Origin of the sequence: Brevibacillus sp. JNUCC-41 (assembly GCF_014844095.1) — a bacterium.
Lineage (GTDB): Bacteria > Bacillota > Bacilli > Bacillales > DSM-1321 > Peribacillus > Peribacillus aracenensis.
Window position 1 is genome coordinate 346,028 of sequence record NZ_CP062163.1, and the last position, 115,343, is coordinate 461,370.

General features: G+C 41.8%; 123 protein-coding genes, 1 pseudogene and 4 riboswitches (2 of these 128 running past the window's edge). Of the genes and pseudogenes, 37 read left to right on the forward strand and 87 right to left on the reverse strand.

Annotation, left to right across the window (positions count from 1 at the left end; genetic code table 11):
* The 5 genes from ccpA to JNUCC41_RS01685 all read right to left on the reverse strand — a co-directional run.
* Window positions 1–591, reverse strand: the 5' portion of a protein-coding gene (gene ccpA, locus JNUCC41_RS01665; RefSeq protein ID WP_192206083.1) for a catabolite control protein A. The gene continues 414 nt to the left of window position 1, outside the view; the window shows 591 of its 1,005 coding nt (coding positions 1–591); the start codon lies at window positions 589–591; its stop codon lies beyond the left edge, outside the window.
* Window positions 592–972: 381 nt separating this feature from the next.
* A complete protein-coding gene (locus JNUCC41_RS01670) occupies window positions 973–2,049 on the reverse strand; it encodes a bifunctional 3-deoxy-7-phosphoheptulonate synthase/chorismate mutase (RefSeq protein ID WP_034309244.1) in 1,077 nt (358 codons plus the stop codon).
* 490 nt (window positions 2,050–2,539) lie between these two features.
* Window positions 2,540–2,866 carry a bacillithiol system redox-active protein YtxJ gene (gene ytxJ, locus JNUCC41_RS01675; RefSeq protein ID WP_192206084.1) on the reverse strand — a complete coding sequence of 109 codons (327 nt, stop codon included), beginning with the start codon at window positions 2,864–2,866 and terminating at the stop codon, window positions 2,540–2,542.
* A gap of 129 nt (window positions 2,867–2,995) precedes the next feature.
* Window positions 2,996–3,568: a YtxH domain-containing protein gene (locus tag JNUCC41_RS01680; RefSeq protein ID WP_192206085.1), complete on the reverse strand. Its 573-nt coding sequence runs from the start codon at window positions 3,566–3,568 to the stop codon at window positions 2,996–2,998.
* 49 nt (window positions 3,569–3,617) lie between these two features.
* The gene (locus JNUCC41_RS01685) at window positions 3,618–4,127 is read right to left on the reverse strand and encodes a DUF948 domain-containing protein (protein ID WP_076364648.1); all 510 of its coding nucleotides are present in this window, start codon (window positions 4,125–4,127) and stop codon (window positions 3,618–3,620) included.
* Between the two features lie 227 nt (window positions 4,128–4,354).
* Between JNUCC41_RS01685 and JNUCC41_RS01690 the strand changes: the two genes are divergently transcribed.
* Complete coding sequence (locus tag JNUCC41_RS01690; RefSeq protein WP_192206086.1) at window positions 4,355–5,467, forward strand: aminopeptidase; 1,113 nt, start codon at window positions 4,355–4,357, stop codon at window positions 5,465–5,467.
* A 54-nt stretch (window positions 5,468–5,521) separates the two neighbouring features.
* On the opposite strand, the gene murC is transcribed toward JNUCC41_RS01690, so the two are convergent.
* From murC to JNUCC41_RS01720, 6 genes are all read right to left on the reverse strand, one after another.
* Entirely contained in the window at window positions 5,522–6,826 is a 1,305-nt protein-coding gene (gene murC, locus JNUCC41_RS01695; RefSeq protein WP_192206087.1) for a UDP-N-acetylmuramate--L-alanine ligase, read from the reverse strand.
* A gap of 285 nt (window positions 6,827–7,111) precedes the next feature.
* Window positions 7,112–9,952 carry a DNA translocase FtsK gene (locus JNUCC41_RS01700; protein WP_430624073.1) on the reverse strand — a complete coding sequence of 947 codons (2,841 nt, stop codon included), beginning with the start codon at window positions 9,950–9,952 and terminating at the stop codon, window positions 7,112–7,114.
* 428 nt (window positions 9,953–10,380) lie between these two features.
* Window positions 10,381–11,568, reverse strand: coding sequence for an amidohydrolase (locus tag JNUCC41_RS01705; protein ID WP_192207999.1), 1,188 nt, complete (start codon window positions 11,566–11,568; stop codon window positions 10,381–10,383).
* 224 nt (window positions 11,569–11,792) lie between these two features.
* Window positions 11,793–11,896: riboswitch (glycine riboswitch) on the reverse strand.
* Window positions 11,897–12,052: 156 nt separating this feature from the next.
* Window positions 12,053–12,859 (reverse strand): DUF1444 domain-containing protein, encoded by an 807-nt coding sequence (locus JNUCC41_RS01710; protein ID WP_192206088.1) that lies wholly within the window; start codon window positions 12,857–12,859, stop codon window positions 12,053–12,055.
* Window positions 12,860–12,909: 50 nt separating this feature from the next.
* The gene (locus JNUCC41_RS01715; RefSeq protein WP_192206089.1) at window positions 12,910–13,221 is read right to left on the reverse strand and encodes a thioredoxin family protein; all 312 of its coding nucleotides are present in this window, start codon (window positions 13,219–13,221) and stop codon (window positions 12,910–12,912) included.
* 111 nt (window positions 13,222–13,332) lie between these two features.
* Window positions 13,333–13,839, reverse strand: a complete 507-nt coding sequence (locus tag JNUCC41_RS01720; protein WP_192206090.1) for a hypothetical protein — start codon at window positions 13,837–13,839, stop codon at window positions 13,333–13,335.
* Window positions 13,840–13,962: 123 nt separating this feature from the next.
* Here JNUCC41_RS01720 and JNUCC41_RS01725 point away from each other — a divergent pair, with 123 nt between their 5' ends.
* On the forward strand, window positions 13,963–14,412 hold the full coding sequence (locus JNUCC41_RS01725; protein ID WP_192206091.1) for a YtoQ family protein: 450 nt from the start codon (window positions 13,963–13,965) through the stop codon (window positions 14,410–14,412).
* 108 nt (window positions 14,413–14,520) lie between these two features.
* On the opposite strand, the gene JNUCC41_RS01730 is transcribed toward JNUCC41_RS01725, so the two are convergent.
* The 3 genes from JNUCC41_RS01730 to JNUCC41_RS01740 form a co-directional block, all read right to left on the reverse strand.
* The gene (locus JNUCC41_RS01730) at window positions 14,521–15,390 is read right to left on the reverse strand and encodes an AraC family transcriptional regulator (protein ID WP_192206092.1); all 870 of its coding nucleotides are present in this window, start codon (window positions 15,388–15,390) and stop codon (window positions 14,521–14,523) included.
* 119 nt (window positions 15,391–15,509) lie between these two features.
* A complete protein-coding gene (locus tag JNUCC41_RS01735; protein ID WP_192206093.1) occupies window positions 15,510–16,031 on the reverse strand; it encodes a DUF84 family protein in 522 nt (173 codons plus the stop codon).
* A gap of 82 nt (window positions 16,032–16,113) precedes the next feature.
* On the reverse strand, window positions 16,114–17,187 hold the full coding sequence (locus JNUCC41_RS01740) for a M42 family metallopeptidase (RefSeq protein ID WP_192206094.1): 1,074 nt from the start codon (window positions 17,185–17,187) through the stop codon (window positions 16,114–16,116).
* A 177-nt stretch (window positions 17,188–17,364) separates the two neighbouring features.
* Between JNUCC41_RS01740 and JNUCC41_RS01745 the strand changes: the two genes are divergently transcribed.
* The gene (locus tag JNUCC41_RS01745; RefSeq protein WP_192206095.1) at window positions 17,365–17,682 is read left to right on the forward strand and encodes a PepSY domain-containing protein; all 318 of its coding nucleotides are present in this window, start codon (window positions 17,365–17,367) and stop codon (window positions 17,680–17,682) included.
* Between the two features lie 50 nt (window positions 17,683–17,732).
* On the opposite strand, the gene JNUCC41_RS01750 is transcribed toward JNUCC41_RS01745, so the two are convergent.
* Complete coding sequence (locus JNUCC41_RS01750) at window positions 17,733–18,578, reverse strand: YtnP family quorum-quenching lactonase (protein ID WP_192206096.1); 846 nt, start codon at window positions 18,576–18,578, stop codon at window positions 17,733–17,735.
* 141 nt (window positions 18,579–18,719) lie between these two features.
* Window positions 18,720–19,358, reverse strand: a complete 639-nt coding sequence (gene trmB, locus JNUCC41_RS01755) for a tRNA (guanosine(46)-N7)-methyltransferase TrmB (protein WP_192206097.1) — start codon at window positions 19,356–19,358, stop codon at window positions 18,720–18,722.
* Window positions 19,359–19,599: 241 nt separating this feature from the next.
* Here trmB and JNUCC41_RS01760 point away from each other — a divergent pair, with 241 nt between their 5' ends.
* Window positions 19,600–19,875: a YtzH-like family protein gene (locus tag JNUCC41_RS01760; protein WP_192206098.1), complete on the forward strand. Its 276-nt coding sequence runs from the start codon at window positions 19,600–19,602 to the stop codon at window positions 19,873–19,875.
* On the opposite strand, the gene JNUCC41_RS01765 is transcribed toward JNUCC41_RS01760, so the two are convergent.
* The 8 genes from JNUCC41_RS01765 to JNUCC41_RS01800 all read right to left on the reverse strand — a co-directional run bounded on the left by JNUCC41_RS01765 (window position 19,876) and on the right by JNUCC41_RS01800 (window position 29,148).
* A complete protein-coding gene (locus JNUCC41_RS01765) occupies window positions 19,876–20,658 on the reverse strand; it encodes a phosphotransferase family protein (RefSeq protein WP_063232868.1) in 783 nt (260 codons plus the stop codon).
* Window positions 20,659–20,950: 292 nt separating this feature from the next.
* On the reverse strand, window positions 20,951–21,982 hold the full coding sequence (locus JNUCC41_RS01770; RefSeq protein WP_192206099.1) for a diacylglycerol/lipid kinase family protein: 1,032 nt from the start codon (window positions 21,980–21,982) through the stop codon (window positions 20,951–20,953).
* Window positions 21,894–22,901, reverse strand: coding sequence for an NERD domain-containing protein (locus tag JNUCC41_RS01775; protein WP_192206100.1), 1,008 nt, complete (start codon window positions 22,899–22,901; stop codon window positions 21,894–21,896). The genes JNUCC41_RS01770 and JNUCC41_RS01775 overlap by 89 nt, the downstream gene beginning before the upstream one ends.
* A 21-nt stretch (window positions 22,902–22,922) precedes the next feature.
* A complete protein-coding gene (thpR, locus tag JNUCC41_RS01780) occupies window positions 22,923–23,480 on the reverse strand; it encodes an RNA 2',3'-cyclic phosphodiesterase (RefSeq protein WP_192208000.1) in 558 nt (185 codons plus the stop codon).
* A 207-nt stretch (window positions 23,481–23,687) separates the two neighbouring features.
* Window positions 23,688–24,926: an Nramp family divalent metal transporter gene (locus JNUCC41_RS01785; protein WP_192206101.1), complete on the reverse strand. Its 1,239-nt coding sequence runs from the start codon at window positions 24,924–24,926 to the stop codon at window positions 23,688–23,690.
* Window positions 24,927–25,140: 214 nt separating this feature from the next.
* Window positions 25,141–25,995 carry a D-amino-acid transaminase gene (dat, locus tag JNUCC41_RS01790; protein ID WP_192206102.1) on the reverse strand — a complete coding sequence of 285 codons (855 nt, stop codon included), beginning with the start codon at window positions 25,993–25,995 and terminating at the stop codon, window positions 25,141–25,143.
* Between the two features lie 21 nt (window positions 25,996–26,016).
* On the reverse strand, window positions 26,017–27,429 hold the full coding sequence (pepV, locus tag JNUCC41_RS01795) for a dipeptidase PepV (protein ID WP_192206103.1): 1,413 nt from the start codon (window positions 27,427–27,429) through the stop codon (window positions 26,017–26,019).
* Between the two features lie 381 nt (window positions 27,430–27,810).
* Window positions 27,811–29,148 (reverse strand): MATE family efflux transporter, encoded by a 1,338-nt coding sequence (locus JNUCC41_RS01800; protein WP_192206104.1) that lies wholly within the window; start codon window positions 29,146–29,148, stop codon window positions 27,811–27,813.
* Window positions 29,149–29,613: 465 nt separating this feature from the next.
* Here JNUCC41_RS01800 and JNUCC41_RS01805 point away from each other — a divergent pair, with 465 nt between their 5' ends.
* Entirely contained in the window at window positions 29,614–30,348 is a 735-nt protein-coding gene (locus JNUCC41_RS01805) for an SDR family NAD(P)-dependent oxidoreductase (RefSeq protein ID WP_192206105.1), read from the forward strand.
* Window positions 30,349–30,436: 88 nt separating this feature from the next.
* On the opposite strand, the gene JNUCC41_RS01810 is transcribed toward JNUCC41_RS01805, so the two are convergent.
* The 10 genes from JNUCC41_RS01810 to JNUCC41_RS01855 form a co-directional block, all read right to left on the reverse strand.
* Window positions 30,437–30,922, reverse strand: a complete 486-nt coding sequence (locus tag JNUCC41_RS01810) for a DedA family protein (protein ID WP_192206106.1) — start codon at window positions 30,920–30,922, stop codon at window positions 30,437–30,439.
* Window positions 30,923–31,168: 246 nt separating this feature from the next.
* A complete protein-coding gene (gene lepB / locus JNUCC41_RS01815) occupies window positions 31,169–31,717 on the reverse strand; it encodes a signal peptidase I (protein WP_192206107.1) in 549 nt (182 codons plus the stop codon).
* 94 nt (window positions 31,718–31,811) lie between these two features.
* Window positions 31,812–32,195 carry a DnaJ family domain-containing protein gene (locus JNUCC41_RS01820; protein ID WP_192206108.1) on the reverse strand — a complete coding sequence of 128 codons (384 nt, stop codon included), beginning with the start codon at window positions 32,193–32,195 and terminating at the stop codon, window positions 31,812–31,814.
* Between the two features lie 549 nt (window positions 32,196–32,744).
* On the reverse strand, window positions 32,745–32,963 hold the full coding sequence (locus JNUCC41_RS01825) for a helix-turn-helix domain-containing protein (protein WP_192206109.1): 219 nt from the start codon (window positions 32,961–32,963) through the stop codon (window positions 32,745–32,747).
* Between the two features lie 10 nt (window positions 32,964–32,973).
* The gene (locus JNUCC41_RS01830; protein ID WP_192206110.1) at window positions 32,974–33,456 is read right to left on the reverse strand and encodes a DUF2975 domain-containing protein; all 483 of its coding nucleotides are present in this window, start codon (window positions 33,454–33,456) and stop codon (window positions 32,974–32,976) included.
* Window positions 33,457–33,878: 422 nt separating this feature from the next.
* The gene (locus tag JNUCC41_RS01835) at window positions 33,879–35,768 is read right to left on the reverse strand and encodes an immunoglobulin-like domain-containing protein (RefSeq protein ID WP_192206111.1); all 1,890 of its coding nucleotides are present in this window, start codon (window positions 35,766–35,768) and stop codon (window positions 33,879–33,881) included.
* Window positions 35,769–35,943: 175 nt separating this feature from the next.
* The gene (locus JNUCC41_RS01840) at window positions 35,944–36,354 is read right to left on the reverse strand and encodes a DUF4064 domain-containing protein (protein WP_192206112.1); all 411 of its coding nucleotides are present in this window, start codon (window positions 36,352–36,354) and stop codon (window positions 35,944–35,946) included.
* Window positions 36,355–36,419: 65 nt separating this feature from the next.
* Entirely contained in the window at window positions 36,420–36,632 is a 213-nt protein-coding gene (locus JNUCC41_RS01845) for a hypothetical protein (RefSeq protein WP_192206113.1), read from the reverse strand.
* 78 nt (window positions 36,633–36,710) lie between these two features.
* On the reverse strand, window positions 36,711–38,159 hold the full coding sequence (gene cobA / locus JNUCC41_RS01850; protein WP_192206114.1) for a uroporphyrinogen-III C-methyltransferase: 1,449 nt from the start codon (window positions 38,157–38,159) through the stop codon (window positions 36,711–36,713).
* 13 nt (window positions 38,160–38,172) lie between these two features.
* A complete protein-coding gene (locus tag JNUCC41_RS01855) occupies window positions 38,173–38,988 on the reverse strand; it encodes a uroporphyrinogen-III synthase (RefSeq protein ID WP_192206115.1) in 816 nt (271 codons plus the stop codon).
* A 142-nt stretch (window positions 38,989–39,130) separates the two neighbouring features.
* Between JNUCC41_RS01855 and JNUCC41_RS01860 the strand changes: the two genes are divergently transcribed.
* Entirely contained in the window at window positions 39,131–39,379 is a 249-nt protein-coding gene (locus JNUCC41_RS01860) for a hypothetical protein (protein WP_192206116.1), read from the forward strand.
* On the opposite strand, the gene JNUCC41_RS01865 is transcribed toward JNUCC41_RS01860, so the two are convergent.
* The 7 genes from JNUCC41_RS01865 to JNUCC41_RS01895 all read right to left on the reverse strand — a co-directional run bounded on the left by JNUCC41_RS01865 (window position 39,376) and on the right by JNUCC41_RS01895 (window position 44,782).
* Window positions 39,376–39,657, reverse strand: coding sequence for a hypothetical protein (locus tag JNUCC41_RS01865; RefSeq protein WP_192206117.1), 282 nt, complete (start codon window positions 39,655–39,657; stop codon window positions 39,376–39,378). The two genes, JNUCC41_RS01860 and JNUCC41_RS01865, sit on opposite strands and share 4 nt — an antisense overlap.
* Window positions 39,658–39,788: 131 nt before the next feature.
* On the reverse strand, window positions 39,789–40,499 hold the full coding sequence (locus JNUCC41_RS01870) for a DsbA family oxidoreductase (protein WP_192206118.1): 711 nt from the start codon (window positions 40,497–40,499) through the stop codon (window positions 39,789–39,791).
* 73 nt (window positions 40,500–40,572) lie between these two features.
* On the reverse strand, window positions 40,573–41,028 hold the full coding sequence (locus JNUCC41_RS01875) for an RrF2 family transcriptional regulator (protein WP_063232644.1): 456 nt from the start codon (window positions 41,026–41,028) through the stop codon (window positions 40,573–40,575).
* A gap of 144 nt (window positions 41,029–41,172) precedes the next feature.
* A complete protein-coding gene (locus tag JNUCC41_RS01880) occupies window positions 41,173–41,937 on the reverse strand; it encodes a TIGR03943 family putative permease subunit (RefSeq protein WP_192206119.1) in 765 nt (254 codons plus the stop codon).
* On the reverse strand, window positions 41,937–42,947 hold the full coding sequence (locus tag JNUCC41_RS01885; protein ID WP_192206120.1) for a permease: 1,011 nt from the start codon (window positions 42,945–42,947) through the stop codon (window positions 41,937–41,939). Before JNUCC41_RS01885 ends, JNUCC41_RS01880 begins: the two co-directional genes overlap by 1 nt.
* Before the next feature lie 118 nt (window positions 42,948–43,065).
* Window positions 43,066–43,734, reverse strand: a complete 669-nt coding sequence (locus JNUCC41_RS01890) for a YdeI/OmpD-associated family protein (RefSeq protein WP_192206121.1) — start codon at window positions 43,732–43,734, stop codon at window positions 43,066–43,068.
* A gap of 292 nt (window positions 43,735–44,026) precedes the next feature.
* A complete protein-coding gene (locus JNUCC41_RS01895; protein WP_192206122.1) occupies window positions 44,027–44,782 on the reverse strand; it encodes an SDR family NAD(P)-dependent oxidoreductase in 756 nt (251 codons plus the stop codon).
* 381 nt (window positions 44,783–45,163) lie between these two features.
* Between JNUCC41_RS01895 and JNUCC41_RS01900 the strand changes: the two genes are divergently transcribed.
* Together JNUCC41_RS01900 and JNUCC41_RS01905 are read left to right on the forward strand one after the other, a co-directional pair.
* Window positions 45,164–45,760 carry a TetR/AcrR family transcriptional regulator gene (locus JNUCC41_RS01900; RefSeq protein WP_192206123.1) on the forward strand — a complete coding sequence of 199 codons (597 nt, stop codon included), beginning with the start codon at window positions 45,164–45,166 and terminating at the stop codon, window positions 45,758–45,760.
* Between the two features lie 358 nt (window positions 45,761–46,118).
* On the forward strand, window positions 46,119–46,622 hold the full coding sequence (locus tag JNUCC41_RS01905) for a DinB family protein (RefSeq protein WP_192206124.1): 504 nt from the start codon (window positions 46,119–46,121) through the stop codon (window positions 46,620–46,622).
* A 155-nt stretch (window positions 46,623–46,777) separates the two neighbouring features.
* Here JNUCC41_RS01905 and JNUCC41_RS01910 read toward each other — a convergent pair whose 3' ends face one another.
* The 11 genes from JNUCC41_RS01910 to phnG all read right to left on the reverse strand — a co-directional run bounded on the left by JNUCC41_RS01910 (window position 46,778) and on the right by phnG (window position 56,216).
* Window positions 46,778–47,590, reverse strand: a complete 813-nt coding sequence (locus tag JNUCC41_RS01910; protein WP_192208001.1) for a PhnE/PtxC family ABC transporter permease — start codon at window positions 47,588–47,590, stop codon at window positions 46,778–46,780.
* Window positions 47,591–47,649: 59 nt separating this feature from the next.
* Window positions 47,650–48,435 (reverse strand): PhnE/PtxC family ABC transporter permease, encoded by a 786-nt coding sequence (locus tag JNUCC41_RS01915; protein ID WP_192206125.1) that lies wholly within the window; start codon window positions 48,433–48,435, stop codon window positions 47,650–47,652.
* On the reverse strand, window positions 48,425–49,213 hold the full coding sequence (phnC, locus tag JNUCC41_RS01920) for a phosphonate ABC transporter ATP-binding protein (RefSeq protein WP_192206126.1): 789 nt from the start codon (window positions 49,211–49,213) through the stop codon (window positions 48,425–48,427). The genes JNUCC41_RS01915 and phnC overlap by 11 nt, the downstream gene beginning before the upstream one ends.
* 27 nt (window positions 49,214–49,240) lie before the next feature.
* Complete coding sequence (gene phnD, locus JNUCC41_RS01925; RefSeq protein ID WP_192206127.1) at window positions 49,241–50,275, reverse strand: phosphate/phosphite/phosphonate ABC transporter substrate-binding protein; 1,035 nt, start codon at window positions 50,273–50,275, stop codon at window positions 49,241–49,243.
* Between the two features lie 127 nt (window positions 50,276–50,402).
* Window positions 50,403–51,116, reverse strand: coding sequence for a phosphonate C-P lyase system protein PhnL (locus JNUCC41_RS01930; RefSeq protein ID WP_192206128.1), 714 nt, complete (start codon window positions 51,114–51,116; stop codon window positions 50,403–50,405).
* Window positions 51,117–51,138: 22 nt separating this feature from the next.
* The gene (phnM, locus tag JNUCC41_RS01935) at window positions 51,139–52,317 is read right to left on the reverse strand and encodes a phosphonate metabolism protein PhnM (protein ID WP_192206129.1); all 1,179 of its coding nucleotides are present in this window, start codon (window positions 52,315–52,317) and stop codon (window positions 51,139–51,141) included.
* Window positions 52,318–52,348: 31 nt separating this feature from the next.
* Complete coding sequence (locus tag JNUCC41_RS01940) at window positions 52,349–53,194, reverse strand: ATP-binding cassette domain-containing protein (RefSeq protein ID WP_192206130.1); 846 nt, start codon at window positions 53,192–53,194, stop codon at window positions 52,349–52,351.
* Window positions 53,195–54,049 (reverse strand): alpha-D-ribose 1-methylphosphonate 5-phosphate C-P-lyase PhnJ, encoded by an 855-nt coding sequence (locus JNUCC41_RS01945; protein ID WP_141993962.1) that lies wholly within the window; start codon window positions 54,047–54,049, stop codon window positions 53,195–53,197.
* Complete coding sequence (locus JNUCC41_RS01950; RefSeq protein ID WP_192206131.1) at window positions 54,042–55,178, reverse strand: carbon-phosphorus lyase complex subunit PhnI; 1,137 nt, start codon at window positions 55,176–55,178, stop codon at window positions 54,042–54,044. Before JNUCC41_RS01950 ends, JNUCC41_RS01945 begins: the two co-directional genes overlap by 8 nt.
* Entirely contained in the window at window positions 55,160–55,777 is a 618-nt protein-coding gene (gene phnH / locus JNUCC41_RS01955; RefSeq protein WP_192206132.1) for a phosphonate C-P lyase system protein PhnH, read from the reverse strand. Before phnH ends, JNUCC41_RS01950 begins: the two co-directional genes overlap by 19 nt.
* Before the next feature lie 13 nt (window positions 55,778–55,790).
* The gene (gene phnG, locus JNUCC41_RS01960) at window positions 55,791–56,216 is read right to left on the reverse strand and encodes a phosphonate C-P lyase system protein PhnG (RefSeq protein ID WP_192206133.1); all 426 of its coding nucleotides are present in this window, start codon (window positions 56,214–56,216) and stop codon (window positions 55,791–55,793) included.
* A 163-nt stretch (window positions 56,217–56,379) separates the two neighbouring features.
* Here phnG and JNUCC41_RS01965 point away from each other — a divergent pair, with 163 nt between their 5' ends.
* A complete protein-coding gene (locus tag JNUCC41_RS01965; protein WP_192206134.1) occupies window positions 56,380–56,529 on the forward strand; it encodes a hypothetical protein in 150 nt (49 codons plus the stop codon).
* Here JNUCC41_RS01965 and JNUCC41_RS01970 read toward each other — a convergent pair.
* Both JNUCC41_RS01970 and JNUCC41_RS01975 read right to left on the reverse strand, forming a co-directional pair.
* A complete protein-coding gene (locus tag JNUCC41_RS01970; protein ID WP_192206135.1) occupies window positions 56,517–57,218 on the reverse strand; it encodes a GntR family transcriptional regulator in 702 nt (233 codons plus the stop codon). The two genes, JNUCC41_RS01965 and JNUCC41_RS01970, sit on opposite strands and share 13 nt — an antisense overlap.
* Window positions 57,219–57,460: 242 nt before the next feature.
* A complete protein-coding gene (locus tag JNUCC41_RS01975; RefSeq protein ID WP_192206136.1) occupies window positions 57,461–58,345 on the reverse strand; it encodes a PHP domain-containing protein in 885 nt (294 codons plus the stop codon).
* 672 nt (window positions 58,346–59,017) lie between these two features.
* Here JNUCC41_RS01975 and guaC point away from each other — a divergent pair.
* A complete protein-coding gene (gene guaC, locus JNUCC41_RS01980; RefSeq protein WP_192206137.1) occupies window positions 59,018–60,001 on the forward strand; it encodes a GMP reductase in 984 nt (327 codons plus the stop codon).
* Between the two features lie 64 nt (window positions 60,002–60,065).
* On the opposite strand, the gene JNUCC41_RS01985 is transcribed toward guaC, so the two are convergent.
* The gene (locus JNUCC41_RS01985) at window positions 60,066–60,407 is read right to left on the reverse strand and encodes a zinc ribbon domain-containing protein YjdM (RefSeq protein ID WP_192206138.1); all 342 of its coding nucleotides are present in this window, start codon (window positions 60,405–60,407) and stop codon (window positions 60,066–60,068) included.
* Between the two features lie 156 nt (window positions 60,408–60,563).
* Between JNUCC41_RS01985 and JNUCC41_RS01990 the strand changes: the two genes are divergently transcribed.
* From JNUCC41_RS01990 to JNUCC41_RS02005, 4 genes are all read left to right on the forward strand, one after another.
* A complete protein-coding gene (locus JNUCC41_RS01990; RefSeq protein WP_098372051.1) occupies window positions 60,564–61,253 on the forward strand; it encodes a response regulator transcription factor in 690 nt (229 codons plus the stop codon).
* Entirely contained in the window at window positions 61,250–62,254 is a 1,005-nt protein-coding gene (locus JNUCC41_RS01995; protein ID WP_192206139.1) for a sensor histidine kinase, read from the forward strand. Before JNUCC41_RS01990 ends, JNUCC41_RS01995 begins: the two co-directional genes overlap by 4 nt.
* 100 nt (window positions 62,255–62,354) lie before the next feature.
* A complete protein-coding gene (locus JNUCC41_RS02000) occupies window positions 62,355–63,116 on the forward strand; it encodes an ABC transporter ATP-binding protein (protein ID WP_192206140.1) in 762 nt (253 codons plus the stop codon).
* Window positions 63,106–65,052: an ABC transporter permease gene (locus tag JNUCC41_RS02005; protein WP_192206141.1), complete on the forward strand. Its 1,947-nt coding sequence runs from the start codon at window positions 63,106–63,108 to the stop codon at window positions 65,050–65,052. The genes JNUCC41_RS02000 and JNUCC41_RS02005 overlap by 11 nt, the downstream gene beginning before the upstream one ends.
* Window positions 65,053–65,100: 48 nt before the next feature.
* Here the strand turns inward: JNUCC41_RS02005 and JNUCC41_RS02010 are convergent, their stop codons facing one another.
* The 7 genes and pseudogenes from JNUCC41_RS02010 to JNUCC41_RS02040 form a co-directional block, all read right to left on the reverse strand.
* Window positions 65,101–66,165, reverse strand: a complete 1,065-nt coding sequence (locus JNUCC41_RS02010) for an NAD(P)/FAD-dependent oxidoreductase (protein WP_192206142.1) — start codon at window positions 66,163–66,165, stop codon at window positions 65,101–65,103.
* A gap of 220 nt (window positions 66,166–66,385) precedes the next feature.
* Entirely contained in the window at window positions 66,386–67,162 is a 777-nt protein-coding gene (gene phnX, locus JNUCC41_RS02015; RefSeq protein WP_192206143.1) for a phosphonoacetaldehyde hydrolase, read from the reverse strand.
* Window positions 67,159–67,752 (reverse strand): annotated as a pseudogene (locus JNUCC41_RS02020) (aminotransferase class V-fold PLP-dependent enzyme); the annotation flags it as partial. The pseudogene JNUCC41_RS02020 and the gene phnX, both read right to left, overlap by 4 nt.
* Before the next feature lie 374 nt (window positions 67,753–68,126).
* On the reverse strand, window positions 68,127–68,603 hold the full coding sequence (locus JNUCC41_RS02025; protein WP_192206145.1) for a methylated-DNA--[protein]-cysteine S-methyltransferase: 477 nt from the start codon (window positions 68,601–68,603) through the stop codon (window positions 68,127–68,129).
* A 69-nt stretch (window positions 68,604–68,672) separates the two neighbouring features.
* Window positions 68,673–69,227: a bifunctional transcriptional activator/DNA repair enzyme AdaA gene (locus JNUCC41_RS02030; RefSeq protein ID WP_192206146.1), complete on the reverse strand. Its 555-nt coding sequence runs from the start codon at window positions 69,225–69,227 to the stop codon at window positions 68,673–68,675.
* Between the two features lie 23 nt (window positions 69,228–69,250).
* Entirely contained in the window at window positions 69,251–70,021 is a 771-nt protein-coding gene (locus JNUCC41_RS02035; RefSeq protein WP_192206147.1) for an isocitrate lyase/PEP mutase family protein, read from the reverse strand.
* A 172-nt stretch (window positions 70,022–70,193) separates the two neighbouring features.
* Entirely contained in the window at window positions 70,194–70,544 is a 351-nt protein-coding gene (locus JNUCC41_RS02040; RefSeq protein ID WP_192206148.1) for a hypothetical protein, read from the reverse strand.
* Between the two features lie 539 nt (window positions 70,545–71,083).
* On the opposite strand from JNUCC41_RS02040, the gene JNUCC41_RS02045 reads away from it, so the two are divergent.
* Window positions 71,084–71,305, forward strand: coding sequence for a DeoR family transcriptional regulator (locus tag JNUCC41_RS02045; RefSeq protein ID WP_034309346.1), 222 nt, complete (start codon window positions 71,084–71,086; stop codon window positions 71,303–71,305).
* A gap of 86 nt (window positions 71,306–71,391) precedes the next feature.
* Here the strand turns inward: JNUCC41_RS02045 and JNUCC41_RS02050 are convergent, their stop codons facing one another.
* The gene (locus tag JNUCC41_RS02050) at window positions 71,392–72,114 is read right to left on the reverse strand and encodes a pseudouridine synthase (RefSeq protein WP_076364518.1); all 723 of its coding nucleotides are present in this window, start codon (window positions 72,112–72,114) and stop codon (window positions 71,392–71,394) included.
* Between the two features lie 123 nt (window positions 72,115–72,237).
* The gene (locus tag JNUCC41_RS02055; protein ID WP_192206149.1) at window positions 72,238–73,839 is read right to left on the reverse strand and encodes a putative polysaccharide biosynthesis protein; all 1,602 of its coding nucleotides are present in this window, start codon (window positions 73,837–73,839) and stop codon (window positions 72,238–72,240) included.
* 205 nt (window positions 73,840–74,044) lie between these two features.
* On the opposite strand from JNUCC41_RS02055, the gene JNUCC41_RS02060 reads away from it, so the two are divergent.
* Entirely contained in the window at window positions 74,045–75,310 is a 1,266-nt protein-coding gene (locus JNUCC41_RS02060) for a BaiN/RdsA family NAD(P)/FAD-dependent oxidoreductase (protein ID WP_192206150.1), read from the forward strand.
* Between the two features lie 115 nt (window positions 75,311–75,425).
* On the opposite strand, the gene JNUCC41_RS02065 is transcribed toward JNUCC41_RS02060, so the two are convergent.
* From JNUCC41_RS02065 to JNUCC41_RS02075, 3 genes are all read right to left on the reverse strand, one after another.
* Window positions 75,426–75,680 (reverse strand): MGMT family protein, encoded by a 255-nt coding sequence (locus tag JNUCC41_RS02065; RefSeq protein WP_370662595.1) that lies wholly within the window; start codon window positions 75,678–75,680, stop codon window positions 75,426–75,428.
* A gap of 74 nt (window positions 75,681–75,754) precedes the next feature.
* The gene (locus tag JNUCC41_RS02070) at window positions 75,755–76,315 is read right to left on the reverse strand and encodes an MEDS domain-containing protein (RefSeq protein ID WP_192206152.1); all 561 of its coding nucleotides are present in this window, start codon (window positions 76,313–76,315) and stop codon (window positions 75,755–75,757) included.
* Window positions 76,316–76,556: 241 nt separating this feature from the next.
* The gene (locus JNUCC41_RS02075) at window positions 76,557–76,727 is read right to left on the reverse strand and encodes a hypothetical protein (protein ID WP_169803975.1); all 171 of its coding nucleotides are present in this window, start codon (window positions 76,725–76,727) and stop codon (window positions 76,557–76,559) included.
* A 109-nt stretch (window positions 76,728–76,836) separates the two neighbouring features.
* Here JNUCC41_RS02075 and JNUCC41_RS02080 point away from each other — a divergent pair, with 109 nt between their 5' ends.
* A complete protein-coding gene (locus tag JNUCC41_RS02080) occupies window positions 76,837–77,766 on the forward strand; it encodes an SDR family oxidoreductase (protein ID WP_192206153.1) in 930 nt (309 codons plus the stop codon).
* Window positions 77,767–77,874: 108 nt separating this feature from the next.
* Here the strand turns inward: JNUCC41_RS02080 and JNUCC41_RS02085 are convergent, their stop codons facing one another.
* The 8 genes from JNUCC41_RS02085 to JNUCC41_RS02120 all read right to left on the reverse strand — a co-directional run bounded on the left by JNUCC41_RS02085 (window position 77,875) and on the right by JNUCC41_RS02120 (window position 87,773).
* Complete coding sequence (locus JNUCC41_RS02085) at window positions 77,875–78,060, reverse strand: sporulation protein Cse60 (RefSeq protein WP_048682016.1); 186 nt, start codon at window positions 78,058–78,060, stop codon at window positions 77,875–77,877.
* 64 nt (window positions 78,061–78,124) lie between these two features.
* The gene (locus JNUCC41_RS02090) at window positions 78,125–79,207 is read right to left on the reverse strand and encodes a tartrate dehydrogenase (protein ID WP_192206154.1); all 1,083 of its coding nucleotides are present in this window, start codon (window positions 79,205–79,207) and stop codon (window positions 78,125–78,127) included.
* A gap of 266 nt (window positions 79,208–79,473) precedes the next feature.
* On the reverse strand, window positions 79,474–79,785 hold the full coding sequence (locus JNUCC41_RS02095) for a rhodanese-like domain-containing protein (RefSeq protein ID WP_034309364.1): 312 nt from the start codon (window positions 79,783–79,785) through the stop codon (window positions 79,474–79,476).
* A gap of 114 nt (window positions 79,786–79,899) precedes the next feature.
* Entirely contained in the window at window positions 79,900–81,234 is a 1,335-nt protein-coding gene (locus tag JNUCC41_RS02100) for an MFS transporter (RefSeq protein ID WP_192206155.1), read from the reverse strand.
* Between the two features lie 42 nt (window positions 81,235–81,276).
* Complete coding sequence (locus JNUCC41_RS02105) at window positions 81,277–83,790, reverse strand: PEP/pyruvate-binding domain-containing protein (RefSeq protein WP_192206156.1); 2,514 nt, start codon at window positions 83,788–83,790, stop codon at window positions 81,277–81,279.
* A gap of 351 nt (window positions 83,791–84,141) precedes the next feature.
* Window positions 84,142–85,170 (reverse strand): NADH:flavin oxidoreductase/NADH oxidase, encoded by a 1,029-nt coding sequence (locus JNUCC41_RS02110; protein ID WP_192206157.1) that lies wholly within the window; start codon window positions 85,168–85,170, stop codon window positions 84,142–84,144.
* Window positions 85,171–85,549: 379 nt separating this feature from the next.
* Window positions 85,550–86,392, reverse strand: coding sequence for an aldo/keto reductase (locus JNUCC41_RS02115; RefSeq protein WP_192206158.1), 843 nt, complete (start codon window positions 86,390–86,392; stop codon window positions 85,550–85,552).
* A 175-nt stretch (window positions 86,393–86,567) separates the two neighbouring features.
* The gene (locus JNUCC41_RS02120; RefSeq protein WP_192206159.1) at window positions 86,568–87,773 is read right to left on the reverse strand and encodes an MFS transporter; all 1,206 of its coding nucleotides are present in this window, start codon (window positions 87,771–87,773) and stop codon (window positions 86,568–86,570) included.
* 188 nt (window positions 87,774–87,961) lie between these two features.
* On the opposite strand from JNUCC41_RS02120, the gene JNUCC41_RS02125 reads away from it, so the two are divergent.
* The 3 genes from JNUCC41_RS02125 to JNUCC41_RS02135 all read left to right on the forward strand — a co-directional run bounded on the left by JNUCC41_RS02125 (window position 87,962) and on the right by JNUCC41_RS02135 (window position 90,014).
* A complete protein-coding gene (locus JNUCC41_RS02125) occupies window positions 87,962–88,333 on the forward strand; it encodes a winged helix-turn-helix transcriptional regulator (RefSeq protein ID WP_192206160.1) in 372 nt (123 codons plus the stop codon).
* Window positions 88,334–88,526: 193 nt separating this feature from the next.
* Window positions 88,527–88,832 carry a hypothetical protein gene (locus JNUCC41_RS02130; RefSeq protein ID WP_192206161.1) on the forward strand — a complete coding sequence of 102 codons (306 nt, stop codon included), beginning with the start codon at window positions 88,527–88,529 and terminating at the stop codon, window positions 88,830–88,832.
* 30 nt (window positions 88,833–88,862) lie between these two features.
* On the forward strand, window positions 88,863–90,014 hold the full coding sequence (locus tag JNUCC41_RS02135; RefSeq protein ID WP_353618313.1) for a CAP domain-containing protein: 1,152 nt from the start codon (window positions 88,863–88,865) through the stop codon (window positions 90,012–90,014).
* An 89-nt stretch (window positions 90,015–90,103) separates the two neighbouring features.
* On the opposite strand, the gene JNUCC41_RS02140 is transcribed toward JNUCC41_RS02135, so the two are convergent.
* A complete protein-coding gene (locus JNUCC41_RS02140; RefSeq protein WP_192206163.1) occupies window positions 90,104–91,297 on the reverse strand; it encodes a nucleoside transporter C-terminal domain-containing protein in 1,194 nt (397 codons plus the stop codon).
* Between the two features lie 166 nt (window positions 91,298–91,463).
* Window positions 91,464–91,564: riboswitch (purine riboswitch) on the reverse strand.
* 203 nt (window positions 91,565–91,767) lie between these two features.
* Here JNUCC41_RS02140 and JNUCC41_RS02145 point away from each other — a divergent pair.
* On the forward strand, window positions 91,768–92,481 hold the full coding sequence (locus JNUCC41_RS02145; RefSeq protein ID WP_192206164.1) for a DUF421 domain-containing protein: 714 nt from the start codon (window positions 91,768–91,770) through the stop codon (window positions 92,479–92,481).
* Window positions 92,482–92,564: 83 nt separating this feature from the next.
* Here JNUCC41_RS02145 and JNUCC41_RS02150 read toward each other — a convergent pair whose 3' ends face one another.
* On the reverse strand, window positions 92,565–93,311 hold the full coding sequence (locus JNUCC41_RS02150; protein ID WP_192206165.1) for an alpha/beta hydrolase: 747 nt from the start codon (window positions 93,309–93,311) through the stop codon (window positions 92,565–92,567).
* Between the two features lie 310 nt (window positions 93,312–93,621).
* Here JNUCC41_RS02150 and JNUCC41_RS02155 point away from each other — a divergent pair, with 310 nt between their 5' ends.
* From JNUCC41_RS02155 to JNUCC41_RS02165, 3 genes are all read left to right on the forward strand, one after another.
* On the forward strand, window positions 93,622–93,942 hold the full coding sequence (locus JNUCC41_RS02155) for a PadR family transcriptional regulator (RefSeq protein WP_192206166.1): 321 nt from the start codon (window positions 93,622–93,624) through the stop codon (window positions 93,940–93,942).
* A gap of 158 nt (window positions 93,943–94,100) precedes the next feature.
* The gene (locus JNUCC41_RS02160; protein ID WP_192206167.1) at window positions 94,101–94,331 is read left to right on the forward strand and encodes a hypothetical protein; all 231 of its coding nucleotides are present in this window, start codon (window positions 94,101–94,103) and stop codon (window positions 94,329–94,331) included.
* Between the two features lie 118 nt (window positions 94,332–94,449).
* A complete protein-coding gene (locus JNUCC41_RS02165) occupies window positions 94,450–94,638 on the forward strand; it encodes a hypothetical protein (RefSeq protein WP_192206168.1) in 189 nt (62 codons plus the stop codon).
* 50 nt (window positions 94,639–94,688) lie between these two features.
* Here the strand turns inward: JNUCC41_RS02165 and JNUCC41_RS02170 are convergent, their stop codons facing one another.
* Both JNUCC41_RS02170 and JNUCC41_RS02175 read right to left on the reverse strand, forming a co-directional pair.
* Window positions 94,689–94,838 (reverse strand): hypothetical protein, encoded by a 150-nt coding sequence (locus tag JNUCC41_RS02170; RefSeq protein WP_192206169.1) that lies wholly within the window; start codon window positions 94,836–94,838, stop codon window positions 94,689–94,691.
* A gap of 20 nt (window positions 94,839–94,858) precedes the next feature.
* Window positions 94,859–95,401, reverse strand: coding sequence for a VUT family protein (locus tag JNUCC41_RS02175; protein WP_192206170.1), 543 nt, complete (start codon window positions 95,399–95,401; stop codon window positions 94,859–94,861).
* A gap of 50 nt (window positions 95,402–95,451) precedes the next feature.
* Window positions 95,452–95,494, reverse strand: a riboswitch (PreQ1 riboswitch).
* A gap of 216 nt (window positions 95,495–95,710) precedes the next feature.
* Between JNUCC41_RS02175 and JNUCC41_RS02180 the strand changes: the two genes are divergently transcribed.
* Window positions 95,711–96,187 (forward strand): SRPBCC family protein, encoded by a 477-nt coding sequence (locus JNUCC41_RS02180; protein ID WP_228467489.1) that lies wholly within the window; start codon window positions 95,711–95,713, stop codon window positions 96,185–96,187.
* A 43-nt stretch (window positions 96,188–96,230) separates the two neighbouring features.
* Window positions 96,231–96,671, forward strand: a complete 441-nt coding sequence (locus tag JNUCC41_RS02185; protein WP_192206171.1) for an SRPBCC family protein — start codon at window positions 96,231–96,233, stop codon at window positions 96,669–96,671.
* A 239-nt stretch (window positions 96,672–96,910) separates the two neighbouring features.
* Here the strand turns inward: JNUCC41_RS02185 and JNUCC41_RS02190 are convergent, their stop codons facing one another.
* Window positions 96,911–97,882 carry an HD domain-containing protein gene (locus tag JNUCC41_RS02190; RefSeq protein ID WP_192206172.1) on the reverse strand — a complete coding sequence of 324 codons (972 nt, stop codon included), beginning with the start codon at window positions 97,880–97,882 and terminating at the stop codon, window positions 96,911–96,913.
* Window positions 97,879–98,184, reverse strand: a complete 306-nt coding sequence (locus JNUCC41_RS02195) for a hypothetical protein (RefSeq protein ID WP_192206173.1) — start codon at window positions 98,182–98,184, stop codon at window positions 97,879–97,881. The genes JNUCC41_RS02190 and JNUCC41_RS02195 overlap by 4 nt, the downstream gene beginning before the upstream one ends.
* 335 nt (window positions 98,185–98,519) lie before the next feature.
* On the opposite strand from JNUCC41_RS02195, the gene JNUCC41_RS02200 reads away from it, so the two are divergent.
* Complete coding sequence (locus tag JNUCC41_RS02200) at window positions 98,520–99,089, forward strand: TetR/AcrR family transcriptional regulator (protein ID WP_192206174.1); 570 nt, start codon at window positions 98,520–98,522, stop codon at window positions 99,087–99,089.
* A gap of 51 nt (window positions 99,090–99,140) precedes the next feature.
* Complete coding sequence (locus JNUCC41_RS02205) at window positions 99,141–99,488, forward strand: DUF4260 domain-containing protein (RefSeq protein ID WP_192206175.1); 348 nt, start codon at window positions 99,141–99,143, stop codon at window positions 99,486–99,488.
* A 54-nt stretch (window positions 99,489–99,542) separates the two neighbouring features.
* Here the strand turns inward: JNUCC41_RS02205 and queE are convergent, their stop codons facing one another.
* The 3 genes from queE to queC are packed head-to-tail and all read right to left on the reverse strand — an operon-like array spanning window position 99,543 to window position 101,399.
* Window positions 99,543–100,271: a 7-carboxy-7-deazaguanine synthase QueE gene (queE, locus tag JNUCC41_RS02210; protein WP_192206176.1), complete on the reverse strand. Its 729-nt coding sequence runs from the start codon at window positions 100,269–100,271 to the stop codon at window positions 99,543–99,545.
* Window positions 100,264–100,734 (reverse strand): 6-carboxytetrahydropterin synthase QueD, encoded by a 471-nt coding sequence (gene queD / locus JNUCC41_RS02215; protein WP_192206177.1) that lies wholly within the window; start codon window positions 100,732–100,734, stop codon window positions 100,264–100,266. Before queD ends, queE begins: the two co-directional genes overlap by 8 nt.
* Window positions 100,734–101,399: a 7-cyano-7-deazaguanine synthase QueC gene (gene queC, locus JNUCC41_RS02220; RefSeq protein ID WP_192206178.1), complete on the reverse strand. Its 666-nt coding sequence runs from the start codon at window positions 101,397–101,399 to the stop codon at window positions 100,734–100,736. Before queC ends, queD begins: the two co-directional genes overlap by 1 nt.
* A 55-nt stretch (window positions 101,400–101,454) precedes the next feature.
* A riboswitch (PreQ1 riboswitch) is annotated at window positions 101,455–101,497 on the reverse strand.
* A 185-nt stretch (window positions 101,498–101,682) separates the two neighbouring features.
* Here queC and JNUCC41_RS02225 point away from each other — a divergent pair.
* From JNUCC41_RS02225 to JNUCC41_RS02260, 8 genes are all read left to right on the forward strand, one after another.
* Window positions 101,683–103,362, forward strand: a complete 1,680-nt coding sequence (locus tag JNUCC41_RS02225; RefSeq protein WP_192206179.1) for a methyl-accepting chemotaxis protein — start codon at window positions 101,683–101,685, stop codon at window positions 103,360–103,362.
* A gap of 458 nt (window positions 103,363–103,820) precedes the next feature.
* Window positions 103,821–104,036, forward strand: a complete 216-nt coding sequence (locus JNUCC41_RS02230) for a hypothetical protein (RefSeq protein ID WP_192206180.1) — start codon at window positions 103,821–103,823, stop codon at window positions 104,034–104,036.
* A 792-nt stretch (window positions 104,037–104,828) separates the two neighbouring features.
* Entirely contained in the window at window positions 104,829–106,010 is a 1,182-nt protein-coding gene (gene pgsB, locus JNUCC41_RS02235; RefSeq protein ID WP_192206181.1) for a poly-gamma-glutamate synthase PgsB, read from the forward strand.
* 15 nt (window positions 106,011–106,025) lie between these two features.
* Window positions 106,026–106,475, forward strand: coding sequence for a poly-gamma-glutamate biosynthesis protein PgsC (pgsC, locus tag JNUCC41_RS02240; protein ID WP_192206182.1), 450 nt, complete (start codon window positions 106,026–106,028; stop codon window positions 106,473–106,475).
* A 10-nt stretch (window positions 106,476–106,485) separates the two neighbouring features.
* The gene (locus JNUCC41_RS02245) at window positions 106,486–107,778 is read left to right on the forward strand and encodes a CapA family protein (protein ID WP_192206183.1); all 1,293 of its coding nucleotides are present in this window, start codon (window positions 106,486–106,488) and stop codon (window positions 107,776–107,778) included.
* Between the two features lie 69 nt (window positions 107,779–107,847).
* Window positions 107,848–109,431: a gamma-glutamyltransferase family protein gene (locus JNUCC41_RS02250; RefSeq protein WP_192206184.1), complete on the forward strand. Its 1,584-nt coding sequence runs from the start codon at window positions 107,848–107,850 to the stop codon at window positions 109,429–109,431.
* A 69-nt stretch (window positions 109,432–109,500) separates the two neighbouring features.
* Complete coding sequence (locus tag JNUCC41_RS02255; RefSeq protein ID WP_192208356.1) at window positions 109,501–109,650, forward strand: CapE family protein; 150 nt, start codon at window positions 109,501–109,503, stop codon at window positions 109,648–109,650.
* An 85-nt stretch (window positions 109,651–109,735) separates the two neighbouring features.
* Window positions 109,736–110,365 carry a poly-gamma-glutamate hydrolase family protein gene (locus tag JNUCC41_RS02260; RefSeq protein WP_192206185.1) on the forward strand — a complete coding sequence of 210 codons (630 nt, stop codon included), beginning with the start codon at window positions 109,736–109,738 and terminating at the stop codon, window positions 110,363–110,365.
* A gap of 5 nt (window positions 110,366–110,370) precedes the next feature.
* Here the strand turns inward: JNUCC41_RS02260 and JNUCC41_RS02265 are convergent, their stop codons facing one another.
* Window positions 110,371–111,573 carry a C40 family peptidase gene (locus tag JNUCC41_RS02265; protein ID WP_192206186.1) on the reverse strand — a complete coding sequence of 401 codons (1,203 nt, stop codon included), beginning with the start codon at window positions 111,571–111,573 and terminating at the stop codon, window positions 110,371–110,373.
* 389 nt (window positions 111,574–111,962) lie between these two features.
* Here JNUCC41_RS02265 and JNUCC41_RS02270 point away from each other — a divergent pair, with 389 nt between their 5' ends.
* Window positions 111,963–112,244, forward strand: coding sequence for an iron-sulfur cluster biosynthesis family protein (locus JNUCC41_RS02270; RefSeq protein ID WP_228467622.1), 282 nt, complete (start codon window positions 111,963–111,965; stop codon window positions 112,242–112,244).
* A 390-nt stretch (window positions 112,245–112,634) separates the two neighbouring features.
* On the opposite strand, the gene JNUCC41_RS02275 is transcribed toward JNUCC41_RS02270, so the two are convergent.
* Together JNUCC41_RS02275 and JNUCC41_RS02280 are read right to left on the reverse strand one after the other, a co-directional pair.
* A complete protein-coding gene (locus JNUCC41_RS02275; protein ID WP_192206188.1) occupies window positions 112,635–114,716 on the reverse strand; it encodes a methyl-accepting chemotaxis protein in 2,082 nt (693 codons plus the stop codon).
* Between the two features lie 332 nt (window positions 114,717–115,048).
* Window positions 115,049–115,343, reverse strand: the 3' portion of a protein-coding gene (locus JNUCC41_RS02280) for a DJ-1/PfpI family protein (RefSeq protein ID WP_192206189.1). The gene runs 224 nt beyond the window's last position; only the last 295 of its 519 coding nucleotides appear in the window; its start codon lies beyond the right edge, outside the window — the gene reads right to left on this strand; it ends in the stop codon at window positions 115,049–115,051.

The following is a 115,343-nucleotide window of genomic DNA, read 5'->3' on the forward strand; positions in this document are numbered from 1 at the left end:
CAATTTCATTTCATTAATCAGCGCGGAAGGGTTTCCGCTTACAAAAGCGATATGCTTGTGACCTTTATTAGCAAAGAATGTCACTGCGTCAAATGCCGCCGCCTCATAATCAATATTAACCGATGGAACTTGCCCGCTTTCATCCACCGAACCCGCCAGAACGATTGGAACCGGTGAATTCTTAAACTCCTTGACATGCTCATCAGAGATGTTGCCGCCCATGAACACGATACCATCCACTTGTTTTCCAAGCATCGTATTCAGCAAATGGAATTCCTTATCTATATTCTCATCAGAACTGCTAAGAATGATATTGTATTTATACATTGTGGCTATATCTTCTATGCCCCGTGCCAATTCAGCAAAAAAGATGCTCGAGATATCCGGGATGATGACCCCGACTGTAGTCGTTTTCTTTGAGGCAAGTCCCCTTGCCACTGCATTGGGACGATACCCTAACTTCTCAATCACATCGGAAACTTTCTTCCTTGTTGCAGGCTTTACATTTGGATTCCCGTTAACTACGCGGGAAACGGTGGCCATGGAAACATTCGCCTCACGCGCCACATCATAAATGGTTATATTATTCATTCATCCATTCCTCCATTTCTTTCATTTTCCCCATAAAAGACCCGAATTATTTCGGAAAAAGATCTTTTATGCGTTTTTCTCTATAAGGAAGATTATTTTAGGAACGACCTGCCTAACAAAAATGCAGTCCTACTCTCTTCTCAGTCAAATATTCAATACCCTATTTAAGTATAAAATCCACATAGATATCACTTTATGTATGACTCAATCTTCCGAACAGTTCTCATTCTTGTTATTTATCATACGATAGTAGAATCTTTCCTGCAATCCAATAGTGCTTATTTCGAAGCTTTTTCTGTAAAAACTAGTATTTTACCATTAAAAAAAGCCCTTGCCAAGTTGGTAAGGGCCGTAAGTAGATCATTTGAAGACTTTCTTGGCTTATACAGTTACCCAGTTCAAACGTTTAATTTCATCGTAGAATTCATCAAATTGTTTGAAGTCCATTTGCTGTGCAGAATCCGATAAAGCAACGGAAGGATCTGGATGCACTTCAGCCATAACACCGTCAGCACCGATTGCAAGAGCCGCCTTAGCTGTAGGAAGCAGAAGGTCGCGACGTCCAGTTGAATGCGTCACATCAACCATGACCGGTAAATGAGTTTCTTGTTTTAAAATCGGTACAGCTGAGATATCAAGTGTATTCCTTGTTGCTTTTTCGTAAGTACGGATACCGCGTTCGCAAAGGATGATGTTGCCATTGCCCTGCGACATGATGTATTCCGCTGCATGAATGAACTCTTCGATCGTTGCCGCCAGTCCACGCTTTAAAAGAACTGGTTTATTTACAGCACCTGCAGCTTTTAGCAAGTCGAAGTTTTGCATGTTGCGCGCACCGATTTGGATGACATCGATATGATCGATCGCCGCTTCAATATCGTTGGCACTCACGATTTCACTGATGACAGCCAAGCCGTATTCATCAGCAACACGTTTAAGTATTTGTAAACCTTCCAAACCAAGCCCTTGGAAGTCATATGGAGATGTACGTGGCTTAAATGCACCGCCGCGCATCAATTTCAGGCCTTTAGCTTTAATGACTTCCGCCACCGCAGCTGTTTGTTCATAAGATTCAACGGCACATGGTCCGAAAACGAAGCTAGGGATTCCGTTACCTACCAATTCACCTTTAATGTCGATGATCGTGTCTTCAGCCTTTTGTTTTCTTGATACAAGAAGCGTTTTCTTCTGATCATCTTTTTGCAGCTCCAAGCCTAATTTAAAGATTTCTTTGAAAATATGTTTAATCGAACCAAGATCAAGCGGCCCTTGATTATTGGCTTCGATAAGATCCAGCATTGTTCTTTCACGGACCGGATCGTAACGGTTTACACCTTGTTTTTCTTTAACGCGACCAATTTCCTGTACAAGTTCAGCACGTTGATTAATAAGATGTAATAACTGAAGGTTCACATCATCCAGTTGATTACGAAGTCCATCAAGCTCTTTGTTGCTCATTACATATCCATCCCTTCGTTTTTTAAAATAGAAATCGGTTCAGCGGACTCCAACTAAAAAAATCCCATCTGGATCCTCGAACGTCCACCCCGATTGTATTATCAATGAAAAATTTAGAATATTTCATGTATGATTAAATCAATTATAAATGAAGTGTCCATAAATGTCACTATATTTTTCTTTAATAATTAAACGCTTTTAAGCATTAAAGTTATGAATGCATAAAATCAGGTGTTACATTCAGGAAAACCGAATTATACTGAATATTGGAACAATCCATTGTAGGAATTATATTGGAAATAGAACAAGAAAGCTATAATTTAATCGATATTTTATCTTAAAGAGTATTGGACATGATCAAATCGTCTGCCACTTTAACAGGAAGGGCCTTTAAAGAAAAGGGTTCCCCTGGAGACCGTTTAAAATTCCCATGGCCACCAAATGGAACATTAAAAGGCCGGACCCCTTACTAAAGGGATCCGGCCTTCATTCATTCAGTAATGGCCTTGCTCAATGAATCATATGTAATCCGCCAATGAGATTCATTCCAGGCAGGTTTTCCACTTTTAAAAAGGATGGCCTGAGGTGATTGATGTTTGACATCAAATGTTTCTGCCACATAATTAGATAGTGGACGAGCTTCCTGAACGGCTAAATAGGCCGTTTTAAGTTGCTCGTTCTCCAAGATGTACCTCTGATATTGTTCAAATGCTTCAGCACTGACCGGGCATGTTACACTATGCTTGAAAAGCAGGAATGTATCCTCTTTTAGAAGCTCATTGAATTGTTCTTCTGTTTCGATTTTACTCATGACCATAAAACAATCTCCTTTCCTTGTCCATATAAATTTTACCATCAAAAAGGCGATGAAGCCATCAAAGCACTCCACCGCCTTATTCTTCGTCCCTTTATGCCTCTTCATCCCCATTGAAGGAATCCAAGGAATTTATTTCTTTAGATTATTCTCTGTTTCATCAAATGCCTTTTTCGCTTCATCAAGTTTTAATTTTGCAGCATTCTTGTTTCCGCTTGTAGGATCTGCAGGATTATTTTCCGAGTCATTGCCGTTAGCAAAGTTCGTTTCGACGGATACGATAGGAGCATCGGTAGTTCCGGTCACATCTATATCCTTATTGCTGGAATTCGTCGTATCATCAGCTGCGTCCCCGTTTTCTTTTCCCGTTTTTAGGCTTTTCACTTTATTGACGATATTTGAAGATTTATTGGAAACGATTTCCGTGACAGAGCTCGTTTTTTCTTTTGCAGTATCAGCAAGGACTGTCCCTTTTTCCATCGCCGTTTGTCTTAATCTTTCTGTTTTCTCTGAAATGTTTCTAGCTTGTTCATTGAAATCATTCCTTAATTCCTTGCCTGTTTTCGGAGCCATGAATAAAGCTGTTGCCGCTCCGATCATGCCGCCAATCAAGGCGCCAATCATAAAGTCCTTAGAATTGATCGAGTCGCGTTCGTCCTCATATGATTTCTGATAATCTTTTGTCGGAAATTCTTTTTGAGTCATAATACATTCCCCTTTCAATTTTCAGTTCATTTTTTTATTTAACTAGATTTTAAGATCTAGAACGTAAAAACCTTTTTTTAGGCAGGTTATCTGTTTCAAGCGCTTCCCTTTCTAACTCCGCCCTTTCAGTAGGCGTCGGGGCAGCCTGTTTGCTTCTGGCCTTCCACTTGTCCCTGATCTCCATGGCTACATTGCTCCATTGTACAATTTGTGAGATTCGTTCTTGATTATTATCAATCTCAGCCTGTACTTTATGGGAAACCTTTTGGATGGAAGAATTAAAGCTAGAGATGGATGTGCCTACATCCTTCACTGCATCCACCACCGTGTTCAGGTTTTCCGACTTTTGCTGCAAATCTTCAGCCAACGTATTCGTTTTATGTAATAACTGAGTAGTTTCGAGCGTTATGCCCTGCATTTGGCTCTCTAGTCCTGTCAGCGTCCGGGCCACACTGTCTAGGGTAGTTTGAAGTGATGTCAGTACCTTTGTTAGAAAAATAACAAGTACCAAAAAAGCTATCGCTGCAACTGCAGCACTTACGTACAAAATAATCTCCATTGGAACACCTCCGAAAAAATCGACTTAATTAATAGCTGTTAGATATTAATTACCCCTTCCCTATTATTATAAACTTATTTATTTTTTCAATATACCCTATCAAACCCTAATCTGGAAATATTGTTGTCTGCATCCAGTTCCTCCGTCAATTCATGGGTGACACTTATGGCAGGAAATCGGGTATGATAGAAAAGATAAGTCGAATTTAAACAATGGAGGTATTTTTTATGAAAGATCCCAGAATTGGTACATTGGCCAAAAACTTAATCAATTATTCCGTGAAGCTTCAAAAAGGTGAAAGAATCTTGATCGAAAACTTCGGATTGCAGCGTGAACTTGTTAACGCACTTGTGAATGAAGCCTATGCAGCAGGTGGTTACCCATTCGTCCTTTTAAAGGATCACCAAGTGGATCGTGCCTTGCTGATGGGTGCCAAAGAAGAACAGTACAAGTTGATGGGTGAATTTGAAGCAAACGTAATGAAACAGATGGATGCTTATATCGGGCTTCGTGCCGGGGATAATATCAATGAACAATCCGATGTCCCTTCAGAGAAGATGGCGATTCATGGACAGACAGTCGGTAAAGTACATAGAAATATCCGCGTGCCAAAAACAAAATGGGTCGTACTTCGCTACCCGACAAATTCAATGGCCCAATTAGCCAAAATGAGCACAGAAGCATTCGAAGACTTTTATTTCGAAGTCTGCAACCTCGACTATGGCAAAATGAGCGCAGCAATGGACAATCTTGTTGAATTGATGGATAAAACGGATAAGGTCCGCTTAACTGGGCCCGGTACGGACTTAACCTTCTCCATCAAAGACATCAAAGCCATCAAATGTGCGGGTGAGCTGAACATTCCTGACGGTGAAGTATATACGGCCCCGGTTAAAGATTCCATCAATGGAGTGATTTCGTATAATACTCCGTCCCCTTATCAGGGTTTTACTTTTGAAAACGTGAAGTTGACATTCAAGGATGGAAAAATCGTTGAAGCGGTTGCGAATGATACGGAACGCATCAACAAAATTTTTGATACTGATGAAGGCGCACGATATGTCGGTGAATTTGCAATTGGTGTAAATCCATATATTCTACACCCGATGCAAGATATCCTCTTTGATGAAAAAATTGATGGAAGTTTTCATTTCACTCCCGGGCAATGCTATGATGATGCCTTTAACGGAAACCAGTCAGACATTCACTGGGACCTGGTCAATATCCAGCGGCCTGAATATGGCGGCGGGGAAATCCATTTTGATGACGTCTTGATACGTAAGGACGGCCGCTTCGTTTTACCGGAACTGGAAAATTTAAATCCTGAAAATTTGAAATAACATAAAAACCAATAAAAAAACGACCGACCCGCTACTAACGGATGGTCGTTTTTTTTATTTTACCTGCAGTGAATGCTCGTAGGCTGCCTGGAACTTTTGAATGTCCCCCGCACCCATGAATAACACGACACTGTTTTCATGATGTTGCAATTTTGATGTTGTGTTCTCCGTAATCAGCTCGGCACCGGGAATCTTATCTTGAAGGTCTTCAATCGATAACTTCCCTTGATGTTCACGAGCAGATCCAAAAATTTCACATAAGTATACTTTGTCGGCCAAATTCAAGCTGTCGGCGAATTCATCCAGGAATGCCTGCGTTCTCGAGAAAGTATGTGGCTGGAATACTGCAACAACTTCACGCTCTGGATATTTCTGACGAGCCGAGTCGACAGTTGCAGAGATCTCGGTCGGATGGTGTGCATAATCATCAATGATGATCTGACTTCCGATTTCCTTTTCGGAGAACCGGCGTTTAACTCCGCCAAAAGTCCGCAATTGGGCTTTCACAGCTTCCGTATCCAAGTTTTCATATTTACAAAGTGCAATGACACCAAGTGCATTCAATACATTATGCTTTCCAAAAGTAGGAATAGTGAATGTATCATAGTAATTGTTCCTTACATGCACATCAAAAGTCGTGCCATCCGGTTTGACGGAAACATTTTTCGCTTGAAAATCATTTCCTTCTGCAAATCCGTAAAAAATAACCGGTACTTTCGCCTGAATATGTGGTAAATGCTCATCATCCCCGCACGCAATGATGCCTTTGTTGACTTGAAGGGCCATTGTTTGGAAAGCCTCGAACACGTCTTCGACATTGGCGTAATAATCAGGATGATCAAAATCGATATTCGTCATGATTGCATAATCCGGATAATAGGAAAGGAAATGACGGCGATATTCACATGCTTCGAATACGAAGTAATCAGAATTCACGATTCCTTTACCCGTTCCATCCCCAATCAAGAAGGATGTCGGTTTAGCGCCCCCCATTACATGGGCAAGCAAGCCGGTCGTCGATGTTTTACCATGCGCTCCCGTAACGGCCACGCTAATGAAGTTTTTCATGAAATCACCTAGGAAGCGGTGATAACGGATAATCGGCAAATCAAGTTCTTTTGCCTTCATGATTTCCGGATGACTATCCGGAAACGCATTTCCTGCAATGATGGTCATTCCAGGTTGAATATTTTCCTCGTTAAAAGGAAGGATTTTAATCCCGGCTTTTTCTAATGCCAATTGTGTAAAAAATTCTTTTTCGTAATCGGAACCCTGCACTTCAATATTCATATCATGCAGTATTTGTGCAAGAGCACTCATACCCGACCCTTTAATTCCCACAAAATGGTAAGCAGTCATAAAGCGAACCTCCACCAATCGTCTACCTGTATGACAGTATATGACGTCATCTTTTATTTGTTTTTTCCATTACGAGACTTGTTAGTAACGCAATTCTTAATAGGTTTTTCAAGCTCTTATTTTCAATCATTCATCAACAAAAAACTATTATATCACTTTTTTATTCATTCTTCCATGTCAGGCAGATGCCAATTTATCAAATCATTGGTTTTTCCCTCAATTAAGGTGATAAAAAAGGGTTTTCACCCTTTCACATTATATTCAATTTCCTTTTATTAGGTTCTCTTAATTAACATGTAAAAATTCCAGTTCTTCTTCCGTAATCAATACATCCCTGGGCCTTGAGCCCCTGGATTCGGAAACGACTCCCCGTTGCTCCATCATTTCTATTAGACGCGCTGCACGGTTATAGCCGACACGGAAGCGCCTTTGGACACTCGATGCAGATGCAGCCTGCTGGCTCACGACAAATTCACATGCCTCGAAAAACAGTTCATCCGCTTCTTCCGTGACCTCGGCCCTGTTCAGCAAGTCTTCCTGTTCAAACAGGTACTTCGGCTGCTGTTCCAGTTTAACGTGGTTGACGACTTGATCGATTTCTTCATCACTCACAAAAGTCCCTTGCAGGCGCACCGTTTTCGATGAGCCGTTTTCAGCGAATAACATATCTCCTCTTCCCAATAATTTTTCTGCACCGCCGCTATCGATGATTGTACGGGAGTCGACTTGTGAAGAAACTGAAAAAGCGATCCTTGTCGGGATATTTGCCTTGATCAATCCCGTTATGACATCGACTGAAGGCCTTTGAGTGGCTACAATCAAATGGATGCCGCAGGCACGGGCCTTTTGCGCAATCCGGCAAATCGCTTCCTCTACATCAGCCGGGGACATCATCATTAGATCCGCAAGCTCATCGATGATCACCAGGATATAAGGCAGCTTGCTTGAATATTGACCGGCTTTTTCCGCTTGGTCATTAAAGCGGGTGATATCACGCACACCAGCATGTACAAACAATTCATAACGCCGTTCCATCTCTTCTACAGCCCATTTCAACGCAGCCGTAGCGGCTTTGACATCGGTTATGACTGGACTGACCAAATGCGGGATCCGGTTATAAGGGGCGAGCTCGACCATTTTCGGATCAATCAAGAGTAATTTCAACTCCTGCGGCGTCGCTTTATACAGCAAGCTGACCAGCATCGTGTTGATACAGACACTTTTCCCCGATCCCGTTTGCCCGGCTATCAATCCATGCGGCATCTTTCTCAAATCCGTGATGATCGGCTGACCGGATATATCGAGTCCTAAAGCGACAGCAAGCGGTGATTCATGCTCTTGAAACTCAGTACTTTCCAAAACCTCACGCAAAAATACCGGTTTGCTTTTCCTGTTCGGAATCTCTATGCCAATTGTATGTTTACCGGGAATGGGCGCTTCCATCCGCATATCCTGTGCAGCAAGGCTTAATTTGATGTCATCCATCAGGTTCGTCACCTTATTCACCTTCACTCCCGGTTCCGGATGTACCTCGAAACGGGTTACTGCCGGTCCTTGAGTGACATTGACGACCTTTGCACGGACATTGAAATTTTTCAATGTCTCATCAAGTAATAAAGTCTGTTCCTCGAGCCACTCATCATCATGCACAGCATAAGTGGGAGGTGTCAGCAATTCGATATTCGGAAACACATAATATGGATTATCCTCCGCTTCCACGGAGCCATAAACTGCCGGGGTATCGCCCTGGCCACTTTCTGCTGCCGCCTCTGTATAAACTGCTTCTTGATACCCATTTCCAGAAAGGGGTTCCTGCTCCAAGAGCGGCCTAGAGACCGAACTGGAACCCATATTGGATTCAACTGTATTTTCAGGCTCGGCGGCGGTTTCCGAACCAGCCTTCGTGTCCAAAAAGGTTGATTTAATGATCGGAGTCCCCTCTTTCGGCATAACTCTGCCCTCCTCCTGTTTCCGTTCAGGAATGGCGGATGGTTTCGCTTGTCCTGCCTCCGTTTCAGCAGCATCATTCATTGGCCGCTTATCAGGTGAAGCTACTGCCCTTTCCGAATTAAGGCTTTTTTTTTCCGGCATCATCTTATCCATGAAGCTGTTTTTTTCCCGGTCTTGCTTAAGCATCATCACATTGAATGGGATATGTTTTTTCGGACGTTTAGACTGCCCTTCAGGTGTTGCCTCAGATGGATCTTCAGGCAGTGTCCCTTGACTGACGTAAGGTTGATTTGATTGTGCAGCAACCTCCTCCGGTACCGATATAGCTTCAGGCGGTGTGTCGTCGGCCTGTTCGATGATGGATACAGCGACTTCGCGTCCAAAATCGACCTGGTCCTGTTCAATAGCCTCTTTTTCCACCGCAGGCTCAATTATGTCAGGCTCGCTTACAGCTTCTTCTGGCAGAGACTCTATGGAATTCCTGCGAAAGAAAGCGGGTATCTCCGAATCTTCCCTTTTTTCTTCCGCTTTTTCCGGTATAAGAACGGATGGCTCTATCGTCATTTCCTCATGTGAAACTTCTTTTGGAATTTCAGGGATCGATACCGGAATCTCGATATCGGCTCCTTCTTTTTTAGGGATGGGCATTTTGCTTTCTAATTCATATTCGACAATTTCTTCAGATGGGACTATTTTTTTTTCCGGACGACGGAACCCATAAATGGGTGAAGGGATTTCCGTTGGGCGGAATGGAGTATTTGACGGGACTATTTTTGAGGTTTCCTCCCGGTCGAAACTTCTCCGTTTTGGTTCACTATCCCTTACAGGCCTTTTCGTTGTTTCCTTGGTCACATTTTTCCCCTGTTTGGGTTCATTTTCTTCCCTATTTCTTTCCCTTGGCTTTCTTTTATTCTGCTCCCGGTCTGGAATGAGCGGAAACTTGAACTGTCCTTTTGGATATTGAAACAGGATTTTCGTATCCGGGTCTGGGGTCTGGGACATTTTTTCCACTTTTTGATTGTAAACTTTTATTTCTTCTTTCTTTGACTTCGAAAGCTTTGAAAAATCCATTTTCTTTAATGTCTCTTCATCTAGCGGCTCATCTATAATTATTTCTTCGATTTCAATAATTTCCTCTGCTTGGAACCATTTTTTCATCTTATTTAGCCATTTCAAAACTATCACTCTTTCTACATCTGTAGTTATGTAACTAATTCTACCAGTTATTTTAAAAATATCGAGAAAATTTAAGCTGAATTGGGATTAGCATCTATTTTTTTATCGCATTCCTGCTAACTTAACGGAGTTCGCAGAACTCCTACCCTATTAAACCCCTTCTGGAATGAGATTAAACCTATCGATTGCGAATTAACATTAGCCCCTAGTCTACTATTTAAATAAAACACCGCTGTTAAATCGCGTTTACAAAGAGATTAAGTTTTCATGCAGCCTTGGAAGCAGACTGGCCAATTCATTGCAACATCCTTCATGAAACCGCCGGCGGCATTCAAATACATGCCGCAACCCATAAAACACCGTTCGTTAATACCGAACGGTGTTTTGTGGGTTTCTGCGTTTTTTTTGCAAACAAAGACCAAAGAAGACTATTTCCATTCATAAAAACTGCATACAACCTGCGCCACTGATTTGGAGGCAATCAAAAGGGCATCTTCATCAATGTCGAATTTAGGATGGTGATTGAAATAGGCCTTCTCCACTCCTTTCGGTTTACAGCCAATGTAAAAGAAGCAGCCAGGAATCTTTTCTGCATAATACGAAAAATCTTCCGAACCTGAGAAAACCGGAAATTCCACAACATTCTTAATATCATTGTCATTCATGCTTTCCAGGCTATTTTTCACGAATTCGGTCAGTTCAGGGTCATTATATAACGGAGGATAATCGGGCACATATGTAAGCTCGCACTGAACATCAAATTCCGTTTCTATCCCTTTAACGATCCGGTGGATTTCCTTATCGATCAGCTGCTGGGTCTCTGCCGTCATATAACGGACATCCCCTTCAATTTCTATACGATCTTTAATGACATTAAAGCTTCCCTTTCCATCGAAGGAGCCGATTGTGACTACTCCCATATCAAATGGATTCAAGCGACGGCTGATTACGGTTTGTATGGCTGTCACGAAATGGGCGCCTGCCACAATGGTATCATTAGCCATATGCGGGGAGGAACCATGGCCGCCTACACCCTTTATGGCTAATTTGAAATAGGTCCGTCCAGCCATCGAATAGCCGCTGCGATACCCGACGACCCCTGCTGGATGGGAAGGGAATAAATGGATTCCGAAGACAGCGTCCAGTTCATCCAAAACCCCTGATTCCATGATGCTCTTTGCTCCACCAGGAGGTGTTTCTTCTGCATGTTGATGAATTATTTTGATCGTACCTGATAGGGAATCTTTCAGCTCAATGATGCAGTCTGCCAATACCAATAAATAAGCGGTATGCCCATCGTGTCCGCAGGCATGCATGACACCTTCATTTTTTGAACGGAACGGAACCTCCGCTTCTTCTGTAATCGGCAGTGCATCGAAATCGGCACGGAGACCTATCGTTTTCCCTGGTTTCCCGCCTTCGATCGTCACGATGATCCCTAATCCATTTCCTGCATTCGTTTGAATCGATACATCTTTCCCGTTATAAAAATCAATGATATATTTTGCCGTTTTCTCTTCTTTGAAGGATAGCTCCGGATTCTCGTGTAAATGACGGCGGATTTGAACCATTTCCTCTTTACGGGCTTCCAGCATGTTCATTAATTTGCTTTTCAAATTCACGATCATTCTCCCCCATTATTTTAAGTTGATTGGCCTATTAGTAAGTTCCATGTTCGCTGCAAACCTTTTGTATGCATAAAGCCAATTAAAAAAGGACAGAGAAGGGTTGCGCAAACCTGCCGCTCCCTTCTCTGTCCTTTCACCTGAGAATTCAACTCCATTTTGGTCGTGGAGATTTCCCCGTTGGCGGCACACTTCCTGCGCGCTGTCCAGAGTTGCGTCCAGCTGCGGTTCCATTTACCTGAGAGATTTGCTCCAAGGGATATTTTTGGAACTTGCTCCTTCGGTGGCTCAATGCTTTGCACTCTCCCACAACGTTCACAAGCTCGTTCTATCGTTTTATTCCGTATTTTCAAAATATTACAATTTCATTATCACCGATAAAAAAATAAATATCAACTCTAAAAGTCATAAACTCTATTAAACTTTAAAAGGACCGATGTCAGATGCTGACACGGTCCTTTTATGATTCAATATATCATTGTTCACGCTTTTTGTTTTTACCCATAATGAAGATGGGCTCCAACTCATTTTCTTCGTAAAGAAATGATAGAGCCGTTATCGGAACATGCCCGCTGGCAAAGAAGCTCATCGCCATTTGCGCAAGAATATCATAGCCCGTATCATTCTTCACATCGGCAATGATGATGACATCCTGATGGGGAATGGCAACAGCCATGGTTCCCTCGATCTTGTCCTTCATTTCCCGAAGCCATGATTCATTCAGGATCCTGCTGGCATCATACCCATCATTCGTGTTCAAAAAATAAAATGCATTACCTGCAACGATATCCGACTTCATTTCAGTGGAGAGGGAACGGGCATTGAAAAGGGCAATTTCACGGATCCTGTCACCCTGCCAATTTTCCCGTTGAATCATCTTTTCATCTATAAGACGGTAGGTTTTCCCTAAATCAAGGGCATAAAAAATCCGGGTTTCAGCCGTATGCTCATCGAATAAAAATGGATTTCCTTCTTCCGATTCCATCGGAAAGGAGGTCGAGCGGATGACTGGGAAAATGAATTTCTCCTTGCCTTCCATGCTGTGTTCTCCCCCCATCACATTCAGGGCCTCTTCCACGTAATAGATAATTTCATCGATGGCCTTTTCCTGTACGTTTTCATAGTTAGCAAGTACAGGAGGCAACTCGATGGTGATTCCCTTCCCGGTCTTCACATTTTCCACCCGTAACGTATCTTGCTTGCTATCGAATTTGAATGTGCGATTTTCATCTTTTAAACGTTCTTTCAGGATATTTTTCAGCTTCGTGCTGTCCATTTTCATGACTGACCCTCCTCTTCATTGAAAAATCCCCAGCGAGAAGGGGAAATTAATTATAGTGATTGAATGAATTCCTCAATTTGTTCTTGCGTTTTGCGATCCTTGCTCACAAATCTGCCTAGCTCTTCACCATTATCATACGCGATGAAACTTGGTATGCCGAATACATCATTCGCTGCACACACATCGATGAATTCATCACGGTCCACATGAATGAATGTAAAATCAGGAAATTTCGTTTCGATCTCCGGCATGATCGGTTCGATTACACGGCAATCCCCGCACCATGTCGCTGAAAAAAGAAAGATATGTTTGCCTTCATTTTTCAATGCATCATATTGCTCAACGGTTTGTAAATTTTCCATTTGAATATTCCTCCTGCTCTAAATGACACCATAGTTTTTTATAATCCCATCATACCAGACTCTCCAGAAATCAACCATTAATACGGATCGGTTGAACGGCCGTGATAAAGCTTATTTCTGGGGCACGGATGAAACGATTTCCATCATTTGTTTTGCATCGGTTTTTAATTGGTCTTTATCCGTTTCGGTTGTCAGCTTCACCCCGCCGATCCCCACTGCAAGCTCATACTTTTCTTTCGGTATCTCTTTGACCGAAATAAAGCCGAATTTATCATCCGTTTGGAAAGAATGCAGCATCACATTTTGATCACCTTGTTCTTTTATCGCCAAATATAACACGGAGCTGTCTTCTTTTTCATTTGGATTGACAAATAATATATAAATCTTATCATCTTTTTGTAAAATCAAATTATTATCATGTTCTTCCACTACTTTAAAATCCTTTGGCAGATAGACCTGAATTAGCCCCGCCTCTTGATTGGGCTGTTTTTCATCGTCACGAAAAGCCACTTCAGCAGCCTTCATTGCCTTTTCGGTTTGTCTCTCAATGCCTGAGCAGCCCGCGATCAAACTGCTTATCAACAGGAAAACAAGGATATTCTTATTCGATAAAGCCATCGTCATTCCTCCAGCCGTCTCTTTTACTACCTTATGGATAATATTATCCTTATTTATGGAATTCATCCATTTTCTAAAAAACATGGTACAATGAAAGCAATTTTAATACTGAGGAGGAAAACAATGAAGTTAACCGTGTATCTTGCTGGGGAGATCCATTCGAATTGGAGAAGTGAGCTGAGAGATAAGGCCGCTGCACTGAAGCTCCCTTTAGAATTTGTAGGCCCGATGGAAAATCATGAACGCTCCGATAATATCGGTGAAGATATCCTCGGGGAACAGCCGAATCCCATCCTGAAGGATGCGGCAGCTTCCCAAATCAATAATTTGCGGACAGGTCTTTTGATGAAAAAAGCTGATCTTGTCGTCGCTCTATTTGGCGAGAAATATAAACAGTGGAATACCGCCATGGACGCAAGCACCGCCATTTCCCTGGGTAAACCGCTTATTTTGATTCGTCCGGAATCCCATCATCATGCCTTAAAGGAATTATCGGAAAAGGCGAGTGTCACAGTAGAATCCGTTAATCAAGCGATGAAAGTGCTTTCTTATATTTTTGAAGAAGGGCTGTAAAGCTCCCTGCCCCTTAACTGCTCAGCTCTAGTATGAATGTCTGATCATCATAAAGAAATGAAAAAAAGCTTGCAGGGCCTCCCCTGCAAGCGAAAAGAATTTTTTAACTTATCCCTTTTTTATGGGAATCCAAATTTCAGAGTAATAGTCAGGGTTTGAAGCGTCATCATTCGCGTATACTTCCAATTCTGGAGTTCCGGCATGTTCATAACCGCTGGTAGGGAACCATTCGGAAAAAATTCGTTTCCAAGCTTGTTGGATGGCATCAGGCATAGGTCCGTGAACTTCGAATGCAACCCACTTGGAAGCCGGTATCGTCAGGGTTGAAAACTCTTCAGGCACTATCCCGGCATACTCTGCACCTATCCAATAATCCATCATTTCATTTTTTTCCACAGCCCGCTTATCGACACATACACCAATCAAGCCATCTATTTGGCCATTGTTCAACTTAGCTAACCTATCATCTGTTCCATCCGCATTCACTTTCTCCCACAACTTTGGAATCCCGATCAAATTCTCTTCATTAACCAAGGAAAACTCCTGCTTGATTCCAATCAATTGAAAGGAATCCCTTTCAAGGATATTGTATTTCATCGGTTTTGCCCCTTTCAGAATCACCTGTATTACCAGGCGTTCATAGAATTTCAGTTTCCCCATATACTTTCGGGCTTCGCTTGGAGATACCCCATGCTGCCTTCGAAAAGCTTTCGAGAATGCCTCGGGGGTGTCATAGCCATACTTGTAGGCTAAATCAATGACCTTGCCATTTGTTGATGAAATCTCCTGGGCCGCTAAGGTCAGTCTTCGACGACGAATATAGTCACCAATGGTTATATCCGTTAAAATGGTGAAAGTCCGTTGAAAATGAAAAACTGAGGCATTCGCCTGCCTGGAAATGCTCTCGATCGTCAGGTCCTCCAATAAGTGCTCCTCGATATATTCGATGGCCTTTTGGATTGATTCAACCCACCCCATTTCGTTCCCCCCTTGTCACTATACTAGCAAGGCCGCTCAATAAAATCCTGTCCGTTCCTGCTCTGTTTTGGCAGTATTCGTTTTCCATCATTCGAAACCCGCTTTTCCATGACAGGGATTCAAAACTCCTGTTTTTTCATTTTCAGCTTATACTCGTGTTGACCGGCAAGCATCGTCATGATATGAAGGAACATGTCCCCCCTGGTGATTCGCTCATTTGTAAATACGCCGATCGCTCCTTCCTTTTTGCTAATATTCTCTTGCCTTGTGAAGGCGTCCATCACTGGGCCCAACTCTTCACCGTCCAGCAGCTTCTCAGCAACAATTCCCGGAATTGGGATTCTCGCTCCGGCAGCTACAAAGACCTCACCGTCCCTTGTTGCCATTGCACCCCAATTACACAAAAACAGGACTTGTCCCATTTTCACGACACCGCCTTCAAGCCCGATGCCCATTTCGGCATCACTGTGAATCAAGCAGTTCCGGGCACGTGTCATTGCCCCCTCCATCGTTTCCTCGTCTGAAAAAGGCTGTTCCGGGACCCCGCTCTCCACTTGAAGCGAAATGATTTCTGCATCTTCATATACACCTAGCACGGCACTTACTTTCGCCGGATTCTTACTGCCTACTGCTATTTTCAATATAATTACCTTCCTTCTATGTAAAAAAAAGCTGATGGAAAAGGATACATGACAGCATCCCTTTCCATTTCAGCTTCCACCATCAACCGTTATTAATCAAGGTCTCGAATGTCGTTTTATCACAGGAACGAACCAATTTCCCAATCAGTTCACGTGCAGCGGCATAATCATCAATATGAATCATGGATGCATGTGTATGAATATAGCGGGAACAAATGCCAATCACCCCGCTTGGAATGCCTTCGTTTGCAATATGGACTTGCCCTGCATCCGTGCCGCCTTGGGATACGAAATATTGATATGGAATCTCATTCGACTCGGCCGTATCAAGGATGAATTCCCTCATGCCGCGATGAGTGACCATCGAACGATCGAAAATGCGGAGCAGTGCCCCTTTTCCTAGCTGGCCAAATTCATTCTTACTGCCGGACATATCATTCGCCGGACTTGCATCCAAAGCGAAGAAAAGATCCGGTTTGATCATATGAGCTGCAGTTTGCGCACCCCTTAATCCAACTTCCTCCTGGACGGTTGCCCCGGAATATAAGATATTCGGTAACGTTTCACCTTTTAAATCCTTTAACAATTCTATCGCAAGTCCGCAGCCGTAACGATTATCCCACGCTTTTGCGAGGATTTTCTTCTCATTGGCCATGGGAGTGAATGGACAAATCGGTACAATCTGCTGACCTGGCTTTATACCGATTCTCTTCACATCTTCCTTATCATCCGCACCGATATCAATCAGCATATTTTTGATATCCATTGGTTTTGAGCGTTGCGATTCATCAAGCAAATGGGGCGGAATCGAAGCGATGACACCAATGACCGGACCGTTATCGGTTATGATCTCGACTCTTTGGGCCAATAGCACTTGACTCCACCAGCCTCCCAAAGTCTGAAAGCGGATCATTCCGTTTTCTGTTACGGAGGTGACCATGAATCCCACTTCATCCATGTGTCCGGCAACTAGTACAGTCGGCCCATCCTCATCGCCTCTTTTTACGCCAAATATTCCGCCAAGGCGATCCTGGACGATTTCATCCGAATACTTTTCCAGCTCCCTCTTCATGAAACTCCGAACTGCATGTTCATTTCCCGAGGCTCCCGGTAATTCCGTCAATGTTTTAAAAAGCTCCAAAGTCTCATGATTCATTTTTCTACCCCTAACTTATGTATTGTTTCTTACTATTTTACAGAACTTAGCATCGTGATACACTAGAAAGTTCTAATTTATCAGTTAATGGGTAAAATTTCAAATTATTAGTCAAATAAAGCGTTCTTCTGTATACTGGAGGAAGCGATTTTAATAAATGCAATGGAGGAGAAATCAATGAATTGGAAAACGTTTTTATTAGGTACTGCAGCCGGGTTTGCTGCTGGCTATGCGACAAAACAGCTATTGGATCAATCAAGTAAACCTTCTCCCGATAAAGTCTTGGCCCAAGTGAAGGAAACGGTCAAAAAGGATGGAAATATATATGGCTCATGGATTTTGATGAAGCCGGAGAGCTTTACAAAAAATGACTTGGACTATGAAGTGTACAAAGGCGGGATCACCAGAAACACAGAGGGTAAACGCGAGCAATTCGAATTTGTCGCAGATGCCTCAACAGGAACGATATTGGAGCTTAATGCGCAAAATGATTGAAACAACAACAGGAGGGCCGTCAAAATGACGTCCTCCTTTTGCTTTCCCTCTTATCGCTTCCGTTTCAATTTGGCTATTATTTCCTTACCGGTTACATCCCATTTGATGGCACAGTATTGGGCATCATGGTAAAAGCTATACCAGGACCCATTTTGCAGTCCGGATTTCATCCACTTTTCCTTTGCTTCAATGGAAGTCATGGGATAATCGTCATAAGCGAGGACCCAGAGGACATTCGCATGCGCGTGCGTCGGCATGATATCTGCCATGTGAATCAGTCTATCCCCACCATCCTCAATGATGATGATCGCATGACCATCACTATGCCCACCGGTATGGATCATTTTAATGCCGTCCGTAATTTCCTGCTCACCTTCAAAAGGGCGTACAAGAGAAGCGACAGCCTCCCAGTTTTCTGCCCAATATGTACTTTTTGAACGAATATTCGGGTTTTTCATTTCCACCCATTCAGTTTGGGTCGTAATGATTTCTGCTCGCTCGAAAACAGGCACCCAAGTTTCACCTTCACGTTTCGTCAAACCGCAGGCATGGTCGAAATGTAGATGGGTCATTAAAATGTAATCGATATCATTTGGCTGAATCCCAAGTCTGCCAAGATCTTCGACAAGATTGGATTCCTCCGTCACCCCAAAATTCCGCTTCTGCTTGTCATTCAGCTTTCCATTGCCGATACCGGAATCTATAAGCATGTTCAATCCGTTGGCCTGCACCAAAATCGGATCCGTGCGTAACTCGATTTGGTTATTTTCGTTAACAGGATACTTCTTGGCCCAAAGCGGTTTCGGTACAACACCAAACATCGCACCGCCATCCAAGTGAGTCACACCGCCATTCAACCATGTTAATTTAATTTCCCCTATTTGCATCGTTTCCATTTTACCCCTCCTCTCCCTTTATTTTAACACCCACCTCCATATATTGAAATCGATAACAATCAAGTCATCCTCCTGAATGAATACACCGCATGAACAAGAAAAAAACCAGATGCTGTGCACCTGGTTGGTTTCTGATGATGATTATTGGAACATTGCTTCCAATCTGTATATCCGGTTGCCTTTACTCGAGAACTTTTCTTCATATTCAGTCATGATGTTGCCTTCAAAACTGCTATTGTGAAGATCAAGGCTTACATATTTCAAAAGCATGCCGTACTCGGAAATACTTTTCAAGGAAGATTCGAATAACCCTTGGTTATCCGTCTTGAAGTGGATTTCGCCTTTGTCTGGAAGGATGCCTTCATATACTTCGAGGAAGGTCTTATACGTTAACCGACGTTTTGCATGACGTGATTTCGGCCATGGATCAGAGAAATTCAAGTAGACGCGGTCCACGTCACCTTTTGCAAAATAGTCCCCTAAGTTTGCTGCATCAACATTCAACAGCTTTAAATTTGGAACATCCGCTTCAATCAGCAAATCCAAAGCTGCTACAATGACGCTTCCATATACTTCAATTCCAATGAAATTCACATCAGGATGGGCTTTTGCCATTTCTGTGATGAAACGGCCTTTTCCGGTACCCACTTCAATATATAACGGATTATCGTTACCGAAAACTTCATGCCATTTACCTTTATGGCTCACTGGCTGATGAATTACATATTGTGGAAAATCATTCAAACGGTCTTCAGCCCAAGGTTTATTTCTTAAACGCATGATGACACCCCTATTTATAATATAATCGTTCAAACCATAACACGAGTGCATGGATTCCTGCAAGTTGATTTTTTCAGGAAACACACACAGAACAAATAAAAAAACTGCCGGCCATCCAGGCGACAGTCTCTGTAGTTTTCATGTATAAAACTTTCAGCAAAACACACCATAAATAAGTGAAGGGCAGGCGAGAACCACCTGGGAATCCCTTGAATCATATTTAAGAAAGGAGAGGTATTATATGCCGCTTTCCCATGAACATCAAATGTCACTATTAAAAGATATATTGACCAACCATCAAACAGACTGCTGTGGATCCGTTTCTGAATGTGAACAGGTTGAAAGGCTCGTCAAATCCCTAATGATCAATATGGAAATTGACAGCAATGTGAAACCGATTCTGACGGAGATTTACGAATACAGTCGAACAGGCATCGGTACCGCCGATTTAGATGCACATATTTCAACCCACCAGAACGACCTGTCCCAGTGGGTGGATGATATCGATCAATTCTGATCAGCCAACCATCAATAATGCTTCCAGCTTTTGCAGTAATTCATTTCTTTCCTCGTAACGCTTTCTTCGATGATGCCATTGGATGGAAAGCACAAGTTGTGAAACCGTGTGCCATTTCATCCTCATCTCCAGGCCTGCGTCAAGTTTCTTGCCGTAACGGGCAAGCCATTGATTCCATTCTTCCCTTGGGACATAAGAATACAGGAGTATGCCGAGATCAATGGCGGGATCGCCAATGACCGCTCCATCCCAATCAATCAGGAACAATCCGTCGGTTTCGGTCATGAGCCAATTATTATGGTTCACATCACAATGACAGACGACTTTTTCGTCGCATTCAATCAACAGGAGATTATTCTGTAAAAAATGGATGGCCTGCTTGATAATCGGAATATCCGTAACATCCGAAGATAACCCGGTTTCTATGTCTGTAAGTATACTTTCAGGTCGTAAAGGGGATTTCCCAAGCCTTTTGAGCATGCTTAACAAAGGATCGGATTGATGAATTTTTTGAAGCAGCTTTGCGACTCTTATATTGTTCATTTCCTGCTGAGATAGCTCCCTGCCTTCCATCCAATGCTGGGCCGTAATTACATCCCCATTTTCCAGGCGTTTTGTCCACATTAACTTTGGAACAATGCCCTCTGCCGAAAGAACAGCTAAAAATGGCGATGAATTTCGTTTAAGGAAGAGCTTCTGCCCCTCTTTCTCGGCAATAAAGGCTTCCCCCGTAGCTCCTCCGGCAGGGGATATATCCCACTCCTGACCTAATAAATGTTCCAACTGGTTCACCTTCGATTTCCTCGCTTAATCATACAAATGTGGGTACGTTCACCTAGTGTATGTATTACCACTACTTTGAGTCCATGTTTTATAAAAAATCCGCCTGTTGGCGAAGCTGCATATATACTTGCATCGGGATGATACCCGCAATTAAAAACATCCTCATTTTAGAGAAATAAAAAAATAGCTATTGAGCAATTAAACAATAGCCATAAATTAAATTTTAGTTGAAAAACGGTTTCTTCGTCAAGTACTATAAAACGATTATACGCATAAAACAAAAACAAATAAATCATTTCATATTTTTGTATGGGTTATCATCCTTGAACATGACGCGGATTTTCTCTTTCAGAACCACTGCAGCTACTTCATGCGTACCAACAATTTCCCCATCAGACTGGATTTTTACTGACCCTTGATTCTTCATTTTTATTATTTTACCGGAAAAAGAATCAACATTTTTCATGTTTAGGTGACCGCCCCAAAAAACGGTGATGAAGACGGTCAATAACTTCAACAAAGTAATATCATGGACCGCAATCACGTTCAACCTGTCATCATCCAGCTTCGACATCGGTGAAATTTTCATCCCACCGCCAAAGTAGGGCTGGTTCGCAATAACAATGAACCATACCTTTTTCAAAAGATGCCGATCCCCATCAATGATCAATTCCATGCTGCTGGGCTTATAAGTAAATATCTTTTTTATAAAAATGAACAGATAAATTAATTTACCCGCCCTGACAAAATTAAACCATTTTTTCAGAGCGGAACGTTCTGCTTCATCGGATATTTCAGCATCAATGCCCATTCCCAGGCAGTTCACGAAATAACCCGCCTTGCCATTCGTCTCGTACCGTCCAATATCAATGGCACGGAAGGCATTATCCTGAAATAAAGAAAGAGCTTCTTCCACACTCTCCGTTTTTTGAATGCCCCTTACATAATCATTGCCGGATCCAGCCGCAATGGAGCCGATGATAGCGTGAGGGAAATCACTGGCGCCATTTATCATTTCATTAATCGTGCCATCTCCCCCGACAGCGATCACCCTGGTATCCTGATTCGTCCCTGATAGAATTTCCTTCGTCAATCTTAGCGCATGCCCCTTTTCACGTGTAAAGAACACCTCATGGGGAACAGCTTTTGATTTCAGTATTTCCTCGGCTTTTTTCCAAATCTTCAAACTTTCTTCATTTCCAGCCATTGGATTGACAATGAAATATACCGTTTCATTAAGGCGCGGCATGCTCATTTCCTTCTGTTTGGTTATAATCGGCTTCCCATTCAGGTCGCAGGCTGGATGTAGTTTGGCAATATTCAAGCAATGCCTGTGCCCCTTTTAACTGCTGTGCCTTAAGAGGGGACGATATAGCCCGCATCCTTTCAAACCATTCCGGGAAGGTCCGTTTATCCACCATCGTAATATCATAAGGTGCTTCGGGATAATCGACATATCCATTCCGGGATAAAACCACCTTTTTAATCGGCATGTTCACTTCATATAGCTCAAATAACTGGGAGACGATGTTCGTCATCCGATTTGCACCCAATAATGGGTTAAGCACTTTTTTATCTGGATGCTTATGATGCCTTCGGACCCAGAACCGTTCACTCGAACCGATGAAAGCAGCGTCTTCTTCCGCTTCCAGAAAAGTGATGCACCAAGCATCAACAGGGGTCAATAAAATGACTTCGACTTCAACAGGCGCATTTTTCAATAGAAAGATAGGTTTATATAATACAAGAAACGTATCCGGAAAACGCTGCAGAAAAAAGCGGAGCCTTTCATCCAAAAAGAATGATTGGTCCACAAATGACTTTTCACGAAGCGTCGAACTCCCCCATTTCATTTGAAAACGGAGCAATTGATTTAAAAAATTTTGCTTTAATTCATCCAGGCTGGCCGGCCGGAACGGAAACCTTAATGAAAAAACATTAGGATCTTCAATCTGGTTCGGTATTAGCAGTTCTTCTGCCTCTGCCTCCAGTTTCCCTGTCCGGTAGAATATGCCTTTCACCTTTTTAAGCAGGCCCTTTGATTCTTCCTGAGGCGGATCAAATTTGACCTGTGTTTCACTTTCAGTATGCTCGCTATACAACCGATCCAGCTCGCCCGCATTATAAGCAGCCTTCAATTTATCCCATTGCTGTTTTTTCAACCGTGCAAATTGTGTTGGATAATGATAAATATCCTGCTCATACCGGGAAATATAATCCTGCATCTTTATGAGCTGTGCCATTCGACCACCACCCATTTCTCTCTATTTTAGAAGGTTTATCGTGAAAATCTTTTCATATGAAGGGGAAGCTCCAAGATGTGTTTGATATAACGCAACCTGTACTGCTTCAAAATGCTTATCCTCCAAATTCGCTATCTGGCGAACGCTCTCCAACGAAAAGGGACTATCCCCCTCGAATTTTCTTGCCAGCGTAATATGAGGCTTGAACGGCTTTTTATCAAGTTCAAAACCCGCATCGATACAAGAATTATAGACTTTCCTTTGAATGGCAAAAAGCCGTTCTTGCTGCTTGACGCCTGCCCATAGGATCCTTGGGCTCTCACTCTTGCCAAAACCGCCGATATCGCCGAGTTCCAAGCCGAATGAGGCTTCGTTGGCAAGCTCGTTTTCCACACGCCTCAAAGCATCCTCTTTCAATGTATCGGGAGCATTGCCCAAAAATGCCATCGTAATATGATAATCGGCTGGATGCAGCCATTTCTTAAATGGAAAGTCTTGCTTAAGTTGTTCCGTAACAGCATGTAAATAAGCCTTAATATCATCAGGCAATACTAAAGCAAAGAAAAAATGAGTATTCATAGTCACTTACATTCCTTCCTGTTTTCCCTTTAATTTTACCATAATTCCCATTCATATACCTTTTCTTGGGCATCCTATTGAATATTCCCTCCATCAGGAAAATTCCCAATCTACCATACTATGTACAAAGGGTCGCATAAAACGAAAAATACAGCAAAATTAAAAAATAAGGACCAAAAAATTGGTCCTTCCCTGTCATTTCTTCTTTTAGCTGAACAGTGTTTCGTAAAGCAGGAACAAGTTCAGTCCTATGATTAGTACGGCTATAAGCCAAGCGACGCTTGAGGTGATTTTATGATTGACCAGGCGGCCCATGATTTTTTCATTGCTTGTAAACATGATCAATGGCACTAAGGCAAACGCGATGCCAAACGAGAGTACAATTTGGCTCATCACAAGGGCTTTGGATGGGTTCACTCCCCATAAAATTATGAGCAGGGGCGGAACGGTGGTAATGACCCTTCTTAAATAAATCGGTATATGCCTTTTAATGAATCCTTGCATGACTACATCACCTGTCATTACACCAACGGATGAGCTGGATAAACCGGCAAATAATAATCCTATTCCAAAGAGCATCGCGACTGATGGTCCAAGTATCGCACCGAATTGTTGATAGGCAACATCTAAGTCCTCTACAAGTATTCCATTCTTATGAAATAGTGCAGCTGAAACTATGACCATGGCGGCATTGATCGCGCCTGCAATCAACATGGCGATGACAATGTCAATTAGCTCAAAACGATAAATCCTTTTTCTTTCCAAATCGTTTTTTCCGACTATTCTTCTTTGAGTCAAAGAAGAATGAAGGTAGATCGCATGAGGCATAACGGTGGCTCCAAGCATACCGGCCGATAGCAAAATACTGTCCACTCCTTCGAACTTTGGAGTGAAGAGTCCTAAAACAACGGCAGAAGTGTCAGGTTTTGCATAAAAAACTTGAGCGCCAAATGCTATCACAACGACAAATATCATGACCGTGATCAGAGCTTCGAAAGTTCGATAACCTCTGCGCTGGAATTCCAGAATGGCAAAGGAACCAATTGCTGCAATTATTGCCGATGTGATAAGCGGTAAGTCAAATAGCAAATAAATCCCTAGTGCAGCTCCTATGAATTCAGCTAGGTCGGTTGCCATTATAACGGCTTCGGCCTGAATCCATAATAAGAAAGATGTTTTTTTTGAAAACTTTTCCCTGCATAGCTCTGGAAGGTTCTTTCCAGTTGCTATTCCCAATTTAGCTGATAGTGATTGGATTAGCACAGCCATTAAATTGGATGCGAAGATCACCCATAATAACGTATAGCCATATTTTGATCCGGCTGTAATATTGGTCGCATAATTCCCTGGATCAATATAGGCAACAGCCGCTATAAAGGCAGGCCCTAGATAAGGAAGCAGATTTTTTATTCCTCTCGAAGAAGATTGATGCAACACATCGGACATATCTACGTCAACTCCTTTTTATACGCAACTCAAATTGTTGCGACAGGTAAACTTTTTAGGTTATTAGCAAGTATATTCCTGGTTTTTGAAAATGTCAAAAAGTGAGGATTGCATATAGATTTAATTAACGTAAATGGGGATTCGGTGATGGCCAGCTGCTTCCGGCTACACAGAGTAAAAACCCCTTTGCCACTAGTGGCAAAGGGGTTTTAATTTATTTAACGGAACCGCATTGCTTCTCGATTTCCCCATAAAACAGTTTCTGCAGTCTTTTGGTTATCGGACCGGGTTCCCCGGCTGCAATCGATTGGCCATCGATATTAATAATTGGTGTCACTTCAACGCTTGTGCTTGTATAAAGGACTTCGTCGGCTGCCATCATGTCCTCGACGGTGAAGGCTTCCTCGACATATGGAATCCCATGTTCAGCGCAAAGTTTCAGCATCACCTGACGGGTAATTCCATTCAGGATCAAGTTTGTGGCCGGATGCGTTTTAAGTAGCCCATCCACCACGATTGAGACATTTGACGAACTTCCCTCCGTCACCGTACCATCACGATGCTGGATGGCTTCATCACAGCCGGCTTCTACCGCTTGCTGTTTAGCCATTATATTACCCAGTAGATTTAAACTCTTGATATTACAGCGCATCCAGCGTATATCGTCGGTGGTAACAGCCTTGACCCCTGGCTTGATTTTCCCTGTATAAGGCATTTCCTTGGTATAGGCAACAAAGACCGGTTCCACCTCAGCAGTCGGAAATGAGTGTGTACGCGGAGATACGCCCCTTGTCAGCTGCATATAGACGATACCGTCCCTCAGTTGATCTTCAGCGATCAGCTCTTCCATGCGGGCTTTGATTTCCGCTTCAGTAAAGGGAACTTTCATCTGTATCAACTTCGCACTGTCCATCAGCCGGTTCAGATGCATATCCCCCGCAAATAATTCGCCATTATAAACCCGGATGACTTCATAGACGCCATCTCCGAATTGATATCCCCTGTCTTCAATATCTAGCTTTACTTCGGACCTGCTTTTAAGGTCGCCGTTAAAAATGATTTTCCCCATGTCTTACTCCCTCTTTGCCTCTTATTTAGCCAATTCTTGAATGGCACGTGCATAAATGGACGTAGCCTTAAGCATATCTTCAATATCAATATATTCATCTTTCTGATGCGCAATGTCTTCGCTGCCAGGGAAAAGCGGGCCAAATGCAACGCCTTCTTTCAATGAACGCGCGTATGTGCCGCCGCCAATCGAAAGAAGTTCAGCTTCATCACCTGTCTCCGCTTCATAAACTTCCTGCAACGTCTTAATCAAGAAGCTATCACTGTCCACATAATGTGGAGTTGAATGCGAATTGGTCTTCACTTTCAAATTATATGCCGCAAGTCTTTCTTCCAATGCCGCCTTTTGCTGTTCCCACTCAAACGTCACAGGATAACGCATGCTGAAACCAATCGAGCTGTCGCCTTGTTTGGAATAATTGAAAACGCCAGCATTGACCGTCAATTCTCCTGTTTGCTCATCCGAATAAGCCACACCTAAATTATTTCCGCGGGAATCTTCAAACAAACGATCCTTTATGAAAGTGAAGTAGGCTTTCGCATGCGGATCAAGAGTAAGATCAGCTAAAAATACAGCTAAATGCAGACCTGCATTCTTTCCATTTTTCGGTTCCATCGCGTGTGCCGAGACACCATTCATCTCAAGCAGCACTTGATTTTTTTGCGGAACGGCCTGGCCCCTCAATGAGTATTTTTGCAAATAATCCTGATAGTTTGCCGCCACTTCAGCAGGGTTGGCCGCTTCCACAATGGCCGTAGCAAAATCCGGTACCATATTCGTCCTTCGACCTGAAGAAAATTCCATAACATTCACTTCAGAATTCGTGCCATTTCCTGCATCGGCAGGGTGTATAACCGAGAAATCCCAGATTCCTTTTTCCGCACTGATGATTGGGAAGTCAGCATCTGGTGCGAAGCCGATCGATGGCATTTCCTCCACTTCAAAGTAACGGTCAACGCAGCGCCAGTTCGATTCTTCATCGGTTCCAATGATCATCCTCACACGTTTGTTCAAAGGTTCTCCCATCTCCCGGACCAGCTTCATCGCATGATAAGCAGCCATCGTTGGCCCTTTATCATCGATTGCCCCGCGAGCATATATGCGGCCATTACGGATTTCAGCGCCGAACGGATCCGAACTCCAGCCATCTCCCTCAGGTACCACGTCGACATGGCATAATATCCCAACTAACTCCTCACCTTCACCCATTTCGATATGGCCAGCGACATTATCGACATTTTTAACAGTAAAACCGTCTTTTTCGCCCAATTGAAGCATGAAATCAAGCGCTTCCTTCACCCCTTTACCGAATGGGGCCTCCTCTGTCGGATGTTCTTCATCCAGTACACTTTTTATTTTCAATAAGTTTTGTGTATCCAGTAATAAGTCCATTTTACGTTTTTCAACTTCTTCTCGCCAATTCAATTCACTCAAAATACGACAACTCCTCTTTTATTATATTTTTCATTTTATCACTTTTACTACCTGATTCGCCAAGCGTTGCTACCTATTCTTCGTATTCCCGTATTATCGCCAACATCAAACTACCGATAAAATTCCCTGCATTTAAAAAAACACCCTCTTTTATTAAGGCTGTTTTCGCATACTTTGTTGCTATTCACCAAGTAATGCGGTGTGGTTGATTTCCCCTCCATTGCCCGCTTTCCGCGGGGCGGACGGTGAGCCTCATCGGCTTGAACGCCTGTGGGGTCTGACCTGTCCCGCTGCTCCCGCAGGAGTCTCGGATTTCCGCTCCAATCAACCTTAAATCGTTTCGTTTTAAAAACAACAATCTTTTCGAAAAGAGCGCTTTTATTAAAAAGAAGATGATTTCATTAGACTATCGTCATCCATAAGCTTTGTTACTTTTCGGTTCAGCCTTGGGATGTATAGAGCTAAAAAAACGGACCGTCCAAAACTGAAAGCCAGGAATGCAAGCCATAATCCATGATTGCCATGATTGCTGACCGCTGTGAATTGGACAAGTAGAAAAGCCGATAATGCAAGGAGCATTGAGTTCCTTACTGGGACGGCTTCTGTCGCACCGGTAAACACTCCATAAAAAATGAGGCCGATAAAGGCACTGAATGGGAATAGGACTATCCAAAGTCCATATTCATGGGCCAGTTCGATGACGCCGGGAATGTCCGTGAAAAGGAGAATGACCTTATCGCTGAACAGATAGTAAGATGCGGCAAGTATGACCGAAGCATACAAGCCCCACCGCGCCGATAGTGAGAGTGTTTTTTTATAAAGGTTTATATCTCTCGAACCAATCGCCTTCCCGACCAGAAGACTCGACGCGTTCGCGAAGCCATCAAAACAATAGGCCATCAAGTAATGGATTTGAATGAGTACGGCATTTGCCGCCAGTGTCTCTGTCCCGAAAGTGGCTCCCTTGGCCGTAAAAAGATTGAAAACCGTGATCAGGCAAATGGTCCTGATGAATAAATCCCTGTTGACCACCATCATTTTTTTCAGGGAAGCCCGATCGAACCCCTCCCGGAATGAAAACGAATCCGGTACGTTAACCGCTTTCCTGATCACCCACAAGCCCAGAAAAAAAGCGGAAATTTCTGATATCAATGAAGCCGCAGCAACCCCTGATACAGACCATGAAAAGCCATTTACAAAAACGAGGCATAAGACAATATTGATCACGTTCATGAAAACTTGAATGAACAAAGATGTTTTTATCCTGGATTTCCCGATTAACCAGCCTAAGATGACATAGTTCAATAATGCAAAAGGCGCACCCCATATCCGGATGCCGAAATAATCTGCGGCAAAGGCGGAAACGTCCGATTCCGGACCGATTGCGCTTAACGAGATATTCAAAATGGGTTTTTGAATCACGATAAAAAGCAGGCCGATGATCGCTGCAATGAAGAAAGGCCGAATCAAGGCCATCAGGCTTTGCTTTTCATCCCGTGCCCCCTCCGCTTGTGCAGCGAAGGCAGATGTACTGACCCGTAGAAAACCAAAAAGCCAATACATCGTATTAAAAATTATGGTTCCGACAGCCACCCCGCCAATATAAGCGGGATCACTCAACTTTCCAACCACAGCCGTATCGACCGCACCGAGCAAGGGCGTACTCATCGTCGAAATCGTAAGCGGGATGGCCAAGGAAAGATACGCTCTGTTATTCATAAAATGATGACCTCCTATGTACATGAAAGTTCTGAAAAATCAGAAATGGAATGGCATTATAAAAAATTGTATTTAAAGTACAAAAAGATTGCAGTATTCAATTTTAATTACTAGAATTGAATATATGGTGCTCCCCGGCATGCATGGGATGCCTCTACAAGATTACTTGTGAATCATTTCAAATAGAACGGTAAAGCTAATTAGATATTGATAATTTACGGTTTCAATATTAGAAGCTTGAAAGATTGATACCGCTTTCAACCCGCAGCAGTTATGGGAAGTCCCTTTTTTCACAGGCATACATGTACTTTCTTTTCCAGCAAGAAAAAGGATATTCGAAAGCCGGAAAATAAAATTCTTGACAGATTCTTGAAGGAGTTATAGTATTGCTCGTTGATAATATAACTTTTGCACTATGTTTGAACATAAATTCATCGTTATAACAACTAATTAGGAGTGATCATGATGGGAAGATTGACTAATAAAGTAGCCATTATCACCGGAGGAGCATCTGGTATGGGCCGGGAAATGGTAGACCTATTCACAAAAGAAGGAGCACAAGTCATTGCTGCTGATATCAATGAAAAAGCTGTAGCTGCTGTGAATGAACTGGATAATGTCCATGGAACTGTACTTGATGTATCTTCAGACGAAAGCTGGAAAAAGGTGACGGATGAAGTTATCGCTAAATTTGGCAAAATCGACATTTTGGTAAACAATGCCGGTATCTCAACAGAAAAAGGCATCAACGATACGACTTTGGCCGATTGGCAGCTAATGTTAAGCATCAATGGCTTTGGACCATTCCTTGGAATGAAACACGTTATTCCTCATATGGCTAAAGAAGGTAAAGGCGCAGTTGTAAACATTTCTTCCTTCACTGCTCAAATCGGAATGGGCTTGAACTCTTACTCAGCCTCAAAAGGGGCCGTTCGTGCTATTTCCAAGGCTGCCGCAACGCAATATGGCCGCATGGGCGTCCGTGTCAATGCCGTATTCCCTGGTATCATCGAAACACCGATGACTCAAAAATTGGAAGAGTCAAAAGAGTTAGTGAACCAAATGATCAAAGCGACTCCATTACAACGTTTGGGTCAGCCGGCGGATATTGCAAATGCCGTGCTTTATCTAGCATCCGATGAAGCTTCATACGTAACTGGTGCCGAGCTTGTCATCGACGGCGGATACTCAGCTCAATAATTAAAGGCAGAAATGGAAAATCCCGTTTCTAAAGATCCAGAAACGGGATTTTCTGATTCAATGAAGGAATTTGGTAAGTTGAAATGAGTTACGTTAACACACCAATAAAATAACCAAAAGTCGTAAATACCAAACACCAGCTGAAAGCACCTGCTCCTGCGAAGATAAAGTACTTTCGTTTCCCCATCCCATTCATACCGGAAATGTAACTGGCGAAGTGACGGACCCCTGGGATGAAATAGGCTATGATGATGGTCCAAGGACCGTATTTATTGAACCATTCCTCCAACCTCTCCAACCTCGCTGGGGTCATTTTGATCCACTTACCATGCTTCCTCAAAAAAGGTTTCCCCACCTTTTTTCCGATGAAATAACTGACAAGCATCCCGGTTATCGATCCAAGGAAACTGACAAGGAATGCTCCCTGGACATTCAAAACGGAAATGGATGACAAATAACCGACAAAAGTCATCATGAACTCATCAGGTACCGGCAAGCCAATAATCCCAATGGCCAACAGTCCATATATTGCAAAATAACCATAGTTTGATATTAAGTCTTTTATTATATCCATCTAAAGTACTCCATCTCAGCACCCTTTTTTAAAGTAATCCATTTTCTTACACGGGCCTGGGTAACGTGATTACTCTTTTTTAATAGGATAACCTAATTTAACCCAAATGAGTTGGTTTTCCTAAAAAAAAAGAGAAAAAAAAAAGAATGGACACGTTTTTTGTTGAAATACCTGTATAAAATGCTATTCAATCGAAATGAAAAACGGCAACAATAAAGCGGACTCTATACCTGAGTCCGCTTCTTCTTAATTCACAAGCTTTATTTCATTGATTGGCCAATACACTAGATTCGCCTTGCCGACAATTTCATCGACGGAAATCGTGCCTATTTCACGGCTATCCAAACTATTTTGGCGATTGTCCCCCATAAGGAACAACTGGCCTTCCGGCACTGTCATGCTGCCTGTAATATCTTCTAGCTTGAAGGATTCAGTCAGCGGCACCCCTGCCATCTGATTCTTATATTTGTCCAAGTAAGGTTCTTCATAAGCTTTCCCATTAATATAAAGCGTATCATCTTTATATTCAATATGGTCACCTGGCAGACCAATTACCCTTTTTATATAATCTTTATCTACCGTTGCATGAAAAACGACAATGTCAAACCGGTCTATATTATCGATATTCGTTCCAAACTTGGTAAGAACAATTCTTTCGTGGTCTTGCAGAGTAGGCATCATTGACTCACCGTCCACGACAATCGGTGCAAAAATATACGTTCGAATTAAAAAAGCTAGAATGACTGCAATCAATATCGCTTTTATCCATGAAAAAACTTCTTTTCTTTTTTCCAATCGAAGTCCCTCTCTCTATTTTTTATTCATGTCATTATATCATAAACCTTTAATGATCACGTCATGTAAATACCCACATTTTACACATTGTCAATCACTTCCATTTTTCATGCTGGATTTCGATGCTTTCCCACTCTATTTCCCTGCGCTGCATCTTGCCTGGACAAATCGCATTATATGTACGGACTTTCTCATTTATTTCATCAATTCGTTTCATTAATTCAGACTCAGTTCCATTCATTTTTTTCAATTGAACCAATCCGGACAGCTCTTCCCGAATTTCTTTTTGCCATTTTATCCAAAGCGGAAGGTAGCCGGCTTCTTTGGCCTTCGTCAAGAAGTTGTCATATATATTTCCCGATAGCGCCGACTCCGGAAGCGGTTTTCCAAAGCCGGGATTATTCTTCAGCCCGCCGTCCCTTTCATATTCCTTAAAAATCTGATCCATCCAGTTCACATGCCCGTGTTCTTTGCCCATAAACATTCCCCCTTCAGATCACTTCTAGTTACATGTATTTACAATTATAACATTTTTATCAACACAGGCTCCACCCCGTAGAATCAATCGCTGAACACTTTCTACTATTATATATGCACATCTTTCAGCCAAACACATTCAGACAGCAAAAAAAAGGATCCCCCTATTGCGTAACAGGTTCCCTTTTGAGGTGAAAACATTGCAAATCGCATCATATTTTTTGTCACTAATATCAATGGAATTCTCTGTTGTCAATAAACGCAAAGAAGGGATAGCTTAATGGCTATCCCTTAAATTCTCTATCGACTACCTTTAATTAAATAAATTTGTTGTCTATTTTTATAGCTCTTTTCGTAAAGATTATTGTTTTTAAAACGGTTGATTGGAGCGGAAGTGCGAGACTCCTTCGGCAGCGGGACAGGTGAGACCCCACAGGCGTTCACGCCGAGGAGGCTCACCGCCCGCCCCGCGGAAAGCGAGCAATGGAGGGGAAATCAACCAGCCGCATTACTTGGTGAATAGCAATAAAGTATGCGAAAACAGCCATTTTTATAGAGTGTCTTCATCGCTTTTATACTCCAAAATCTCACCTGGCTGACAATCCAAAGTCTTGCATATCGCTTCTAATGTTGAAAAACGAACCGCTTTTGCTTTTCCATTTTTCAGAATGGAAAGATTCGCCATAGTAATTCCAACCCTCTCCGAAAGCTCCGTTACGCTCATTTTTCGTTTTGCTAACATCACATCAATATTAATAATAATTGCCATATCCTCCACCTCAAACCGTCAAATCATTTTCTGATTTTATGTTAATCGCTTCTTTTAGAAGCCGTTGGAGGACAGCAGCAAAAACGGCGATAACCATAGAGGCGAAAATAATGACCAATCCGATTGGCATGAAACTTGGAGGGTCAACTCTCTTCCCCATGAGATAGTAAAGCGGCATACCTAGCAGATACAAGGTACTGATGGTGATGGCACAGTATTTTATATTCTTTAAAGCTTTTACCGATAATTCCGAGAATGCTTGGTTCTTATCAATATAGCTTAAAAGTTTAAAAGCCTGATACAGAGCAAAGTAAAAAGGAATCGCTGCTGCGTACATATCAATTAAAACGAGAGATTTCATATAAGCCATTTTTGGATACAATTCTCCAGCAAAATCCCCAATCTTAGGCACTAAAAATATGCACAAAGCGAGAATTGGGATTCCAATAAGAATAACAGCCATCTTCAAAAAGAGTGTTGTTCCTCGTTTCATAAAGTGCACCTCACTTATTTAATGTCAGTTTTGACTTTACTACATAATTTATTGTTTTACAATAAATTAGTATTGTTTTTTATTATATTATTATTGTTATCAAAGTACCCTTTTAATTTTGACAAAAATAAAAAGCATTTCTCATTACAAAGAAATGCTCTTACTTTTAAATGTTAAATTTACAACTAATTCCAAATATTTCAATAAAGGAAATCAACAACGAAAAATAACAGAACCTCCTTAAATAAATAATAATCCTTGTAATTCTCCGTTAAATTCGCACTGTTCATTTCCATATTCGAGAATTGGTATGTGCAATCAAGATTGAATTTTAATAAAAACATCAAAGAGTGTAGTAATATCAAGGAAATAAAAAACGTGAATTCATGGTAAAAATGTATTGTGAAATTGACTTTTTACTTCTATTTAACAGTGATTTTCCGTTTTACTTCTGCCTTGTTCTTCGATTTATCCGTAACTGTGTAAGTCAATGTATAGGTGCCTTTTTTCTTCGTATTCACAGTCCCTGTTATTTTGATCTTACTTGTTAAACTTCCATCAAGATTATCTTTCGCGGATACACCTGATTTAGGATTGAATGACGAGTTATAGGCAATGGTTTTGCTTTTTGCACCGGAAATGACCGGCTTGGTGCTGTCTACCGTAATCTTTCTTGTGACTGTCGCAGTATTTTTCGATGAATCAGTGACTGTATACTTTAATGTATACGTTCCTTTTTTCTTTGTATTCACCGTACCTGTCACCTTTATTTTACTAGTCATGTTGCCATCCAGGTTATCTTTCGCGGATACGCCTGATTTAGGGTTGAATGTCGAATAATAGCCGACGGTTTTACTATTGGCTCCCGAGATGACTGGCTTGGTGCCGTCTATCGTGATCTTTCTTGTGACTGTCGCTGCATTTTCCGATGAATCGGTGACCGTATACTTCAATGTATAGGTCCCCTTTTTCTTCGTATTCACAGTACCCGTCACTTTGATTTTACTAGTCAAGCTGCCATCGGCATTATCCTTGGCACTCACGTTTGTTTTTGGATTGAATGAAGAATTAAGTTTGATGGTTTTATTCCCGGCACCGGAAATTACCGGCTTGACTTTGTCATAAACGGTTATTTTCCTTATGACCTTGGCAACATTCCCAGCTTTGTCTGCCACCGTATAAGTCAAAGTATAGGTGCCCACTTTCTTGGTATCCACCTTACCTTCCACACGTATGGCACTCGTTAAGTCACCATCTTTATCATCCTTCGCCTTTACGCTGGTTTTAGGATTGAAAGTTGAGTTGAATGGTATCGATTTACCAGTTGCTCCTGAAATTACAGGTTTATTCGTATCCTTGATGGGCACAACACCCGATGGCCTATTGGATAAGTAAGCCGATGAGATATATCCCTTGATACTCTTGTCTTCCGTTTGTACGGGGTAAAAGACAAATTTATTTCCTTTAGATTCGTGATAGCCAAAATTCCCTGTGATGATCAAGCTTGTATTGGGTGGCACAAGTACCGCACCTGCCGTAGTGCTTATTTCTTTCCTGATATTCGCACTGGATGTCGTCAAAACTTTGTCTCCGGCCTTGAACCAATAAACAGAGTCATGCGTTTGGTCTGTCAGTGTGTATTCAAGATTTTTAAAGATGATATTTTCGGTGCTTTCCCGATCATATTGAAAGTCCGTTGTTTTGAATGGATATTTGGCCAGTTTTGTGCCATCCAAATAACTTTGTTTTTCTATCTCGGCAAAAACCTCCTCTTGATAGGCATTCGGATTTATTTTCCCGTTTTCCTGGTAAAGAGGACTGTTAACCGGTTTTGTCCCGTTGTATGCCATGACAGGGAAATACCAATTTTCGATGACCCTTCGTCCTGCACCTTTGATCTTGGGCAAATCCCTTCTTGAATACATGCCATTCAACACCTCGACGCCTGCCTCGATATTGTAGACTATATCATTTTCCAGCTTTTTCTGGTCATACCCACTTTTATTGGTAAGCTGCATTAGACCGATACCGCCATCGCCGGATTTATTCGGTGTACCGTCCTCATTAAACTGACTCCAATCCCCGTTTTCCTGCGTAGCCACCGCTTTTACCACTTCAGGAGGGATTTCGGCCTCTATTGCCGCATTCGTCAGTAAGCAGTTAATTTGCTTATGGGAAGGATTTTCATTGGATTGAATCTTACCGAATGATGAACACGCATTGGTTATTCCAGACTCCGCAAAAGCCTGTCCATTGAACAAACCGAGCGTTAAACAGGTCAGTGCCCCAACCTTCATTAAAGGTATCCTCATTGATTGAACTCCAGTCTATTTATATTTAAATCTATAATAATAGTAACATGATAGACTGGTGATTGCAGGTATAAATAGGAATATCCCCCTAATATATCCGCACGGCACAAAGGAGCTGACCCGCATTTTCCGGTCAGCTCCTTTGTTTTCAAATTACACTATGTATAATGTCAGATCATACGATCACTTCCACCGTTTCCCTCGGCTTCCTTACAAGGCACATGATACCCGGTATGATGAAGAAAAAAAGCGGCCAAATATGAAAGATCGTCAGAATGCCCGTAATGATCAATAAGATTCCGGCTCCCTTCGCTTTGCCGCCTTTTAATAGAAAGATAGAGATCAAACCGCCCGCCAATGCAATGAACAGCGATATGATTCCAGCCCATAGTATGCCCATGAACAACTTGATCGACATATCTACCTCAGACGAGGAAATCTCTGAATCTGTCATTAAAGAGTAGTCCATCATTTCTTTCATATCGATACTGTTGAGATAAACGGCCGCTATGATCGTCATGATTAAAAAAATCACAGCGATACCCACGCCTAAGATACTTAATACGAATTCCCATGTCCGTTTCATTTACTTCGCCTCCCTGGAAAAGTCACGTATATATAATACCCAATCTGTGCAGAAATAAAAGACTTTTATTCCTTACTCCCCAAAATCTTATGAACGTCCATTTGGTAAAGCTGACCAACTCCATTCCCTTTTTTCAATCGATCATATAATTCATCTCTTTTACTTTCCAGGTTAATCATCTTTGTCATATGTTTTATAAAGAAACGGACCGCCTTCACAAACAGAACCAGCAGGGCAACGTAGAATAATTGCCATAAAATATCGCCCATATTAAACATGAAATCACCCTACAACATTTCTACGGGTATGCATCACGAATCCCCTCCATAGGAAATAGACTCTGTTTTCATCAGAGCCTAAAAAACATTCCTATTCAAGATCAACTCCACCAATTGTTCGACAGACGGTTCCTTCGGCATCATGTCCAATGTAAATCCATAGTCTTTAAGTCTATTGCCGGTACTTTCCCCGATTACCCCGATGAGGGCTTGATTTAGCAGCCCTTCAACATCCACGTCTGCCTTTTTCCCATATTGCATAAGCATATCAACTGAATGCCGATTCGAAAATAGTACCGTTCCGACAGCTATCCCTTCCAGCATTCTCGGAAGGATTTCAAGAAATCTTTCATCGACAGATTTATCGACTGATTGAAAATAGTCTCCGTCCCCATGAGCAGGGTCTCTTTGATCTCTGTTTCGATCACCAACAACCAACAAGGTTCCGGCTTCCGACATCTCGGATTTGAGCTCGGCCATCAGTCCCCGTTGCTGTAAAGCCTTTTTCGATTTCCTTGATAACACATAAAGTTTAGAAGAAATCCGGCGGAAGTCAATAGCATGTTCAGTGAGTGAATCCAAGAATCCATGGACACTTTCGGGAGAAGTGAAGAGAATCCGATCATACAAAAGTAAAGAGAGCAGCTGACTTTCATCTATTTTCACTTTGGCCGCTTTCCATTTAGGAAACTCGATGACTTCGCCGCCAAGTTCATGCAGGGTTTCTGCCAAGGAACTTTTTGCCGTCCCGGTCCGGGCCACTAAAAACCGTTGCCCAAACAGTGGCTTCTTTTCGAACCATTGCAGTTTTCCCCTTAGTGAAATGATATCCCCGACCAAGGTGATCGCAGGATTGCCAAGCGACCTTTCACTTACCCTTTCGACGATATCATCCAAAGTCCCCTCGACACTTTCCTGTCTTCCATAAGTGCCCCATTGTATGACGAGTGCCGGCGTATTCCCCGGCTTTCCATGATTGATCAAATTTTCACGGATATGCGGAAGGTTGGCTACACCCATATAAAAGGCAACCGTATCGATGCTTTTCACAAGCCCGTTCCAATCCATATCCTTCTTCGTTTGGTCATGGCCCGTCACCATCGCAAAGGAACGTCCATAATCCCGATGCGTGACAGGGACTCCCGCGTACATGGATGCAGCAATGCTGGACGTAACCCCCGGAATGACTTCGAATGGGATTCCCACATCTTTCAACGATTCGGCTTCCTCCCCTACTCTTCCAAAAACGGAAGGATCCCCGCCTTTCAAGCGGACGACCCGATGCCCTGCCATTGCTTTGGAAACAAGAAGCTCATTGATTTCCCCTTGACTGATGCCATTCGTATAAGGTGTCTTGCCACAATATACCAATTCACAATCGAGGGTGGCAGCCTCCAACAGCTTTGGATTAAGCAATCTGTCATATAAAATGATGTCCGCTTTTTCAATCGCTTTTTGACCTTTTACGCTAATAAGGCCCACATCACCCGGACCAGCACCCACAAAATAGACCTTGCCCTTGGTCATGCCGAATTCACTCCTATCTGCTTGCTATTCCCTGATAATATTTCACCAGCTCCACCATTGCACTGCCCATCCGCTGATCTTCAGGATATATGACCCGCTCGATCCCTTCATCGATTATGACCTGCGCCGTTACCTTTCCGACCGCAAGAGCAATTACATCTGATGCAAACAGGTCGGTTATCTTATCCTCCGCACCTTGTTCACGGACAAAACTCATTAAATTTCGCGGCTGCGGTGCACTCGTGAACACAACCGAATCGATTTTGCCTTCAAGGATTTCTTGGATCAGCTGTTGCATCGTTTCTTTTTCAGGCGGTATATGTTCATATGGCAGGATTTCTTTATGTTCCACTTTTTGTTCATCCAACCAGTTCATCAAAAGAGGCGCCGGATCGCCGTGAAGCTGCAAAGCGACCTTTACACCTTCAGGCATATGGCCTTCCAGATTGCGAACAAGCCCTGCCGTACTGCCATCATCATCCCGGATTAACGGCTGCAGGCCAAGCTTTTTCAGCATATTCACCGTTTTATAGCCCCTGGCTGCAATTTTCATGGACTGTAAAGCTTCAATGAAACGATCTCCCGCTTCCATCTTCACTGCCGTTTTATATAATAATTCCGTCCCCACTCCCGTCGTCAGGATGATCCAATCGAACTCCCCTGCCATCAACCGGGTGACATCCTCTTCCAAATGGGAATCATCCAGGAATACCGTCCCCTGTGCCGGGCGAACGAGCGGGACTCCCCCAAGATTTTGAACGATTTTACTAAGTTCTTCCGTCTTCCTCGCTCCCAATAAAGCAACGGTCCTGCCATTAAGCTTACTCATCCATGCCCCTCCTATATGTACATTCAATTAAATCCATCTCACCCATTATACAAATTTTCAGTCTTTGAAACTATAAAAAACGAATTCGATATCAAAATCAACGCTTTTTCTTTCTTTAACCCTATATAAATTCAATGGAAAAGTGGATTGGCAGCATTTTTCTTCTTATAAGTCCAATACTCGTGAGTTCCGGGCTTTTACTCGTGAGTTTCGAGCAAATACCCGTGAGTTCCAGGCTTTTACTCGTGAGTTTGGGGCAAATACTCGTGAGTTCCGGACTTTTACTCGTGAGTTTGGGGCAAATACTCGTGAGTTCCAGGCTTTTACTCGTGAGTTTGGAACACAGTTAAAAAAAGCTGCCACCAGGACAGCCAGATTTTCACATTATTAACTTTTGTGAACGGCCATTTGGGCAATATGCTCCTGTTCCTTTTTTACAAAAACATCATATTGAGTGTTTTCATGGCGATGTTGAAAGTTATCAGAGCCTAAATTCATAGGCGTTTTCGTTTTGAATCGTATCCCTTCCCTTTCCAATTTCGCAACTACTTTAAAATAATTTTCATTCCCGAATGCCGTATAGATACATGTCCAATATTTATAGAAAATTAGTTTGGCAGTTACTGTACAGGCAATCACGAAGACTAGTATTCCAATCATTATATACACATCTTAGCTCCCTTTCATTTCGGGCTTTTTCGAAAATCCATCTTATATACTATATTCTTTGCCGTACATAACATTTCCTTTTTAAGTAAAGAAAGGGGACCCAGTTTTGGGTCCCCTTCTTCATATTTGCATTATTTTTCAGGAACGTTACAAGAACCGTCCGTACAGGTGTCACCTGTTGCTGGATCATTCACGATTGTAAGCGGATTTTCCTCAGCCCATACTTTTTTTAGCGTATCCAGGAATGCTTCCGTTGGCTGGGCGCCGGAGATTCCATACTTGCGGTTAATGACGAAGAAGGGCACACCTGTAATACCAAGCAGGCTTCCTTCTTGCTCATTTCCCCTAACCTCTGCCGTGAAAGCCGTTCCTGCCAGCATGGTCTCCGTCTCGGACTTTTCAAGGCCGGCCTCTTCAGCCAAACTAGCCAATGTAGCGTGATCGCCAATATGTTTGCCTTCGGTAAAGTAAGCTTTAAATAGGCGTTCATTCATTTCTTTCTCTTTACCTTTTGATTCAGCAAAGTGCATCAAGCGATGAGCATCGAACGAATTGGTTAAGACCACTTTGTTCAAATGATAATCGAGTCCCAATTCTTTAGCCTGTTGCGTCAGGTTTTGGCTGCTCGCTTCCACCTGCGCTTGGGACATGCCGTATTTCTTGGCCAACATTTCATTTTGAGTCATATTGATATCCCGCTCAGCCTCTGGATTCAACTCAAAACTGCGAAATGAGACCTCTACCTGATCTTTATTTTCAAACTGCTTTAACGCCTCTTCGAATCGACGCTTTCCTATATAACAGAACGGACATTGATAATCCGACCAAATTTCCACCTTCATGTAACTACCTCCTATTTTAAGTGCAATCGCATTAAGCACATTATATAATCCTGGGTATCCTCTTGCAAGGATATTACCCCAGACACTCATTTTCAAAATTGGTGAAGTCGACTTTTTTCATGAATTCTTCCAATGTATAGCCCTTTAGCAGGCGCAATGTTTCCTTTTCGGCTTCGTTCATGATCTCCTCCAATGCCGTATCCAGCTGCTTCCCGACTTCCCCGCATTCGCTCGTTTCCATACAAACAAGGCATTCCGGCCTTACCGCTTGATACACATCCGCCAAAGTAAGCTGAGACGCAGGCACCTTCAAGCTATAACCGCCTTCCCGTCCTTCCTTTGTTTCAACGATCCCCGCAGCTGCAAGCTGGGCCATCACCCTTCTTAAAAAAGTGGCGTGTGACTTCACCTTTAAGGCGATTGCCGAACTTGTCAGGAGCTTTTCGCTTTGTGCGAGCCAAACCAGAGAGTGAATGGCAATAGCGAAACGCGGCGGTCCGATTTGATTGTTTCGATTACCTGAAGACATGATTATCCCCCCTTACGCCCTATCCATGGTAAGGTCATTATACTATGTTACGTGCTCCTGAACAAATGGCGCAGTTTCCGTTTTTTCGACCCAGTGCACGATATTCCGGACTGGCAAAAGCATCTTTTGCCGGGTTTTCCAATTCTACTGAATAATTTGTACATTTTCATATAAATAAGCTTCTTCGGGTGCCTTTATTTTCTTCGACTCTCTTAAATCGATCACAGGTACGGGCTCCCCTTTATACCTTCCTTTTTTTAATGTCCCTGTAATCGTATACCAATCATTCGTCTTCATTCCTTCCACATTCCCGTTGACCATATATCCGTATAACGTCGCATCGACCACACAGCAGGACATGGAGAGGCGGGAGATGGCCATTTGTTTTTTCGTAAATGTATCCTCACGGTATATGAACCCCGAAATCTCTATTTCCTTCCCCTCGATCGTATCGAGGTTGTTCAGTAAATCATCCAGTACTTCAAAATAATTATCATCAGTTACTGAGATTTTCTCCCCATTCGCATGTTTCCCTGAATTATACGAGCTTACCAGCTGTGTCTGCTGCTTCGCCAGCCCCCTTTTCGCCAGTACTTCCCCGCTTAATGTAAAATCGGTCAAGATGAAGCCCAGAAGAATCGGAATGAAGAACAAACTATAATTCAGGACCAGTGCGGACGCGGAAGACTCTCCATTCGATCCGCAATCACAAGGATGTCCACCTGGTTTTTGTTTTTTCATTCGGATGAGGCTGATCACTAAAAAGGCAAAAAGCGCCGCCAATGCATATGGAATCATTTTGGGTGCAATCAATTTCGTTAAATATCCTGAAACATACAATTTAAAGATCATGAGACCCAGTCCAAGCAACAGCAATCCTTCAAGCCTCTGGATAAATAAACGTTTCATCAGAAGCCCCCCTTACTGATCAATCCACTTGCAATCAGGCATAGGCTGAAGACGATTGCGAAAACAAGCAGAACATACGTGACGACGAAGCTCCGTTTAAAACAGGACATCATGATCAGGACATTTTTCAAATCCAGCATGGGACCAAATACAAGAAAACCGAGTATGGAGCCTGGCAGGAAGCTATGGGAAAAGGAGGCAGCAACGAAAGCATCGGCTGATGAACAGAGTGAAAGCAAAAATGCAATGCCCATCATCAATGCCGTGCCTTTTATTGGCGCCTGACCAATACCGGCCATTACGGACCGATCCATAAACACTTGAAATACACTGGCAAGCAATGCTCCGATGATAAAGTATCTGCCGACCATAAAAAACTCCTGTGAAGTATGTTCCATGAAGCTTGTCCATTTACTGGACTGAAGATCATGTACATGCCCGTGTACCAGTTCCTGCTTCTCCTCTTTCACCACATCTTTCGTGCTGAATATATGAATGAATAAACCTGCAATTATGGCCGTCAGGACACAAAGAATGATTCTTCCATATAGAATGGACGGATTATTTTGGAAAGCATAATAAGTTGAGCCGAACACGATGACATTCAATATTGGGGCAGTTACGAGCAAGACCACACCTGCATGGATCGGGACACCCTTTTGGATCAATCTCCGGACGACCGGGATGATTGCACATTCGCAAACCGGAATGACCAGCGCCGCCCCTATCGCAGCAAAAATGGCCGTCAGGGGTCTTTTTGGTATCATCCGCTGAATGATTTCTTCACTGATGAACAACTGGATGAACGATGAGGCAATGGCCCCCAGGAACAGGAAAGGAATCGATTCTAAAAACAATCCCAAAAACACGACGAACACAGAGTGAAGCATCGGGTAGCCCGAGAAATCTAGCGCTTTGGGAATGAATAGATCGCCTAGGAAAAAGAATGCCAGCATCGAAAACAGCAGCATCACTAACAGCAAATTTCCCGTGTATCGTTTCAAAAGCATATTCTACCACCTCACAAATCAAAATTATTACGATTTAAGTCCGGATTCGGTCTAGTATATGCTTTTGATAGGATGAACAGAACATGAAAAAAAGAGAATGGAAGAACATTCCCCACCCTCATTTATTTCTTCGATATAAATCCCTGCTCTTGTAACCTTCTCCTAAAATCGTTTTCATTTCCTTGCGCCGTTTCACTTGGGTAGCCTCTTGTTTTGCACTATACACGTAACGGGCCCAATCCTTGCGATACCCCGGGGTAAGTGATTGATAAAACGCAAGCAAATCAGGAGAATCCTGCAAATCTTTCTCAATTTCTGAAACCATTTCGATATAATCATCTACTGATTGGCTTGCTTTAATAGATGGACGGTTCCTATTTTTCGAATCTTCTTTCAATCCGACTACCGTAAAGACATCATCCAACCCGACCATACGTGCAAACTTCAGGTCACTCGAGCCAACATAACCATCATCATCCGCACCAAGGCCTTGCATCAGATCATCACGATGAATATATGTAGCATATTCTTTATTACCTTTCTTGGGGTAAGCCAAATAAATATAGCCGTTTATACTCAAATGATTTTTCTCGATCACCTTATCCACGATTCCTTTTAAAGAATCCATATCCAATACAAAAGCAAATATAAGATCATAGGCAATTTCAGTAAGCTCTGTATCGTAATCCGGCAGCTCTGCTAAATAATCCGCCCCGGCTGGCAGATTCAAGACTGCCACCCTTTCATATTTATGTAAATTCAGTTTTTCTACTATTGTTTTAGCCATTGGCATTCACCATCCTCGTTCATTTTGTCCATCCTCAGTTTATAAGCTCCCCATTGCGTTAGCAACTTTTCTTATGGTTTCCTTATTCAAGAAAAAAAGGACGGGAAATAATTCTCCCGCCCTTTTTAAAATATTGGCTTGAACACCGAAGGCTAAAGCACCTAGTAACACACCAATCGATCAGCCTCCCATTGCATTACCCGCAAATGTAACATCATACAAGCCCCCATAGCTAATGGGGCAACATGCAACCTAAAGCTTCGTCTAAGTAACGGATTTTTAGCCAATAAACTTAACGTAATTTAATGGAACCGCCATCCACCATGATTGTTTGACCAGTAATATAATCAGAATCCTCACTTGCCAGGAATACAGCTGTACGCCCGATGTCACTTTCAAGCTCACCAAGTCTTCTTAGAGGAATTTTGGCTAGCATGCTTTGATAATATTCTGGTTGTTCTTCTGCCCATTGAAGCATGCCAGGTGATTTGGCAATCGGGGAAATGATATTTACATTGATGCCGAATGGACCGAATTCATTTGCTGCAACACGGGTAATTCCTCGGATTGCTTCTTTTGCTGCTGCATACGTACCTTGATTGACATCACCATTAATCCCTGCACCTGATGCAAAGTTAATGATTTTGCCCTGTGTTTCCTTTAAGTAAGGCAATGCGGCTTGCATGAGGTAGAAGGTTGGATAGAATCCAGTATTAAAGGATAAATCCAATTCTTTTTGTGTTGTGTCAGCAATGGAGGCCATTCGTGAAGCGTGTGCATTATTTACCAAGATATCGATTTTCCCGAATTTATCAGCCACTTCTTTAACAATTGAAGCCAATTTGTCATGCTCTGCTAGATTAGCTTGGATGAATATGGATTCTGGTTGATATTCTTGTAATTCTTTTATGGTTTGGTTCCCAAGCTCTTCATTTAAATCGATGATTGCCACTTTTGCTCCTTCTTTAACAAAAGCCATGGCCATACCTTTACCAATTCCGCCAGCTGCCCCAGTGATGATAGCGGTTTTCCCTTGAAGTCTACTCATTTTTCTATCCCCTTTTTAAAACATGTATTTTTAAAATGCAATGAACTGCCTGTATGCATATAGCATTCAATCATGCTTTTTACATCAGTATTATGAATATGCACTTGAGCATGAACCCATAATATATAACGTTGACTGATAAGTCAATCAAAAAGTTGACTGATGAGTCAACCAAAAATGCATTCGCTAAAAAACGAGGAGAATCACCCTTTTCCATCGAAATAAGTTAGTGAATGTTAAAAAGCCCCATCACTCACTATTTTTTATCATAAACTTATATGGTAGAGTGTTTATGAACAGAAAAATTTCCTACCGGTCTTTTTTTTAAATAAGCCATATGCAACAATGATGAAATATTATTCAGCAAGTGAGGAATCAACGATGGCTCCAAAAAATGATGAACAATTTAAGATAATCCGAGATCGACGCTATGAGGAAATCAGTAGTGCTGCACTGAAGATTTTCGCACGCAAGGGCTTTGCAGCAACAAAAATCAGCGATATTACTTCATCCGTGAATTTAAGTCATGGACTCTTTTACCATTACTTTAAATCAAAAGAGAATATTTATGTTTCCATTATCATGAACGTACTGGATATGTTCATTGAAACAGTGAATGAAGCGGAAAATAGAAAGGGCACACCTTGGGATCAACTGGTTTGGTTCACTGAACTTACTTTTTCCGGTTCACCAGAGGAAGCCTCGGACCGCCGTGTTCTTGTTAATGAAGCTCAACATTCTGACACGCTCTCTAATGAGATTAAACAAGAATTGAATCAAAAATATGCTACAGCCATGAAAGGGATTGCCCGTATTATCAGTAAAGGACAGCAGGAAGGAATTTTTGTCGATGGTGACCCATTAGAACTTGCCATTTACTTTATTTCACTTAATCAAGGACTTTTATTATGGAATTCAAAAGATATCCACCCCATTAAGGTTTCCGTTAACCAAGTAATGCGTCAATTACAGGTATAAACTTAAGTAATGTGCATAGGCATTAGGGTATCAACACTCCCGAAAAAAAGAATCTTCTGGAAATGCAGACCTGACTTCAGATCTGTATTTCTTCCTCCAAACATTATCATTGAAAACATTTCTTTTCGATGTACATGCGAGATATTTTTAGCCTCTTTCTCAAATAGAAACCTTGCTTAAAAGAATAGTGTCACACTCCTGCAAACATGAAGCACTAACATCCATGAATCCAACTTTAAATCAGGTGTTTTTCCCGTAGTTTTTATGCATTCTTTATGCAGTCAGATATCCCTTTGGTTTTCCTATATCAAAAATTCAGTGATGCTTTCATATGGGGTGTCACAAAAGGGGAGTTCTCATGAATTATATCGAGTATGATTTGCTATTCGAATCAAGAAAACAGTTAATAGAGGAAATTACGGAGCTGGATGAAAAAATGCTCCACCATAAGCCAGCACCTGAAGTATGGGGCATCGCCCAAATTTGCCATCATTTATATCTTACGGAACAGGTTTTTACAGAAGCTATAGCAAATGGCATTCGGGAAAGGGATTTTAATAATATCATTCAAAAAAACATTTACCTTGTTACTAATAGAAAAAAGAAATTCGTATCCCCTGACATCGTTTCACCCTCTTCAACCCCATTTCAATTATCGAGCCTTATGGATTTGCTGGGAGAATCAAGGGATCGATTATTACAGGTTCTTTATGATATGGATTCAGATATCTTGTTAAATAGAAAGAAAGCCAAGCATCCCCTGTTTGGGGACCTCTCATTGGATCAATGGATTGAATTATTATCCTTACATGAACAAAGGCATATCAAACAGATACAAGAAATAAAGTCCGCGCTTATATAAGCATTTCATGGCAATGACAACATTTAAATCGACTTCCAAACAAAGGGACCACTTCATTTTGTGGTCTTCTTTCATGCATTCTATGAAACGAACTCTACTTTCGGGGGCTGCACCAATTGATAGATGGGCAGAACCCCTATTTCCCAATTCTAGCATCAAGATGATACTTTAAGTTTCCTTTTGATTTGTGTTGCGAAGATTTCAAGACAGATTGCAATCATCAGGATAAAATAAGTGATTGCTCCAATTTCACTCAAGTCAAAGTAAAATCCACTTGCCATGAACATATCGAAGCCTATTCCTCCTGCGCCTGCCGCTGCGCCCATTGCGACCGCCACTGCAAAATTGATTTCAAAGCGCATGAAAGTCCAAGAAATGATATAAGTGATCGAGGATGGAATGATGACTTGGAACACGATTTGCCACCAATTCGCACCGCTTGCTTGCAGGGCTTCTATAGCACCTTTATCAATTTCCTCAAAGGATTCCGAGTAGGCCTTTACAAGGTAACTTATGGAGTGAAACGTCATCCCTATAACTGCCGCTACACTGCCCAACCCTGCAGCGACTGCGAAAATGAGGACCCATAACACGGTAGGCACGGCTCTAATCAGGGCAACCGATCCCTTTATGACAATTGATAATGACTTGGACGAGATATTTCCAGCCGCTAATAGTCCCAACATCAGGGCAATGATTGCACCAAATATTGTCGTTAAGAAAGCTAAACCTAATGTAACCGACACCTGATAAAGCGCTTGGGTGAAGGTAAAGTGCTTCAAATGCGGCTCAAAAAACATGGTCTTCAAATTATCGACGGTCAATAATAGCGCGTCCCACAGTTTTACATCCTTATAATCAAAACTGGCAAAGGCGTATATGGTCAAAACTGCTAGTACCAGCACACTCAACCTAATGGCGATCGAGGATTTCGCGAAGGGCTTTTTGGATAGTCGTTCAAGTAGCATTCTATCTATATCCTGGCCAGTAGGAGAAGGAATTGGTTTGATCGGACCCTCTGCCTGCATTATAAAATCACCCTCCTCACATAATTTGAGATCAATTCAATACATAATATTGAAATGATGATCGTTATGACGACAAGACTGGCAATGTCATAACTCAAGTTTTTATAATAAAGATTAAACGTAAAACCAATACCCGATCCTGTAAGCAGTCCGACCAATGTTGCATTCCTGATATTCGTTTCAATCATAAAAAGTACCCAGCTGATCATTTGCGGAATTGCTGAAGGGATAACAGACTGCGAAATGACGGTTAGATAACTTGCGCCGGTAGTCTGCAAAGCTTCTACGGAACTGCAGCTCACTTCATCGATCGTTTCAATGAAAGCTCGTGTTAAAAAACCGAAAGATCCAAAAAACAAGGCAAAATAACCGGTCAAGGAACTTTGTCCGAATGAAAATAACAGAACTAACGCCCATATTGAAACATCAATATTTCTAAATAAAACGGCTACCCCGCGGCTAAACCCTCCGAAAAAAGCATTCACCCTTGTCGTATTGGAACCCAATATCGCAAATACAAAGGCCAATATTCCCGCGAGTGTGGTTGCAGCAACGGATATTAACAGCGTTTCTTTCAGCTTTATCAAAATGTCCGGGAGTTTGGTAAGGGAATCCTTTGTTGGATAAAAATTCGATAACGACCATTGTATGGCCTTAGGAACCGAAGTAACCCCTTTTGCGATGCTGAATTCTGTAATGATAATGGAAACAGCCGTCGCAGTCCCTATAAGCAAAAACAATGCAAGTGAATTTCTTCTCTTCTTTGCAAAAACATCAGCCGACATGGGAACCTCCCAAATCAAAAATCAATTTTCCTTCATCTGATCCATAAATCTGATGGATATCATTTGAGGAAATATTTTGAGTTGTGCCATTGAAAACAATCTTTCCGCCATTCACACCGATGATTCGATCCGAATATTTCAGGGCAACATCGACTTGATGCAGGTTGACTACGACTGTGATTCCCATGGAATTGCAGATATTCCTTAAATGATCCATGATCACTTTGGAAGAATTCGGGTCAAGGGAGGCAATCGGTTCATCGCATAATAGCAATTTAGGATTTTGGATAAGCGCCCGCGCAATGCCAACCCGTTGTTTCTGGCCTCCGCTCAACTGGTCGGATCTTTTATAGATCAGATCTTCCAGACCGAGAATTTGGAGAACTTTAGCAGCCTGAAGTTTCTCCTCTTCACTATAAAGGCCAAGGATCCCAGCCAGTGTGGATTTATAGCCTAATCGTCCATGCAGGGTATTTTCAATCACACTTAGTCTATTTACAAGATTGTAATGTTGAAAAACCATCCCTATTTTCCTGCGTACTTTCTTTAACTCCCTTTTATTCACCTTGTATACATGATCATTATCAAAAATGATTTCTCCGCTAGAAGCATCGATCATCCTATTGATGCACCGAAGGAGAGTTGATTTCCCTGCTCCAGATGGCCCTATGATGGAAACGAACTCTCCTTCTTTCACAGTGAAGTCAATATTGGATAACGCCTTTGTACCATTTCCAAAATGTTTTGAGACATTTTTCACTTCCAATAATGTTTTCATGTATGAACCTCCTGCATTTTACTGCCTTTATTTCGATAATTCCCGAATTGGATTGAACCAGTCATCCTCGACTTCTACCATTTTTTCTTTTTCGCTCACCCGTTTAAATAGACCTGATGACTTAGAATCTTCCGGTACAAAAACTTTCTCGTTATTTGCCATTTCATCGGACATCAATGTTTCAAGAATTTTTTTACGTGTTTCATCACTGACTAATTCGGTGTTGACAACAAAAGGTGCATTCAGAACCGGAGTCACTGAAATGAGTGAGAAAGTTTTATCTACAACTGTGTTAAAGGGTTCAGCTGCATTCTTCTTAACCTTATACACGGCACCTGCTTTATTCTCTTCCCCATCAGCCAGCTCTACATAATTATCGACACATGTGTCACAAAAAGCCGCCACTTCCGCTTTCCCGGTCAAAAGATTAACAGCCGATCCTTGGTGTGAACCGCCATAAAGAACTTCACTGAAGAATTTATCTTTCCCGCCTTCCAATAAATCCTCGGCCTTTAATTCCTTAAACTTATCTTGCTGAGAAAAATAATCAACGATTCCTGTGGAAGGAACTTTGAAACCGGATGTAGAGCTATTTGATACGAAAGAAAACTTTTTCCCTTGGATACCATCAATTTTGTATTCGCCGTTGATTTTATAGTCATCTGTATTTTGAACGGCCAGCCAGCTATTATAGACTGCATCATCCAACGTACCTGATTCACCGCTTGGAACAACTAGAGGCTGAACACTATCGTTTTTGTTGTTTGCTTCAATATATCCTTGCGCTCCCAGGAATGCTAAATCTGCGTTTCCATTAGCAATTGCCTCGATTGCAATGTTATAATCCGTAGTGGTCTTATGCTCGACTTTCATTCCTGTCGCATCCTCCAAGATCTTCCCGATTTCATCGCGGGCTTCCCCTAAATCTTCCCCGGATTCATTTGGCAGCCATGCCACGGTTAATGTATCATCTTCATTTGCACCTGTTGAACTGGTAGAAGAACAGCCTGTGAACACCAGTAAAATAACTAACATCAATATGGACACCATCGATTTTTTCACGTTAAATCTTCCCTCCCATTTAAAAGATCTTTTCTTATTTCAACACTTCCCATATAACAATACCGGTACAATGCTAACCTGCCGTTAAGGGGGCTGAATATTCAGTAAAATTTATGTGAATTCGTCGTTAAATTTTTTGAATGGCTTGAGTGAAACATCCATTGTGTATGCTATATTCTTTATTCACTAACCGATTCATGAACTCCAAGTCATGAAAAATGCCCAGCATTGTCGTTCCTTCGTTCATTAGCTGTTCCAGCAGGGTTTTCACCTTCACTTTAGAATCGTGATCCAAACTTGCAGTCGGTTCATCCAGCAGGAGGAGCCGCGGCCTTTTCACCATTGCCCTTGCTATATTTAACCTTAGCTTCTCCCCTCCTGAAAAAGTAGCAGGGTAATTGTCCCATAGCTCTTTTCCTATTTCAAAGTGGTCGAGAATTTTTTCCGTTTCGATATTGGCCATTTCCCTGGTTTGTCCCATTTCAAGGATGGCACCGGTAACGAGCTGCCTTGCTGTAGTTCTTGGCATGACATTTAAAAATTGGGATACATAGCCTATCTCATGCTTACGCAGGTATATCATTTCCCTTTCAGTAGCTTTTGCCAGATTAATCGCACCATAGTGGGAAGATTCATACCGGATGACTCCTTTTTGAACTCGATAGGTACCATAAATCGATTTTAGGATCGTAGATTTTCCGCTGCCACTCTTGCCTGTAATGCCAATGAATTCGCCTTTTTTCACTGTGATCGTAATGTTGCTGACCGCATGGATATTCTTGCGTTGATTATGTAAAATAAAAGACTTGGATAAATCACTGATCTCCAATATGTTCTCCATTTTGCCACCCGCTTTCTAAAATTCAAATCCTGTAATTCGTTTTTTGAATCATTTTTCCGTCTACAATCACAGTTGTTATTACAGGGAAATCACCCGAAATTTTTTCAATGATAAGTATGTCAGCCTTTTTCCCTTCGTAAATCGATCCAATTTCGTCCTCCATCTTGACTGCCCTAGCGGGATTAATCGTAACTAGCTTAAACATATCGACAAGATCCATCCCATGGTTTTCGACCAATTCAAACATTGAATGCAGCAGGGACGCAGGGTAATAATCACTGCATAATATGTCTATGCTTCCATCTTGAATGGCTTCAGAGGCACTTAAGTTCCCGCTGTGAGAACCTCCCAAAAGCACATTCGGTGCACCGGCTATGGTATACATCCCCATATCATGGGCCTTACGGGCAATTTCAAGTGTGATTGGAAATTCACTTATACTCGTTCCAAAGCTGTGAACCAATTCAAGCTTCTCTATTGAATCATCATCATGTGAGGCAACGGCTATATTATTTTCCCTTGCTAGAAGTGCAATTTCCTTCATTCTTTCAATCGTCAGCTTTTCTTTCACTTGATGAGTCCGGATCATCACATCAATGGCTTCATCACTATAATTGTTATATCCCCTTAAAGTGTTTCGATATATCTCTAGATGCCGATACTGCCCTTGTCCTGGAGTGTGGTCCATGAATGAGACCAGATGCACTTTCTTTTCGGAAACATATTCTTTTAAACTATCAATATCCTCCAAATTATCGATTTCATACCGGGCATGAAACCGATGACGGACCAGGTGCTTCATCGTATGTGTTTGATCAATTAAGTCGATGAGCTTCCTTACATTCTCAGGCTCCCGAATTGGCTTATATGCGTATTCAGTGGATTTATAGAGCGACAGGGAATGAAACATGGTCGTGATCCCGTGCGTGATCAGTTCCTTTTCCGTTTCTCTTAAGCTCAAATGAAAATTCATTAAAGAAGTCGGCCGCGGCGCAGTCATATGTTCAATATAATCCGAATGGAGATCAATGAAACCGGGTGAAACATATCCACCCAAAGCGTCCAGCACTTCCATCCCAGGACTCGTTTCTATTTCTCCCACAGGTGCAATCCGGCAAATTCTATCATCCTTAATTAAGAGATCATGGTCCATCAGGATCGAGTCTTCCGTTATTATTTTCCCATTTTTAATCAGCAACAATGTCTCTTCCCCCATTTTCCTATAGATTCTTTTAGAGCAGTGAGTGTACTAATTGTTGGGTATAAGGATGCTGTGGATCTTCGAGTATTTGATCTGTTAAACCTTGCTCGATTACTTTCCCCTCCAGCATGACGAGCGTACGATCTGCAAGCATTCGGATTACGCCCAAATCATGGGATACCAATACAATGCTGATATTCAAATCTCTTTGGAGACCTTTAATTAGATCCAATACACTTGCTTGAACGGATAAATCCAAACCCGTGGTGACCTCATCCAAAAGCAGTATGGGGGGATTGTTGGACAATGCTTTGGCTATCTGGACCCGTTGCTGCATTCCGCCTGAGAAATTCCTTGGTTCTTCTTTCATTCGATGAATGGGAATATTGACTGCTTCAAGGAGCTCGGCGCCTCTTGTTTCCATTCTGCCAACATGTCTGTTCCCAGCTGAAATTAACTTTTCGGCTATATTGCCTATCGAGGAGAAATCCATTTTCAACCCTAGAATCGGGTTTTGATAAACCTTCCCCATCAGGTGGTTTCGAACGAATCTTTTTTTCTGGGCAGACTCCATGAATAAATTCTTTTTTCCATCCTCAAAGCCAGCCACATACATTTCTCCATCAGTTACTTCTTCATCAAAATATAAACTTTTCATCAAAGTGGATTTGCCGCTGCCGCTTTCCCCTACAATTCCGAGAACTTCACCGTGATACAAATCAAACGTCACATCTCTACAGGCATATACCGTCCCGCATTCGTGACAATAGTTTTTCGCCACTTTTCCAAATTTCATATGTTTACAAATTGAACATCCGTTACCGTACTGTTTGTTCATTTGTTTAACCGATAATACGGGTACCTCTAGCACAGACATTTAATTCACTCCCAATGATTGTTTTTGATTGACCATTTCAAGGCAATTGCTTGTATCATTGCATAGGAAATACGTTTCCCCTGATTCCTCATCAACAAGTTCATCCAAAAACACATCATTGGACCCGCAGAGAATGCAAGCATGATTTGTAAAGGACTCGATTTCAAATTCGTAATCATCAAATGCCAAAGATGATACATTTGTATAAGGAGGTACTGCATATACTTTTTTCTCCCTGCCTGCACCTAACAAAATGAGTGCTTCGCTTTCGTCCAGCTTGGCATTATCGAATCTTGGTATTGGACTTGGTGCCATTACATACCTGTCGTGGACCATCACCGGATGGTCTGCATCCGTCGCCATTATTCCGTACTTCATGATTTGTTCAAATAACATAAGCCATGCACCGCTATACTCTCTCTCAGCATGAAGCTTTTTCGTTTCATGTTCGCTCGGCTCAAAATTCCTTAAAGGTTCCGGTAATGGAACTTGAAGAATTAAAATCTGGTCTCGTTGCAACGGCACTTCCGGCACCCTGTGCCTGGACTGGATTAAAGAAGCATCTTTTGTGCTATCCGTTGTCCTTACCCCAGTGGTGTCAGATACGAGTTTTTTTATATTAACGGCATTAACGGATTCATCCGAGCCTTGGTCGATCACCTTAAGGACGTCATCCTTTCCGATCAATGACAATGTCAACTGCAGGCCGCCCGTGCCCCAACCACGCCCAATCGGCATTTCCCTTGAAGCGAATGGGACTTGATAACCGGGAATGGCAATTGCCTTCAGTGTAGCCCTTCTAATTTCCCGTTTCGACCCTTCATCAAAGAATGCAAAATTATAGGTTTTATTCATCCAATCCAACCTCCTGCTCTGTGGTCTTATCTTTTGACTTCCGAATGCTATCAAGCTTGGATTGGAACGTAACATAATGAGGCATCTTCAAATGGGAGATGAAGCCCGTTGATTCCACTGAATCTATATGATAAAGGACGAATTCCTCGTTGTGACTTGGAAACTCCTTGTTTGGCTTTTCCAGGCAATTATCCAGGATGCCCATTGCGATAGCTTTTGTTTCATTTTGTCCCATGCACATGCCATAGCCAATTTCAAACTCTATTTCTTTTTTGCCTTGTTCTTTCTCTACCGTAAGCGGAATGAGCATCTCTACCTCCGTTGCTGTAAAGTCCCCAATATAATAGCTATCTTCCCCTTGCCCTTCGTCCAGCAGCGGGTGATCGAGATGGACGGGCAGCCGACCTACGCGCAGCTCCCCTACTGTCGGGTGCAGTGCACCATATCCACGAATGACTGCATAAGCAAGTGATGTCACTGCACCGGTTTGGCCTCTTGTTAAAATTTGCAGGCGTTCACTCCGCATTGAAGGAAACTCCAGACTTTTCCTTGTAACGTCCCCGGGCTGCAAATCATTGTTTTCACAGTTTGCTAATAAGCCTTCATTTCTTAAGTAGTCCAAAACTTTAGGCAGAGAGTTTAAATCAGCCGTCTGGTTCTGATATTCTGTTGAATGATTTTCTTCTTGAAAAGCCCGTAACCAATCTTGAATGCTTAGATCCGATTCATCTTCCAGCTCCGAATCTAGTAACCGATGTGTATAATCGGTCGTGGCACCTAAAATCTGTCCGCCAGGTACATCCTTAAAACTAGCTGAAATCCGCCGTTCCACTTTCATATTTTCAGAACTGATCACACGTGAAACATGTTTTCGCGGCAAAGTGGATCGATAGGCCCTCAAGAGAAAAACAGCTTCTTCCGGATTGCCTTCAGCCTGTTTAATGGCAAGTGCAGCCAGTGATTGATCATACAAACTGCTTTCTGACATAACCTGATCAATCAACCCTCTCATCCCAGCTTCTATCTTATGCAGCTCTATAGCCGTCCCTTTTTTGACCCGTTCATACTTTAAGCGTTTGATGGATTCCTCAATCGCCTTTGTTCCTCCCTTTACTGCAACATATCCCATATCATCTCACCCCCATTTTCTTTGATTTGAGTCGTTCTCGGTAAAGCTATTAAACGATCTTGTCGATCCACAAAATACATATCGATTCCTAAAGGGAATTCTATGTTTTTTTCGTTCCTTACACCAAGCCAGGCGGATACATTCGGGAGGCTTATGAATGATTCCTCTTGAATTCCCGGTCCAGATAGAATCATTGAGTCCCCTTTCGTTACATCCGGCACTTCTAGAATGATCATGGCCGATTCATGGGGGTTAAACAGATTTCCTACCTTAGCTTTATTTATCGCTTCCTTCATTTGCTCCTCGGAGGCATCATGTAAAATAAAGATAAAATCCGCTTCCGGCAAATCGACAGGCTTTGAATAAGTAAGCTGATTGATCATTCTTGACACCGCCTCCCCCTCCTTTGCAATGACCTTAAAAGTCACTTCAGGGTCAAGTACAGTAAGTGCAAGCAGGATGGTCGAAGATAGGCATTCCAGTTGAACATCCAATGTCCTGGCTTCCCTTTCCAGAACCACTAAAGTTCCAGGTCTTGAAGTCGCCGTTACAAGCTTTCTATAAACAGTTTGTATATCATGAACTACATCCAAATTCATTACTTTCCCCCCCTTATTGAACATCCATTGTTTCAAAGTTAACCCTGGTTCTTAAGATTGATCGATTCAGCTCTTGAAGATTTTTCTGTATATTCTCCTTCTCATTTTCCAAAACATGTGACCATGATCTCGTTTCGCCAAGATCAGCCTGATAAGCAGCATCAATGATAGCTAAACGATGTGCCAGCTCTTCCCGATGCCCCTTAACGATTCCAATCCCGATTGAATCCTGGATTTGGACCGTGCATTCAGTCACCAGCATTTCCCCAAGATAAAACAAGCTCTTTTTTGCCGTTTCCCTTGTTTTTAGCAACACAAGGGCACTCTCTGGCTTTTGAATGACGGTAACTTTATATTTCATTGCTATTTCCTTGGCAAATTCCTTCGCAATGTCCTCAGAGCCTTGAATCAAAATCTCGGTTCTTTCCCTTCTTCTCATTCCATTGGCCTCCAATGTTTTAGTTTCCCGCTACATCTTCAATGTATCTTGTTGCCAAGTGAGCGTACGTTAAGAAAGAGTAAATCTTTGTATGAAATTTGTTAAAGCCTGACCTACACTATTCAAAATTTCGTGCCATTACTGGTGAATTCGAGCTTTACTCGTGAGTTTTGTACTTTTACTCGTGAATTCGAAGCATTTACTCGTGAATTCGAAGCATTTACTCGTGAGTTTCGTACTTTTACTCGTGAATTCAGAGCATTTACTTGTGAATTCGAGCGATATCTTGAATGGAAGTTTTTATATAACATAAGTGAAACAATCGCTTCGATAGATTATGACCGTGTGCTCAAGGACTTTATTACTCCGCTTATCCCGGCATAACGATTCCACTTGCAAAAGTGGAATTAAACTTGAACACTGCAAAATATCCCGTTCGAAAAGAGTAGGAAAAATCACGTTCAGTGTACTGCTGCTGGATCCGAATTCCACGAACCCACGCTGCCGATAATATTGAAACATAGAGGTAATGTCAGGACCGTCCTTTTCAATTTCAGGAAATGTTGATTTTGCTACAAAAGATGTATGAAGAGCAATCGGGAAACCGTCCATTAACCTAAGCCTGCCAATTTTAAAGACCAAGTCATCCCTTTCCGCCTCGAGGCTTTGAAAAATCTTCTGATCATAAGAAATTTCTTCGCAAAAAATAGTATCCGTTTGAAAGGAAAACTGGAATTCTTTCATTTTCTCGGTGAAACTGACATCTCCGGATAGAATTAACGGAATTTGCTTCTTGCTTTCCTGGACATAACTTCCCTTACCTTGCTTTGAATAGATAAAGCCTAAATCTTGAAGCTGCTCGTATGCCTTCCTGACAACCATTCTTGGAACATTAAATTGATCAGCGAGTATATGCTCCGATGGTAACTTTTTATCCAATTGAAAGGTCCCACTCTTAATTTCCGATATTAAATGATCTACTAAAAAGTTTTTTTCCGCCAACAGAAATCCCCCTTTATATATTAGATCAGCCCAATACCTACTTTTCCTTGTTACTGTCAGTGTAATGAGAAAATATGAAGCTACCATGATTTTCTTGTAAAAAAAAAGTCCTGGTCAAATACCAGAACGAAAGGGAATATTTTTTTATGGACCTTTTCATTACAGCATCCTGCATCGCTCAGTCTTTCAAATTGCTCATCCAGCATATGATCAGGTCGCTTTCACAGCAAAATTCCCTGGTTTCATAAATCGATATTTTTCAATACCACATCATTAATGGACATGCTTTTTTTCCTTAATTTCAAAGCATCCACACATTCCTTTCCAGGGCTCATACTGCCAAGCCGAATCGGCTTCTCCCCATAATCCCCATGAAAATCCGACCCTCCTGTCTTAATGAGATTATATTGATCTGCATATGAAATCGCTCTTTCCTCTTCTTCATGACCATGATGCGGATGAAGAACCTCAATCCCTTCAAGCCCTGCTTCTACAAGATCAGGAATCATTTCGAAGCTCCCGTATTGTCCAGGATGAGCAAGGACCGGAACGCCCCCGGCAGCACGAATCGCCTTCACAGCAAGGATCGCATCCACATACTCCATAGGAATGAAAGCAATGCCTGGCTCTTCTCCATTTTGGCCGCGACTGAAGATCTTCTTATACAAATCTCCATAGATGGAATCCGTATACCCCGATTCCCTTAGTGCCAGCATAATATGCTGTTTATAAACGCCGGTTCCTCCCTTGAATTTAGAAACCTGATCCCAAGTTATTCGATATCCTGCATGAATCAGCCGTTCCACCATTTTTTCAGAAGCTGCATTCCTCTTATGAATCAGTGGATTACATAGCTCCTCAAGTGCCTTATGACCAGGCTCAACAAAATAGCCCAAAATATGTACACGCCTTCCTCTTGCAAAGTCATAACCAGAAACTTCTATACCAGGGATGATTTCAATTCCTATTTCCTTTCCCCGTGCCACCATCTCATGCAATCTCATCGTTGTATCGTGATTCGTAATCGCTAAATGGCCAATCCTCTCCCTTTTTGCAACCTCCAATAGTTCTTCAAAAGAACTGGAACCATCTGAAATGTTCGTATGACAATGTAATTCAACCTTCATGCCAATCCCCCCATTCTTATTCGTTACCCATCATCATTTTAACTTAGTGCCATGTCGGTCCCGTTAAGAAGATGTAAAAAAACGTAAAAGTGCAAAAGCCATACAGTTTGGTGAAAATACTTAAGTATTAAAGGCAGCAGACAAATAAAAACATCCGAGTTGATTCCAGAAATTCATTCATTCCCGTCGACTGTCTGTCAAGCCTCATCAAAGCAAGCGTCTCCGGGGCTTCGGCTAGCCAGTTATTCGGCAGGAGTGTCGCAAATTTCTTCAATCCTTTTAAGGATTACTGTAAAAAAACATGAAGGATAACCTTGTCTTAACGATGGTTCGGGATGAGACCCTTCCCATTAGGTCGACAACATAAAGAAAAGCGAGTGCACCTGCAGATTTTTTTTTAAACATTCCAGTTGATTGGAGCGGGCGCCGAGGAGGCTACCGGACCGCCCGCGGAAAGCGAGTGCCTGAAGAGGAAATCAACATTCCAAAGTACCATGTTCGTTCGTCTTTTTTAGCTTCCTGCCCTGTAACGGATTTTCCATCAAACTGAAATAAAATCAAAATAAAACCATTAAAAATTTTGACTTACTGTCAAAAATGATGTACATTACCTATTGGGCGAACAATTTTAATAAACAAAGATAAAAATATTCGTATATAGAGGTGCATAACATGGAAAACGTGTTTGATTATGAAGATATTCAATTAATTCCTGCAAAATGTGTAGTAAATAGTCGTTCTGAGTGTGATACATCCGTTACATTGGGTAAACATACATTCAAGTTACCTGTAGTACCTGCCAATATGCAAACGATCATTGATGAAAAGATTGCCATTTACTTAGCTGAAAACGGTTACTTCTATGTAATGCATCGTTTTGAGCCAGAAAAACGACTGACTTTCATTAAAGATATGCATTCACGAGAATTGATCGCTTCCATCAGTGTAGGCGTTAAAGAAGAAGAATACGGATTCATTGAACAATTATCGGCTGACAACATTGTACCTGAATACATTACTATAGATATTGCACACGGCCATTCCAATGCCGTGATAAAGATGATACAGCATATTAAAAAACATTTACCTGAAAGTTTTGTCATTGCAGGAAATGTGGGAACTCCTGAAGCCGTTCGGGAATTGGAACATGCCGGTGCGGATGCTACAAAGGTTGGCATCGGGCCAGGGAAAGTTTGCATCACTAAAATCAAGACTGGATTTGGAACGGGTGGCTGGCAGCTAGCTGCACTTCGCTGGTGTGCAAAAGCGGCGAGCAAACCAATCATAGCTGACGGCGGCATTCGCACGAACGGTGATATTGCTAAATCAGTTAGATTTGGAGCTTCCATGGTCATGATCGGTTCACTATTTGCTGGACATGAAGAATCTCCAGGGCAAACGATCGAGAAAGATGGAAAGGCCTTTAAAGAATACTTTGGTTCAGCTTCTGAATTCCAAAAAGGTGAGAAGAAAAACGTTGAAGGTAAAAAGATGTATGTCGAGCACAAAGGATCTTTGGAAGATACGTTGAAGGAAATGGAACAAGACCTTCAGTCTTCCATTTCATATGCCGGCGGAACCAAGTTGGAAGCCATCCGGAATGTGGATTATGTGGTCGTTAAGAACTCTATCTTTAACGGTGACAAAGTTTATTAAGAAGGAATCATTAAACGTAAAAAAGAACGGCCTAATCAATGGATTAGGCCGTTTTTTATAATAATTATATCTTTTTAACAAATTGGGATTTTAATTTCATTGCACCAAAACCATCAATCTTGCAATCAATATCATGATCTCCATCAACTAGACGGATGCTTTTGACTTTAGTGCCCATTTTTAAGACGGATGAGCTCCCTTTCACTTTAAGGTCCTTGATTACCGTAACGGTATCACCATCGTTCAAGGCATTTCCATTAGCATCCTTGATGGTCTTCTTTTGATCATCATTTTCCGTTTCCGGTTCCACCCCCCACTCATGGGCGCATTCCGGGCAAACAAAAAGACTTCCATCTTCGTATGTATATTCTGAATCACATGCAGGGCAATTAGGAAAATCAGACATAAATTCACTTCCTCCATTCGTTATTGTCAATTCTAATATAATAATGGTTTACACACAACCGGAGTCTATTACAGCTCCTGTTCCTCCCTTCCTCTAGAACCTATAGAGTTTTTACTATATACTTTTAAGAAAAAGCTGGAAAGTGCGGTGACCCCCTTGTTTAAACTACTATTGATAGAAGATGATACGACGTTATTCAATGAAATTAAAGATAGATTGGCACAATGGTCTTATGATATATACGGAATCGGCGATTTTAGTAAAGTGGTTCAGGAATTCACTGAAATAAAACCTGATTTGGTCATCATTGATATACAGTTGCCGAAGTTCGATGGGTTTCATTGGTGCAGAATGATCCGGTCCCATTCCAATGTTCCCATCATCTTTTTATCTTCACGTGATCATCCTACCGACATGGTGATGTCCATGCAGCTTGGAGCTGATGATTTTATCCAGAAGCCTTTTCATTTCGATGTACTCATCGCAAAGATACAGGCCACCCTGCGCCGTGTCTATAATTACAATACCGAAAAGGTCGAATTGAAAACCTGGTGCGGTGCAACTGTGGATTACGAGAAGAACACGGTATCGGCCGAGACTGGCACAATCGAATTGACGAAAAATGAAATTTTCATCTTGAAAAAGCTCATTGAACAGAAAAACAAGATCGTAAGCCGCGAAGAATTGATCAACAGCTTATGGGATGACAAACGTTTCATAAGCGATAACACCCTTACAGTGAATGTGAACCGTTTACGAAAGAGATTGGATGAACTGGGTTTAGGACATTTCATCGAAACGAAGGTTGGACAGGGTTATATCGCCGTAGAAGAGGCAAATGCATGATCAGGAAATATCTCGTGGAAAGGCTCAGCTGGATCATATTCTACATACTTCTTCATCTATTCATTATCTTCGTCGCTTATCTTGATTCGGCCATTCCGTTAAAGCCCATCCTGTATATTGTTTTTTTATCATTGCTCATATTCATTATATTTTTGATATTCCGCTATAAGAAGGAAACCTATTTTTATAAAAGTTTAGAAGCGCGGGAAGACAACCTGGATATTACGAATATAGCCGAACCAGAAAGCCCTTTCGAAAGGATCATAGAAAACAGCATCATGAACCAAACCGAAATATTGAAGCATTCCGCATCAATTGGTCAAATGACTTTAGAGCAGGAGAAGGATGACTTATTAGCTTGGATTCATGAAGTGAAGACACCATTGACGGCGATGCATTTAATGATTGACCGCTTGGATGATGAATTGCTGAAATCGCATTTGACTTATGAGTGGCTGCGCATTCACCTGCTTCTTGATCAGCAGCTCCACCAAGGGCGCTTGCCTTTCATCAAAAATGATTTGTATATAGAGAAAACCGATTTGGAAACAATAATCTTTGATGAGATTAAAACGCTGCAATCATGGTGCATTCAAAAAGGGATCGGCTTCGACATACAATTGGATGTAACCGAAGTGCTTACCGATGCCAAATGGCTGGCCTTCATCATGAGGCAGCTCCTGACCAACTCCATTAAATACAGTGAAAACTCGGATATCGCGATATATAGCCATGAACAGGCTGGACAAACGGTTCTTGAAGTGAAGGATTCTGGACGGGGCATCGACCCAAAGGATTTATCCCGCATATTTGATAAAGGATTCACTTCCACGACAAATCATCGTGACACTGCGGCAACTGGCATGGGTTTATATTTAACAAAGAATGCAGCCGAGTCCCTATTCATCTCCATTGACGTGAAATCAGAGCTTGGAACCGGAACGACCTTTATCTTGACCTTCCCAAAAAGAAATGATTTCGTGAATATCACAAGCATGTGACAAAAGTGTCACATGCTTTTATTCTTTGTTCGTCCAAACGAAGGAAAAGAAATTCACGGCCTTTTATAATGAGGATATAGAAAAAAAGGAGTGTATCCAAATGAATATATTAGAAGCGAAAAAAATCCATAAAATCTATGGTAATAAATTCAATAAACAAGAAGTATTAAAGGGTCTTGATATAAGCATACAAGAAGGTGAATTCGTAAGTATCATGGGTGCATCCGGTTCGGGAAAAACGACTTTGCTTAATGTCCTTTCCTCGATCGATAAAATCAGCAACGGCACCATTACAATCGATGGAAAAGTGATTTCAGGGATGAAAGAAAAGCAGTTGGCCGAATTTCGGAAGAACCATCTAGGCTTCATCTTCCAGGAATATAACTTATTGGACACCCTGACCGTCAAAGAAAATATCCTTCTGCCCTTATCCATTACAAAAACACCCCATAATGAAGCGGCACAAAGGTTTGAAGCCGTGGCGAAGGAACTGGGCATATATGAAGTGAAAGATAAATACCCAAATGAAATTTCCGGCGGTCAAAAACAGCGCACGTCTGCAGCACGGGCTTTCATCCATGACCCAAGCATCATTTTTGCGGATGAACCGACTGGGGCGCTTGACTCCAAATCAGCTTCCGATTTACTGAACAAACTGAGCGAAATGAATCAAAAGCGCAAAGCGACCATCATCATGGTAACCCACGACCCAGTGGCGGCCAGTTATTGCAGCCGAGTCATTTTCATTAAAGATGGACAAATATATACACAATTGAATAAAGGGGAACAATCCAGACAAACCTTCTTCAAGGACATCATGAAAACACAAGGTGTATTGGGAGGGGTTCAAAATGAGCATTAATCAACTCATCTTTCGAAATCTGAAGAAGAATTTGAAAAACTATTATCTGTATGTGTTTGCCCTGGTCTTCAGCGCTTCTCTTTATTTTGCCTTTGTCACCTTGCAATATGACCCATCGCTGGATGAAGTGGAGGGTACGGTGAAAGGGGCCGCCTCCATCAAGGCTGCATCGATCCTGCTTGTTGCGATTGTTTCCATATTCCTTTTATATGCCAATAGCATTTTCATAAAAAGACGCAGTAAGGAAATTGGCTTATTCCAATTGATAGGCATGACCAAGAACAGGATATTCCGGATCCTGAGCGTGGAAAACCTGATCCTGTATTTCTGTTCCGTATTCCTGGGAATCTTTGTAGGGTTTGCTGCATCAAAATTAATCATCATGATACTGTTTAAAATAATGGGTGTCCAGGCGATCGCGACCCTAAAATTTTCTTTTCAGCCGCTTGTTCAAACCATTCTTGTTTTTAGCGCCATCTATCTTTTCATCATGTTGATGAATTATGCCTTCATTAAAAGGCAGACCATTCTTTCATTATTTAGAGTGACTTCAATGACGGAAGGAAAAGTGAAAAAGGTTTCGATGTTCGAAATGATCATCGGGATATTCGGAATCATCCTGATCATTGCCGGCTATGTCGTCTCATCCAAATTATTCGATGGAGCTTTTTCAGAGATGACCGAGCTTTTTATGGCCATGGTCTTCATTTTAGGAACCGTCATCATCGGTACCTACCTATTCTATAAAGGATCCGTAAGCTTCATCTTTAATATCGTCCGTAAAAAGAAAAATGGCTATTTGAACATCAATGAAGTATTGTCCCTTTCATCCATCATGTTCCGGATGAAATCGAATGCGGTATTATTGACGATCATCACGACCGTTTCCGCTCTGGCGATTGGATTATTATCATTAAGCTATATCTCCTACTACTCAGCGGAGAAGAGTGCACAAACCTATATCCCCACCGATTTTTCAATGACGGATACGGAAGATGCAAATGCATTCAAGAAAACATTATCAGACAGTAAAATTGATTATGACGAAAAGGTGATCGATGTCATTCAAGTGGATGTCAATGTAAAGGAAGTAATGGAAACCAGCCTGGAAGGAGTGAACTTCGATCCGGATATCATGACCGTTCCCGTCATCAGTGATGAAGCTGTTAAAGGAATCAACCTCGCCGAAGATGAGACCCTTTTCAGCGGATACAGTAATATGATGGAGAAGGTCATGTCCTTGAAGGATTCCGGAAAGATTGAACTGAAGGGCAAACACGAAGTGATTCCGCAAACATACATGGGATTGAATGATGATAGCATCCTGTCCTATTACTTCACGAGTGGCGGAATGCCCGTTGCCATTGTAGACCAAACGATATTCGACCGTTTGAAAAAGGATATCGACCCGAAAATCCAAAAGGTTTCATCTGTAAATATCGGCATTGATGTGAAGGATGAAGCTGAACTTGAAAAAGCGAATGATCTATTCAATAAAATGAATTTCAAAGAAGAACATGTAAATGATTCCCAATTAGAAATGTTCAACAACCAGAAGAAGAATATGGGCCTTATCATGTTCATCGTCGCCTTCTTGGGATTAACCTTCCTCATCACATCCGGTTGCATCCTCTATTTCAAGCAAATGGATGAAAGTGAAGGTGAAAAATCCAATTACACCATCTTAAGGAAACTGGGATTCACACGAGGTGACTTGTTAAGAGGAATCCAAGCAAAACAAGTTTTCAATTTCGGCATTCCTTTAGTCGTCGGGCTGCTTCACAGTTATTTCGCAGTCCAATCAGGATGGTTCTTATTCGGGACCGAAGTTTGGACACCGATGATCATCGTTATGGCATTATATACGGCATTGTATTCGATCTTCGGAATCCTATCCGTATTCCATTACAAAAAGGTCATCAAAGAATCTCTATAGGTGCTAAAAGCTCCAGGGCCCTGAGGCCCTGGAGCTTTTATTTCCCCTTTAAAGTACCCCAGCCGGTTTCATCATTTCCTTGATCAATTCCCTGTTGCGCTTTTTAAAGATTTCATTATGGGAAGATACCATCCCCACTCCGTGAGCGTCAGGCTGGATATATTGCTTTGCTTTGTTTACGGCATTTGCTGCATCTTGAAAAGTACCTGCTATCAGGTTCAATTTACCTTCATGCTTAAGGATATCACCGGCAGCGTATATTCCATCCATCGAGGATTCACTTGAAGAAGTGCCCTCAATATAATAATTGTCGGCTATGGCTATATTCACTTTACTATTTCGAAGCAGCGATGTATCCCGCTCATAACCATGATTGATGATGACTTCGTCGATCGGCAAGTAAGAAACCTCTCCCGTTGCGTGATTCGTCAGTTCAACATGCTCAATTGATTCATGATCAGCGCAGGCGATCAGTTTTGTAATCGTCGTATTCAAGAAACAAATAGCAGAGCTTTCCATCAATTGCCTTGCTTGTGATTCATGACCTGCTAAACTATCTTTCCTATATGTCAGATACACCTTTTTGGCGATGGGCTCCAATTCGTTTGCCCAGTCTATAGCCGAATTCCCGCCGCCTGAAATGATCACCGTCTTATCCTTGAATCGATTGAAAGACTTAACAGTATAGTTTAAATTGGAGACTTCAAACCTTTCTGCCCCGTCTATTTCCAGCTTTTGCGGATTCAGGATTCCGCCGCCAACCGCGACAATGATCGTCTTGGAAAAGTGCATTTTACCAGAAGCCGTATGTAAAACGAAGATACCTTTTTCATTGCGTGTGATGGATTCCACTTTTTCATTCAAGACGACTGTTGGATTGAATGTTAAACCTTGCTCCACCAGCTGCTCAATCAATTTCTCCCCAGTTGTGGGTGTCAGCCCTCCAACATCCCAAATCAGTTTCTCCGGATAGATATGAATTTTCCCGCCTAGCCTTGGCTGGTATTCAATCAGTTTAACTTTCATTTCTCTAAGTCCGCTATAAAAAGTGGAGTAAAGGCCTGCTGGCCCTCCCCCAATAACCGTTACATCAAATAAATCTTGCTGTTCCATTTACGTCCACTCCCCGGTAATCAATTGTTATTGATTATCATTCTCATTTAATGGTACACTCTTTTTTCACTTTTTACAATAAGCAGTGAAGGTTAATTTCAAAAAAACGTAATGAATGAGATAGAAAAAAGCCAAGTAATGATGTTCAGGCAAGCGAAAAAAAGTGCAGCATCTTTCCTACTCAAGGATGAAAGATGCTGCACTTTTCTGGCACTGAATATTAGCTTGAATGAGGTCTTTTCCCTTCTGTTATAAGAAGGTTGATCCGATCTATGAGTTCAGGCAGTTCCTCGATCGTTTTGATGGTGAAGTCTGCCCCGTTTTGCATAAAGGTGTCTGCCGTTTTAGAGATGAGATTTTGTTTATCTCGTTCTGGTAAACTTGTATACTCATTCAAACTCAATCCCATCTCGGAGCTTCCGACAATGATTCCGACCGACCATACCCCAGCATTGACTCCCTCCTGCATATCGGAAACGGTATCTCCTACCTTCACTACCTTCCATGATGCGGTTAACTTCAATTCTTCCATATTCCGATATATCATGTAAGGATAAGGCCTTCCAATTGAATGGGTTGCATCCGGGGCGACATGGAAATCCGGCCGATACCCTTTTTTCAAAGCATTTGGTACGACGACCTCCATCATTGTATCCGTATAACCCGTTGTCGACCCAATCTTCAGGCCACGATTTCTTAACGCTTCCACTGTCTCGATAACCCCTGGAATGGGATCTGTATAATCCGCCAATGACATCATCAGTGCCGGTTCGAATTCAGCATATAGTTTTTCAACGTCTTCCTCATTAAATGGCCTTCCGTATTGTTCCTCCCATAACGAAGATATCCTTGGCATGGTCAGCATCGCACGAATATGGTCGATTTTCAGCATGCCCATCGGCGCTCTGGCTTCTTCCATCGTCACGTCCAGTCCAGCATTTTTAAATATATCAGCTGTTCCAGCCCAATCCAAAATGATTCCCTCTACCTTATTCATACTGTCACCACTTTCATATATTTTTCTACGATCATGCCAAGTTCCTCGATATCTTCTTCATGGATTTCACCAATATTGCCGATTCGGAATGTATCTATGTCAGTCAGCTTTCCGGGGTATATTACGTAACCCCTCTCTTTGATGAAATTGTAGAAGTCCCCAAAATCAAAGGCATCATCAGGAAAGAGGAATGTTGTAATGATGGGTGATTGTTTATCAGGTGAGATATACGCATGAATGCCCAATTTACCCATCAGCCCCCTCAGCCTATCATTATTATTTTTATAGCGGGCGAATCTGGCTGGAATGCCGCCTTCTTCCGTTAATTCTTCCAGCGCTTTAGCAAACGCGGCCACTACATGTGTCGGAGATGTGAAACGCCATTTTCCATCCTTGTCCATCTCTTTCCACTGATCATATAAATCCAGGGACAAACTGCGGGCATTGCCTTCACATGCCAACAATTTATCAAGCTTCGCAATGACGAAACCAAAACCAGGGATTCCTTGAATGCATTTATTTGCACTGCTGATCAAATAATCAATTCCGAGTTCAGGTACATTCATCTCCACTCCGCCAAAGCTGCTCATCCAGGCACTCGCTTTCCGCGGGCGGTCCGGAAGCCTCCTTGGCGCTTTTGCGCCTGTGGGGTCTCCCCTGGACTCGCTTTTCCCGCAGGAGTCTCGCACACCAACTCCAATCAAATTTGTTTTAAAAGATAGAACCCCTTTTGTCTACAAACTAGATAATAAAGGAGAATCGGAATACTCTCACCCCTACCATGATTTTAAAGGAAATCAGGCTCATCCCGAACCATGTTTAAGATTAAATTATCCTTTATGTTTTTTTACTGTAATCCCTATTGGATTGAAGAAATTTGCGACACTCCTGCCGAATTACTGCTAGACGAGACCTCGGGGGAGCTGGTTTGGTCCGTCGATCCCATAAAGTTTAGCCAAGTATCCTACTTAAAATTCCTTTCATGCTGAAGGAGCCATTCCTTTCTCCATAAGCCACCCGCATAACCGGTTAATTTCCCATTTGAACCTATTATCCGATGACAAGGAATCACGATGCTTAACTTATTCCGGCCATTAGCGCTCCCTACTGCCCTTATGGCTTTTTCATTACCGATTGTAACGGCGATGTCTTTATACGAACCCGTGTTAGCGTACAGGATTCCTGTTAAGGCATTCCACACGTTTTTTTGGAAGATGGTCCCTTCAAGTAAATAAGGAAATGTAAATTCCCTGCGTTCACCTTTGAAATACTCATCAAGCTGATGAAAGCACTCCACCAAAACCTTGGGTGTTTGATCTTGCATAATATTTATCTTTATATCCCTTTCAGCGAACATTATGGAACAGATGGCCTCATTTGTTCCTGATACCTCGATTATTCCAATCGGCGATACATAATCTAATTTAACTAATTCACCCATATAAAGACCTCCTAGATAGAAGGAAGCAGATGCCTGCCTCCCACCCCATTTTTTTCAATTCCCCTTTTCCTACATGTTTCGATATTCACTGGGAGAACAATGTTTCAAACGGCGAAATACCTTATAAAAGTTCGAAGGGCTTTGGAATCCTACTTCAAGGGAAATCTCGAGATTCGTTAGACTTGTGCTTGTTAGAAGAAATGCCGCTTTATCGACTCTTATTTTTTCCAAATAGGAACGGGGAGTTTCTAATGTTTCCTTTTTGAATAGCCGCTCCAGATAATAGGAACTTACACCGACATGGTTAGCAATATCCTTTAACTCCACCTTTTGGTTATACTGATTTACCAGAAAAGCGATGACATCTCTGACAAGTCGCATCTGCGGGGAATCATCAACTTCCGGTTGGCATCTTTTGCAAGCACGGAAGCCAGCCTTTTCGACTTCATCGATATCATGATAGAATTTCACATTTATTTTTTTCGGCTTCCTTGACCTGCATGAAGGGCGGCAGTATATTTTTGTAGTCTTTACAGCCGTAAAGAATAATCCGTCATATTTAGGGTCGCAGGCAATGATTTTCTCCCACATTTCTTCAAAGGAAAGATTGATAGCATCAGCCATTATACTCCGCATCCTTTCAGGTTTTAGTTCCCATATAAATGTGAGGTGTCATTTAGCTCTACTATTCGTGCTGTATCTCTTTCTAACAATGCAATGACTTTATCGGATAGGGAATTTCCGAAACTGAGACGTTTCACGCCTAATTCTTCAAGCTCTTTACCATTCGTTAATCCAGGCAAAGATAATACATTAAGGGGGGCACCTATATTCAAAGTGATTTCCTTTATTTCATCATAGTTCGTTAATCCAGGGATGAATATTCCGCTTGCTCCACTCTCCACATACGCTTTTGCCCGCTTTATTGTTTCCTGAAGAGGATTTTCTTTTTGAAAATAAGTATCTGTTCTAGCATTGATGTAAAAACCCTCATACCCATTGTTATCCAATGATTCTCTTATTTTTACTAGTAGGCTGCAGTGTTCGGATATATCTCTTAGCCCTTTTTGTTTTTTGAGCGAATCCTCAATATTGATCCCGGCAACACCGACGTCTGCCGTCCTTAACACATTATCGACAATCTTTTCTGCGGTTTCACCATAGCCTGCTTCAATATCCGCAGTGACGGGAATTTTCACATTATCCGCAATAAGCTTAATGATACCTAAATGTCTTTCAAAATCAATCAATTCGCCATCAGAATGACCAAGGGAGTTGGCAATTCCACAGCTTGTCGTTCCAATTGCCTTGAATCCTGCTTTCTCGAGAATCAAGGCCGATAATAAATCCCAGGCATTCCCCAATATCAACAGGTCGTTCGAAAAGTGTAATTCATTGAATTCCTTTATGTTAGTCATAATATTTGCTCCTAAAATTTATTTGTTCTCATTTTAACAATCAATCCGGCTCCAAATCGTCCTCATTATTGCTCTTATGGTCCCTTCATATAATGGTTGTGCCGGGTTCCCGTTTAACGGTTCCGAACAAATAAAAAATGCCCTTTCATACCGGGGCATTTTCATGAACCTATTAATTTACGAATAGATATAACTTTCTATGATATTCCACAAATGCCTGTTGGTCCTTTTCCGTGAAGTCCATCCATTTTACTTTCTTGCATCTTTCCTCTAATCTCTCATTCAGTTCATCTTCTATTTCATTCATGAAACGAATGATTTCCCCGTAGGGCATATTGAAATGACGGGCAGCGAGCCTTGGCGGTGAATGCTTGACAAGCAATCTCATGAATTGATCGACCGTGTCCGCCTTCGATGCAAGATAATCTTCTTCGTTCACGATGAATTCATACACTTGTTTTTTGACGCCAGAAAGTCTGGTTACTTCGTCGCGCAATAAAAACTCCATTAATCTTTCGTTCATATGGCTCTACCTCGAATTGGTTTATATTTAAATCCTTTTAGATATGTATGAAAAAACTATACGGCCCGATACCTCATTATGACATCGTAACCGCAAGCCATCAAGCACCTATTCATACGCAAAGCGTAATAATTACGATTTATAATCATTTTACGTAAAGTAATATGTACATGCCATAAAAGTCAACGTACGTGTTGTGTGACATCTCGAATCTCGAAATGCATATTATGCTTCCTGTATTGGCAAAATAAGATCAAGAACAAATGGAACAACTCTTTATTAATTTTGTATATGTATAAAGAATAATTTTGTTAAAATTTGATATAATAAATGTAATATTTAGTCAATTAGTATTTTTCCCTAGAATTTGCTTTTGCAAAGGGGTAGAATGAAGCTAATGACATCTTATTTTTTCTAAATGTTTCCGAGGAGTTATAGGGTGGGTATAGCAAGTACATAGTGACAGCTGAAATGCTGTCCGACATATCGGTTGTTTTCATTTGTTCAAAATAACAATGAAAAGAATAAGGAGTGATTTTTTGAAACCTTCAACAAATCGCATGTTAACCCGTATTAAATCCGTTTATATGTTCATTAGTAATAACGGTACGGTTTCTACTCAAGAGCTTGTAGAAGAATTTGGCATCACTCCTCGAACTGTGCAGCGCGATTTAAATGTCTTAGCATACAATGACCTTGTTCAAAGCCCAAGCCGAGGCCTTTGGACGACAACAAGTAAAAAGGTGAAGATGTCATCGTAAAAAGAACGACCACCCGAACAAGATCGATATGTAAAATACTTTGAGGCGGACAATTTTTTGTCCGCCTCATTTTTTGTTTCCACATATCATTCAGCCGGTTGGCCCGCCTTTAACTGTTCAAGCTCCTCCGCCGTCAACTCACGGTATTCACCAAGCTCCAGTTCCTCATCAAGCTGTAAACTCCCCATGGAAAGACGTTTAAGATAGACGACACGTTTGCCAACGGCCTCAAACATCCGCTTCACCTGATGGAACTTCCCTTCCATGATCGTCAGCTCGATATCGGATGTCAGACCTGATTTTAAAATGTTCAATTCACCTGGTTTTGTTTCGTATCCATCATCCAAGGTCACGCCATTGCGGAATGCCTCGATATCCCGTTCCGTCACTTCGCCATCAATGACCGCAAAATATGTTTTAGGGACATGTTTCTTCGGGGACAGCAGTTGGTGGGCAAGCTTTCCGTCATTCGTGATCAGCAATAAACCTTCTGTGTCCTTATCAAGACGGCCTACAGGAAATGGCTCGAAAACTGAATCTTCCGGCTCCAAGATGTCGATGACCGTTTCTTGATAGTTGTCCTCCGTTGCCGACAATACGCCTGGCGGTTTATTCATCATTAAATAAATGAATTCCCTGTATTCAACCCGTTCACCATGAACCGTCACGATTTCCGTATCAGGGTCCACTTGTTCCTTCGGGTCCTTGAGCAGCCTGTCATTGACCTTGACGGCGCCGGATTTCAGGAGCTTTTTCACTTCTTTCCTGCTGCCATAACCAATATTGGATAAAATCTTATCAATTCTCATCATTTCCTCCTAAAGCCTTTTCCATAAAAAGCCTTGCCCACTTTAATGACAGGCAAGGCCACGATATTTTAATTTGGGGATTCACCATTCAATACCCTTTTTTTTACACATCAAACTTCCAGCTCATAATCCTAATTTAGCTTTTAACCGATCGATCCGGGCACCGAACAAACGATGGGCAAGTTTGCTTTTCAGGGAAAGCGCCGCATAAATGAGCGCTCCAAGAATTGCACAAACGGCCACGATCAAAATCGCCTGGAATCGCCCTTCCGTTGTAAGCCACAACGATAATAAACTGTTCATGCCCCATGCAGCCAGTCCCATTATCACTGAAAAAACGGAAATCAAAACGGATCGTCTGATGGTAAGGCTGTAACGATATCCAGTAAAGTAGGTAATGACATACAAATTCAGCAACACAGCAGCCAAATAGCCGAATGCCGTAGCATAAACGGATCCTTCCGTTTCAAACATCTTGATTAACGGGATATTCAAGCTCAATTTGATTAAAAAGCCCAAAAGCAGGCTGAGCACCGTATATTTTTGCTGATTGATCCCTTGTAAAATCGCCGCCGAAACGGAGAAAAGCGCAAACAAGATGGAAACGGGCGCATATGCCTTCAGGACACTGATTCCGAGTGGATCATGGCTGTAAAAGGCACTATAGATCGGATCGGCCAGCACCGACATGCCAACGACCGCCGGAATCGTAATGAATAACAAAATTTGAAAAGCTTGGTTCAGCTGGCGGTTTAACTCTTCCGAATCCTCGCTTACATATGCCTTCGTCACCGAAGGGAGAAGCGCCATTGAAAACCCGGTTGCAAGCGTCATCGGAATCAAGACAAGCTTCTGGGCATATACATTCAACACCCCAAGGGCATCTTCTGCGACATGCTGCAACCCGATGGACGACATCGCCTTATTGAAAGATAATAAGTCCGCAAACTGAAACATTGGCATCGCGATTCCGACGAATATGAAAGGAATCGATGATAGAAATATTTCTTTATAGATTTCCTTCAGGGAAATTTCCATCGTCCCCCGGTCTTTCTTCATCAAGCTGTCCAAATATGGTTTTTGTTTTTTCCAATACCAAAATAACACCACTAAACCGCCGACAGCCCCGACCGTCGCCGCGAAGGTAGCTATTTGGATGGCTCTCACTAACTCTCCATCAAGGACATTCAAAACAACATACACACCGGCCAAAAGGAACACGATGCGGACAATTTGTTCGATTACCTGAGATATGGCCGTTGGCTCCATCGCCTCATGACCTTGAAAGAAGCCGCGGATGATGCTCATGAATGGTACAAAAATCAAGGCGAAGCTGACTGCCCGTATGATCTCCGTGACATCTTTGACATCTTCCTGCCTGACCCCAAAGACCCCAGTGAACATCGGTGCCATCGTATAGAGAATCAAAAAAGCGAGAAAACCGGTGACAAGCATTAATTTCAGGCTCGATTTAAATAACTTCTCACCGACGGCGTACTCCTCGAGCGCATTATACTTCGAAATGAATTTAGAAACAGCAAGCGGCATGCCTGCCGTCGCAAAGCTAATGAAAATGGTATATGGAACGTACCCATATTGATAGAGGGTTGCCCCTTTATTCCCAACCATATGTTCAAATGGGATGACGTAAAATAAACCAAGTACCTTGGAAATGATCGCTCCCAGCGTTAATATAAAAGCCCCTTTTAAAAACTTAGATGACATCTAATCCCTTCCTGCCTCTGTCAGTTACGTTTCACACGCTCTTTATCTTATCATATTAAAGTATTTTTTCTATAGAAAACTACACTCAAGTTTATCGTTTTCGAAGATAATACACAAACAAATAATTCCTTTTTTTCTACATTCGCAATCTGACGGGCTCTTGCTATATAATGAAGGGACTGAAAATGATAAAGTGGTGATCAATTTGAAATATGATGTAGTGGTAATTGGCGGCGGTCCTTCCGGATTGATGGCAGCAATAGCTGCCGGGGAAAAAGGGGCACATGTCTTGTTAGTGGATAAGGGCGAGAAGCTTGGCAGGAAGCTAGCCATCTCGGGCGGCGGACGCTGCAACGTGACGAACAGGCTCTCAATCGATGAAATCATTCAGCATATCCCTGGAAACGGGCGATTTCTATACAGCGCTTTCTCAGAGTTCAATAATGAAGACATTATTCAATTCTTTGAAAAATTGGGCGTGGCCCTAAAAGAAGAGGACCATGGCCGGATGTTCCCCGTCAACGATAAAGCGCAAAGTGTCGTGGATGCCCTTCTGACGCGCCTGTCTAATTTAAAAGTAACGATCTATAAGAACTCTCCAGTGGCGGAAGTTCTCTATGAACATGGAAAAACAAGCGGCGTCCGGTTAAAAGATGGACAGACCATCGATACAGGTGCAGTCGTGATTGCAGTCGGCGGGAAATCAGTTCCCCACACCGGTTCGACCGGAGACGGCTACGCATGGGCTAAAAAGGCGGGGCATACGATTACCGAACTGTTCCCAACTGAAGTTCCCGTACTTAGCCAGGAAACATTCATTAAAGATCGAACACTCCAAGGTCTCGCACTTCGCGATGTTTCATTGAGTGTCCTTAACCCAAAGGGCAAGGCCCTGATCACACACCAAATGGATATGCTCTTCACCCATTTTGGCGTCTCCGGTCCAGCTGTTCTAAGATGCAGCCAATTCGTCGTGAAAGCGATGAAAAAATGGAACCTGTCGGAAGTGACAATGAAACTCGATGCCCTGCCGGACCGAAACAAGGAAGAGGTCTTCCAAGACATCATGAAGGAAATCAAGGCAGAACCGAAAAAAGCCATTAAAAATACTTTAAAAGGTTTAGTTCCTGAACGATACCTTCACTTTCTGCTTGAGCGAAGCGGCATCGACCTTCAAGAACAAGGAGCGACGATATCAAATGAAAAGATCCGCCACCTTGCAGAACTATGCAAGGACTTCCAATTCGGAGTACACGGCACCCAGCCTCTAGAAAAGGCCTTCGTCACGGGCGGGGGCGTATCCGTCAAAGAAATACACCCAAAAGAAATGGCATCCAAACTGATGGCCGGACTGTATTTTTGCGGTGAAATTCTGGATATACACGGATACACAGGCGGCTATAATATCACATCGGCATTAGTAACCGGAAGACTAGCCGGTATGAATGCTGCCATGCATGCCCGTTCATAATTCCTAAAAAGAGGCTGATCCGCTTGGATCAGCCTCTTTTTAATTCGATTTCGTAAGTCCGTTACTTGGGTTTTTCGTCCGCACCCGTGCCGCCTCTTTTATCTGGCTTTCCCGTTTAAAATATTTCTGGATGATAGCGAAAAGCTTCGAGGTCAATGGTATTCCGTTCCGTGAATGTGATGCCTTCACTCTCGAGCATCGCCTTCTGGTGTTCTGCGGCGCCCTCCACTTTTATGCCGATTTCTCCCTTGGCATTGATTACCCGGTGCCAAGGAAGGTCATGTTTTTTGCTGCTTGAATGAAGGATCCTTACGACCTGCCTTGCACCTCGCGGACTACCGGCGAGCTGTCCGATTTGACCGTATGTCATCACTTTACCGGAAGGGATATGTTTAATGATAGTAATTACCCGTTCAGTAAAACTTTCCAAATGGTTCTCCCCTTTTATCCGTTTACTAACATCGTGATTTTTTCATCGGTTATCAGGACCCCATGATGCTTGATCAAGTTTGTTTTAAGCTCGGCAGGTATTCTGCAGTCATCGTATGCACAAACGGAAATCAATCCACGTTCCTCGATCGGTTTGTCGATTCCTTTTTCATATTCCCCTATCGCTAAGCTTGCTTGATCGTCGTGGCCCCATTCAACGTGGCCCCAAGTCCGCACGTGCTGATTGCGTTTAGTGTATATATCGATATTTTCCAAGAAATAATTAACCATAGTCGAAGGATGGAAGTCTCCATGAAAACAATAAAAATCAAAATTATTGATAAGATGCACTTGCTCCAATTGCTCCTCGTTTAAATGAAGCTGCAATTTCTTATACACGAAAGGAAAGATACGGTCATTTTCGACGACCAGGATATGGTCTCCCTGTTCAACACCGGCAATGATGAAAGTTGCCTCATTTTCAATGTAGGCTTCCAATTCATTAAAACAGTATAAAATATGGCCACCATCCGATTGCTGTATATCTTCTAGTAGTTGTAACATTTTATTATCCAAATTGGCTCTCTCCTTCAAATACACCAGTCCGCACTGTGTATTATGTATAACTTTAACCATTATCTCCGTATTTGTAAAATTCATAGAAGAATATAGTCAGTTCTTCCTAATGTCATCTGCTTTGATTGGGAATTTTCGTTGAGTCGAATGGAGGCTGCATTTAGTCCACTCATTGAAAGACCAAGGCAGCCCAATTCAGCGGACTCCGTTCTTCATCCATTTTCCCTTTTGATGGTAACCTTTAAATCACGGGATAATACGGCACATATCGCGGGTTATAATAATAGGGCGGTCTTGGTCCGATAAGCGGCAATTCGAAGGTATTTGGGTTGGAATCATATAACAACTCCACTTTTTCATCCGATTGTTCGACCAATAACAACTTCACTTCTTCGCTATAATAATAGGGCATATCGAGGCCTCCAAAAACTTTTTTCTCCCCTTCAGCATATTCGCGCTGCACGGCATATACCTGATCATCATAAAGTAACCGGACTAAATTCTTTTTTAGGAGGCCCCCCATGGCAGAAGATAAGAAAAAGAAATCATCTGGTAAAAGCTATCCCATGCATCCGAATTATGGAAGGATCACCCGTTATCAAGACGTTCCCGTCACGGTTCCTGAGCAACGCCAATTCCGCCAGCCAGGTGTAGAAAAATTAATGGTGCCCAGGCCCATCATCGAAAATCCCAATTACAGGGGCAGCGGGAAACTAACCGGAAAGGTCGCATTGATAACTGGCGGGGACAGTGGGATTGGAGCTGCGGCTGCCATCGCTCTTTCTAAAGAAGGTGCAGATGTTTCCATCGCTTATCTGGATGAACATGAGGATGCCAATCGGACTAAAACGAGAATTGAAGAGCTTGGACAACGTTGCTTACTGCTGCCTGGTGACTTAAGGGATAAGCAGCAATGCATCCATATCGTGGAAGACACCATCGAAACATTCGGAAAGCTCGATATTCACTGTAACCACGTGGGTATTCAATTTCAGCAAATAAGCTTGCTTGATATTACGGATGAGCAATTCGATGATACCTTTAAAGTCAATATCTATTCCCATTTCTACACGACCCGTGCTGCCCTTCCCCATTTAAAAGCTGGGTCCTCCATCATTAATACATCTTCTGTCGTGACGTTTAATGGGAATAAGCAATTAATTGATTACACGGCTACTAAAGGGGCCAATATTGGTTTCACACGTGCCTTGGCAAACAGTCTTGTCGATCAAGGCATCCGGGTGAACGCCGTTGCGCCCGGAAGGTTTTGGACACCGCTCATCCCGGCAAGTTTCTCGGCAGACGAAGTGACACAAGTCGATAACCCGATGGAGCGTCAAGGACAGCCATTTGAACTGGCTCCCACCTTTGTCTATCTCGCTTCCGATGATTCCCGTTTTGTGACAGGACAAACACTTCATGTCAACGGCGGGGAAGTGACATCGTCGTAATCTCCCACATCGAATATACCTCCGCCCACACGAAAAAAGACTACCTTGGATTGCCCGCCTTGCAGCAATAGGTAGTCTGATATGAATGATGGAGTTGCCGGCCGGCCTTTATTTTTTCTTATAAATGATCATCGCACTGAAACAGTAAATCTGTTCCTCTTCCTCTTCACCTGTAGTGGCGACATTATATTTGATATCGACGATCTGATTATCGCGGATGTCTTCAAGGAAAAAGTTCATTTCGTCCTCTAGATCCTTTTCATGCTCATAATCAAATAATTTGACTTGTATCATCGGCTCTCCCCGCCCTTTTACTATAATGATAGTTATTGTGCAGGATGCCCATTTTTCATGATGTTTATACTTGATTTGTTTGTAACGCGGATAATATTGCAACAACTTCATCCCCGACTTCTTCTGTAGAAGCTGCCCCGCCCATATCAGGAGTCAGGGCCTTTTTATCGACCATCACCTGTTCGATCACGTCCAAAATTTTTGCACCCCAAATCTCATGCCCAAAGAAATCGAGAATCTGGCTGGCGGACCATATGGCCGCAAGTGGATTCGCGATGCCTTGATGTGCTATATCCGGGGCTGAACCATGAATCGGTTCGAACATCGAGGGATAAATCCGTTCCGGGTTTAAATTGGCACCAGCCGCCAGTCCCATCCCGCCTGCAATGGCAGCACCTAAATCCGTGATGATGTCACCGAATAAATTGGAGGTGACGACGATTTGAAAGCGTTCGGGCTGTTTGACAAAATACATGCTTGCCGCGTCGACCAGATAGGAATTCGTTTCTACTTCCGGATACTCCTGTCCAATTTCTTCAAAAACCTGATCCCAAAAAACCATTGAATAATTCAATGCGTTCGCCTTGCTTATGCTCGTTAGCGTCCTGCCCGTCTTACGCGCCAGTTCATACGCATAACGGATGATCCTCTCCGTTCCTTTTCGGGAAAAGACTCCCGTCTGCAGTACCACTTCTTCCGGCTTACCTTTAAAAAGCCAATCACCGGCGCCGGAATATTCCCCTTCACTGTTTTCACGGATGACAACCATATCGATTTGTTCACGAGTCACGTCTTTTAATGGACAGGGTGCACCTTGAAGCAATTTAACGGGTCGGACATTCACATATTGGTCAAATCCCTTTCTGATCTTCAGCAGAAGTTCACGTAACGAAATATGGTCCGGGACACCAGGATAACCGACGGCCCCAAGATACACGGCGTCAAACTTCATCAGTTGATCCAGTCCGTCGTCGGGCAGCATTTTGCCGTGCTCCAGGTAATATTCACAGCCCCATGGAAAATAGGTGAACTCGAAAGAAAAATCCCCGGCAATTTCAGCCACTTCCTTAAGTACCTTTACCCCCTCATTAATCACCTCAGGGCCAATCCCATCACCCGCAATGACCGCTATTTTATGAACATTCATTCTTCCACTCTCCTTTTTCTATATTTTCTGATTTCATTACCTAATTTTAACATACCATTTTTGCATTCCCGTCAAGGGGGGTATACAGAAAAAAAGAGTCCTTTCATGATGAAAGGGCTCTTTTTTTCACGTCTTCAAATATGCGCGTCTTTCCGCATAATCACGGCATTGTGAACAAACCATGATCTTTTTTCTCTCTTCATTCAAATAAGCCGTCACATTCTTGGATTTACGCTTACAAAAGTGACAGGTCTTTTTGAAGAACTTCACTTAACGATGACTTCGCCGTCCCATTCAAGCATTCCGCCAACCATGTTTGCCACTTTATATCCTTGTTCCTGAAGATAATGGCATACATTTTCACTGCGGCGTCCTGAACGGCAGATAAAAATATATTCTTTTTCTTTATCAAAATAGTCAAGGTTCGCCGGGATATCATTCATGCGGATATGTTTCGCGCCTTCGATCATTCCCTCTTGCACTTCTTCGTCTTCACGAACATCGACAAGTTCCATCGCTTCGCCTGCCTCAAGCTTAGCTTCCACTTCTTCAGTTGTAATGATTTTGATTTCTTCCATAATTAGCACCTCGAATTATCATTTGATTTATCTTTTTCATTATAGCAAAATTTCCAGTTTAACATCACGTAATGGATTCGTTGATGAAAATTCCCTCATGCCATGTATTTATTTTCAGAAATTATCTTCTACACTCAAATTTTTATTGCTTCTAAAAACCATCCTGGTTAAAATGGCTCCTAACACTGCCGCCACTATCAGGATACCGAAAAGGATCGAATAATTGGCGATGATCCCTATCAATGTAGATGAGATGATGCTCCCGAAATATCGAAAGGTCGAAAAGATTCCCGATGCCGAGCCCGATGCGGATTCCTCCACGGCTTCCAGGGAAGCGACCTGCATGCTTGTAAGCCCTAAACCGATAGCCAACCCATTCACGATAAGTGTGACGGCTAGATACAAAATCGACTGGAATTGGATGACGAATAAGAATAATAGATTCGTTAACACCGTGATGGCGAATGAAAGGAATATGACCTTTTCCGAAGGGTATTTCCGATTAAGCTGTCCGCCTATCATATTGCTAATAGCCATTGAAATGGAGAACAGTGATAACATGACACCGCTCATGGAAGCCGAAATATCCATTTTTGTGGTCATGATCAGCGGCATGACCAACAAAATCGCATACATCGTGAAATTATTGATCAATACAGATAAATTGGCATTCACGAATATAGGACTCTTAAATAAGCTAAAGTCTATAATCGGGGATGGGACAGACCGTTCTTTCCGTATGAATAATCCCAGGAAAAGAAGGCTCCCCATACCGAGTACGATGTACATCGCCGTTGATTCTGCATGAGTTAAAGTAATCAATAAAGTGATCGTAACGGCTAAATAAATGGAACCGATAATGTCCAATGGCTGTCGGGAATGCTTTTTCTGCAGTTTTGGTAAAAGAAAAAGGCCTCCAGCAAGTGCCCCCAATAAAAAAGGGACATTAACCAAGAATATCGCTTTCCAACTGGCTACAGCAATCAAAAGCGATCCTATCAATGGACCTACCGCTGCTCCCAGACCCATTCCCAACCCGAAAAATCCCAACACCCCCGGGAGCCGCTCACGTGAAACGGTCTGCCGAATAAGGGCAACGACATTCGGGATCAGCAATCCGCCCCCTATGGCCTGCAGTGACCGAAAAGCGACAAGCATGCCTATATTTAGCGCAAGCCCGCATCCAATCGAGGCAGCAAGGAATAGTAATATGCCAATTATATAGATTTTACGATTGCCATATATATCCCCAAGTTTACCCGCAATCGGCTGGGTAACGGCCATTACAATGAGATAGATGGTAACGACCAATGTGACACTGTGGATATCCAAACCGTAAAAGTCTGAAATCGAGCCCAGTGCTATCGAAATCATCGTTGAATTGATCGGTACGAGAAACGCCGCCATTAAAGTAAAAATGATCATCAGGAATTCTTTCTGTCTGCCCATTCTTTCACCTCAGTCCTTCAAACAACACTTTGTTCTACTTGCTCATCCATCGATAATCGTAACGGTTCCCGTATTCCCATCGACTATGACACGATTTCCATCTTTTAAGCGATCCGTTCCTATTTTTGTCCCTAACACTGCCGGAATCCGATATTCCCTGGCAATGATCGCAGAATGGGACAGCATGCCGCCTGTATCGGTAATGATTGCTTTTGCATCCTGGAAAAAGGACGTCCAGACTGGTGTCGTGTTCCTGCAGACCAGAATATCTCCTTTATTAAAATGAGAGGCTTCATGCATACCGGATATCACCTTGACTTTTCCTTCGCATACTCCTTTGGATGCTGAAATTCCTTTAATCGTACTCGCCGTATTTTCCTTGTTTTCTTCCAATGAGCCAAACACCATTTCCACGAAAGCACGCTCTTCATCCGTAGGTTCCCCAAAATATGATGGCGTTTTCATTTTACCCTGTAAATCATATTGCCTTTTCCGTTCCAATACCGTTTCCCTTAAAGAGTGTGGGGCATCCAAAGCGGATATGACCTCATCTTTATATAAAAACCAAATATCTTCTGCGTCATCCAGCACGTTCTGCTCAACTAAAAGCTCACTTACTTTCAATAAGTATAAACGTGCCTTTGCATCGAACATGGCATCAATATAAAAATGATGATCATCCGTGATTACAGCAGCATCCAAGACCATTTGGTAATATTTTTTAAATTCGTCCCGCTCAGCAGAATCTTCAATTCCATTTAAAAACCTTTGGTATATCCGTTTCCCGTCAGCTACTGCCGTTTCGAATTCTTTATCGAAATCATATCCATTGATGATGAAATTCTTAATGATTTGCAGTACATGCTCAGGATTTTCAATCCAGGTTTCCCCAACGAAATCATGTGCCTTAAGGCATCTGTACCCGTAAACATTGACGAAATTATCAACACGTTCCAGAAAATCCTTCCCTTTTCCAAACGCGCTCAGATCCCGGGATAAATTTCCTTCATCAGCATCCATGATCACCTTCAGCAACTGAGGTTCATTTTTCGCTTTCAAAGATAATTGCCACAGTATTCGATCGGACTCCAGTGACTTATTCATCACTCCAGCCATGGATTGGTAGAGTTCATGGGGAGGTTCGGTCCCCAGCAAGCTTTTGAATAGCCGTTCAAGTTTAATAGTAATACCCGCAAGCGGAAGGACGATCATGAAATGCCAGTAATAGACCTCTTTGAAAAAACCTTCTAACTCACCCAACCCTCTTATCGCTTTTGCTGCCGTGAATTCCATCGAAGTTTCTTCATCCATATATCGATAAATCGGCAATAAATGATCATGGATAATATCATGCATCCTGTTCGTCAAATCTGGATACAAGTTCTCCATAAGCTTTTCGTTTTCCATGAATAATTGCTGTGGGTCCGTTTCTAGGTGGATTTGCTTTCCGTAATAATACCCGTTATGGACTTTCATTTGGATGTATCCCGACGGTTCCCTGAGTTCCTCTGCCGCTTTAGCCATTCCTTGATAAAATGGCTGGGTGACTATGGATGCGAATAACGGGGAAATTGGATCAGGAAATCTTGAATCTATCAAAAACCAAAAGTCCTCCTTATCAGTCCGATCCAAAATAAATTCTTTCCTGGCTTCTGGAATGACTTCAGCGTCTTCGATCAACGTTGTAATCGGGCGAGCTTGCAAGAGATATACCTTTTGATCTTGAATGGCGAATTCCAAATCGACAGGATGCCCATAATGCTTCTCCACCTCCAGTGTCAATTCGGTCAATTGTGTAAGCAGCGCATCATTGAGGCAATATGCCTCCTGTTCCGCTTTTGTGGTTTCCACTTCTAACGTGCCTTTGGAGCCGGTAACTATTTTCAGCTCTTTGCGGCCCTTGATTTTCTCGATCTTCGTACCATCACGTTTAGCCAAATAGGTATCAGGTGTCACGATACCAGATACCACCGCCTCCCCGAGCCCATAACTGGCATTTATCACTATATGATCTGTATTGTACGTAACGGGGTCCTGGCTGAAAATCACTCCTGAAACATCTGAATGTATCAGACCTTGGACCACAACGCCCATTGATATTTTTTCAGCATTTTCATGAATGGTTTCGGTATATTGCCGAACCCGGTTCTCGAAACAGGAAGCCCAGCAGCCTTTTACCCTTGATAGGAATTCTTCATCCGTTTTAACATTCAGGTATGTTTCATACTGACCGGCAAAGGATGCCCCTTCCAGGTCTTCTGCACCCGAAGAGGAACGGACTGCCACCGATGCATAGTCTTCCCGCAGCTCATGAAAAGAGCTCAACAGGGTGCTTGACAAATCATCCGGGATGCTCGCCTCCATAATCTCGGCCTGGATGGCTTCACTTTGTAAATCCAGTTCATTTCTTTCCACGAAGTGCATAAATGAATCATTGCTAATGACAAACCCATTTGGCACGGGCATGCCCAACTTCGTCATTTTAATTAAATGTAAAGCTTTTCCCCCTACGATTTCTTTGGACTCAGCAGCATTTTCAAATCGCTCTGTATACATATTCGCTCCCCTTCCATCACGTTGAATATCCAAGAATGAGAAATACCCATTTATAGGTATAAATCCCACTCTTAACCATAAAGGAAATCCTGTTACATTGCATTTGAAAAGGCTTACACTAAATTCCATGACGGGCATTGCTTTCGCAATGATTCTTAGGGCTTTATTGCCATTTTCCCGAATGATCGATCGCAAAAATGCAACAAACTATTCAATTTTATATTTATTTACATTTATTAAGTAAATACATCAAATCCAATCACAACGAATAATCCCTACAATAGTCACAATGGGGCCTGAATGAAAAAAAGCCGGCGAATATAATATTCGCCGGCGTTTTAAAAATCGATATCAATGCTTGAATCCTAGTTGATATTGTTTAGGGATCTCCGTTTTTATATTCAAAGATTTAGATGCTTCAAGTGCCCAATAAGGGTTTCGCAGCATTCCTCTGCCGACGGCAACCAAATCGGCTTCTTCATTGCCAATGATTGAATTTGCTAGAATCGGATTATCTAATCGACCTACAGCAATCACGGGGATATCCAAAGCTTTTTTGATTTCCCTCGCCAACGGAGTTTGATAGCTAGCATGCGTACCCGGTCTTCCGTCTGCTCCAATCGGGCCTTCTCCTCCAGAACTTACATGGAACATATCGACTCCTGCTTCTTTAAAGACTTGTGAAAAGGCAATGCTTTCCTCAATGCCATACCCGCCTTCAACGTACTCTTTTGCAGAAATGCGCATGATTAAAGGCATGTCGGCAGGCATTTCGCTTTTCACTGCTTTAATGACTTCCACTCCGAATTTGGTCAGGTCTTTTCCATATTCGTCATCACGTTTATTCGTAAGCGGCGATGTGAATTGGTGGATTAAATATCCGTGTGCACCATGTAATTCGATTACGTCAAATCCTGCTTTAACAGCCCTTCTGGCCGATGCCCGGAATTTATCGACCATCTCCTTCACTTCTTCCGTTGCTAAAGCTCTTGGTGTTTTGTACGTTTCATCAAACGCAATGGCTGATGGTGCTACAGGAGTTTCGGCATCTTCCGCTTTACGGCCTGCATGGGCAATTTGTATCCCGATTTTTGCACCGTATTGATGAACTTCCTTAACGATGCTGGAGAAAGCTCCAATTTGGTCGTCGGACCATAATCCAAGATCACGATTCGAAATGCGCCCATCAGGCTCAACATCGGTCATTTCCACGATAATTAATCCCGTGCCTCCAACTGCCCTGCTTACATAATGTTGCTGGTGCCAGTTTGTTGGTATACCATCTTCCGCTTCGACGGAGTATTGACACATCGGCGGCATGACGATCCTATTTTTAAGTTCAAGTTCTTTTATGCGATAAGGTGAAAATAAATCATTCATATTTTTTATCTCCTTTTTCATATAATGCATGCACATGCATTTATATCATTTGATTAATTCTGTGTCAACTAATCAGATTCCCGAATCTTTCATTGTAAACGACATCATCTGTTGGTACAGCATTTCCATCCCCACCAATGCGGAGATCCAATAAAAAAAAGCGGTTTTCGCATACTTTGTTGCTATTTACCAAGTAAAGCGGTGTGGTTGATTTCCACTCCAGATGCTTGCTTTTTGAGGGCGGTGCTCCCGCAGGAGTCTCGCACTTGCGCTCCAATCAACCTTAAATCGTTTTGTTTTAAAAACAACAATCTTTACGAAAAAAAAGCCTATAAAAAAAGAGAAAGACGGATATCCCGTCCCTCTCCTTCATACTTGATTAAAAGTCGAAATTATCAGGATCTGGACCAACACGGTGATTTTGATTCAATCCATCAATTTGGTTCATTTCCTCTTCCGTCAATTCGAAATCGAATATAGATGAGTTTTCTACAATACGATGTTCTTTAGTGGATTTAGGAATCGTTACAATCCCATTTTGGATATCCCAGCGCAAAATGACTTGTGCAACTGATTTGCCATGCTTGGTCGCAATTGCTTGTAAATCATCATTATCCAGAAGTTCACCTTGCATCAATGGTGACCATGCTTCAAGCTGTATCCCTTGTTCCTTACAGAATGCCTGAACTTCTTTTTGAGTTAAACGCGGATGGCATTCCACTTGATTGACCATCGGCTTCACTTCTGCATCCTCCATTAAATCTTTAAGATGGTGAATCTGGAAATTGCTCACACCGATCGATTTTACTTTTCCTTCTTTATAAAGAGTTTCCAACGCTCTCCAGGCTTCTTTATATTTTCCTTCCACTGGCCAATGGATAAGATATAAATCCAAGTAATCCAAGCCAAGTTTCTTTAAGCTTTTTTCGTATGCCGCAATTGCTGATTCATATCCTAAATCGGCATTCCAGACTTTTGAAGTTACGAATAAGTCTTCCCTGGAGATTCCGGCTTCTTTTATGCCCTCACGAATCCCTTGTCCGACCCCTTCTTCATTTTCATAAATGGCAGCCGTATCGATACTGCGATAACCATGTTTAATGGCCACTTTAACTGCATTTACCAGCTCCGGCCCTTCTTCCACCTTAAATACACCCAATCCGAACCAAGGCATTTTAACGCCATTATGCAACGTTGTTGTATCTTGTAAATTTTTCACCATTATACTCTACCTCCAAATTTTTTCTTCATTGTTTTTTAGGATCATAATGCGCTTATGTATCAGTATCATTACATCCCTTCAAGGAACCTTCCAACCTTCGCTGAAGGGATGCAATGATACTTGGTTATTGATACTCTAAACGCATGGCATGCCTAACATGCATCACTTTTTCAATCTATGCTATTTTGTCAATTCCCTTGGAACGGTCTTTACTTTCCAGGGCACGGCTCCAAGCTGTTAAAATCACTGCTGCAAACACCATGACCCCACCTATCCACGCTGTATGGATCAGTCCGATTGAATCCGTAATCACCCCTCCCAAGTAGGCACCAATGGCGATTCCCGCATTGAAGGCGGCAATATTGATGGCCGATGCCACATCCACGGCACTCGGCACGAAACGCTCCGCTAACATGACGACATACACTTGAAGCCCCGGAACGTTCATGAATGCAAACAATCCCATTAAAATGATCGTAATTAAACCGGCAATCTTAAACGGTGCCGTGAAAGTCAAAGCCACAAGTACAATGGCTTGTATAAGAAACATATAGAATAGGGCATTAATAGGATTGCGATTGGCGAATTTCCCGCCAAGGGTATTTCCTATTGCTATTGCTACTCCATATATTAGCAAAATCAAGGCCACAGTTCCTTCTTTAAACCCTGTCACTTCCTGAAGTAATGGCGACAGGTACGTGAAGACAACGAATGTACCACCATACCCTAATGCTGTAATGAAGAATACTAGCAGCAATCGGCCATTCGTCACCAATTTGATTTGATCACGGAATGTGGTCCGTGCAGCCTTTCTTAAATCGGATGGAACCAGGATGCCGTTTCCGATGAAAGCAATCAAGCCGATTGCCACAATGATGATGAAAGCGAATCTCCAGCCGAATTGCTGACCGATGAAGGTTCCAAAAGGAACTCCGGTCACCGTTGCCACCGTCAGACCTGTAAACATGATGGCGATGGCACTCGCCCTGCGGTTTTCAGGGACCAAATCAGCTGCAATCGTAGCGCCGATCGACATGAAGATACCATGTGCAAGCGCTGAAATGACACGAGCGATCAATAATACACCGACCGTGGTCGCAGAAGCCGCTAATGCATTTCCGGCAATGAACACGACCATTATCCAAAGCAATAAAGTCTTTCGCGACATATTCGATGTCAGGGATGTCAGGATAGGTGCCCCGAACATGACCCCCAAGGCGTATAAGGATACCGTCAATCCCGCCGTCGTCACTGTAATGTGTAAATCTTTAGAAATGAGCGGCAATAATCCCACGCTGATGAACTCTGTTGTTCCTATTGCAAAGGCACTGATCGCTAAAGCCAGCAATGCCCATGTACTTCTATTATTATTTGAAATCATATCCTCTTCTCCTTCTTGTCATTTTGTACTATCATTGAAATTGCCTTAGCAACTTTTTTTATAAAGGGTACAGTGGAATTCGGCGTGCAAATGTTATTATGAGATATAATGCAAATAAAAAACAGTACGTACTTTAAAGTGATATAGGCACCTTTTAGTACCTATAAAATAAGGAGAGTATGCCAATCATGCAAAAAAAGAAATACAATATATCAGTTGAAGCGACACTGGAAGTAATGGGCGGAAAGTGGAAATGCGTCATCCTCTGCCATCTGACCCACGGAAAAAAGCGGACCAGTGAATTGAAGCGCCTTATGCCGAACATCACCCAAAAAATGCTGACCCAACAATTGAGGGAGTTGGAAAAGGACGAAGTCATCAATCGTATCGTTTACAACCAAGTCCCCCCTAAAGTGGAATATGAACTTAGTGAGTATGGGCAAAGCCTGGAAAGTATCCTATCCTCACTATGTACGTGGGGGGAAAATCACATAACCAGAGTGTATGGAGATAAGTTTTCCGTTCTCGAGGAAAGTGTATTGAATGATCCATTGAAATAATTCCAAACAAAAAGATTAGCTCGAAGCGGCTAATCTTTTTTTGTATATATTGAATGTCCCTGATTTAACTTCCGAACAATAAATTTCACCACCGTTTTACCCCCTCTTATTTTTGGTATAATATGTAATGAACAACTTAAAATTTTTTATTTTTTAAACGAAGAAGTATAATGATGAAACCAAGGGGTGACATATGAGGGTCTTATTAGAATTGATACGCATCATACTAATATTCGGGATAGCCGGAACAATCATTTCGACCATTGTAAACGGCATATATATAAACATCGGAGTGAATCAGTATGGCTGGCTAGGCTCGATTGCCATTCTGCTTTTATTATTCGTCTGGTACAGAAATAAGCTTCAGTTCAGTGGCTGGTATTCGGGAAAAGGGAAGGAAAATCTTCCCAAAACGGCCTCACAAATCCTCATTCTGTGTTCAGTATTTTTGCTATGTACCCCGCCTGTTTTAAGTGTGCTGCAGATGATCTTTCATTAATCGGGATTCTATATCCTGGATAGAGCAGGAGTGAACGATTTGCGGAAATTATTTAATATTGTGGTCCTCATACTCCTACTCTCTGGATTATGGTATGGATATGGTAAAGATATTCAGGAGTCTGGATTCAAAGCGGGGGCCAGTGCCTTTGCAACGGATGTCCGCTCCTTTATAACCGGGCCCGAGGTTACGACTGCCTTGGAAAAACTGAGTACTGGGGTCAGCAGTATCATCGGCTCGATGACGGAAACATTGGATTCCGCTTCTGAAAAAGAATCGCAGGAAACAGAAAAAGTGAAAAAACCAGCACTGGAAGCGCCTGCTGATGCTTCCTTCTCGGTCCATAATATTGAAATTGGCGACACGAAGGATGATGTAGAAAAATTGGCTGGTGAAGCTAAGCGGAATACGCGGAATGAATATGGCGTGAACTGGTTCGCCTATCACGAAAATTATCAAAATTTCTTCATGGTTGCCTACGATAACAACAATAAAGTTGTCGGTTTATATACGAATCAAGATTTAATTTCCTCGAAGGAAGGCATTAAACGCGGCACTCCCAAAGAAAACGTGACCGGGAAAATGGGGGAGCCTGTAACAAAACTGCTTAAAGGAAACGTCTATTACCAGATTCGAAGTGACAGCGGCGAATACGATATGTTTGAAATGGATAATAGCTATGTGACCATTTTTTATGACAAACATGAGAAAAATACAGTCACGGCAATCCAAATCATCGACGCAAAACTCGAAAAGCAAAAGAGTGGCTATTTTGCAGAAGCCGGCCCCGAATTAAAGAAGGGCTTTGAATATCAATTATTCGATTTGACCAATGCATCACGGGTCAATCATGATCTCTCCGTGCTTTCATGGGATAAACGAGTGAAGGTCACGGCACAGGATCATAGTAAAGATATGGCCGTGAATCAATACTTCAACCATACAAACCTTGAAGGAGAATCCCCGTTCGACCGGATGGAAGATGACAAAATCACTTTTCGAATGGCGGGGGAAAACCTGGCTGCCGGTCAGAATAGCAGTATTTTTGCCCATGAGGGCCTAATGAATTCCATTGGCCACAGGGAAAATAAATTACAGAAGGATTTTGAATCGCTCGGTGTCGGAGTTGCCTTCGATCAGGAAAATAAACCATATTATACGGAGAACTATTTGACGAAATGAACAAAAAGCTGTGCATGGGAAAATCCAGCACAGCTTTTTTCACACAAGAAAGGGCATCCAATTATAAAAATGGATGCCCTTGTTTTAGATCACCAAACGAATAACCCAACGACCATGGCACTCAGCAAGGAAACAGCCATCCCGCTAACCAGCAATTTCCAAACATTCCTTCCGATGATGTTCGATTTCTCATCATTGAGGATGGAATTGAACGTTCCATAGATCATGCCCACTGTACTGAAGTTGGCAAATGACGTCAGATAAGTGACAGCCACGGCAACTGTATGCGGAGACAGTGTACTGACTTTATCTTTTAAATCGAGCAAGGCAACGAACTCATTCGTGGCAAGCTTGATTCCCATCAATTGAGCGACGTACATCGCATCATCTCCAGTTAGTCCAAGCAGGAATGCAAATGGACTAAAAATGACAGAGAAAATCTTTTGAATGGTCAAGCCATCCACAAAGAAACCGAAAATGCCGTTTACGCTGGCCGTTAAGGCCACATAGCCGATAACCATCGCCATGATGACGAAGACCATTTTGGCCCCGACAAGCATACTGTTGGAAATGGTGGAAAAGAAATCTTTACGTTCCTCTTTAGAAGGTACATAAACGACGTCTTCCTCTTTACTGACGTCGACCGGATTCAGCATGTTTGCTATCAGCAAGGCATTTAAGCAGTTCAAAGGTATCGCTACAAAAACATAGGTTGCCGGTACCATGGAGAGGTAGGCTCCAATGATTGAACCACTGATGCTGCTCATGCTCATGATTCCAAATGTCAAAAGACGCTGATCCTTAATCGCACTGAGCTGCATGCGGAGAACGGCAAGTGCCTCGGTATTCCCTAGGAACATCATTTGAATCGAAAAGAAACTCTCAAGTTTTGGCAAACCGGATACTTTTGAGATGAGCCATCCCACTTTATCAATGATCCAGGTAAGTATACCGAAATACGATAAAACATCAAAAAACGTGATAATGAAGATAATTGGCATCAATGCGCTGAAAAAGAAATCCACATGTTCATTTGCCATAAGTGAAGGAAAGACGAAAGAAATTCCTTCATTCGCACATTCAATCAACCAGGTGAAGAATGAAGCGATCAGATTGATGACCCATGCCCCAATTTTAGTGGATAACATGAACCATGTGATAAGTAATTCGAGAACCAGCAAGGTAAGAATGGCTTTCCACTTAACATTCCTTTTATTAGGTGAACAAAGGTAAACGATGCCCATTACAACCAAAACACCTAGTATATTCAATAAGAAATACATGATTTCATCCCCTTTGGATATATTATTTCCCATTCATTTTTTTTATATAAAAAGCCCTCACCTTTTTACACTTTCAGCCGCAGGAAGAAAGTGTGAAAAAGTAAGAGCCTCTTGAAATGTTTTGTGGATCAAGCCTCTTCAAGCCACCCAAAACCTGTTCATCTCTTCTATTTTCATACTTCCTTGTAGTCCGGCATTACGGCTGCCAGGTAGAAACTATCAGACCATCATCACTGATATTATACAAGGATATTTTTTTAATGAATTTCTCAGGAAAGATATCATTTTAAATCAGTTTATTTTTAATTACAATACATTTCAAAGTTGTTATATTAATATAAATTTTTCGAAAACAGTCAAGGAAGTCTCCAAGTGCCAATTTTGGGTAATACTAATGAAGAAGCTGGCTTAAACCCTCCCAGTTGTTTCAATTCACCTTACTAACACAGGAAATAAGGACGTGAATTTTTGTGGATTTTTTTCATAGCCAGGAAACTCTTACTGCATTTGAGTGGACTTTAAGAGCCATCATATCCTTTTTCTTCTTAATTTTTTTGGTTAAATTGATGGGGCAACGGTCCATTTCCCAGTTAAGATTACTTGATTTCATAATGGCGTTAACTATTGGGAACATTCTTGCCCGCCCTTTGTCTGATGAACAGTCAGGCTTGAAGGGCTCAATGATCACGGCCTTTGCATTAGTCATCTTATATATAATCAGTTTGTTTTTGAGCCTTAAGTGGGGGAAACTCCGTAGTTTTTTTGACTCCGCCCCCTTTCCGCTTATCGAAAATGGGCAAATCATTTACAAAAGCCTATCAAGGGCCCGAATCTCCATCGATGATTTATTATCGGAATTAAGAAAAGAAAAGGTCGAAGATATTCAAAAGGTATCCCTTGCACTATGGGAACCGGGCGGTACCATTTCATTGTTTTTATACCCTCAATATGAAGCGGTAACACCAGCAGATATGCACCTAGCAACAACTGACTTCAATTTTCCTAAAACGATTATTAAAGAAGGGACGATTGATTCTAAAGAATTAAATCGGGGCGGTAAAGACGAAGAATGGCTGAAAAAAGAAATTAAAACAACCTATAATGCCGACGTGAACGATATTTTATTGGCAACTCTTGATAATAACGATAACTTAAAGGTCTTTTTCTACAAAGAGCCAAAATAAAAACCCCCAAACATTGTGTAAAGCCTACTTATGAATGTAGGCTTATAGCACGTCAACGTAAAGGGGATTTATTAACTCGCTTATTACTCCGACCAATTCAGTGTATTCAAGAACTTATAAACATCTTCATACACTTGATTACGTTCCTTACCCAATGTGATGATATGACCTGATTTTTCATACCATATCAAGTGTTTATGCTGCGTATCGACTTCATTGAAAATCGCTGTAGCACTCTCCGTATAGTCGGGATCATCCAAACGCCCTTGTAAAACAAGGGTTGGTGATGTGATCAAATCTAAATCTTCACCTGTCTCATTTATGATATTCAACACATCTTTTAGTTGAGGCATAGGCTCTTCTTCCAGCAGCTTCACTTCTGCAGCAATTTGGTCTGCATCTTTGCCCTCAAACTTCTTATAAGCCTGTGCATAATTGAGCAAGCGGTTCTTTTGTCGATCGATACTTTTTCCTTTCGTCGGAGCGCACATTGAAACCACCCCTGTTACAGGCAATTCAATTCCCACTTTTAATGAGAAAACTCCTCCTAAAGAAATTCCCACAACAGCAATTTCCTCATAGCCTTCATCTTTAAGGAAATTATAACCATCCACTACGTCTTTCCACCATTCCTTTGGACCTGTTTTAACAAGTTCCTCGGCTGATACTCCGTGCCCACTATAAAGAGGTCCGTGGCAAGTATAGTCGAGATCATTCAAGTACTTTCCTAATTTCTTCATATCTCCTGTACTTCCGGTAAACCCGTGAAGTAAAAGAACAGCTCTTTTTCCACCTCTGTATGTGAATGACTCAGGTGCTTTCACTTTCATCTATCTAGGACCTTCTTTCTTTGCTCATGTTGATAAATAGAATCTAAATGATTTTCGAAAAAAAATCAATTAATACCCCTTGAGTAGTGATTCTTCTATCCTATTCCGAATTTTCATTAAAACAATTAAATCATGTATATTGTATCCTTACCACACTCTTCACAACTCATCCGTTCCGAAGCACATTTTACTATGATTAAAATTATTTAGCAATCGTCATTTAACCATTTTTTTTAAGAAAAGTAAAATGCACCTTGTGTTACGATGTACACCATATTACACTTTAAAAATGAAAAGGAGGAGAATTTATTTGGATAAAGAATTAATGAAGGGAAGCATTGACCTCCTTTTGCTTTCACTTCTCTCACAAAAAAGGCTATACGGCTATGAAATCACGAAGATCTTGAAGGAAATGAGCATGGGAAAATATCAAATAAGTGAAGGCACCCTCTACTCCGCCCTTAAACGATTAGAAAAAAAAGAATTCATAACAGGCCATTGGAAAGAGTCAGATTCAGGCCGCAGGAAATATTATCACGTCACCGAAAATGGACAAACCGAACTTGAACGGAAACGAGAATGCTTTTACTTCCTGGAAAATTTAGTCCGGAAAAGCGCAGAGCAATTCTAAACAAAATAAAAAGCTCCCTGCACCCATTACTTGGAGGCACAGGAAGCTTTTTTTTGCCGAATTTGGGCTGTTTACTCGTGAATTCATACCGCATTCATGATTTTCGTACCGTTTACTCGTGAATTTCGCACTTTTACTCGTGAATTCATACTGCACTCATGATTTCGCACCTTTTACTCGTGAATTTCGCACTTTTACTCGTGAATTTTGCTGTTTTACTCGTGAATTTCGCACTTTTACTCGTGAATTCATACTACACTCACGATTTCGCACCTTTTACTCGTGAGTTTGGCACTTTTACTCGTGAATTTTGCTGTTTTACTCGTGAATTTTGCTGTTTTACTCGTGAATTCATACTACACTCACGATTTCGCAACGTTTACTCGTGAATTTCGCACTTTTACTCGTGAATTCATACCGCATTCATGATTTCGCACCTTTTACTCGTGAATTTTGCACTTTTACACGTGAATTTTGCTGTTTTACTCGTGAATTCATATTACACTCATGATTTCGCAACGTTTACTCGTGAGTTTGGCACTTTTACTCGTGAATTTTGCTGTTTTACTCGTGAGTTTCGCACTTTTACTCGTGAATTTCGCACTTTTACTCGTGAATTCATACTACACTCACGATTTCGCACCTTTTACTCGTGAATTTCGCACTTTTACTCGTGAATTCATACTGCACTCATGATTTCGCACCGTTTACTCGTGAGTTACTCTATTCACGCAACAAAAAAAGACCTAATTAGGTCTTTTTTTGTCTATTCCTTTATGCTTGCGATAATTGGCGCAAGAGAGCTTCATGCAATCCCCTTGAACATGCGGGCCATATTTTTCACGAAAGGCCTCGAGGCAATAGCATTTATCTTCTTCTTTTTTGGTTCCATCCATCGAGTGCATCCCTCCTAGCTTTAACTGGAGACTACACGTTTCTCCAGCTCTACGTTGATTCGTCCCAACAGTACGGCACCAATTGACTGAATGATCGTTTTAACGATGATTTGGCCGATGACCGCAGCGGGTACTGCTTCCCATGGCAATATATTGGCACCCAATGGACTTAGGCCAATCACGACAAATATCACCGAATCGAAAAACCCTCCAACGATTCCGCTGTAAAACACTCTCCAACTCATCGGGAGTTTTAAACGGGTATATATTTCGGTATCCGCTGTTTCTGCGACCATGAACGATAATGCGGAAGCAAATACAATCAATAACGTATCTCCTAATAAAAATGATACACACGCAGATAAAATAAGTGCAATGACGATACATATATAGGTTTTTGCGCGGCCGAACTTATTCTGGACGAGATCTCGAAAGATGAAGGTTCCCCCGATGAGCAATGTACCCATTGGAATGATGAACATGCCAAAATGTAAGGGCGCAAAAGCTGCTGTAACCACATTCGCCGTGATGATGGATACTAAATACAATAAAATTCTTAACATTTATTAATTCTCCTTATACAGAAAAAACAGCACCCTAAGAAAGAGCACTGTTCCCCTTAGTTTTTTTGAGAGGGTAGCTAGAACCTCTTCCGCCCGAGCGGATTATCATTTTCCTTATTTATCGTAGCTTGAAAGCGATTGGAAATCAAGAAGTTTCCATATCGCTTGTATCGGACAATGGTCAATGCAATGACTCTGCCGACTTTTGTCGCAGAAAACTGCTTGAAGGGCAGTATATGAAAAGCCGACAATGATTGATAGAATAATGTTACGATCTTGATATGAAGTATAAACGCGAGGAGGAAAAAGATGATGAAAAAACCATCGTTTGTTCATGCTATTTATATCGCGACCACACCAGAGAAGCTTTGGGAAGCCCTGACGAGCGGTGAAGTCACGAAGAAGTACCATTTTGGATGCCAAGTCCAGTCTGACTGGCAAGAAGGCTCAAGCGTTAAATATATGCTGGAAGATGGGCGTATTACTGATCATGGTAAAGTACTCGAGTGTGAGCCGCTGCACCTGCTCTCGTTCACTTGGAACATGACAGGAGAAGAAACACCTCGCGAGCAGCCTACTCGTGTCACTTTTATACTGCAGCCCATGGATGATACGACTGTGAAGTTAACGCTTAGGCATGAGGAGCTTTTGGAGACGGATTTTATATATGATGATCATACCTTTGAAGGCTTGAATAATGGATGGCCAGCGATTCTAAGTAACCTGAAGAGCTTGCTTGAAACTGGACGGACCCTGCCGCCGATAACAGTAGATCGGGATAATTAAGTAACAGTGGAAAATTTAAAAAAATCGAAAGAGAGTGATAGTGATGGATACGCAAATAATCACGAAATTCACAATAGTCAAACCAACAAATGAAGTGTTTGAAGCCATAGTGGACCCAGAAAGAATCGGGAATTTCTGGTTCTCATCGAGTTCTGAAAGATGGGAACAAGGCAGGACGCTTACATTGAGATATAACGAATACGATGCTGAAGTGGTTATTAATGTATTGGAAGTAGAGGAAAATAGGAAAATCGTGTTCGCATGGGGAGGAAATGATCAAGAAACGATAGTTACAATTACCCTAAAAGAGTCGGATAAAATGAGTACAATTATTGAAGTGAACGAATCAGGTTTGAAAGAGGACGACCCCGAATTGATAAATAAAATGATAGGACAAAAGGAAGGTTGGGTTTATACATTAACGTGTTTAAAGGGTTACTTAGAAAATGGGGTTAATACTTTGAGAGCATCCATAATTTTTTAATTTTTAAAGGGTGCTGGTTCAGATTAGATAGATCACTAAAAATGCAGTTGGGCGTCCTGACTCCCGGCACAATGGCACTTAAGATTTTTAAGCATGTTGTTCCTTTTGATAAGTCTTACCTTTTTTCCTTAATCAAGGTCAAAGAAAGCATACAGGAGGAGACCTTAAATGCTTCCGAGAAAAAACTCAAGGATGAATATCCTTGAGTTTTATATTTTCCATATGGTTTAACATAACATTCAATCGGATATCACTTTTAGATATATGCCCTTCGAAGCTTTTTTATAGGCTTCAATTCCCATTTTCTTGACTCTCTCTGATAAACTCGATGCTCTTAATAATTGGGTTCCTTCAATAACGGAAGGATCAATAAGGCGCACTTTATTTTTCCGATGTAAATCGTATTCCAATTGATTTTCTATCACCTTTACGTTACCATGGATCCGTTTTAACAGATTTTTCACCTCATGGTCTTCAGTGGAGCTTAACAAGGACATAACTTCTTCATCTGTACCGAGTAAGTCATCTAGGCTGATCAGATTTTTAGCCAAAGCCAATTTTAAGGTCTTTGCCAATACATCATAGCCATATATATTAAGTGGGTTCATGAAAAAATCAATAACTTCACTGTAATACGTTTTCACAAACCATTCCGCCGATTCAATATTATCCAGATACATCCTTCCATTTATTATGATTACATGATCTAAGAAGTCTTGAACGGATTCCAGTGTGATATGTCCATATTGATACATATCCCGGAGTGTATAATCAACCCGATCGGCGCATAACTCAGGTGCTGGCTGTTCAAGCAATTCCCATTTTGATTGAACTATGACTTCACAATCAAATCCATACTTCTTCAGTATAAATGGGATTTCTGATTCCATAATGACATGATCATATATCTTTTCATGATAATCTTCATCCTTACAATCCAGAACGAAATCAATAACATGTGAGAATGCAGTATGGGATACGTCATGCAGCAAGCCCGCGATTTGTTCCTCCAATGAACCTCCAAGCGCTTTAATTAAAAGCATCACACCAAGTGAATGGTCAAATCGTGTAACGTCCCACTTCTCATTAACTAAATAACTTGCCCCGCCTTGATGTATCCCCTTTAATCTTTGGACGGGTTTGCTTAGAATCAGCTCTTCAAGAACTCCCTCTACAATGTGTTTCCCATAGATACTATCCAAAACTATCAATAACTGCCGCCTCCCCCATTAGTAGGTGGTTCTGTAAAAATTATTTCCCCCTTTTCATTTTGCTCATATTGCCTTTTTGCCAATTTGCTTATTTCTTTATCATCATTCAAATCGACATCACCTGGAGTGACCTCATCAATACCTTCTATCGTTATCATTTCTTTTATTATTACCCGGTCTGGTTGATTCACTTTAAAACTGTCTTCTACAGGCTTCGTTTTATCTTTATACGGTTTAGCGAATAAAAAATAGCCGGTCAAGACTATGATAATTGAACCGAAAATACCGAATTTCATTTTCATTCATTCATCCCCTCCAACGCTATATCAATACCTCCATAATACCACAAGAGGTAATTAATGGTATTTAAGTGAGCCAAGCGCATATATAGCTGGTTCCTTTTTTCTGTTACATGACATGAATATTTCCTCTGATTCATCTAACGGGTTACAGGGAATATTCCCTAGGCAATGTCCTGCCTCCTCCCCTTTGCAACATAGGAGAAATTCCAGTTCATCAAATGGTAAAGTCTCCCTGAAAAAACAGTACTTTATAATATGATCTAATAATTGACATTTGAAAATCAGTGAGGTAACATTTCAATTAACCAGTGGTCAATAAATAAGGGGGTCTCAAGATGTCGCCAAGGAAATCGGCAGGTAAAGAACTGTCAAGGGACATGGTCTTGAATGAAGCCAGAAACCTTTTTGCAACGTTAGGGTATTCGAATGTCTCAATGAGGCAATTGGCTAAATCATTGGAATGCAGCCATGGAGCCATATATTATCATTTTAAAAATAAGGCAGAAATATTTTATAATTTGGTAAAAACGGATTTTTCCGTTTTAAATACTTTAATCGATGATATCATCATGTCGGAAAATGACCCTTCTGTAAAAATGGAAAAGATTTTATTGTGCTTCTTGGAGTTCGGTTTAACCCAACAGAATCATTATTCCATCATGTTTTTATCGAAGGAAAAAGAAATTCAGCAGTTACTTCAATTCGATTCCAATAAAACATATGAAAAGCTAATCCAGTCCCTGACGGACCTGACGGACAACAAATTGAATCCTGCATCCATATGGTCGATTTTTCTTTCTCTTCACGGATTCATCACTTTTTATATTAATTCTGAACTATCTTATGAAGATGTTAAAGGCTTAGCTGATTTTCATGTAAAAAATATCATCGGAAACATCATATAATTTTTTCGAACATTATTGACCAATGGTCAAATAAATATTGGGGGTTTTAAAATGGTAAAGAAATTCCTTCATATTGAAGGACTCATGGTTCTTTTAGCGGTGATTTACATCTATTCGTTATATGAATTCAGCTGGTGGATATTCCTGTCATTGATTTTGTCTCCTGATGTTTCCATGCTGGCCTATCTGATCAATGATCGAATTGGAGCAAAGGTTTATAACCTATTTCACACTTATACCCTGTCCATCTTCATGATTTTGCTTGCCATTTTTCTAAAGTTCGATGCATTGTTGATGATTGGTTTAATTTGGACCGCACATATTGGAATGGATCGCTTATTTGGATATGGCCTCAAATACACATCTTCCTTCAAAGCTACACACATTCAAAGGCTGTAAAAAACTTAAAAGGCAGTGTGATTACACCATCACACTGCCTTTGCTCACTTTTCTTTATACGCCCCGCTTGTTGCCCCATATATAGGTATGCAGCTGGGGCAGCACTTTCACATCATTCAATTCATCATCTGCTATCACTTTGTCTATTAACTCTTCGTACTTCCTCAAAAGACCGCTGATCAATTGACGATCATCCGCCGTCCTGCTATCGTCATTGCCGACCTGCAAATAAAAAGGAATATCCGGATAACGCCCATGTACATGTTTGGCATATTGATAATCTTCCTCATTAAAGACGACAATCTTCAATGAGACATGATTTTCAGGATTTCGATTGGCAAGGTTCAAGAGGATTTGGTCGAGCACCGTAAAGTCCGTGTTCATTTTAGAGCTCGGCGGCTTAGGTGAAATCGTCAGTTCATCAATATCGAGAAACCAATCCTGCCATCGGCTCCCTTGTGTTTCGACACCTATCTTCATTTTATTTTCATGCAAGATCGCTATCAAGCCGTTTAGGTTTTTCAGCAGAGCCGGGTTTCCGCCTGATATCGTCACGAAGGAAAAACCGGAACCCCCAATTCGCTTCAGCTCATCCCATATTTCTCTAGCAGTCATTTGGACTGTATCTTCCTTACCGGTGCCATCCCAAGTAAATGCGGAATCACACCAGGCACATGAATAATCGCATCCGGCCGTCCGAACAAACATGGTTTTTTGACCAATGACCATTCCCTCACCTTGGATGGTCGGTCCGAAGATTTCCATAACCGGGAGTTTACTCACTTTCCATCCACTCCCGTCTGGCTTCTGCATAGCTTGTCGGCGTTTCGTATAGTCGAACAAATTCGACTCTAGCACCCTCATATTCTTTTAATGAAAGGGCTTCGGCCATTTTTTCATAAATCCAGACAACCATATTTTCAGCTGTTGTATTCATGAGCGGCAGGGTTTCATTCAAATAACGATGATCCAGGTGGATTTCAATTTCATTTTTCCATATATCCTTGATGTCCCCGAAATCTATCATCAAACCGCGTGAATCCGTATATCCGCTCAATCCGAATATGACCTTATATGTGTGGCCATGCAGGTTCTTGCATTTCCCTTCATAGTCATGCAGATGGTGCGCCGCGTCAAAGGTGAATTCCTTACTCACGAGAACCCTCTTGGTTGTATACTTCAATTGGCTGCGCTGAATGTCTTCATCTATTTTTTGGAGTTTATCCACTATTGTAAAACCGTACATCATGAAAGCACCTTCCGTCTGCTTACATAGTCATCCAGTCCTTTTTTCCGCAGATTACATGCCGGACAATCTCCACAGCCGTCGGAGATGATTCCGTTATAGCAAGTCAGGGTCTTTTCGCGGACAAAGTCGAAGGCGCCAAGCTGATCCGCAAGCTCCCATGTTTCTTCTTTATTAAGCCACATTAGCGGCGTATCAATCACGAATGACTGGTCCATTGACAAGTTCAAGGTCACATTCAACGATTTAATGAATACATCGCGGCAGTCAGGATATCCGCTGAAATCCGTTTCACAGACACCGGTGACAATATGTTTAGCGCCAATCTGACTCGCCAGCACTCCTGCAAACGAAAGGAACAGCAAATTCCTCCCTGGTACGAAAGTCGACGGCAACTCCCCTTCTTCTCCATCCTCAACTGCAATATCACTTCTCGTCAATGCATTCGGTGCCAGTTGGTTCAACAGCGACATGTCAAGGATATGATGGTTCACGCCCAATTCCTTGGCGATGTTTTGAGCGCATTCGATTTCCAAGCTATGCCGCTGATTATAATCGAACGTCACCGCTTCCACTTCCTCAAATCTCTCCAATGCCCAGAACAGGCACGTCGTACTGTCCTGACCTCCGCTAAACACAACCACTGCCTTTTCTTTCTTCTTCATTTCTATAAAACTCCTTTTTACGGAAAAAAACAGCACCCTAAGAATAGAGCACTGTTTCTCCTTAGTTTTTTTGAGAGGGTAGCTAGAACCTCTTCCGCCTTAACGCGGAATATTATATTTTTCCAAGTCAATAGTAACTTGAAAACGATTATAAATCAAGATGAATAGATTTAGTGAATAGTAGAGCTGATGGAAAATTTGGTTATCTTTTCATTGCTTAAATATCCCATTATCCGTCCGATAAAATAGTGTGATTAAAATATCGATAAAGGGGTCCATTAATTTGAAAAGCATTAAAGGAAAGGTATTGGTGGCATTTTCACTCATCATATCTTTATGTGTCATCTTAGGAGCATTCAACATTTACAGCAGCAACAAGTCACTGGTATATTCCCAGGATATCATCGAAAAGGAACTTCCGCTTCTTATCCAAGATGAAAAGCTGCTATATAATCTAGCACAAAGAACCGCATTCGCCCGAGCCTATATTCTATATGGTGACAAGAGTTATAAAGAAAGGTTCTTACAATATACTGAAGACAGCAAGGTCATCCAGGAAGATCTCCTGGCTTCGAGCGACTCTGATAAAGTGAAGGCATTGATCGAGAAAAGCGGGGATTGGAGGTTGATGATTGTCGACCGGGTATTTCCACAATATGAAAAGGGAAATGAAGAACGAGCGAAAGAGATACTCAAAAATGAAGTGGCGCCAATCAGCAATGAAGTAATGGAGGGTTTCAAGGAGCTTGCTTCGGAACGCGAGGAATTGATTGTCGCTTCAGGTGAAACCGTCATCGCAAGCGGGAAATCGGTAAAGACGACAAGTATCATCATATCCATTGCGGCAGTCCTTATCGGCCTTCTGCTGGCGCTTGTGACTGCCAACCTCATTACCACCCCCCTCCTTAAAATCAGGGACAGGATGAAAATGGTGGCTGACGGAGAGCTTAATCATGAGCCCCTTGAGCAAAAGTCATATGATGAAATGGGCGAATTAACGGTATCCGCCAACCAAATGCAGAAAAACCTTCGTGATACGATCGAAAAAATGCTCGTTGTATCCGAATCCGTTTCCAACCAAAGTGAGAATCTGACTCAATCAGCAAATGAAGTCCAGCAGGGCAGCAAACAAATAGCCACTACCATGCATGAACTTTCGGAAGGTTCGGAGTCACAGGCCAACCGGGCAGCTGAAGTGGTTCGCATGATGGATGATTTCACCGGCAGAATCGAGTTGGCCCGCCTAGAAGGAGTGGATGTTGCTAAAAGTTCAACCGAAATCCTTTCCTTGACCAAGGAGGGCACCACTTTAATGCGCAGTTCGATCCAACAGATGCAATATATTGATGGGATTGTAAAAAATGCCGTAGAGCAAGTGAAAGGGCTCGATTCCCAATCGCAGCAAATTTCGCAGCTTGTACAGGTCATCAAGAATATATCCAATCAAACCAATCTATTGGCATTGAATGCTGCCATAGAAGCCGCTCGTGCCGGTGAACATGGCAAGGGCTTTGCCGTCGTCGCCGATGAAGTGCGGAAACTCGCTGAAGAGGTCACACACTCCGTTGGGGATATCACCAATATTGTCTCCGCCATTCAAACGGATTCAAAAACAGTCGTCCACTCCCTGGAAGATGGTTATGCACAAGTGGATGAAGGCACGAAACAGATCACGCTCACAGGCCAAACCTTTGAAACAATCAATCACTCTGTCGGGAATATGGAAATGAAAATACAGCATATAACAGACGAATTGAACTATATCTCCACAAATAGCAAAAATATCAATCAGGCTATCGAAGATATCGCCGCGGTGTCTGAAGAGTCCGCAGCTGGAATCGAACAAGTCTCCGCCTCTGCTCAGCAATCCAGCTCTTCAATGGATGAAGTAACGAATCATGCCAGTGAACTTGCATCTTCGGCAGAACTGCTGACTGAACAGGTTAGGAAGTTCCAATTATGACACTAGCAATTTCCCGGCACATGAATGCGGGAAATTGCTTTTCCCTCCCATTATATAGATTGTTTCATTTTCGTAAATTCGGGGAATAAATAACTATAACCAATAATAAATCATTAAAAAGCAAATCTATCAAAAGATCTATCAAAAGCGGCTGGAAGTGAATATTTTCCTTTATTTTCAGAATATTTAGTGTATAATTAATTAAAGGAATATTTTAACTTAAATAACCATCACTTCCAATAACCGCTACTGCACATCCCGACATTCCCTTTCAACACCATGCACGGGCACTTATACTCAGTAAGGATCCATTGCATGCTCTCTCGAATCAAATCGTACACAACTTTTTTCACACAAAAACACGATTTTCACTCCAAATTTGTAAAAAAAGGTTAAATTACACACTTTATATGTTACTATTAAACCAAGACCTTTTAACCCCATAAGGAGGAATTCATATGAAACGTTTTTTCAAATTCATAACAGATTTTAACGAAAGAAAAGCACTGGAACGGGAAACCGAAGAATTCTTTCGCAAAGAACATGAAAATTATATGAAGATGAATCCTGACAATCAAGGAAAAAGAAGGAGATTAGCTCCTAGACTTTATGTGATTGATGGCGGTAAAAAGGACTCCAACCTTGAGATTTCTGACAGAAAGAAATCAAGTTAACCTGATTCCTTCCATAATCTGCTACCAAAAGCTGTAGCTCAAGACCTACAAACGGTAAATCTCCATGAAAAACGGAAATTCGTGACCATTCCATTCATTTACAATATATAAGCCGAAAGCTCAGATATGCTTCTGAGCTTTTTTTGTATTTCACTCTTCTATAAACACTATATTTATAGAAGAAACTAGGTATTTTTTAAAAAAATTGGGTTAACTTTAGTTTATTTCATGTTTAAGGTAAAAGATCCATTATAGTCCGCGGGGTATTCTCTGAGGAAAAACCCGGAAAATAAACAAAAAAAGAGATGTGTTCTTTTACTCATCTTTGATCAAATTCAAAAGAGTTCAACTAATTGAGTCGTTAGATGCAATATCTTACATTGAATAACAAATGCATAAATATTGTTACGTTTATGTCAAACAATGGGTATAAACAATTACCAAACTGTAATAAACGTCACTTTTAAAAACCAATTATTATTCAAATATAGCCATTAGGAATCAGGTTCAAATGCTCATAAAACTACTTTAATTCTGACCAAAATGGTACCTTTATTAAACTTTCCATAATTTAGTGTAAATTAACGGAGTATTCCATCGATTTCCAGACATAACTTTGTACTCATAAAACAATTTATCCCATTAGATACTATTACACCCTAATATACATTTATTTGAAAAACTTGAAAAAAACTATATTACAATAAAATAATTAGCTCTTGCCTATTAAGTTTAAAATCATGTAGTGTGTATTCAGTAATTCAAATATTTGAAAAAAAGAGAGGTTAAAAAATGGCACCGATATTTATTTGTGCGATCTTTTTGCTTGGCTATGGCATTTTCGAACAAAAACGCCATCAGAAGCGTCTCGACTCCATCCCAGTGCGTGTGAATGTGAATGGGATTCGAGGGAAATCGACTGTAACGCGTCTAATTACAGGTGTGATCCAGGAAGCTAAGTACAAAACAGTAGGCAAAACAACCGGAACATCAGCAAGAATGATCTATTGGTTTACCGATAAGGAAAAACCGATTGTACGCCGCCCAGAAGGACCCAACATAGGAGAACAGCGGCGTGTAGTTAAAGAAGTTGCCGATTTAGGCACGGAAGCACTGGTTTGTGAGTGCATGGCCGTACAGCCTGACTATCAACTAATCTTCCAAAACAAAATGATCCAAGCAAACATTGGCGTAATCGTGAATGTATTGGAAGACCATATGGATGTCATGGGACCGACTTTGGATGAGGTTGCTGAAGCTTTCACTGCTACCATTCCCTATAATGGTCACTTAATAACCATCGAAAGTGAATATTTGGACTTTTTCAAGCAAATTGCCAAAGAACGCAACACAAAAGTAATCGTTGCAGACAATTCGAGAATTTCGGAAGATTTTCTACGCGAATTCGACTATATGGTATTTCCTGATAATGCATCACTGGCCTTGGCCGTTGCGGAAGCTTTGGGCATCGATGAAAAAACAGCTTTTCGCGGAATGTTGAATGCTCATCCCGATCCAGGTGCCATGCGGATCACCAAATTCGGAGATTCCATCCAGCCAACTTTCTTTGTCAATGGCTTTGCTGCAAATGACGCGTCATCGACACTGAACATCTGGGAACGTGTCAATACGTTCGGATACAGCACAGAACCTCCTATCGTCATCATGAATTGCCGTCCCGACCGCGTGGACCGTACAGAGCAGTTTGCTAGAGATGTATTGCCTTACATAAAATCTGAAATCGTCATTTCCATTGGCGATACCACATCACCGATCACTCGGGCATTCGAGCAAGGTCAATTGGATACAAAAGAATATTGGGATTTAGAAAACTGGTCAACTGAAGAAATCGTTGCCCGCCTCCGCCCATTGATGAAAAATCGCATCGTCTACGGTGTCGGGAATATTCACGGTGCAGCGGAACCTTTAATTGAAGCATTCATGAAATCTAAAACAAAGCAAAAAGCAAGTTAAGTAGGAGGAACCTTAATGTTTGGATCGGATTTATATGTAGCCCTAGTACTGGGAGTAACGCTTAGCCTTATATTTTCAGAAAAGACGGGTGTCGTACCCGCAGGACTTATCGTGCCTGGTTATTTGGCATTAGTATTTGACCAATGGGAAATCATGCTGGTCATTTTGTCCATTAGTATAGTAACTTATTTGATCGTCGCTCACGGCCTTTCAAGATGGGTGATTTTATATGGAAGAAGAAAATTCGCAGCCATGATGGTAACCGGGATTTGCTTGAAACTCCTATTGGACTTAGTCTACCCCGTCATGCCATTTGAAATATTCGAGTTTCGGGGAATCGGTATAATCGTACCCGGATTGATAGCGAATACCATACAAAGACAAGGAATGCCATTGACACTTGGCAGCACGCTTTTATTATCCGGCTTGACTTTCGGTTTAATGAACGTGTACTACCTATTCTGAGGTGCAAAAAATGAAACGGAATTTAAATGCAAAAGAAAAAACACTTATCTTTATTAAACGCACGAAGAAAAAGAATCTTAAATACACTGGAATCATACTACCTATATTACTAATCGCTTTAGTCATTACCACTTGGATGGGACGGGCTGAAGAAGTGAAAACAACCGCTTCAAAAACTGATCAACCATTGACGATGACGATGGTCGGTGATGTGATGATGGGACGTTATGTTGAAGAAGTAACGGAAAAGCACGGGTATGATTACCTCTTCCGTTATATGAAGCCCTATTTTACCGATTCAGACTATGTCAGTGGGAATTATGAACATCCTGTTTTAAAAGAAGAGGTATCCAACTACAAGGAAGCAGACACGGCCATCAGGTTAAACTCCAATAATAGTGGTGTGAAAGCCGTTAAAGATGCGGGCTTCACTGTGATGAATTTGGCCAATAACCATATGATGGACTTCGAAGAACGAGGACTGCTTGACACGATTGATGAATTCAAAACTGAAGATATGCACTATGTGGGTGTTGGATCGAACACTACCGAAGCTAAAAATAGCATCGACTATGCGGATGTTAATGGCATGCGTGTCGCAACACTTGGCTTCACAGATGTTTACGGTAAGGACGCCGTGCCAAAAAGTAATAAAGCCGGGATATTGAACACCAACCCTGATTTATTATTTGAAATGATTGAAAAAGCAAAGGATGCCAAGCAAGGCAACGCAGACTTGGTTGTGGTGAATGTTCACTGGGGAATAGAATATTCAACATCTACAACCGCTCGTCAAACAGACTTGGCTAAAGCGATAATCGATGCAGGAGCTGATGTCATCATCGGCCATCATCCCCATGTGCTTCAATCGTTTGATGTTTATAAAGATGGAATCATTTTCTATAGCTTAGGAAACTTCGTTTTCGATCAAGGCTGGACACGCACAAAGGATTCAGCCATGGTTCAATACCATTTAGCGGAAGACGGAAAAGCTACAGTCGATGTCGTTCCACTGCAAATTGAAGAAGCAACACCAAGGCCAGCTACCTCTTCAATCGACAAATCACGTGTTTACCGTCAGTTGACGAAGGAAACGAGTGAAAAAACCCAATGGTCGAAAAAAGAGGATCACATCGAGATTACATTGGATCACAAAAAGGTAATCGACCATAAGGCTCAACGTGAGCAAGAAGAAAAAGCTGCGAAGGCAGCGAAAGAAGCGAAAGAAGCAAAAGAAAAGAAAGCTGCACAAAAGAAAAAGGCAGCACAAGCTATACAACAGGACATACAGCCCATTCAGTAAGGATCGATTGAATACTACTATGTGAAATGAGAAACAACTTGGAGTCTCAACGAGAAGGGGGAGTAATCGATGATTAACCGTGCGGCTTGGAAAATATTCATTTCACTTTGCCTGCTCATATATTTAGCTGGATGTTCGAAGACACCCCCTATTTCTGACACGAATGATCCGATAGATAGTAAAACGGAACAATCATATGGGGTCAGTTCTTCAAATCCAATCGCAATAGATGTCGGGATGGATATATTGAAAAATGGTGGAACGGCGGCGGATGCCGCCATTGCGGTATCCTATGTATTAGGTGTAGTTGAACCTTTTGGATCTGGCGTGGGTGGCGGCGGCGGTATGCTGATTGCACCGAAATCCGGCGATCCCAATTTTATCGATTATCGTGAATCCTCTCCGGAAGACCCAAGTTCAAGACACAATGCAGGGATTCCTGGCTTAGTGGCCGGCATGCAGGTTATAAGTGATAAGTATGGGAGCGTACCAATGGCAGACCTTCTCCAGCCGGCGATAGATTTGGCTGAAGGCGGATTTGAAGTCAACGAAATGTTATCATCACGCTTAGAAGCAGCTCAGCCGAGGATATCTTCCGATGCGACTTCACTTTTTTATCCTGATGGCGATGCCATTGAACCAGGCAAAACCCTCGTTCAAGAAAGACTTGCTAAAACATTGAAGCTGATTCAAAAGAAAGGTCCTGATGGTTTTTATAAAGGGGAAATCGCACGGGATATTAAAAGAGAAACAGATATCGACATGATGGATTTAAAGCGCTATGAGGTGAAAGAGCGTAAGCCGGTCCAAGGAACATTTGCCGGTTATGATGCTTTTACCGCCCCTCCGCCCTTTTCCGGGATTACCGTTCTTGAAATGCTAAAGCTCGCCGAGGAAATGAACCTCAGTGATTCTCCTAGCAAATCAACTTATATGAAGGTATTGGGGGGCATCACAGATACTGCTTATCAAGACCGATCCGCCAATATTGGGGATGGAATAAGTCACTCTAAGGCGGAAAAATTGCTCTCCCCCATTCACTTGGACAATCTTAAAAATATGATCAAAAGTGAAAAATGGAAAAATAAAGAATCGAATGGTTCCGAGGAACATGAAAGTACGACACATTTTGTGATCATAGACAAGTATGGCACTGTCGTTTCCGCCACAAATACGCTTAGTAACTTTTTCGGATCTGGTGATTATACAAATGGATTTTTCATTAACGATCAATTGAAAAATTTCCGGTCCGGCTTGAACGCTCAAGAGGCATATAAACGGTCAAGAACTTTCACCGCCCCTACCATTCTCAAGAAACCAGGGCAGGAATCGATTGGTATCGGCTCACCAGGCGGCGATAGAATTCCTCAAGTATTGATGCAGGTCCTTTATTCATATACAGAGAATGAAGGCTCATTTCAGGATATCATCGACCGTAATCGGTTCGTCTATGATGGAAATAAGATTTATACGGAATCCAGGCTTTCGAATGAAATAACAACGGATTTGGAAAATTCAGGATATGAAGTCATCCAGAAGATCTCCCCCATGTATTACGGCGGGGTTCAAGTACTCGTTAAAAACGAGAAAAATGGACAAGTATCCGGAGCTGGAGATAAAAGAAGGAATGGAAGCTGGAAAGCCCAGCAATAAAAGGGCAATCCAGTCCCTCCTTTTCTGAATATCATATGAATTTTAGCGATGCATAAGGGGACTTAGAATATGAATATCGTAAAAAAAATAACAAGCTGGGCTATACCCGTTTTTCTAATAGCTGCCCTGCTTGTGACCATGAATACATTTAAACGGACAGAGACGTTAACACCCGAAGAGCAACAGAAAATAGAACAATATACGACTATCGAAAAATAAAAAAAGCTGGGGCATCCCCGCTTTTTTTATTTTTGCCTTCAAGGGATATGGAAGATTAATTACCTACAAGATACGGAGGATAACCATGAATGAAAATAGCTATACCGATTTTATTGAACTGCAGCAAAATGAACAAGAAGAACTCGATTACCGCATCATCGTTCATCACAGGAATCCTGATATCGCAATTCTGGCCATACACGGCGGGAACATCGAACCTGGAACCAGCGAGATTGCAGCCGCACTTGGAGAGAGACTTTATGCAAGCACCTATCTTTTCGAAGGCCTTAAACTAAGGGGTAACCAGGTCCTCCATATAACATCCTGCTTGTTCAATGAACCGTTCGGCGTTTCAATGGCAGCGAACGCTCAGACCACCCTTTCGATCCATGGCCACTACGACGTACATAATGCGCTGGTTTACATCGGCGGAAGGAACGAACCCTATAAGAACCTCATTCAGCAATACCTCAGCAAAGCTGGATTTCAAACTGATCATGCACCGCAGCACCTTTCAGGCATGAAAGGAAACAACATCACCAATTCATCCAAGACGGGTGCAGGCGTGCAATTGGAACTTTCCACAAAGCTTAGAAAAAGCTTTTTCAAAGGTGATGACTTTACCAGTAAGAACAGGGTCAATCCATGTGATCTTTTTAAACGGTTCGTTACTGCCATTGAAAAAGCGACTCTTGAATATAAACAGGTTGAATGACTTTCTTAGTCCATCAGGCTTGCAACTTGACCGAAGCTTTCGAATTTCTGTGCAAAATAACCTGACGAAAGGTTGGAGATATGAACGCCTGCGTTTTCCGTTGTATTGAGAAAACGGCCATCACCTAGATATATGCCTACATGGGTCACACCTAGCCTTGTTCCTGTGTTGCTAAAAAATACTAAATCCCCCGCCTTTGGATTTTCGATTTTGGGCAGCAATGAGAAGTAATCCTCTGCGGAGCCCCGTTTTACTGTAAGACCCTGCTCCTTCATGACCCAATAAATGAAGCCGCTGCAATCCATTCCGGTCATTGGATCGTCTCCCCCGAAAACATAGGGGAATCCGCGTAAAGTGTATGCATACTTGATGACATCATATGCTTTATCATATGCAGCTTCCTGGTCTACATAAAACGGATATAACAGGTTGCTGTAAAGTTGAAGATACTGCCCTTGCATCAACTCATCAGTTCTTAACGCGTTACGGCTTTTGATCGTATTCATGGAAATGCTGTAATTCTCCGATATACTTTTAAGCGTTTCTCCAGTTTGGACGATATGCTCTCCTTTTGGCGTGTATGTTTTGTATGCCACTTGGTATTTGGCAAAGTAACCTTCTGTAGTGGATCTCACCTGAACCGTTTCTGCGCCATATCCAGAATTGACAAATTGGTTTTTGCCGACATAAATACCCGCAGTCACGACCTTTAAGCTGTCTTTTTCCAGAAAGAATATAATATCCCCGGTTTTCGGAGTGGCTGTATCCATCCCTTGCTTATAAAAACCATCTACTGTCAAACGGTCAACCGGCACATTTTGCTGGGAAAGCACCCAATGAATCAACCCGCTTGAATCAAACCCTTTTTCAGGCGTCTCCTCACCAGCTGTCTTTTTAAACCCTATAAAAGATTTCGCATATCTCGCAATTTTTTTTCCTCTCTCCGACCATTGATAGATGGAAGGAGTATACGCCGTTTGAATGATTGTCAACTTTTGGCCCGCAAATAACTTATCATCCGGTAAACCATTCGTTTTCATTAATTGCTCAGCCGATATATCATATGTCCTGGCAATCGATTCTACCGTTTCGCCAGAGATTACAGTATGCACAGGATCTGCCGCCTCGGCCTTTAAACCAGGTAAAAAAGTGAAACTAACCATGAATACCAATGTAAGTATCATGCAGCTTATTTTTCCATTAAACATTCTAACCCTTCCTTTATACGCTGAAATATTTTTAAATTTACACTGTTCAAGCAAATACCATCATATGAATCTTCTATCCTATAATCCACCAAATTACATATGACTTATTGCCTATTACAACGATATTATCGGCAAGGAAAATGAAACTTTTAGCCTATCTTTACAAAAAATCATCAGGCGGATACTATAAAACACCTTAAGAATGAATCAGCGCTGTAAAATTTCACCCCACCCAAGATAAGTGGGAAATCGAACAATCCCTAGAGGATTTTATTTTTTTATGCCGAATGGGTAATGTTAGTTGAAAGGAATCCCGGTCATGACGTGTATAACGGCTTGCCTTATTTATGAAGTGGATCACGATATAGGAGTGAATATTTTTGATAAGAATGACAGAGAAAGCCCGACAGGCAATTAAAGATATGCAGCATAGTTTGGGAGGGGAAACGTATTTAAGGTTTGGCATAAACAGACCTTGCTGTAACCAGATGAACTATACATTAAGCTTGGCAATCTCTAAAAAGGATCACGAGGAAATACTCGTTTTACATGATATAAAAATGTTGCTCGCCCCATCGGACTCCCATTTTACAGATCAAACGGAAATTGATTACGAAGGCGATGGATTTTTGATCAGGAACCCGAATCCGTTGGTATCACCTATCATCTAGCAGAAGAAAATAAGGAGAAAGCTTAAATGGCCTTCCCCTCGTTTCTATGAAACTATGACATGTACACTGTTTTTCCGCCCTTTATGGACACCATGTTTTACGAATATGGAGAGATAGTAATGAGTGATGCGGCTGTATTACTAGGTGGAGCAATGTCACTATCGTCGTTAGTGGCATGACAACAAAAAACCCTACTACTTGTCCGATTCCTATATATTATTCCCCTATTAAAAAAAAGCGTGGATACTTGACCCGCCCTTCTAAATTGTAATTTTGTACTTAGAATCAGTCGCGTACAACGAATCAGTGTTCAGTCCCTGCAGAATGCAACCAAAAAGGGGAGACCACTTAGCGGCCTCCCCTTTTGCAATGCTTATGTTTTCCATTCCTCTACTTCTTTATGTGGAATTCCCCGAGCGTGTGCTCCAAATCAGTTATTAACTGGGTAAGCTGCTGTGTATATTGAGCGAGTTCATTGGATGCAGCGGCTTGTTCTTCCATCGAAGAGGCAATTTCTTCTGATGAAGCCGTCGTTTGCTGAGATACGGCTGTGATTTCTTCTATCACTTTAATTACCATTTCTTTTTGTTGATTGATGCTTTCAATGGATCTTGTTTCTTCCCGAATCGAATTGGATATCCTCACGACGGAATCCTCCAGCTCTTTCATGGCTTCACTTACCGTGTTTACGGCATTTTTTTGATCCTTACTGATTTGATTCGTTTCATTGGTCGTTTTCAGCAATTCCTCCGTATCTGACAGAATGCTTTGAATGATGGCTTGAATGTTTTTTGTAGCTTCTTTTGAATCATCAGCCAAACTCCGTACTTCATTCGCCACCACAGCAAACCCTTTGCCGGACTCACCCGCCCTTGCAGCTTCTATCGATGCATTCAATGATAACAAATTGGTTTGTTCCGATATTTTCGAAATGGCATTCGTGACATCGGAAATGGTTTTTGATTTTTCCACAAGTCTTAAGCTCATGCTAGTGACTGCAGCGAACGCCATTTCAAGTTTAAGGTAGGATGTTTCCAAACCACTTACCTGTTGTTTCCCTGACTCTATATTTTCGGATGCAAGCTCCAATACAGATTGGGTCTCCCTCGATTTTTTTGATAACCCATCGATTTCTCCACCAAGTACCTGGATCGTGCTCGCACCATGCTCCACCTGTTCAGATTGATTCGATGCACCCGCTGCAATCTCTTCTATCGCACGTGATACATCTGTAATGGCCGCACTATTTTCAGCAGCTATTTGGCTTAAGCCGGCATTGGCATTTGTCACCGATTCCGCATTGCCGTTTACCTTGGCAACCAAGCCCCTTAATTTCCCCAGCATCGAGTTATAGCTTTTGCTTAAGTCCCCGATCTCATCATTGGATTTAACGGCAAATTCGGTCACTAAATCCCCGCTTGCCGTCTTTTCTATGATTCTTTGGAAATCGGCCATGATTTTCGTTAACTTTCCTGCTAGATAAAGAGCACATACCATCCCTAGTAAAAGACCTAAAATACCTGAAATCACGATGATTCTATTAATGTCATCCAGCTTTGATTGCAGTATTCTGTCTGGAGTGAGCGCCAGCACCTTCCAGTTCACTTCAGGGACCGTACTCAATTCACCTGTATAATCTTCACCATCCAATGTCAAGGCTTGATTCGCCTTGACGCCCCCATTATACATATCGGCCACCCACTTGAACTCTGAATTGAATCGGTCAGTATCCGCAATGAAATCCTCCACCCCTTCTTCCATGCCGCTTTTTTCAGGATTCATATTCTTCCCGTCCATACCCTTCATGAATGAACTCACGATAAAACCTTGTGAATCCAAGATCACCAGATTGCTAGTAGAATCTTTTTCAATGGTTGACCTCATTTTCCCGATTGTCGTAAGGTCGATATCATAACCAAGGGCCCCTGCCATTTTTCCGTCCGATAAAACAGGCGTGACAACAGAAGTCATGATCGTCCCTGAAACTCCATCCTTATACACATCCATCCATTTCGTTTCTGGTCTTTCGGTCAGCTGCGTATAGGTCTTAGTTTCCCTTGCATCCTGATTGAAATCCATTTTGGGCGATGCATACAAGGATCCATCCTTTCCATCCATATAATAAACGGAAATCAGATCTTCATTATTCTTTTGAAATGCCTCTATCGTTTTTTGGATATCCTTGATTGAATCACCATTCTTGATCTGATTCGAAACCAGCTGTGATAATTGCTCTAGCGAATTTTCATATGTAGCCATGCTTAAATTGATTTGTGACGCCGCATTTTGTGCCGAGCTTTTGTTTATGGATATACTATCTTCTTTAAAAATGGAGGTCACTTTCACCCCCATTATCGAAACGGATACGACTATAGCGAGAAAAACGGATGTACATATAAATAATAACCATTTTATCCGGAGCGATATCCTTCTCTTTACCTTTTCTTTCTTATCAATCGATGATCTTCCCATTAATAATTTCCCCCTTTTATTTGACCTGCAAATGCGCTTGCTTACCTGTGTGAAAACAAAGATTCAATCTATGCTCAAAATGGATCCTTCCTTATTTACGACCACTTACTTTATTTTTCCACATTAACATACTATATACCTAATCAACCCTTGTCAATTGCCAATCAAGTATAAAAAAAGTAGGTCTAAATACATAATTTTTTATTCATAAATAATCCTTTCGCCTTAATCTGCCTAAAAACCCACTAATCCTGTCACTGGATATGTTCGAAAAAATTAAAAAACCCTTGGATTGAATAGAATCCAAGGGTTTCATAAGGGTTATAATAGAGTTAGCGTAACGCTGCGGCTAAGCTTTCTCCGAATTCTTTTGCACCATCCGGACCATCACCTGTGATGATATCATCATGCGCAACGACATGCTGTTTTGCATATTCAACGGAATTGGCTTTCAATTCGTCAATTTGAACATCAACTGGGTAACAAGCAGCTTTGCGGCCAGAAAGTAAGCCCGTTTTCGCTACAGTAACAGAACCTGCACAAATTCCCGTTACAAGAACTTTTTGCTCATGCGCTTGTTTCAAAAAGCTTTGCAATTCTTGGTTGCCCCATAGATGATCGTTCGTA

Coding starts and splice junctions, on each gene's coding strand:
- JNUCC41_RS02095 (WP_034309364.1), bottom strand. CDS start 79,785: ATGGAAGAAATCAAAATCATTACAACTGAAGAAGTGGAAGCTAAGCTT.
- JNUCC41_RS01680 (WP_192206085.1), bottom strand. CDS start 3,568: ATGACTCAAAAAGAATTTCCGACAAAAGATTATCAGAAATCATATGAG.
- JNUCC41_RS02230 (WP_192206180.1), top strand. CDS start 103,821: ATGAAACGTTTTTTCAAATTCATAACAGATTTTAACGAAAGAAAAGCA.
- queD (WP_192206177.1), bottom strand. CDS start 100,734: ATGTACGGTTTTACAATAGTGGATAAACTCCAAAAAATAGATGAAGAC.
- JNUCC41_RS02170 (WP_192206169.1), bottom strand. CDS start 94,838: ATGGATGGAACCAAAAAAGAAGAAGATAAATGCTATTGCCTCGAGGCC.
- JNUCC41_RS01885 (WP_192206120.1), bottom strand. CDS start 42,947: ATGCTTTTGAAACGATACACGGGAAATTTGCTGTTAGTGATGCTGCTG.
- JNUCC41_RS01930 (WP_192206128.1), bottom strand. CDS start 51,116: ATGGAGAACATATTGGAGATCAGTGATTTATCCAAGTCTTTTATTTTA.
- JNUCC41_RS02205 (WP_192206175.1), top strand. CDS start 99,141: ATGGTAAAGAAATTCCTTCATATTGAAGGACTCATGGTTCTTTTAGCG.
- JNUCC41_RS01725 (WP_192206091.1), top strand. CDS start 13,963: ATGAAGTTAACCGTGTATCTTGCTGGGGAGATCCATTCGAATTGGAGA.
- JNUCC41_RS01670 (WP_034309244.1), bottom strand. CDS start 2,049: ATGAGCAACAAAGAGCTTGATGGACTTCGTAATCAACTGGATGATGTG.
- JNUCC41_RS01800 (WP_192206104.1), bottom strand. CDS start 29,148: ATGAATAACAGAGCGTATCTTTCCTTGGCCATCCCGCTTACGATTTCG.
- pgsB (WP_192206181.1), top strand. CDS start 104,829: ATGGCACCGATATTTATTTGTGCGATCTTTTTGCTTGGCTATGGCATT.
- JNUCC41_RS02140 (WP_192206163.1), bottom strand. CDS start 91,297: ATGTATTTCTTATTGAATATACTAGGTGTTTTGGTTGTAATGGGCATC.
- phnX (WP_192206143.1), bottom strand. CDS start 67,162: ATGAATAAGGTAGAGGGAATCATTTTGGATTGGGCTGGAACAGCTGAT.
- JNUCC41_RS01820 (WP_192206108.1), bottom strand. CDS start 32,195: ATGGGCAAAGAACACGGGCATGTGAACTGGATGGATCAGATTTTTAAG.
- JNUCC41_RS01715 (WP_192206089.1), bottom strand. CDS start 13,221: ATGGAAAATTTACAAACCGTTGAGCAATATGATGCATTGAAAAATGAA.
- JNUCC41_RS02105 (WP_192206156.1), bottom strand. CDS start 83,790: ATGTATACAGAGCGATTTGAAAATGCTGCTGAGTCCAAAGAAATCGTA.
- JNUCC41_RS02130 (WP_192206161.1), top strand. CDS start 88,527: ATGAGGGTCTTATTAGAATTGATACGCATCATACTAATATTCGGGATA.
- JNUCC41_RS02065 (WP_370662595.1), bottom strand. CDS start 75,680: ATGACATACGGTCAAATCGGACAGCTCGCCGGTAGTCCGCGAGGTGCA.
- JNUCC41_RS02055 (WP_192206149.1), bottom strand. CDS start 73,839: ATGTCATCTAAGTTTTTAAAAGGGGCTTTTATATTAACGCTGGGAGCG.
- JNUCC41_RS02125 (WP_192206160.1), top strand. CDS start 87,962: ATGCAAAAAAAGAAATACAATATATCAGTTGAAGCGACACTGGAAGTA.
- JNUCC41_RS01825 (WP_192206109.1), bottom strand. CDS start 32,963: ATGGCAATTATTATTAATATTGATGTGATGTTAGCAAAACGAAAAATG.
- phnH (WP_192206132.1), bottom strand. CDS start 55,777: ATGAATTTGGATGTAGTTCATGATATACAAACTGTTTATAGAAAGCTT.
- JNUCC41_RS01950 (WP_192206131.1), bottom strand. CDS start 55,178: ATGGGATATGTTGCAGTAAAGGGAGGAACAAAGGCGATTGAGGAATCC.
- JNUCC41_RS02100 (WP_192206155.1), bottom strand. CDS start 81,234: ATGGGCAGACAGAAAGAATTCCTGATGATCATTTTTACTTTAATGGCG.
- JNUCC41_RS01975 (WP_192206136.1), bottom strand. CDS start 58,345: ATGAAGGTTGAATTACATTGTCATACGAACATTTCAGATGGTTCCAGT.
- guaC (WP_192206137.1), top strand. CDS start 59,018: ATGGAAAACGTGTTTGATTATGAAGATATTCAATTAATTCCTGCAAAA.
- JNUCC41_RS01745 (WP_192206095.1), top strand. CDS start 17,365: ATGAATTGGAAAACGTTTTTATTAGGTACTGCAGCCGGGTTTGCTGCT.
- JNUCC41_RS02010 (WP_192206142.1), bottom strand. CDS start 66,165: ATGGAACAGCAAGATTTATTTGATGTAACGGTTATTGGGGGAGGGCCA.
- JNUCC41_RS01810 (WP_192206106.1), bottom strand. CDS start 30,922: ATGGATATAATAAAAGACTTAATATCAAACTATGGTTATTTTGCAATA.
- JNUCC41_RS01830 (WP_192206110.1), bottom strand. CDS start 33,456: ATGAAACGAGGAACAACACTCTTTTTGAAGATGGCTGTTATTCTTATT.
- JNUCC41_RS01785 (WP_192206101.1), bottom strand. CDS start 24,926: ATGTCCGATGTGTTGCATCAATCTTCTTCGAGAGGAATAAAAAATCTG.
- JNUCC41_RS01730 (WP_192206092.1), bottom strand. CDS start 15,390: ATGGGGTGGGTTGAATCAATCCAAAAGGCCATCGAATATATCGAGGAG.
- JNUCC41_RS01890 (WP_192206121.1), bottom strand. CDS start 43,734: ATGGCTAAAACAATAGTAGAAAAACTGAATTTACATAAATATGAAAGG.
- cobA (WP_192206114.1), bottom strand. CDS start 38,159: ATGACCAAGGGCAAGGTCTATTTTGTGGGTGCTGGTCCGGGTGATGTG.
- JNUCC41_RS02250 (WP_192206184.1), top strand. CDS start 107,848: ATGATTAACCGTGCGGCTTGGAAAATATTCATTTCACTTTGCCTGCTC.
- JNUCC41_RS02270 (WP_228467622.1), top strand. CDS start 111,963: ATGACAGAGAAAGCCCGACAGGCAATTAAAGATATGCAGCATAGTTTG.
- JNUCC41_RS02040 (WP_192206148.1), bottom strand. CDS start 70,544: ATGAACGAAAGATTAATGGAGTTTTTATTGCGCGACGAAGTAACCAGA.
- JNUCC41_RS02175 (WP_192206170.1), bottom strand. CDS start 95,401: ATGTTAAGAATTTTATTGTATTTAGTATCCATCATCACGGCGAATGTG.
- JNUCC41_RS02110 (WP_192206157.1), bottom strand. CDS start 85,170: ATGAATGATTTATTTTCACCTTATCGCATAAAAGAACTTGAACTTAAA.
- JNUCC41_RS02260 (WP_192206185.1), top strand. CDS start 109,736: ATGAATGAAAATAGCTATACCGATTTTATTGAACTGCAGCAAAATGAA.
- JNUCC41_RS01690 (WP_192206086.1), top strand. CDS start 4,355: ATGAAAGATCCCAGAATTGGTACATTGGCCAAAAACTTAATCAATTAT.
- JNUCC41_RS01915 (WP_192206125.1), bottom strand. CDS start 48,435: ATGTCGGCTGATGTTTTTGCAAAGAAGAGAAGAAATTCACTTGCATTG.
- JNUCC41_RS02265 (WP_192206186.1), bottom strand. CDS start 111,573: ATGTTTAATGGAAAAATAAGCTGCATGATACTTACATTGGTATTCATG.
- phnG (WP_192206133.1), bottom strand. CDS start 56,216: ATGAGAAGAAGGGAAAGAACCGAGATTTTGATTCAAGGCTCTGAGGAC.
- JNUCC41_RS01875 (WP_063232644.1), bottom strand. CDS start 41,028: ATGTCTTCAGGTAATCGAAACAATCAAATCGGACCGCCGCGTTTCGCT.
- trmB (WP_192206097.1), bottom strand. CDS start 19,358: ATGCGTTTAAGAAATAAACCTTGGGCTGAAGACCGTTTGAATGATTTT.
- JNUCC41_RS02160 (WP_192206167.1), top strand. CDS start 94,101: ATGATTTCGCACCTTTTACTCGTGAATTTCGCACTTTTACTCGTGAAT.
- dat (WP_192206102.1), bottom strand. CDS start 25,995: ATGGGGAAAATCATTTTTAACGGCGACCTTAAAAGCAGGTCCGAAGTA.
- queC (WP_192206178.1), bottom strand. CDS start 101,399: ATGAAGAAGAAAGAAAAGGCAGTGGTTGTGTTTAGCGGAGGTCAGGAC.
- JNUCC41_RS02255 (WP_192208356.1), top strand. CDS start 109,501: ATGAATATCGTAAAAAAAATAACAAGCTGGGCTATACCCGTTTTTCTA.
- JNUCC41_RS02005 (WP_192206141.1), top strand. CDS start 63,106: ATGAGCATTAATCAACTCATCTTTCGAAATCTGAAGAAGAATTTGAAA.
- JNUCC41_RS02165 (WP_192206168.1), top strand. CDS start 94,450: ATGATTTCGCAACGTTTACTCGTGAGTTTGGCACTTTTACTCGTGAAT.
- JNUCC41_RS01945 (WP_141993962.1), bottom strand. CDS start 54,049: ATGAATAAAACCTATAATTTTGCATTCTTTGATGAAGGGTCGAAACGG.
- JNUCC41_RS02150 (WP_192206165.1), bottom strand. CDS start 93,311: ATGAAAGTGAAAGCACCTGAGTCATTCACATACAGAGGTGGAAAAAGA.
- JNUCC41_RS01760 (WP_192206098.1), top strand. CDS start 19,600: ATGCCGCTTTCCCATGAACATCAAATGTCACTATTAAAAGATATATTG.
- JNUCC41_RS01740 (WP_192206094.1), bottom strand. CDS start 17,187: ATGAATCATGAGACTTTGGAGCTTTTTAAAACATTGACGGAATTACCG.
- JNUCC41_RS01940 (WP_192206130.1), bottom strand. CDS start 53,194: ATGTCTGTGCTAGAGGTACCCGTATTATCGGTTAAACAAATGAACAAA.
- JNUCC41_RS01870 (WP_192206118.1), bottom strand. CDS start 40,499: ATGAAGGTGGAAATTTGGTCGGATTATCAATGTCCGTTCTGTTATATA.
- JNUCC41_RS02195 (WP_192206173.1), bottom strand. CDS start 98,184: ATGAAAATGAAATTCGGTATTTTCGGTTCAATTATCATAGTCTTGACC.
- JNUCC41_RS02080 (WP_192206153.1), top strand. CDS start 76,837: ATGGCAGAAGATAAGAAAAAGAAATCATCTGGTAAAAGCTATCCCATG.
- JNUCC41_RS01985 (WP_192206138.1), bottom strand. CDS start 60,407: ATGTCTGATTTTCCTAATTGCCCTGCATGTGATTCAGAATATACATAC.
- JNUCC41_RS02115 (WP_192206158.1), bottom strand. CDS start 86,392: ATGGTGAAAAATTTACAAGATACAACAACGTTGCATAATGGCGTTAAA.
- JNUCC41_RS02090 (WP_192206154.1), bottom strand. CDS start 79,207: ATGAATGTTCATAAAATAGCGGTCATTGCGGGTGATGGGATTGGCCCT.
- JNUCC41_RS01685 (WP_076364648.1), bottom strand. CDS start 4,127: ATGGAGATTATTTTGTACGTAAGTGCTGCAGTTGCAGCGATAGCTTTT.
- JNUCC41_RS01905 (WP_192206124.1), top strand. CDS start 46,119: ATGAATTATATCGAGTATGATTTGCTATTCGAATCAAGAAAACAGTTA.
- thpR (WP_192208000.1), bottom strand. CDS start 23,480: ATGAATACTCATTTTTTCTTTGCTTTAGTATTGCCTGATGATATTAAG.
- JNUCC41_RS01895 (WP_192206122.1), bottom strand. CDS start 44,782: ATGAGTAGACTTCAAGGGAAAACCGCTATCATCACTGGGGCAGCTGGC.
- JNUCC41_RS02035 (WP_192206147.1), bottom strand. CDS start 70,021: ATGACTAACATAAAGGAATTCAATGAATTACACTTTTCGAACGACCTG.
- JNUCC41_RS01750 (WP_192206096.1), bottom strand. CDS start 18,578: ATGGAAACGATGCAAATAGGGGAAATTAAATTAACATGGTTGAATGGC.
- JNUCC41_RS01880 (WP_192206119.1), bottom strand. CDS start 41,937: ATGAAACGTTTATTTATCCAGAGGCTTGAAGGATTGCTGTTGCTTGGA.
- JNUCC41_RS01775 (WP_192206100.1), bottom strand. CDS start 22,901: ATGGCACAGCTCATAAAGATGCAGGATTATATTTCCCGGTATGAGCAG.
- JNUCC41_RS01710 (WP_192206088.1), bottom strand. CDS start 12,859: ATGAAAATGGACAGCACGAAGCTGAAAAATATCCTGAAAGAACGTTTA.
- JNUCC41_RS01835 (WP_192206111.1), bottom strand. CDS start 35,768: ATGAGGATACCTTTAATGAAGGTTGGGGCACTGACCTGTTTAACGCTC.
- JNUCC41_RS01855 (WP_192206115.1), bottom strand. CDS start 38,988: ATGAGTAAGCTTAATGGCAGGACCGTTGCTTTATTGGGAGCGAGGAAG.
- JNUCC41_RS02050 (WP_076364518.1), bottom strand. CDS start 72,114: ATGAGAATTGATAAGATTTTATCCAATATTGGTTATGGCAGCAGGAAA.
- JNUCC41_RS02025 (WP_192206145.1), bottom strand. CDS start 68,603: ATGGGTGAATTAGTTAAATTAGATTATGTATCGCCGATTGGAATAATC.
- JNUCC41_RS02120 (WP_192206159.1), bottom strand. CDS start 87,773: ATGATTTCAAATAATAATAGAAGTACATGGGCATTGCTGGCTTTAGCG.
- JNUCC41_RS02180 (WP_228467489.1), top strand. CDS start 95,711: ATGATGAAAAAACCATCGTTTGTTCATGCTATTTATATCGCGACCACA.
- JNUCC41_RS02085 (WP_048682016.1), bottom strand. CDS start 78,060: ATGATACAAGTCAAATTATTTGATTATGAGCATGAAAAGGATCTAGAG.
- murC (WP_192206087.1), bottom strand. CDS start 6,826: ATGACTGCTTACCATTTTGTGGGAATTAAAGGGTCGGGTATGAGTGCT.
- JNUCC41_RS02030 (WP_192206146.1), bottom strand. CDS start 69,227: ATGGCTGATGCTATCAATCTTTCCTTTGAAGAAATGTGGGAGAAAATC.
- JNUCC41_RS01910 (WP_192208001.1), bottom strand. CDS start 47,590: ATGCTACTTGAACGACTATCCAAAAAGCCCTTCGCGAAATCCTCGATC.
- JNUCC41_RS02200 (WP_192206174.1), top strand. CDS start 98,520: ATGTCGCCAAGGAAATCGGCAGGTAAAGAACTGTCAAGGGACATGGTC.
- JNUCC41_RS01720 (WP_192206090.1), bottom strand. CDS start 13,839: ATGGCTTTATCGAATAAGAATATCCTTGTTTTCCTGTTGATAAGCAGT.
- JNUCC41_RS02000 (WP_192206140.1), top strand. CDS start 62,355: ATGAATATATTAGAAGCGAAAAAAATCCATAAAATCTATGGTAATAAA.
- JNUCC41_RS02185 (WP_192206171.1), top strand. CDS start 96,231: ATGGATACGCAAATAATCACGAAATTCACAATAGTCAAACCAACAAAT.
- JNUCC41_RS01845 (WP_192206113.1), bottom strand. CDS start 36,632: ATGTTTAATATGGGCGATATTTTATGGCAATTATTCTACGTTGCCCTG.
- JNUCC41_RS01805 (WP_192206105.1), top strand. CDS start 29,614: ATGGGAAGATTGACTAATAAAGTAGCCATTATCACCGGAGGAGCATCT.
- JNUCC41_RS02275 (WP_192206188.1), bottom strand. CDS start 114,716: ATGGGAAGATCATCGATTGATAAGAAAGAAAAGGTAAAGAGAAGGATA.
- pgsC (WP_192206182.1), top strand. CDS start 106,026: ATGTTTGGATCGGATTTATATGTAGCCCTAGTACTGGGAGTAACGCTT.
- JNUCC41_RS01995 (WP_192206139.1), top strand. CDS start 61,250: ATGATCAGGAAATATCTCGTGGAAAGGCTCAGCTGGATCATATTCTAC.
- JNUCC41_RS02245 (WP_192206183.1), top strand. CDS start 106,486: ATGAAACGGAATTTAAATGCAAAAGAAAAAACACTTATCTTTATTAAA.
- JNUCC41_RS01840 (WP_192206112.1), bottom strand. CDS start 36,354: ATGAAACGGACATGGGAATTCGTATTAAGTATCTTAGGCGTGGGTATC.
- JNUCC41_RS01900 (WP_192206123.1), top strand. CDS start 45,164: ATGGCTCCAAAAAATGATGAACAATTTAAGATAATCCGAGATCGACGC.
- ytxJ (WP_192206084.1), bottom strand. CDS start 2,866: ATGGTCATGAGTAAAATCGAAACAGAAGAACAATTCAATGAGCTTCTA.
- JNUCC41_RS02075 (WP_169803975.1), bottom strand. CDS start 76,727: ATGCCCTATTATTATAGCGAAGAAGTGAAGTTGTTATTGGTCGAACAA.
- phnC (WP_192206126.1), bottom strand. CDS start 49,213: ATGAAAACATTATTGGAAGTGAAAAATGTCTCAAAACATTTTGGAAAT.